At 41.6% G+C, this 115343-nt stretch carries 107 protein-coding genes (2 of these 107 cut by a window edge); 41 read left to right on the top strand and 66 right to left on the bottom strand.

The genetic code is table 11. From position 1 onward, the window contains the following. The 10 genes from B2W36_RS07420 to B2W36_RS07375 form a co-directional block, all read left to right on the top strand. Positions 1–3100: the 3' portion of a SusC/RagA family TonB-linked outer membrane protein gene (locus B2W36_RS07420; protein ID WP_293887180.1), read on the top strand. The gene continues 509 nt to the left of window position 1, outside the view; 3100 of the gene's 3609 nt are visible here — the last part of the coding sequence; the start codon falls outside the window, past its left edge; its stop codon occupies positions 3098–3100. 12 nt (positions 3101–3112) lie between these two features. Continuing rightward, positions 3113–4537, top strand: coding sequence for a RagB/SusD family nutrient uptake outer membrane protein (locus B2W36_RS07415; RefSeq protein ID WP_293879810.1), 1425 nt, complete (start codon positions 3113–3115; stop codon positions 4535–4537). Positions 4538–4556: 19 nt separating this feature from the next. Then, positions 4557–7070 (top strand): zinc-dependent metalloprotease, encoded by a 2514-nt coding sequence (locus tag B2W36_RS07410; protein ID WP_293887179.1) that lies wholly within the window; start codon positions 4557–4559, stop codon positions 7068–7070. A gap of 65 nt (positions 7071–7135) precedes the next feature. After that, a complete protein-coding gene (locus tag B2W36_RS07405) occupies positions 7136–7627 on the top strand; it encodes a DUF3347 domain-containing protein (protein WP_293887178.1) in 492 nt (163 codons plus the stop codon). Positions 7628–7868: 241 nt separating this feature from the next. Beyond that, positions 7869–10136 carry a PAS domain S-box protein gene (locus tag B2W36_RS07400; RefSeq protein ID WP_293887177.1) on the top strand — a complete coding sequence of 756 codons (2268 nt, stop codon included), beginning with the start codon at positions 7869–7871 and terminating at the stop codon, positions 10134–10136. Beyond that, a complete protein-coding gene (locus B2W36_RS07395) occupies positions 10111–10482 on the top strand; it encodes a response regulator (RefSeq protein WP_293887176.1) in 372 nt (123 codons plus the stop codon). The genes B2W36_RS07400 and B2W36_RS07395 overlap by 26 nt, the downstream gene beginning before the upstream one ends. Before the next feature lie 74 nt (positions 10483–10556). Beyond that, entirely contained in the window at positions 10557–11192 is a 636-nt protein-coding gene (locus B2W36_RS07390) for a hypothetical protein (RefSeq protein WP_293887175.1), read from the top strand. Between the two features lie 71 nt (positions 11193–11263). Further along, complete coding sequence (locus tag B2W36_RS07385) at positions 11264–11452, top strand: hypothetical protein (protein WP_293887174.1); 189 nt, start codon at positions 11264–11266, stop codon at positions 11450–11452. Positions 11453–11829: 377 nt separating this feature from the next. Further along, positions 11830–14808: a SusC/RagA family TonB-linked outer membrane protein gene (locus tag B2W36_RS07380; RefSeq protein WP_293879822.1), complete on the top strand. Its 2979-nt coding sequence runs from the start codon at positions 11830–11832 to the stop codon at positions 14806–14808. Between the two features lie 16 nt (positions 14809–14824). Then, positions 14825–16507: a RagB/SusD family nutrient uptake outer membrane protein gene (locus tag B2W36_RS07375; RefSeq protein WP_293879824.1), complete on the top strand. Its 1683-nt coding sequence runs from the start codon at positions 14825–14827 to the stop codon at positions 16505–16507. A 111-nt stretch (positions 16508–16618) separates the two neighbouring features. On the opposite strand, the gene B2W36_RS07370 is transcribed toward B2W36_RS07375, so the two are convergent. After that, the gene (locus tag B2W36_RS07370) at positions 16619–18217 is read right to left on the bottom strand and encodes a TlpA family protein disulfide reductase (protein ID WP_293887173.1); all 1599 of its coding nucleotides are present in this window, start codon (positions 18215–18217) and stop codon (positions 16619–16621) included. Between the two features lie 362 nt (positions 18218–18579). On the opposite strand from B2W36_RS07370, the gene B2W36_RS07365 reads away from it, so the two are divergent. From B2W36_RS07365 to B2W36_RS07350, 4 genes are read left to right on the top strand one after another with little or no spacing between them, the layout of a single operon-like run. After that, positions 18580–21663: a SusC/RagA family TonB-linked outer membrane protein gene (locus tag B2W36_RS07365; RefSeq protein WP_293887172.1), complete on the top strand. Its 3084-nt coding sequence runs from the start codon at positions 18580–18582 to the stop codon at positions 21661–21663. Positions 21664–21675: 12 nt separating this feature from the next. Further along, entirely contained in the window at positions 21676–23241 is a 1566-nt protein-coding gene (locus B2W36_RS07360) for a SusD/RagB family nutrient-binding outer membrane lipoprotein (RefSeq protein ID WP_293887171.1), read from the top strand. An 18-nt stretch (positions 23242–23259) separates the two neighbouring features. Then, positions 23260–24072, top strand: a complete 813-nt coding sequence (locus B2W36_RS07355) for a DUF4397 domain-containing protein (protein WP_293887170.1) — start codon at positions 23260–23262, stop codon at positions 24070–24072. 2 nt (positions 24073–24074) lie between these two features. Then, positions 24075–25082, top strand: coding sequence for a phosphodiester glycosidase family protein (locus B2W36_RS07350; RefSeq protein ID WP_293887169.1), 1008 nt, complete (start codon positions 24075–24077; stop codon positions 25080–25082). Positions 25083–25238: 156 nt separating this feature from the next. Here the strand turns inward: B2W36_RS07350 and B2W36_RS07345 are convergent, their stop codons facing one another. After that, positions 25239–25805 carry a hypothetical protein gene (locus B2W36_RS07345; RefSeq protein WP_293887168.1) on the bottom strand — a complete coding sequence of 189 codons (567 nt, stop codon included), beginning with the start codon at positions 25803–25805 and terminating at the stop codon, positions 25239–25241. Positions 25806–26240: 435 nt separating this feature from the next. Between B2W36_RS07345 and B2W36_RS07340 the strand changes: the two genes are divergently transcribed. Together B2W36_RS07340 and B2W36_RS07335 are read left to right on the top strand one after the other, a co-directional pair. Continuing rightward, a complete protein-coding gene (locus B2W36_RS07340; RefSeq protein ID WP_293887167.1) occupies positions 26241–27245 on the top strand; it encodes a hypothetical protein in 1005 nt (334 codons plus the stop codon). Between the two features lie 272 nt (positions 27246–27517). After that, positions 27518–28591, top strand: coding sequence for an AI-2E family transporter (locus B2W36_RS07335; RefSeq protein WP_293887166.1), 1074 nt, complete (start codon positions 27518–27520; stop codon positions 28589–28591). Between the two features lie 425 nt (positions 28592–29016). Here the strand turns inward: B2W36_RS07335 and B2W36_RS07330 are convergent, their stop codons facing one another. The 3 genes from B2W36_RS07330 to B2W36_RS07320 are packed head-to-tail and all read right to left on the bottom strand — an operon-like array spanning position 29017 to position 30355. Continuing rightward, a complete protein-coding gene (locus B2W36_RS07330) occupies positions 29017–29295 on the bottom strand; it encodes a hypothetical protein (RefSeq protein WP_293887165.1) in 279 nt (92 codons plus the stop codon). Positions 29296–29320: 25 nt separating this feature from the next. After that, on the bottom strand, positions 29321–29773 hold the full coding sequence (locus tag B2W36_RS07325) for a DUF5675 family protein (protein ID WP_293887164.1): 453 nt from the start codon (positions 29771–29773) through the stop codon (positions 29321–29323). 3 nt (positions 29774–29776) lie between these two features. Next, complete coding sequence (locus B2W36_RS07320; protein ID WP_293887163.1) at positions 29777–30355, bottom strand: hypothetical protein; 579 nt, start codon at positions 30353–30355, stop codon at positions 29777–29779. Between the two features lie 78 nt (positions 30356–30433). Here B2W36_RS07320 and B2W36_RS07315 point away from each other — a divergent pair, with 78 nt between their 5' ends. After that, a complete protein-coding gene (locus B2W36_RS07315) occupies positions 30434–30613 on the top strand; it encodes a hypothetical protein (protein ID WP_293887162.1) in 180 nt (59 codons plus the stop codon). 93 nt (positions 30614–30706) lie between these two features. On the opposite strand, the gene B2W36_RS07310 is transcribed toward B2W36_RS07315, so the two are convergent. The 5 genes from B2W36_RS07310 to B2W36_RS07290 form a co-directional block, all read right to left on the bottom strand. Then, positions 30707–30985 carry a hypothetical protein gene (locus B2W36_RS07310; RefSeq protein ID WP_293887161.1) on the bottom strand — a complete coding sequence of 93 codons (279 nt, stop codon included), beginning with the start codon at positions 30983–30985 and terminating at the stop codon, positions 30707–30709. Between the two features lie 74 nt (positions 30986–31059). Continuing rightward, on the bottom strand, positions 31060–31833 hold the full coding sequence (locus B2W36_RS07305; RefSeq protein ID WP_293887160.1) for a LytR/AlgR family response regulator transcription factor: 774 nt from the start codon (positions 31831–31833) through the stop codon (positions 31060–31062). A gap of 26 nt (positions 31834–31859) precedes the next feature. Beyond that, entirely contained in the window at positions 31860–32888 is a 1029-nt protein-coding gene (locus B2W36_RS07300; RefSeq protein ID WP_293887159.1) for a hypothetical protein, read from the bottom strand. Positions 32889–33067: 179 nt separating this feature from the next. Then, positions 33068–33991: a hypothetical protein gene (locus tag B2W36_RS07295; protein ID WP_293887158.1), complete on the bottom strand. Its 924-nt coding sequence runs from the start codon at positions 33989–33991 to the stop codon at positions 33068–33070. An 85-nt stretch (positions 33992–34076) separates the two neighbouring features. After that, a complete protein-coding gene (locus B2W36_RS07290) occupies positions 34077–34205 on the bottom strand; it encodes a hypothetical protein (protein WP_286766751.1) in 129 nt (42 codons plus the stop codon). Between the two features lie 325 nt (positions 34206–34530). On the opposite strand from B2W36_RS07290, the gene B2W36_RS07285 reads away from it, so the two are divergent. Continuing rightward, entirely contained in the window at positions 34531–35502 is a 972-nt protein-coding gene (locus B2W36_RS07285; protein WP_293887157.1) for a helix-turn-helix domain-containing protein, read from the top strand. Between the two features lie 10 nt (positions 35503–35512). On the opposite strand, the gene B2W36_RS07280 is transcribed toward B2W36_RS07285, so the two are convergent. Next, positions 35513–35773 carry a hypothetical protein gene (locus B2W36_RS07280; protein ID WP_293887156.1) on the bottom strand — a complete coding sequence of 87 codons (261 nt, stop codon included), beginning with the start codon at positions 35771–35773 and terminating at the stop codon, positions 35513–35515. Positions 35774–35781: 8 nt separating this feature from the next. On the opposite strand from B2W36_RS07280, the gene B2W36_RS07275 reads away from it, so the two are divergent. Beyond that, a complete protein-coding gene (locus B2W36_RS07275; protein ID WP_293887155.1) occupies positions 35782–36174 on the top strand; it encodes a hypothetical protein in 393 nt (130 codons plus the stop codon). Positions 36175–36236: 62 nt separating this feature from the next. Here the strand turns inward: B2W36_RS07275 and B2W36_RS07270 are convergent, their stop codons facing one another. The 4 genes from B2W36_RS07270 to B2W36_RS07255 are packed head-to-tail and all read right to left on the bottom strand — an operon-like array spanning position 36237 to position 41775. Continuing rightward, entirely contained in the window at positions 36237–37649 is a 1413-nt protein-coding gene (locus tag B2W36_RS07270) for a RagB/SusD family nutrient uptake outer membrane protein (protein WP_293887154.1), read from the bottom strand. A gap of 1 nt (position 37650) precedes the next feature. After that, the gene (locus tag B2W36_RS07265) at positions 37651–40776 is read right to left on the bottom strand and encodes a SusC/RagA family TonB-linked outer membrane protein (RefSeq protein ID WP_293887153.1); all 3126 of its coding nucleotides are present in this window, start codon (positions 40774–40776) and stop codon (positions 37651–37653) included. 8 nt (positions 40777–40784) lie between these two features. Then, on the bottom strand, positions 40785–41393 hold the full coding sequence (locus B2W36_RS07260; RefSeq protein WP_293887152.1) for a TlpA family protein disulfide reductase: 609 nt from the start codon (positions 41391–41393) through the stop codon (positions 40785–40787). Between the two features lie 4 nt (positions 41394–41397). Continuing rightward, on the bottom strand, positions 41398–41775 hold the full coding sequence (locus B2W36_RS07255) for a hypothetical protein (RefSeq protein ID WP_293887151.1): 378 nt from the start codon (positions 41773–41775) through the stop codon (positions 41398–41400). Positions 41776–42657: 882 nt separating this feature from the next. Between B2W36_RS07255 and B2W36_RS07250 the strand changes: the two genes are divergently transcribed. Next, positions 42658–43107, top strand: a complete 450-nt coding sequence (locus tag B2W36_RS07250) for a hypothetical protein (RefSeq protein WP_145328111.1) — start codon at positions 42658–42660, stop codon at positions 43105–43107. A 419-nt stretch (positions 43108–43526) separates the two neighbouring features. Here B2W36_RS07250 and B2W36_RS07245 read toward each other — a convergent pair whose 3' ends face one another. Then, on the bottom strand, positions 43527–44459 hold the full coding sequence (locus B2W36_RS07245; RefSeq protein ID WP_293887150.1) for a hypothetical protein: 933 nt from the start codon (positions 44457–44459) through the stop codon (positions 43527–43529). Between the two features lie 529 nt (positions 44460–44988). Here B2W36_RS07245 and B2W36_RS07240 point away from each other — a divergent pair. From B2W36_RS07240 to B2W36_RS07230, 3 genes are read left to right on the top strand one after another with little or no spacing between them, the layout of a single operon-like run. Beyond that, positions 44989–45450 (top strand): DUF6932 family protein, encoded by a 462-nt coding sequence (locus tag B2W36_RS07240; RefSeq protein ID WP_293887149.1) that lies wholly within the window; start codon positions 44989–44991, stop codon positions 45448–45450. Continuing rightward, a complete protein-coding gene (locus B2W36_RS07235; RefSeq protein ID WP_293887147.1) occupies positions 45447–45965 on the top strand; it encodes a helix-turn-helix transcriptional regulator in 519 nt (172 codons plus the stop codon). Before B2W36_RS07240 ends, B2W36_RS07235 begins: the two co-directional genes overlap by 4 nt. A 1-nt stretch (position 45966) precedes the next feature. Beyond that, positions 45967–47580, top strand: coding sequence for a KGGVGR-motif variant AAA ATPase (locus B2W36_RS07230; protein WP_293887145.1), 1614 nt, complete (start codon positions 45967–45969; stop codon positions 47578–47580). Between the two features lie 172 nt (positions 47581–47752). On the opposite strand, the gene B2W36_RS07225 is transcribed toward B2W36_RS07230, so the two are convergent. Beyond that, positions 47753–48091, bottom strand: coding sequence for a hypothetical protein (locus B2W36_RS07225; protein WP_293887143.1), 339 nt, complete (start codon positions 48089–48091; stop codon positions 47753–47755). Positions 48092–48171: 80 nt separating this feature from the next. Beyond that, a complete protein-coding gene (locus tag B2W36_RS07220) occupies positions 48172–48324 on the bottom strand; it encodes a hypothetical protein (RefSeq protein ID WP_293887141.1) in 153 nt (50 codons plus the stop codon). A gap of 283 nt (positions 48325–48607) precedes the next feature. Between B2W36_RS07220 and B2W36_RS07215 the strand changes: the two genes are divergently transcribed. The 5 genes from B2W36_RS07215 (at position 48608) to B2W36_RS07200 (ending at position 51401) form a co-directional block, all read left to right on the top strand. Further along, positions 48608–48766 (top strand): hypothetical protein, encoded by a 159-nt coding sequence (locus B2W36_RS07215; protein WP_293887139.1) that lies wholly within the window; start codon positions 48608–48610, stop codon positions 48764–48766. Then, complete coding sequence (locus B2W36_RS22625; protein ID WP_414712079.1) at positions 48763–48894, top strand: Abi family protein; 132 nt, start codon at positions 48763–48765, stop codon at positions 48892–48894. The genes B2W36_RS07215 and B2W36_RS22625 overlap by 4 nt, the downstream gene beginning before the upstream one ends. Before the next feature lie 210 nt (positions 48895–49104). Continuing rightward, the gene (locus B2W36_RS07210) at positions 49105–49578 is read left to right on the top strand and encodes a hypothetical protein (protein WP_293887137.1); all 474 of its coding nucleotides are present in this window, start codon (positions 49105–49107) and stop codon (positions 49576–49578) included. A gap of 102 nt (positions 49579–49680) precedes the next feature. Then, on the top strand, positions 49681–50016 hold the full coding sequence (locus B2W36_RS07205) for a helix-turn-helix domain-containing protein (RefSeq protein WP_293887135.1): 336 nt from the start codon (positions 49681–49683) through the stop codon (positions 50014–50016). Positions 50017–50297: 281 nt separating this feature from the next. Further along, on the top strand, positions 50298–51401 hold the full coding sequence (locus B2W36_RS07200) for a nucleotidyltransferase family protein (protein ID WP_293887133.1): 1104 nt from the start codon (positions 50298–50300) through the stop codon (positions 51399–51401). 42 nt (positions 51402–51443) lie between these two features. On the opposite strand, the gene gldN is transcribed toward B2W36_RS07200, so the two are convergent. From gldN to B2W36_RS07080, 24 genes are all read right to left on the bottom strand, one after another. Then, a complete protein-coding gene (gene gldN / locus B2W36_RS07195) occupies positions 51444–52418 on the bottom strand; it encodes a gliding motility protein GldN (protein WP_293887131.1) in 975 nt (324 codons plus the stop codon). A 29-nt stretch (positions 52419–52447) separates the two neighbouring features. After that, positions 52448–53746: an SUMF1/EgtB/PvdO family nonheme iron enzyme gene (locus B2W36_RS07190; protein ID WP_293887130.1), complete on the bottom strand. Its 1299-nt coding sequence runs from the start codon at positions 53744–53746 to the stop codon at positions 52448–52450. Between the two features lie 21 nt (positions 53747–53767). Beyond that, a complete protein-coding gene (locus tag B2W36_RS07185; protein ID WP_293887128.1) occupies positions 53768–54460 on the bottom strand; it encodes a hypothetical protein in 693 nt (230 codons plus the stop codon). A 208-nt stretch (positions 54461–54668) separates the two neighbouring features. Next, entirely contained in the window at positions 54669–57068 is a 2400-nt protein-coding gene (locus tag B2W36_RS07180; protein WP_293887126.1) for a GumC family protein, read from the bottom strand. Positions 57069–57076: 8 nt separating this feature from the next. After that, positions 57077–57862, bottom strand: a complete 786-nt coding sequence (locus tag B2W36_RS07175; protein WP_293887124.1) for a polysaccharide biosynthesis/export family protein — start codon at positions 57860–57862, stop codon at positions 57077–57079. A 168-nt stretch (positions 57863–58030) separates the two neighbouring features. Next, positions 58031–58468, bottom strand: a complete 438-nt coding sequence (locus tag B2W36_RS07170) for a WxcM-like domain-containing protein (protein ID WP_293887122.1) — start codon at positions 58466–58468, stop codon at positions 58031–58033. Between the two features lie 5 nt (positions 58469–58473). After that, positions 58474–59433 (bottom strand): MraY family glycosyltransferase, encoded by a 960-nt coding sequence (locus B2W36_RS07165; RefSeq protein ID WP_293887120.1) that lies wholly within the window; start codon positions 59431–59433, stop codon positions 58474–58476. 27 nt (positions 59434–59460) lie between these two features. Then, the gene (locus tag B2W36_RS07160) at positions 59461–61401 is read right to left on the bottom strand and encodes a polysaccharide biosynthesis protein (protein WP_293887118.1); all 1941 of its coding nucleotides are present in this window, start codon (positions 61399–61401) and stop codon (positions 59461–59463) included. An 87-nt stretch (positions 61402–61488) separates the two neighbouring features. Then, positions 61489–62400, bottom strand: a complete 912-nt coding sequence (locus B2W36_RS07155; protein WP_293887116.1) for an NAD-dependent epimerase/dehydratase family protein — start codon at positions 62398–62400, stop codon at positions 61489–61491. A 3-nt stretch (positions 62401–62403) separates the two neighbouring features. Further along, positions 62404–63582, bottom strand: a complete 1179-nt coding sequence (locus B2W36_RS07150; protein ID WP_293887114.1) for a glycosyltransferase family 4 protein — start codon at positions 63580–63582, stop codon at positions 62404–62406. Further along, positions 63572–64144: an acyltransferase gene (locus B2W36_RS07145; RefSeq protein WP_293887112.1), complete on the bottom strand. Its 573-nt coding sequence runs from the start codon at positions 64142–64144 to the stop codon at positions 63572–63574. Before B2W36_RS07145 ends, B2W36_RS07150 begins: the two co-directional genes overlap by 11 nt. Next, the gene (locus B2W36_RS07140) at positions 64137–65312 is read right to left on the bottom strand and encodes a glycosyltransferase (RefSeq protein WP_293887111.1); all 1176 of its coding nucleotides are present in this window, start codon (positions 65310–65312) and stop codon (positions 64137–64139) included. The genes B2W36_RS07145 and B2W36_RS07140 overlap by 8 nt, the downstream gene beginning before the upstream one ends. Before the next feature lies 1 nt (position 65313). Then, positions 65314–66339 (bottom strand): acyltransferase family protein, encoded by a 1026-nt coding sequence (locus B2W36_RS07135; RefSeq protein WP_293887110.1) that lies wholly within the window; start codon positions 66337–66339, stop codon positions 65314–65316. A gap of 28 nt (positions 66340–66367) precedes the next feature. Then, entirely contained in the window at positions 66368–67732 is a 1365-nt protein-coding gene (locus B2W36_RS07130) for a hypothetical protein (RefSeq protein ID WP_293887109.1), read from the bottom strand. Then, positions 67729–69021, bottom strand: a complete 1293-nt coding sequence (locus tag B2W36_RS07125) for a hypothetical protein (RefSeq protein ID WP_293887108.1) — start codon at positions 69019–69021, stop codon at positions 67729–67731. The genes B2W36_RS07130 and B2W36_RS07125 overlap by 4 nt, the downstream gene beginning before the upstream one ends. Further along, positions 69018–70127 (bottom strand): acyltransferase family protein, encoded by a 1110-nt coding sequence (locus B2W36_RS07120; protein ID WP_293887107.1) that lies wholly within the window; start codon positions 70125–70127, stop codon positions 69018–69020. The genes B2W36_RS07125 and B2W36_RS07120 overlap by 4 nt, the downstream gene beginning before the upstream one ends. Next, positions 70117–71247, bottom strand: a complete 1131-nt coding sequence (locus B2W36_RS07115; RefSeq protein WP_293887106.1) for a glycosyltransferase — start codon at positions 71245–71247, stop codon at positions 70117–70119. The genes B2W36_RS07120 and B2W36_RS07115 overlap by 11 nt, the downstream gene beginning before the upstream one ends. A 19-nt stretch (positions 71248–71266) precedes the next feature. Beyond that, on the bottom strand, positions 71267–72517 hold the full coding sequence (locus B2W36_RS07110) for a lipopolysaccharide biosynthesis protein (protein WP_293887104.1): 1251 nt from the start codon (positions 72515–72517) through the stop codon (positions 71267–71269). Between the two features lies 1 nt (position 72518). Next, positions 72519–73544 carry an NAD-dependent epimerase gene (locus tag B2W36_RS07105; protein ID WP_293887334.1) on the bottom strand — a complete coding sequence of 342 codons (1026 nt, stop codon included), beginning with the start codon at positions 73542–73544 and terminating at the stop codon, positions 72519–72521. Then, positions 73534–74292, bottom strand: a complete 759-nt coding sequence (locus B2W36_RS07100; RefSeq protein ID WP_293887102.1) for a nucleotidyltransferase family protein — start codon at positions 74290–74292, stop codon at positions 73534–73536. The genes B2W36_RS07105 and B2W36_RS07100 overlap by 11 nt, the downstream gene beginning before the upstream one ends. 27 nt (positions 74293–74319) lie before the next feature. Then, a complete protein-coding gene (locus B2W36_RS07095; RefSeq protein WP_293887100.1) occupies positions 74320–75498 on the bottom strand; it encodes a galactokinase family protein in 1179 nt (392 codons plus the stop codon). Between the two features lie 33 nt (positions 75499–75531). Then, positions 75532–76914, bottom strand: a complete 1383-nt coding sequence (locus B2W36_RS07090) for a nucleotide sugar dehydrogenase (protein ID WP_293887099.1) — start codon at positions 76912–76914, stop codon at positions 75532–75534. A gap of 33 nt (positions 76915–76947) precedes the next feature. After that, positions 76948–77490: an ArsR family transcriptional regulator gene (locus B2W36_RS07085; protein WP_293887098.1), complete on the bottom strand. Its 543-nt coding sequence runs from the start codon at positions 77488–77490 to the stop codon at positions 76948–76950. 197 nt (positions 77491–77687) lie between these two features. Beyond that, complete coding sequence (locus B2W36_RS07080; protein WP_293887096.1) at positions 77688–78182, bottom strand: hypothetical protein; 495 nt, start codon at positions 78180–78182, stop codon at positions 77688–77690. A gap of 177 nt (positions 78183–78359) precedes the next feature. Between B2W36_RS07080 and B2W36_RS07075 the strand changes: the two genes are divergently transcribed. Together B2W36_RS07075 and B2W36_RS07070 are read left to right on the top strand one after the other, a co-directional pair. Continuing rightward, complete coding sequence (locus tag B2W36_RS07075; RefSeq protein WP_293887094.1) at positions 78360–80273, top strand: sensor histidine kinase; 1914 nt, start codon at positions 78360–78362, stop codon at positions 80271–80273. Next, positions 80270–80881, top strand: a complete 612-nt coding sequence (locus tag B2W36_RS07070; protein ID WP_293887093.1) for a DNA-binding response regulator — start codon at positions 80270–80272, stop codon at positions 80879–80881. Before B2W36_RS07075 ends, B2W36_RS07070 begins: the two co-directional genes overlap by 4 nt. A 62-nt stretch (positions 80882–80943) precedes the next feature. Here the strand turns inward: B2W36_RS07070 and B2W36_RS07065 are convergent, their stop codons facing one another. Continuing rightward, positions 80944–81435, bottom strand: a complete 492-nt coding sequence (locus tag B2W36_RS07065; protein WP_293887092.1) for a hypothetical protein — start codon at positions 81433–81435, stop codon at positions 80944–80946. A 641-nt stretch (positions 81436–82076) separates the two neighbouring features. Here B2W36_RS07065 and B2W36_RS07060 point away from each other — a divergent pair. Both B2W36_RS07060 and B2W36_RS07055 read left to right on the top strand, forming a co-directional pair. Next, the gene (locus B2W36_RS07060) at positions 82077–82262 is read left to right on the top strand and encodes a type II toxin-antitoxin system RelE/ParE family toxin (protein WP_293887091.1); all 186 of its coding nucleotides are present in this window, start codon (positions 82077–82079) and stop codon (positions 82260–82262) included. Further along, positions 82252–82542: a helix-turn-helix domain-containing protein gene (locus tag B2W36_RS07055; protein WP_293887090.1), complete on the top strand. Its 291-nt coding sequence runs from the start codon at positions 82252–82254 to the stop codon at positions 82540–82542. The genes B2W36_RS07060 and B2W36_RS07055 overlap by 11 nt, the downstream gene beginning before the upstream one ends. A 178-nt stretch (positions 82543–82720) precedes the next feature. Here the strand turns inward: B2W36_RS07055 and B2W36_RS07050 are convergent, their stop codons facing one another. From B2W36_RS07050 to B2W36_RS07035, 4 genes are all read right to left on the bottom strand, one after another. Continuing rightward, on the bottom strand, positions 82721–83719 hold the full coding sequence (locus B2W36_RS07050) for a mannose-1-phosphate guanylyltransferase (RefSeq protein WP_293887089.1): 999 nt from the start codon (positions 83717–83719) through the stop codon (positions 82721–82723). 6 nt (positions 83720–83725) lie between these two features. Continuing rightward, entirely contained in the window at positions 83726–84148 is a 423-nt protein-coding gene (locus tag B2W36_RS07045; RefSeq protein WP_182983049.1) for an adenylyltransferase/cytidyltransferase family protein, read from the bottom strand. Positions 84149–84176: 28 nt separating this feature from the next. After that, positions 84177–84644 (bottom strand): adenylyltransferase/cytidyltransferase family protein, encoded by a 468-nt coding sequence (locus B2W36_RS07040; protein ID WP_293887085.1) that lies wholly within the window; start codon positions 84642–84644, stop codon positions 84177–84179. A gap of 116 nt (positions 84645–84760) precedes the next feature. Continuing rightward, positions 84761–85282: a 3'-5' exonuclease gene (locus tag B2W36_RS07035; protein ID WP_293887083.1), complete on the bottom strand. Its 522-nt coding sequence runs from the start codon at positions 85280–85282 to the stop codon at positions 84761–84763. 206 nt (positions 85283–85488) lie between these two features. On the opposite strand from B2W36_RS07035, the gene B2W36_RS07030 reads away from it, so the two are divergent. The 5 genes from B2W36_RS07030 to B2W36_RS07010 all read left to right on the top strand — a co-directional run bounded on the left by B2W36_RS07030 (position 85489) and on the right by B2W36_RS07010 (position 90500). Then, positions 85489–86967: a hypothetical protein gene (locus tag B2W36_RS07030; protein ID WP_293887081.1), complete on the top strand. Its 1479-nt coding sequence runs from the start codon at positions 85489–85491 to the stop codon at positions 86965–86967. 78 nt (positions 86968–87045) lie between these two features. Beyond that, positions 87046–87966 (top strand): DUF5106 domain-containing protein, encoded by a 921-nt coding sequence (locus B2W36_RS07025; RefSeq protein WP_293887079.1) that lies wholly within the window; start codon positions 87046–87048, stop codon positions 87964–87966. Next, positions 87966–88430: a S24/S26 family peptidase gene (locus tag B2W36_RS07020; RefSeq protein ID WP_293887077.1), complete on the top strand. Its 465-nt coding sequence runs from the start codon at positions 87966–87968 to the stop codon at positions 88428–88430. The genes B2W36_RS07025 and B2W36_RS07020 overlap by 1 nt, the downstream gene beginning before the upstream one ends. Positions 88431–88598: 168 nt before the next feature. Next, a complete protein-coding gene (locus tag B2W36_RS07015; RefSeq protein ID WP_293887076.1) occupies positions 88599–88868 on the top strand; it encodes a PqqD family protein in 270 nt (89 codons plus the stop codon). 3 nt (positions 88869–88871) lie between these two features. Then, complete coding sequence (locus tag B2W36_RS07010) at positions 88872–90500, top strand: ABC transporter ATP-binding protein (RefSeq protein ID WP_293887075.1); 1629 nt, start codon at positions 88872–88874, stop codon at positions 90498–90500. A gap of 10 nt (positions 90501–90510) precedes the next feature. Here B2W36_RS07010 and B2W36_RS07005 read toward each other — a convergent pair whose 3' ends face one another. From B2W36_RS07005 to B2W36_RS06915, 19 genes are all read right to left on the bottom strand, one after another. Beyond that, the gene (locus B2W36_RS07005; protein ID WP_293887074.1) at positions 90511–90906 is read right to left on the bottom strand and encodes a hypothetical protein; all 396 of its coding nucleotides are present in this window, start codon (positions 90904–90906) and stop codon (positions 90511–90513) included. Positions 90907–90982: 76 nt separating this feature from the next. Then, positions 90983–93382 carry a GumC family protein gene (locus tag B2W36_RS07000; RefSeq protein WP_293887073.1) on the bottom strand — a complete coding sequence of 800 codons (2400 nt, stop codon included), beginning with the start codon at positions 93380–93382 and terminating at the stop codon, positions 90983–90985. A gap of 6 nt (positions 93383–93388) precedes the next feature. After that, entirely contained in the window at positions 93389–94183 is a 795-nt protein-coding gene (locus tag B2W36_RS06995) for a polysaccharide biosynthesis/export family protein (RefSeq protein WP_293887071.1), read from the bottom strand. A gap of 56 nt (positions 94184–94239) precedes the next feature. Next, a complete protein-coding gene (locus B2W36_RS06990) occupies positions 94240–95331 on the bottom strand; it encodes a nucleotidyltransferase family protein (protein ID WP_293887069.1) in 1092 nt (363 codons plus the stop codon). Continuing rightward, positions 95318–96427, bottom strand: coding sequence for a glycosyltransferase (locus B2W36_RS06985; RefSeq protein ID WP_293887068.1), 1110 nt, complete (start codon positions 96425–96427; stop codon positions 95318–95320). The genes B2W36_RS06990 and B2W36_RS06985 overlap by 14 nt, the downstream gene beginning before the upstream one ends. 35 nt (positions 96428–96462) lie before the next feature. After that, on the bottom strand, positions 96463–97569 hold the full coding sequence (locus tag B2W36_RS06980) for a glycosyltransferase family 4 protein (RefSeq protein ID WP_293887067.1): 1107 nt from the start codon (positions 97567–97569) through the stop codon (positions 96463–96465). Beyond that, complete coding sequence (locus B2W36_RS06975) at positions 97566–98684, bottom strand: glycosyltransferase family 4 protein (RefSeq protein ID WP_293887066.1); 1119 nt, start codon at positions 98682–98684, stop codon at positions 97566–97568. The genes B2W36_RS06980 and B2W36_RS06975 overlap by 4 nt, the downstream gene beginning before the upstream one ends. After that, a complete protein-coding gene (locus tag B2W36_RS06970; RefSeq protein WP_293887064.1) occupies positions 98671–99963 on the bottom strand; it encodes a hypothetical protein in 1293 nt (430 codons plus the stop codon). The genes B2W36_RS06975 and B2W36_RS06970 overlap by 14 nt, the downstream gene beginning before the upstream one ends. Positions 99964–99967: 4 nt before the next feature. Then, entirely contained in the window at positions 99968–101059 is a 1092-nt protein-coding gene (locus B2W36_RS06965) for a glycosyltransferase family 2 protein (RefSeq protein ID WP_293887062.1), read from the bottom strand. Then, positions 100986–101780, bottom strand: a complete 795-nt coding sequence (locus tag B2W36_RS06960) for a GT-D fold domain-containing glycosyltransferase (RefSeq protein WP_293887061.1) — start codon at positions 101778–101780, stop codon at positions 100986–100988. Before B2W36_RS06960 ends, B2W36_RS06965 begins: the two co-directional genes overlap by 74 nt. Positions 101781–101860: 80 nt before the next feature. Further along, entirely contained in the window at positions 101861–102766 is a 906-nt protein-coding gene (locus B2W36_RS06955) for a beta-1,6-N-acetylglucosaminyltransferase (RefSeq protein WP_293887059.1), read from the bottom strand. A gap of 1 nt (position 102767) precedes the next feature. Further along, the gene (locus B2W36_RS06950; RefSeq protein WP_293887057.1) at positions 102768–103703 is read right to left on the bottom strand and encodes a capsular polysaccharide synthesis protein; all 936 of its coding nucleotides are present in this window, start codon (positions 103701–103703) and stop codon (positions 102768–102770) included. A gap of 19 nt (positions 103704–103722) precedes the next feature. Further along, positions 103723–105180, bottom strand: coding sequence for a lipopolysaccharide biosynthesis protein (locus B2W36_RS06945; protein WP_293887055.1), 1458 nt, complete (start codon positions 105178–105180; stop codon positions 103723–103725). 13 nt (positions 105181–105193) lie between these two features. After that, a complete protein-coding gene (locus tag B2W36_RS06940) occupies positions 105194–106081 on the bottom strand; it encodes a polysaccharide pyruvyl transferase family protein (protein WP_293887053.1) in 888 nt (295 codons plus the stop codon). Further along, positions 106068–107069 (bottom strand): NAD-dependent epimerase/dehydratase family protein, encoded by a 1002-nt coding sequence (locus B2W36_RS06935; RefSeq protein WP_293887051.1) that lies wholly within the window; start codon positions 107067–107069, stop codon positions 106068–106070. Before B2W36_RS06935 ends, B2W36_RS06940 begins: the two co-directional genes overlap by 14 nt. Before the next feature lie 16 nt (positions 107070–107085). After that, positions 107086–108234 (bottom strand): MraY family glycosyltransferase, encoded by a 1149-nt coding sequence (locus B2W36_RS06930; protein WP_293887049.1) that lies wholly within the window; start codon positions 108232–108234, stop codon positions 107086–107088. A 52-nt stretch (positions 108235–108286) separates the two neighbouring features. Next, on the bottom strand, positions 108287–108793 hold the full coding sequence (locus tag B2W36_RS06925) for a hypothetical protein (protein ID WP_293887047.1): 507 nt from the start codon (positions 108791–108793) through the stop codon (positions 108287–108289). A 31-nt stretch (positions 108794–108824) separates the two neighbouring features. Continuing rightward, the gene (locus B2W36_RS06920; RefSeq protein WP_293887045.1) at positions 108825–110030 is read right to left on the bottom strand and encodes an OmpA family protein; all 1206 of its coding nucleotides are present in this window, start codon (positions 110028–110030) and stop codon (positions 108825–108827) included. Between the two features lie 652 nt (positions 110031–110682). Next, a complete protein-coding gene (locus B2W36_RS06915) occupies positions 110683–111267 on the bottom strand; it encodes a helix-turn-helix domain-containing protein (RefSeq protein ID WP_293887043.1) in 585 nt (194 codons plus the stop codon). 594 nt (positions 111268–111861) lie between these two features. Here B2W36_RS06915 and B2W36_RS06910 point away from each other — a divergent pair. The 4 genes from B2W36_RS06910 to B2W36_RS06895 all read left to right on the top strand — a co-directional run. Further along, positions 111862–112050 (top strand): hypothetical protein, encoded by a 189-nt coding sequence (locus B2W36_RS06910; RefSeq protein WP_293887042.1) that lies wholly within the window; start codon positions 111862–111864, stop codon positions 112048–112050. Between the two features lie 92 nt (positions 112051–112142). After that, positions 112143–113837, top strand: coding sequence for a hypothetical protein (locus B2W36_RS06905; protein ID WP_293887041.1), 1695 nt, complete (start codon positions 112143–112145; stop codon positions 113835–113837). A 344-nt stretch (positions 113838–114181) separates the two neighbouring features. Then, complete coding sequence (locus B2W36_RS06900) at positions 114182–114394, top strand: hypothetical protein (RefSeq protein ID WP_293887040.1); 213 nt, start codon at positions 114182–114184, stop codon at positions 114392–114394. Between the two features lie 178 nt (positions 114395–114572). After that, positions 114573–115343, top strand: partial view of a hypothetical protein gene (locus B2W36_RS06895; RefSeq protein ID WP_293887039.1) — the 5' portion only. It continues 144 nt past the right edge of the window; only the first 771 of its 915 coding nucleotides appear in the window; the start codon lies at positions 114573–114575; its stop codon lies beyond the right edge, outside the window.

Genomic DNA, 115343 nt, shown 5'->3' with positions numbered 1-115343 from the left:
TGTGTCTTTTAATGAAAAGGTCATGCGCTTCAGTCCAGAGCAAATGGTACGGCCTGTGCGGGTCATGCTGAGCGCAAAAGAGTCTATGCTCAACGAAATTATGATCACAGGATATCAGCGCATCAGCAAGGAGCGTAGCCCTGGAGCATATACCATGGTCAACAATGATCAGTTAAACAAACAGATCAATGTCGACTTAGTTTCTGCGCTCGAAGGTCAGGTGGCCGGATTGACCTATATCAAAAACCCAACACGTTCTGACGCCGACAAACCTATCCTTCGTGGTATCGGTACCTACTCCAATAGTGTCACTACCAATCCGCTTATCGTCGTGGACGACTTACCCACCGAACTCACCCTGAGCGACATCAACCCCTATGACGTCGAGTCCGTTACCGTACTCAAAGACGCAACGGCAGCATCCATCTATGGCGCCCGCGCAGCCAATGGCGTTATAGTCGTCACCACAAAAAGAGGAAAAGGCCAAGGAGTTGCCGTCAACTTCAATGTCGATCAGTTCATCACGCAAAAACCGGATATCGCCAAGATGCATTACGCCAGCACATCCGATCTGATCGACTATGAAATCGATGTCTACAACAAAGAACGATCGCGCTATGCGAATACCGAATCTTTGTTCAATTACTATGGAAGGTTGGGTAGTGGAAGTTTAAAATATTATTCACCGTTGTACGATCTATTCCGTAAAGAATCTACCGGGGCCATTAGCCAGCAAGAACGCGATGCGACGATCAATACCTGGCGCAACAACGATTATATTAAAGAATTTACCGACAATATCTGGCAGAATGAATCACGCCAACGGTATAACGCCAGCATTTCACAAAATTCCACCAAAAGCAACACCTTTGTTTCGTTTAACTACGATAAAGGACAGGGCCAGGTGCTCCATGAGAAGAATGAGAAATTCAACCTGTATTTGAAATCCAGCTTCAACATCACCAAATGGTTAAATGCGACAGTGGGACTGAACGGCACCTACGGTGTCAACAAACAAACCGATGGTGTCTACAATGATCTGTTTTTACAGCCACGGTATACACGCATCAAAGATGAAAATGGCAACCTCGTGTATGCGCCTTACGTTGACCTTTCCAGTTCCGTCGGACCCGGATCGGCCATTAACGGCGAGACAGCAGAACAGATTGCTGCAAACCCAAATTTAAAAAGTACCGCCTTTAATGTGCTTGAAGCCCTAGGCGAAGGCATCGAGAGCAACAAGAATCTAAGTCTTCGCGCATTTACAGCGTTGCGGGCCACCATTTATAAAGGACTCTCGTTTCAAACACAGTTTTCCTATGAATTGGGGCAAACTTCCCGTGAAAGCTTCTACGACGAAGATAATTACATGATGCGTGTTGCCTCAAATGCAATGGTCAGCTACAATTCAGCGACGGGAGTATACACCAAAAACCTGCCAGCAGGAGGCCGTTACTATCAATTCGAATCCAAACGGTACAACTATACGTTCCGGAATCAATTTAATTATGACAATACCTTTGGCCAATATGGTCAGCATCAGCTAACCGCCCTGGCCGGCTTCGAGATGCGTCAGTCGCATACACCGCGCCCTATCCAACAATTGCTTGTGGGGTACAATCCCGTCACATTGACCTCTACCACCATCGACTGGGCCACATTGAGTAAAACCGGTATATCGAGTTATATCTATGGGGGCAATGTCCGCTTGGGCGACTTAAATGGAGGTGCACAAAAAGAAACCTTACACCGCTATACCTCGCTGTATGCCAATGCCGGTTATACCTATAACAACAGATACAACCTTACGGGAAGCATACGCGTCGATCAGGCCGATCTCTTTGGGGTAGATCCAAAGTTTAGATACCGCCCATTATGGTCTGTCGGAGCAGGATGGAATGTCAGCAACGAAGACTTTATGAAAAACAGCGACTGGCTAAACTCGCTCAAGCTGCGCGCAACGTACGGTATTACCGGCAACGTCGACCAGGAAAGTTCCAGCTATGGTACGGCCACCTGGAAATCGGATAAGCTGTTTCCCTACCTGCAGTATCTCGAACAAAAATCGTTGCCCAATCCCATGTTGCGCTGGGAGAAAACAGCAACGACAAACTTCGGTGTAGATTTTTCAATTTTAGACAACCGCCTGTCCGCGACTATCGATGCCTATAATCGCTACAGCTCCGATTTGTTGATCAGTGCTATACTCGACCCAACCGTCGGAGCCAATTCACGTGTTATCAACAATGGGGCCTTACGCAACAGAGGGATCGAGTTTAACATCAATGGCGTGTGGCTCAAAAAGAAAGATTTAACAGCAAGCACCCAACTGGTATTCTCCTTCAACAAAAACAAGGTCGAAAAAGTAAATGGATTAACATCGACCGCGCAGTCCTATGTTGGTTCACCCAGTAATTACTTTTTTGAAGGAAATAGCTACAATTCCATCATGGCCTATCGCTATGCCGGCATGGTGAATGGCTATCCTTATTTTCTGGATCAAAACGGCGAATCCAATATTGTTTTTGATGAAAATGGCACCCCTACAAAGATCAATGATATCAATTCACCCGATGCATTGGTCAACTTAGGGACACTGTTTCCAAAATACACAGGATCCATCAATCAGCGTCTGCGCTATAAAGCGTTTGATCTTTCGGCGATGTTTGTTTTCTCCGGTGGACATAAATTGCGCAAAGATGCCATTGACTTCGCAAGCGATAAACTGACCAACGCAGGTTTGGTAAACCGCTGGGTAGAAGGGGCCGATAACGACTATCCCCGGTTACTGGTCGACTATCCAGACAAATTACGTACCTATGCGGGAAACTTATCTACCCTCTGGCGCTATAGCGATCAGCAAATTGTGTCGGCAGATTACATCAAACTGCGAAACATAGCCGTAGGCTATCAATTGCCTAAGCAATTGGCCCATAAAGCCGGGATGCAAAACGTCAGATTGACGGCGCAGGTCAACAATTTATGGACATGGAGCGCTGCCGGCAATGATATCGATCCAGAATCCTATTCGCTCAATAGTGGCACACGCAATTTGCCGCTGGCCAAATCATTCCTGATGGGACTTGCATTAACTTTTTAACCCGAATCTACGATGACTATAAAAACCATAATGGCGGCATGTGCGACTCTGGTAGCCTTTACCGCCTGCAATAAATACCTCGACATTACACCAAAGGGATCCCAATTGGTAAGCACTACGCAAGATTATTACGATCTGGTGGCCTATCCCAATAGAGGCTACCCCGTCAATAATTTTCAGTACCTGGTCGATGACCAATACCTCAAAGAATCCAATGTGATCGGTTTGACGCCGAACATCAATACCATCAACTTTTTGTTTCAGGAAAAGGAAGACAGGGTCAGTCAAATCAACTCATCGAGCTTTTACAACCAGTGCTACAAATACATTGCACAGTGGAACATGATTATTTCTTTGGTCGACGAGAGTACAGGTGATAGCCAATTGAAAACTCTGGCCAAAGCCGAGGCCAAGATGTTTCGGGCATTTGATTATTTCCACCTCATCAATGTGTACGCCAAGGCCTATGATGCCAGCACAGCAGCGCAGGACGGCGGTGTCTGCATCATGGACAAATATGACCTGGAGGCCAAACCAGCCAAAGCAACCGTACAGCAGGTATACGATTTTATCCAAAAGGATATTGACGACGCTATACCCCATCTGCAGGAAAAACCCACCAATCCCTATCACCCATCGCTGGCCTTTGCCTATGCATTGAAAGCCAAGGTGCACCTTTTTAAAAGGGAGATTGCCGAAGCACAGGCGGCTGCCGAAAAAGCCATGCAGCTGAATGGGCAGCTCATTGACCTGGTGCAGTACGAAAAATTAGGCGGACCAAGCAAGACGCCTATCATCGCCGAAAATAATCCCGAAGTATTGAGCTACATGTATATCAATGGCTACACCGAAATGAACTTTGGGTACAGCTACATGCTGAGCCCCGAGCTGACGAGTATGTTCGATAAAGAAGACAAGCGCTTTAGCCTATTCTATACCAAGACCAATGCCAGCTTTCTGGATATCGGCGCCGGAGCAAGTTATTACAATGTCAGGTACACCGCATTTTTCTTCCCTACCGTAGGATTAAAAACACCGGAAATCTACCTGATGCTGGCCGAATGTTATGCCCGTCAAGATCAATATGCCAAAGCCATCAGCCTATTGAACACCTTACGCAAAACCCGTATCGAAGGCGAGAAGGCGATCCTGCCGGTTCCGACAACACGAAAAGAAGTGATGGAATTGGTCATTAACGAACGTCGTCGGGAATTGCCTATTGGATACCACCGTTTCTTTGACCTGAAACGCTTAAATCTCGAAAAAGAATATGCCAAAACACTCGTCCGTGTCTTCCCGATTGTCAATAAGACGGTCGAGCAAAAGACCTATACGCTGGCGCCAAACTCCAGAATGTACATTATTCCATTTCCATTGGATGCCATGAAGTTAAACCCAAACTTACGGTTAAATACAGACGAAGCCGTACCGTTTTAATAGATGCTATAACAAACACATGAAAAACAAAATTATCTTTAGTACCCTCGCCCTGCTTTTGTCTGGCGGTATAGTCCAAGCGCAGCAACCCGTGGAAAAGAAAGCCGATAAAACGGCTAGTAAGACCGATACGAAGACAGCGGCCAAAACAGATACCCTGAAAACAAAAAATGACCTCTATGAGGCCTACAGTAAAATTTTAAATAAAAAAAGAATTTCCCGTTCAGGCGTTTTTAACGTCATCGAATCCGAAAAGAAGTGGTACCTGGAAATACCCGACAGCATATTGAACCGTTATTTTCTGACCGTAACACGTCTGGTGTCGGCACCACAGGGATTTACGATGTATGGTGGCGAAAAGCTGAATGAGCAGACACTTTACTTCGAAAAAGGCCTGGGCGACCGTATCCAGCTGCGGGCAGCAATTTACAAACAGGACGCGCCCGAAAACGATGCCATTCGTACGGCATTGATCCAGTCGCAGGAAGATCCCATTATCGCTATCTTGGATATCAAAGGACTACAAGCAGGGGGCAACAGTTATTTGGTGGAGGTGACCGACCTATTCCGAAAAGACAACGCCGCACTTTCCTTTGACAGCAGAATAAAAAGCGAAAATAAGCTATCCTCCTTGGCAGACGACCGTTCTTTCATTACCGATATGAAGGTATTCCCCATCAATCTGGAAGTAAAGACCACCAAAACCTACAGCTCCACATCAGGTACACCCGCAGCAACTGCAACGGGTTCATTGACCTTTACCACCAACACCTCCATGGTTCTGCTGCCCAAAGTACCGATGAACAAACGGATTTACGATGACCGCGTAGGATATTTTGCCAACAAGTATATTCTATTCACCGACAAAGACCAGCGGTCCAAAGCCCTGAATTTTATACAGCGCTACCGTCTCGAGCCCAAAGCGAAAGATCTAAAACGCTACTTAAAAGGCGAACTGGTAGAGCCTCAACAGCAGATCGTCTATTATATCGATCCGGCGACCCCAAAAAAATGGCGCCCGTATCTGATTGCCGGCATCAACGACTGGAACCAGGCATTCGAACAAGCCGGATTCAAAAACGCCATTGTAGGCAAAGAATGGCCTGAGCAAGATACCACCATGAGCCTCGAGGATGCCCGATTTTCTGTGATCCGGTACTTTGCCTCCGAAAAAGCGAATGCCTATGGCCCACGCATATCCGACCCCAGAAGTGGCGAGATTATCGAAGCCCATGTAGGCTGGTATCACAATGTCATGAAACTTGTTCAGCAATGGTTTATGGTGCAAGTGGGCCCATTGAACAAGGCAGCACAAAAAATGCAGTTGGATGACGAAGTGATGGGGCAGCTGATCCGCTTTGTGTCGTCGCACGAAGTAGGGCATAGTTTGGGCCTTCGTCACAATATGGGCGCCAGTAGCCAAACGCCCGTAGAAAAATTGCGCGACAAGAAGTGGGTAGAAAAAAATGGCCATACCGTATCCATCATGGACTACGCACGGTTCAATTACGTGGCACAGCCCGAAGACGGTGTGGGGCTAGCCGGCATCTATCCCCGTATCGGCAGCTACGATAAATGGGCCATCCAATGGGGGTACCAATATCTACCCCAATTTTCTAGCGGCGAAGACGAGCAACTCTACCTCAGCAAACAGGTGACCGATAGCCTGACGGCCAATCCCAAGCTGTGGTTTGGCGGCGAAGGGAACGACGAAGACCCACGCGGCCAAAAAGAAGATCTTGGTGACGATGCCATGCTGGCTAGCCGATATGGAATCAAAAATCTAAAGCGTGTGGTTTCCAATTTGGTCGAATGGACCAATGAACCCGGCGACGATTACAGCAACCTAAAGGATATGCATAAAGCCGTGCGCGCGCAGTTCGACCGTTACCTGTACCATGTCTTAAAAAATATAGGCAGTCAGCAGATTACAAAAAAAGTACGTGGCCAAGCTGGCCCCGTCTATGCGGCCATCCCCAGAGAAAAGGTCAAATCGGCCATGCAGTATGTCAATGACAATGTATTTACTCCACCCCTATGGTTATATCCCCAAGACATTCAGGATCTGATCGGCAAAGATGCCAACAAGGAGATCAGCGATCAGCAAGAGCAAATGTTGAATATGTTGATGAGTCCCGGCATGCTCTATAATGTGTACATGAAGTCTATCGCCAGTACAAATCCCTACGGCCTCAACGAATATCTGAATGATATTGGCGGAGCGGTATGGACCCTGCCCCTGGAAGACAGCCGTGTGGCCGTATTTAAACGCGCACAACAACGCTATTTTCTTGAAAAAGTCAATCAACTTATCAATCCCAAAATCGCACAAGGATCCGATATCATTTCACAAGCACAGCGCAGCGATGTACAGCTGTATGTCCGAAATTATCTGAGCACTCTCGTACCGGCAATTAATCAACTTGTTGCAAAACAAAAAGATCCTTTAAATAAACAACATCTCGAACTGATGTTGCTCGAAATTAAACGCATTCAAAATCAAAGCTTACTCGAGCGCTCATCAGCCATTTAAAACAAAATAAACGCATGAAAAATAAACTAAAAGGAATTTACATCACCTGCTTGATCAGTCTTCTCATGATTTCCTGTCAATCCAGCCACGGGCAAGATGTTGCACAAGCACAACGCAACCGACTATTTAAAAGCTACATGGAGGTAAAAAAGGATATCCAGGATGAAAATTTTGCCAGCGGCAAAGCACATGCCGTTCAGTTGGAAAAAGAAGTTCAGAACTTTCGTCTGAAAGGATTGCAGCTCGACGACATGATGCGTCTAAAGAAGGTAAGCCAAACCATGAAGGCCGATGCAGCCGGCCTGAAAGCCGCACAAGATCTAACCGCCATGAAAGCGACTTTTTCTGCCGTTACGCAATCCCTATTTACCATCATGGAGACAATGAAATGTACCGACGAGGCCGTCTACCTACAATACTGTCCGATGGAAAAAGGGTATTGGTTAAGCTACGACAAGACGATAGAAAATCCGTACGCAGCCTCGATGCGCAATTGTGGCCAAGTGGTCAAGGGAATGGCAACAGCCGATTATCCCGAGCCCGTTGCCTGCCATTAATTATCGCTCAAAATCTATGCAAAATATCCATAAGAGGCTATCTAGATAGCCTCTTTCTTTTTGATGTCCGTACATTTCCAACCGCTACTTCCAACCCACATTTTCCCTTTTATCAAAACAGACGCTAAAGCGTTTTAAACTTGGCTGATAATTTCTTTCGGCATGTCATTTAATTGTGGCCGTTTTTTTGTTATATTTAGAAACACGACAATCTACTGTCAATATATACCCATAAATTTGTATGCGAAGTGTAGCGATCGAACAATCTGATTTTGACCGGGCAGTTTTTGACCTTGTACCTCTTCCCATGTGGATCTATGATCTGGATACATTGCATTTTCTTGCAGTAAATAAAGAAGCCATCCATCATTACGGGTATAGTGAGGAAGAGTTTATGCAGATGACGATCAAAGATATTCGCCCGCGAGAAGACATTCCAAAATTGGAGGAAGCAGTAGAAAGAACCAGAAATCGGCGTACGAAGTTTAAGAAAAGCATTTTTAGACATCAGAAACGCGATGGCCACATCATGTATGTTCAGATCAAGGGCAACACCATCCATTTCGACGGCAAGAGAGCGGAAATCGTTACCGCCACCGATTTAACGGAGCTCTATGAGAAGGAACGGCATTTAGCCACTGCTTATGAAGAGCTTTCCTTCAGCGAGCGAAGATATCGGTCATTGATCGAAAATGGCCGCGATCTGGTTGCCATCATTGACCGGGCAGGTAACTATATCTATGTAGCACCAACCTCTACCACCGTTTTGGGGATTGAACCCGAAGCATTCCTGGGCAAAAATGCGTTTGATTTTATCTATGAAGAAGATGTGCCGCGCGTCAAGGAGCAGCTTGGCAGCATACAGGCATCAATATCCGTATCCATTGACGCCTATCGATTTCCCGATGTAAACGGCGATCTGCGCTGGTTTAAAACGGAATTATCCAACCACCTCAACACACCGCTGATTGAAGGAATTATTGCCAACACACACGAAGTTACTGCCGAAATAAAAGAGAAAATCGTTAACGATCTTTTTACCGAACTGACGCTAACATTTGCGAAGTCTATATCGTTGGTAACCTCGCTGGATCAAGCCCTCCAGCGGCTTGTCCTGCTCCCCAAAATACGCGCGAGCGAAATATGGTTAGTAGCCCCAGATCACAGCGAGTTGCACCTCGTCTCGACATCGTTTCAGCAGCGTAAGTTCGGCCTATTTTACCAGCAGACACAGGGATTTACCTCCTGTACACAAGAAGAAGGCTTACCCGGGAGCGTTTGGAAAGAAAAAAGGGTGATTGTTTGGGACCATCTCGGGGAAAATAAGCATTTCCTACGCGCTGAAGCCGCCCAGAATGTGGGCCTTACCACAGGCATTGGCCTACCCATTATGTATGGCGATGAATTTCTGGGCTGTATCATATGCTTTTCTACATCGGCGCCAGAGATTCTTTCAGAGAAGATAAATTTACTGACGGATATAAGTGAAAAGCTTGGTCCACTAGTCAAACAAAAAGTAACAGAAGAAGAATATCGTACTATTTTCAATATATCTTCAGATCCACTTTGCATTGTTGGTTTTGACGGCTATATCAAAAAATGTAATAATGCTTTTGCCCACCTGATGGGGTATCAAAAAACACATTTATATGCTACACCAATTTTTGATTTCATTTATCTCGATGATCGATCACGTGCAGCTGAAGCGCTATCATTATTAATAAGGGGTCATTTGACCGAACGTTTTTCGGGTCGGTTTTTAACGGCTCAGGGCGAAATCAAATGGTTACAATGGTCCGCTACTGTCGCAGCGGAATCCAAAACAATTGTAGCCGTAGGGAAAGATATCACCAAACAAAAGCTTGCGGAGCAAGCGTTACAAAAAGCTTATGAACAGTTAAAAACGGCTCAAAAAATAGCTAAGCTTGGGTATTGGTTTAGACCCATAGATTCAGATATATCCGAATGGAGTGAGGAGGTATACACGATTTATGACTGTTCACCTGACACCTTTATTCCAACGACAGAAAATGTAAAACAGACCTTGCCGCCTAAACATGGGCATCTGATGGAGAGTAATGCCTTATTTCATCTTGAGCCCGGAACGACCAAAAGCTTTGAGCACGAAATCATTACCCTTTCGGGAAAGTTGAAATGGGTGCATCAAGAAGTGAGATTGGTTTCAGATGAGCAGGGGAATGCCGTTAAAATTGAGGGCACAATACAAGACATTACGGCTTCCCGTCAGGCTATGGATCAAATCAAGAAACAGAACGACACCCTTCATGAAATAGCCTGGATGCAGTCTCACATCATCCGCGCTCCACTGACACGTATCATGAGCTTAATTTACCTTTCAAGGGAATTAGACGGGGGTGGAAAATCTACGCCCGAAATTATGGATCTGATTATGGATTCCGCAAAAGAATTAGATGAAGTGATTGCGCAAATCACCGTTAAAACAAACCTTATTCATCACGAACATGGAACAGATACTACTCATAGATGACGACGCTGTCATCAATTTTATACATACCAAAATCATTGCTAGTGTCTATCCAGATGCGACTGTGGTTATTTTAGAAAATGGGAAGAAAGCGGTGGATTACATACAGCAAAACCAACAAAATTCCTATCTCGTCTTCTTGGATATCAATATGCCCGTTATGGATGGCTGGCAATTTCTGGAAGCGATGCAAGATTTTCCAAACAAGGGCAACCTGCGCATACATATGTTAACTTCTTCCGTAGATTTACGAGACCAGAGTCGCGCAGCAGACAATACCATGGTGCTCTCTTATCTACCAAAGCCTTTAACAAAGGATGTTTTACGATCGATACCCGTTGAACAGTAGCTGTTGGTCAAGAATGGATATATCCTAACAAGCACAAGTTTGAATACAAATTCGTATCTTTGAGGAAGATACAAATGAAAAATATTAAAAATGAACTACAAAATATCATTTTTGGAGATGGACCAATTGGCAGTTCAAGCAAACTCAAGCAAGTCCAACATTTCCTTAGAGAAAATGCGATCTCAAGCCAAGGAATTGAAAAACAAGAGTATTTCAAAGGTGAAGAAGAAAAATGCTTAATTGATTTTGCAACAAAACATTCTCTTTTCTATTTAAATGAAATAGATGAGGATATGTTTATTAGCGAAGGCGCAGAACAGCGCGTCTACAAATTTGATGACTTTAATGTCATAAAGCTCAATTCATCTATTTTTTATGAATATTGGCTAGATTATTTTAATAATTTACTTATCCATAACTTTTTCTTTAGTTCTACAAACTATGATTTTTTAGGATTCAAAATTATTGATGAGCAAGTATATGCTGTAGTAAAACAACAGTTTATCATTGCGAACGAAACTACTAATCTTCAATCAGTTCGCTCCTTCTTAGAATATAATTCTTTTCACAATACACGTAATAATGACTACATAAGCAAGGATCTAGGCTTAATATTTGAAGACCTTCATGACGAAAATGTATTGACAAAAAATGGAATTCTCTATTTTATAGATACTGTTTTCTATATCCATAAAAGTTTTTTCGAATAAAATTATGCTCGGTCTTTTTAAAACTCTAATTCACAGAAGATAGACGGCAGCAAAATATCAATATGCCCATTATGGATGGCTGGCAATTTCTGGAAGCGATGCAAGATTTTCCAAACAAGGGCAACCTGCGCATACATATGTTAACTTCTTCCGTAGATTTACGAGACCAGAGTCGCGCAGCAGACAATACCATGGTGCTCTCTTATCTACCAAAGCCTTTAACAAAGGATGTTTTACGATCGATACCCGTTGAACAGTAGCCGGCATCAGTAAAAAAAATATTTGCTATTAACGATTCAAGAACTATTGGTAATTTATAGTTCTTGAAAACCTAAAATATGAGTTAAGACCTGTTTTTTAAAATGCGATAGTGATAGGAATTGATTTAAATGTACTCACGTTAAAAGTGGTATATATCAAATCGTCTCAAAATATCCTCATATTGTCTCAACAGGCAATACCTCTCCTTTCTATGCTGTACATTTAGGGTTCAAATCACACCAATTATATGCAGTATCTTGAATTTAAACATAACTATGTTATCTGGAGTCCGAAAAGCATCTTGACCATGCTACAAAGCTTGCTACTCCCCCTTTCAGCGTAAACAACCAATACACTTATTAATAAACATTAGCACATGAATTTTAAAATGAACAGTTTTAAAGTGGCTACTAAATTATTGCTATTCAGCAGCAGTTTATCTGCTGGAGCCGCTTACGCATTGCCCCATGCCCCCTATGTTCAGGAAGCCCAAACTACAATCAAGGGCAGTGTCAAGGACGAGCAGGGCAACCCCATTGTTGGTGCCACTGTCACCATCAAGGGTGGCACCACCCGTACCTCTACGGATGCCAACGGTGTATTTACATTGAATAATGTGGAGAAAAATGTCGTCCTTATCATCCGAATGATTGGCTTTACCTCCAGGGAAATTGCCTATAATGGCTCTTCCAGTGTAAATGTGCAATTGCTGTCAGACACGCAGCAGCTTGAGGAGGCTGTCGTGGTGGGTTACGGTACACTCGACAAAAAAGAATTGACCAGTGCCGTATCGAGCATCAAGCAGAAAGACATGGTCGCGGGGGCTGTATCACCGCTCTTGGCGATTCAGGGAAAAGTACCCGGACTCAGTGTACTTTCCAACAACGGCACGGATCCCAATGCAGGTATTTCTTTGCAATTGCGTGGTGTCAATTCGGTCAATGCCTCACAGGGTCCCTTGGTGGTTATTGACGGTGTTCCCGGGGGCGACATCAACTCCGTTGCGAAAGAAGATATTGAAACCATCAACGTACTTCGGGATGCCTCCGCGGCAGCGATCTATGGCACCCGGGCTTCCGGTGGTGTCATCCTGATCACCACCAAAAGACCTCAGGTCGGCAAGGCGCAAGTGAATTTTACGTCCGAGTACTTTGTCGAAACCATTCGCAAACGTCCACAGGTATTATCGGCAGAGAAATTTGTCGAATATGGGCTCGGTGAAGACCTCGGACACCGTACAGACTGGTATGATGAAGTTACTAATAACAATCCATTTAGCCATCGGCAGGTCGCCAACATCAGCGGCGGATCCGAAAACGCCAATGTCTATACTACGTTTACCAAACGCGACGCCAAAGGGATGGCGATCACGTCCAAACGGGAAGAAATCGGCGGACGCATCAACAGTGCATTTAAATTTTTCGACGGCTTTGCGGAGTTGAGTACCAATGTAAGCTACAACCAAGTGAAAGCGTTTGGATCTAACGGAGACATCTTCAACAACAATGACATTTTTAATATGGCCCTGGTGATGAATCCTACCCAAACACCTTACGACGCCAATGATGTCAGCGGATACAATGTATTGGAGGGAGGATATGACACCTGGAATCCTGTTGCAGAAGCCCGCCTACGCAGCGATGAAAAGCAATTCAAATACCTGTTGGCCAATGCGACCTTAAAATTAAACCTCACAGAACACCTGACCACCAGTGCGACCATCGGCGTAAAAAACAACAGCGAGCATGGCAACTATTACCGATCGGCGCAACATCGTATTTCGCGGGAAAATAATGTGGATGGATTTGCCAAACAATATTATAGCCGATTCAATGACCGCATCTTTGAGTGGACCGCCAACTACACCAACCGATGGGCCGAACATTCTTTAAATGCAGTAGCAGGCTACAGCTATCAAGATTTCAATGGACAAGGGTTTTCTGCCGAAAACTCAAATTTTCCTGTGGATGGTATTGCCGAAAACGACATGGGTACAGGTACCTATTTACCAGACGGTCGGGCAGGTCTTGGATCCTGGAAAAACCCATGGGTCAAACTTGCCGCCTTCTTTGGCCGTGTCAACTATTCTTATCTAGACCGCTATATCCTCACTGCTACGGCACGATATGAAGGATCCAGCAAATTTGCCCCTAAAAACAGATGGGGATTCTTTCCCGGACTGTCCGCAGGCTGGCGCATATCACAGGAGCCCTTCCTCAAAGATGTTAATTTTATCAACGACCTGAAACTCCGCGCAGGCTATGGCGAAACGGGCAATGAAGGCTTTGATGCAAAAGTGGCAACACGGATGTATAGTGCCGACACCTGGTTTCTGCAAGATGGCAAATGGTTTAGAACCTATGGCGTGAGACACAACCAAAATCCCGATATCAAATGGGAGGTCAAAAAAGAATACAACCTTGGCCTGGACTTTTCTGTACTGAACAATCGCTTAAGTGGCCGTTTTGATATCTATAAGCGAAAAATTGATGACCTCATCTATGAGATCAGCGTATCCCAACCCCCTGCGATATACGACAAAACCACTATGAACGTAGGCAGTATGCAAAATACGGGGTACGAGTTTGAACTGAACTTCAAAGCCGTAGACAACGAAAATTTCAGTTACACAACAAGCCTCGTGGGTTCACATAATAAAAGTAGGCTCAACACCTTGTGGGGTAGTCAGACCTTTACCGACCGGAAGGACTTTCCGGCCCCCGGCTCACCAGGATCTGCGGTAAGGTTATATCCAGGCCAAGACATCGGGCAATTCTTTATTTGGAGATTTGCAGGGTTCACCGATGATGGCTATTGGAAACTTTACGATAAGGAAGGCAACGCATTTGATGTACGTGACCGTAAAAAAACTCCCGAAGATAAATCGTTTGTCGGCAATGCCATTCCCACACTACAGCTTTCCTGGAACAACCAGTTCAGCTATAAAAACTGGGATGCCAGTATCTACATGCGCAGCTGGATCGGACACGATGTGTTCAATATGATCAACATGTACTATAGCCTACCTAATGTAAAAGGTCAGAATGTTTTGGAAGAAGCCTACGACAAACATAAAAATATCAAGGGAGAAAAAGAGCTGAGTGATTACTGGTTAGAGAAAGGCACCTTTCTTAAGGTTGACGCACTCAACATCGGTTACCGCTTTAACCAGAATTGGATCAAGCCCTTAAAGTCCATGCGGATATATGCCACCGCACGCGACCTCTTTGTATTTACAAACTATACGGGGCTAGATCCGGAAGTCAATATCAATGGTCTCGAACCGGGCTTCGAAGAGCGCAATGTCTATCCCAAGACACGGACTTTTATGATGGGTTTACAAGTAAATTTTTAAAGCTAGCAGGACAAACATGAAAAAATATATTTCCATAGCCACCCTATCCGTAGCCTTGCTGCTATCCGGATGCACCAAATTGGATCAAGAATTCTATAGTTCGGTCACACCGGACACCTTTTTTAAAAGTGAAAAAGACATCAAAGCTGCCTTATTTAGACCATTTACCCATGCCAAATGGTATATGGGCGAAGACCGCTGGCGCTTGCAGGAATACACAGCGGACAATTTTGCCATCACCACGAAAGGACGTCATTGGTACAATGGAGGCGAAAATGAAAGGTTTCATTACCACCAATGGACAGCAGATGAAAACTGGATTTGGGAAAGCTGGCGCGGTACGCTGATGGGTGTTGCCCTGGCGCTTGATGCAAAGAGCGACCTGAGCAAACTGGACTACAGCAAATTTGCACTTACAGAAGAACGCCAAGCAGCAGACCTGGCGCAACTCGATGCCTTGATCGCCTATTTCTATCTGCGCGGGTTAGATTATTTTGGCGGTATGCCTATTTTCGAATCCCTAGACCAAGAATCCCTGCCGCGCAATAGCGATCAGGAGCTCTTTGCACATATCGAGAAGCTGCTCAAAGCAGCGATAGAGAATCTACCGGCAAAGAAGGCCGGCGACAGAGAAGAAGGGGCAATCCGAAAAGCTGCAGCTGCCGCCATGCTGGCACAGCTCTACTTCAATGCAGAGGCCTATATCGGGAAAGCCATGTACGCTGAAAGCCAAAAGTTAGCTCAGGATATTGTCAATAAAGTTTATGGCGACTACAGCTTGGATACCAAATGGAACGGCGTACATGGATTTAAAAACCACGAATCGCCCGAGATGATTTGGTCTATGCCATCTGAATTTAAAAAACTTGAATACAACTGGTTTTATGCAGATTTTTACCATTATAATACCAAGCAGTTCTTCGACCAAGATATGGGCGGCAACAATGGCGCCCACCTGACCCCATCCAAGAAACCCAATGGCTCCCTTTATGCAGCAGACTTTAAGCTAGGTTCACCTTTTGAAACTTTCGACCAAGGCGATCTCCGCAAAGCACCCTATGTCTATCATAGTGCAGATCAATACGAAGGTATGTTTATCGTAGGCCCGCATAAGACCCCAAGCGGCGAGACCATTGTTGGCGGTGAAGAATATAAAGATGAGCCGCTAGACTTTGTCGACCAGGTAGCTCACTTTTCAAAAGTTGGTCCTGGCAAAGAATATAGCTCCATTGACCAGCTGCCCTCAAAGATGTCCGAAGGTGAAGAAAACACTGGCGTCCGTCTTGTTAAGGTTCCTATTCCCAATTTGGCTAACAATGAGTTACGCTGGGGAGCGGATCTACCCGCTATTCGTCTTGCCGAAATTTATTATATGCTTGCCGAATGTGAATTCAGGTTAGGAAATAAGGAAAAAGCTGCAGCACTATTCAATACTGTCCGAAAACGAAATTTTGCGCAAGAGCAGGATCCGAATCCCGTAACAGTTACAAACATCGACAAGTACCGTATTTTGGATGAATGGAGTATTGAATTTTTAGGCGAAGGACGCCGGCGTACCGATTTGATCCGATGGAAAGCATTCACCACAGAAAAATGGTGGGATCATAATCCCAGCACTTCGGCCCATCTGAATCGCTTTCCCGTACCCAATAAGGCCATTGCAGGCAACAATAGTCTGACACAAAACCCTGGCTATTAAAGCGCGAAAAGAATCGATTTAAACGAATAGAGCCCAGTCTGATTTAGTAAACAGGCTGGGCTCTTCAATTTTACACTAAACCCTTGATTCAATCATTTTTGAGTTCTCAGCTTATTCAATTCCTTGCATTTGTTGATACGTAAACAGCTGCGGATAGTTTTTTGGGAGCTCAGTTGTCAGGTTATGCATTTGGAAATCATCATTTCTAATTCTGCCATCCGGATCCATGAGTACGTAGCGCGGAATTCCGTTAAATTTAAATAATTCGCGTAAGGCCCTATATTCATCTGCAGAAACCCGATAAGATTCAAACATGCTATTTTTAACAATATAGTCTTTATAAAACTCCATATCTGGCGTCCCTTCACTATCTGTTATAAAAACAAACACCACATTCGGATGATCTTTGAGTTTCAGACGTTTCCCTTGCGTTGATTCAATACCCGATCGGCAGGGGCCGCACCACTGTGCCCAAAAGTCCACGACAACGACTTTACCACGATACTTATCTGTCATTTTTTTAAAAACGGCGGCAGCATCGGTTTGGGGTAGTACATAGCCGTTTCTGGACTTCCATACACGGTCTGCCAGACTGAGCGCTTCACCTTTTAGATCCTCGTTCGTCAATATGGCCCGCAACTGATCAGTAGTTTTTGCTATCGCGGCTGCATCGGCAGCACCATTTAGTGCAGATTGTAATGTACGTAGTTTTGCTACTTCAGAGACCAACGTATTGGCTATAGTAGGGTTTGCTTTTCGATTTGCCGAATCCAATACAAAATAGAAGTCCTTTTGGCGTTTACCATTTAAGGCATCACGACTAAATAGTGTTGAATACTCGAATCGGTTGATAAAGGTAGAAAATTCATTTTGTGTCAAAATAGCCGGATCATTAAGGTCTAAGCGCGCTATAAAATCAAAATAATCATGAGGGAGTGGCTCTTGTAAGAAGGTATTTGTCGGATTGTTCCTTAAATAACTATTTCGATCCATTTCCATATCCATTAATTGAACGGCATAATAGAGCGCAATATCCGTTCGGATCAGTTTTTTTAACTTGACGGAGAAGTTGGATTTTGCCAAACGCTTGTTTACATCATTTTGCACCGAATCCCATTCCGCAACAACCTGCTTTTTGTTTGCTGAAATAGTATTCTCTTTCAACATTTTTTCCAGACCTTGATAAAAGGCGCGCGGATTCTTCCCCCAGTTGAAATCTTTGAACTGCTGATTATCGGCAGCAAGCGGACCTTCATAACCTATTAGTTCTACATTTTGGTCTGCAGTCATTTTAAATCGTAAAGCCAGTGTTTGCCCTGGTTCGATATAATAATCAAATAGGTTATCTTTAAACCGAATATAAGCGAGCTTTGGGTTGGTCGCTAAGTAACTCGCTTCAAAACGGCCGTCTGGATGAACCTTTACAGTGGTAGGATAATCTTCCCGCGTCAGCTCATTACTGCTATAAATAATACCACTTGTAAATTCTAAAGCAGGACTATAATCTTCGATAAATCCGATGATGCGCACAGTATCAAATTGAAAGAAATTCTTTTTATACGAAGCAAGACTTTTTTTCACTTTAGCTTTAGCCAACTGCTGCTTTATCCAGTCATTTGGATCGGCCTTCGGTGTTTTTTCAGTAGATAATTGTGCCGTAGCACATGATAAAAAGAAGAAAGAAAGAAAAGAAAGTAATGCAAATTTCATATCTAGGCCGCTGGTTTCCCTAAAGTTAACCATTTTTTTTAATATAAATAAAGCTCACTAAGATTATTATGGCGACAACGATCACATTGTACGCGAATAGTCAGATACCGTGTAAAAGAGTTTCATTTTAAAAAAGCGTATTTATGCGTTTTTATTCAGCAAGATACGTCTTTCAAATACCAAAATTCTTTAAAAATTTTAATTAATGCATTTTTATGCTATATTTGAATTAAAACATATATAAACCGATTAATAACCGCTATAAATTTCCAGATGAAATAGCAAAAATTTTATGTTGCACAAGCACCAGGTGTATTGGCAAAACCTAAGTTAAACAGAAGCTAATCAAACACATTTTTATTATGAAAAAAAGTATGCTCGTACTAGTGAGCTTGCTGAGTACGTATGGCGTCGCCCTGGCCCAAAAAATCGTTACCGGTAAGGTCACTACGACAGATGGATCCGCATTGGGAGGTGTTACAATTATCGAAAAAGGAAAAACCACCCAATCCATCACCAACAACAGTGGAATGTACAAAATTACCGTACAAGAAGATGCCACCCTAATTTTTAGACATGTTGGCTATAAACAAATTGAAAAAGCCATTTTAGGCCATTCTGTACTTAACATCAGCCTATCCGAAAATAGCTCATCATTAGATGAGGTCGTGGTCACCGCCTTTGGCGTCAAGCGCGACCGAAAAACGCTGGGATACTCCACCCCCATCGTCGCCGGATCCGATGTCTCCGAAACGCAACGAGAGTCCTTTTTCCAAGGCCTTCAAGGCCGTGTTCCGGGCCTATCCATCAATAGCACAAGTGGTATGCCGGGGGCATCAGCACAGATCGTGTTACGGGGATTTGCTTCCATTTCTGGCGACAACAACGCGCTTATCGTTGTAGACGGCGTGCCCATCAACAATTCTACCCTGAACGAAAATGACCTCGCCAGCAATGGTGCCAATAGAGATCTCGATTACTCCAATCGCGCGATGGACATTAACCCCGACGATATCGAGACCTATACCATTTTAAAAGGTCCAGAAGCTACCGCCCAGTTTGGTAGCCAAGGTGCCGGGGGAGCCATTTTGATCACCACCAAGAAAGGAAAAGCAGGTCGGTTTACAGTCAATTATTCGCTTTCGGGCCGTGTTGAAACGGTCAATAAGTATCCCGAGCGGCAGTATGTCTATTCGCAAGGTACCAATGGTACGTATGCGGGGACTTCGAGCTACGCCATGGGGCCGAAATACCCTGAAGGTACGACACTTTACAAAGATAACGTCAACAATTTTTTCCGCACCGGCTATAACCAAAAGCATAACCTTTCTTTCGAAGGGGGCTCTGAAAAAGTCACCTACCGCTGGTCCAATGAATATAGTAACAATACTGGTATTGTTCCGAATACTAGCTATAAACGTTTTTCAACCCGTTTAAATGGTACAGCCAAATTTAACGACAAACTAGAATTCAACACCTCTTTTAATTACATCAATACACAGAACGATAAAGCCCGAAAAGGAAATACAGGCTATTTGATCACCATGATGCGCTTTAATCCGCTTTATGACGTCCGTGACTGGATCGATGAAAAAGGTAACCGTGTACTACACAACTCAGATATTTACAATGAGCTAGACAATCCCTTTTGGGAGGTGTACCGCAATACTGCCAATGATGATGTGAACCGCATCCTGGCGACCTCCAATATTACCTATCGGCCGACCAACTGGCTGAGCCTGAACGGAATCATCGGCATGGACTTCGCCAACACATTGGGGCAAAGCGTCTACCATCCGCAGTCCTACTCGGGATCAGGCTCCTCGACCAATGTGCGAAACGGTTCGATGAATGTCTATCAGGTCAATGGACGTGTACTTTCCGGATCATTTATGGCTACCGCCAATACAAAGATCGGCCGGGACATCAGTTTTCGGGCCAACCTAGGGACCGAATTTAAAGATTACAATACCCTTACCAATTCACAATATGGCGAGGACTTTTACGACCCCGACTTTTACAGCATCAACAACACCTTCCCGAGCACCCGTCTGGCCAAATCAGTTGCCAACAACTTTCGGACGGTCGGCTTCCTGGCACAGGCCGGATTTGGGTACCTGGACAATCTACTGTACCTAAACTTAACAGGCCGACTGGATGCGGCCTCCCGCATGATGCCCAATAATCCCTATTTTGGCTACCCGTCCGCGTCGCTGGCCTTTAACTTTTCGGATCTATCCTTTTTCAAAAACAAAGTCAGCTGGCTCAGTGATGGAAAATACCGGATTTCTGTCGGCACGACAGGGAAAGCACCCTTTAAAAGTTACTATACCTTATCTAATTTGGAGCCCAAACTTTCCACCGGTGGCGGATTTGCATACAGTTTAAATGGCGGTAATCCGAATCTGAAAGCCGAAAAAACCAGAGATTTTGAAACAGGGCTCGAATTTGGCTTTTTCAAGCGTCGGCTTACCTTTGATTTCAGTTATTTTAATCGCCTGAGCACGGGTCAAATCATCCTACCCCGACTAAGCTATGGCTCTGGTTTTGTGTTACGGATGATGAATGGAGGTGAAGTCAAGACTTATGGTACCGAGCTGCAAGTCAACGTCAATCCCATCAAGAAAACCGATTTCAGCTGGGATATGACCTTCAACTTTACCCAATATAAAGGAAAAGTACTTTCATTGGCTGAAGAATTGCCCGAATTGTACGATTCAGATACTTGGGTATTGAGCGGCGTACGCTCTTCGGTCATGCCTGGATACAGCATTGGAACTTTATCAGGAACACAATTTAAGCGAAACGATCGCGGCGATATATTAATTAATGCACAAACAGGACTTCCCATCGCCGGTACCGACAAATATTATCCTATCGGTGACCGCATTCCAGACTTCACCCTCGGCATTGTCAACAAATTCAATTACAAAAACTTTTATCTTACCTTCTTATGGGATCTGCGCAAAGGCGGTGATGTGCTCAATGGACTGGATTATAGGCTTTATACCTATGGACAGTCCGTAAAGACGCTAAATCGGGAAGAGCCCCGCGTGATCGAGGGCGTACTGGAAGATGGACTTGAAAACACGGCCAATCCAACCATAAACCGTATTGCGGTAACCCCCTATTCCGCATCGACATATTATATGACCAATATTGAGCCGCAAATGTTTATCGAGAAAAACATCTATGCTTTCAGGCTCCGGGATGTAACCCTTCGCTATGCCTTACCCAAGCAGCTGACACAGCGTATATCGTCACAAGCTGCACTGAGCGTATTCTTTACCGCTACCGATCTTTTCCTTTTTACGAATTACACCGGACTGGATCCCGAGAGCAATAGTAATACAGCAGGCCTTGGCGGTATCGGCGGTTACGGTATCGACTACGGAAATATGGCTAAGCCCAGAGGTTTCAATTTTGGCTTTAACTTGAGATTTTAGGAGGAACATATCATGAAAACAACGATTTACATATACATTTTTTCAGTCCTATTCGGATTGAGCAGCTGCAAGAACTACCTGGACATCAACGAGAATCCGTCCAACCCGCAGCTCGTCAAAGCCGAATTGCTTTTAGCGCCGATCATCTACCAAATGGCCAACGGCTATGCCAATGACCAGCGTCAGATGAACAAGTTCAATCAGACCATTTTGGGCGCCAGCAGCGAAGAGGCTTCCCGCATCTGGGAGCGCCATGGATTTCCACTCACAAGTGATGTAGGCGGTGTGATGTGGCGTATGGTTTATATCGATCACGGGCTCAACCTACAGTTGATGATCAATGATGCCATTGTCAATCAAAAATATGAATATGCCGCAATCGGTTATGCCGTAAAGGCCTGGGGCTATCAGATGCTGACTGATTATCACGGCCCGATTATTCTGGATGAGGCTTTACGGACGCAGCAGTTATCGTTCAAATACAATGACCAGCCCGATGTGTACGCTAAAGTACGTCTATGGTGCGATTCGGCGCTCTACTATCTCGATCAAAAAAGTCCACTCGACTATAGTGCCAACCTGAATTCAAAAAAGGGTGACAATCTTTTTCGGGGCAATATGGATCGCTGGCGGAAATTTGTATACGGCCTGAAAGCACTGCAGTATATCCACTTAGTTAATAAACCGGATTTCAAGGAAAAGTATGCTGATTCAATTGCCTATTTCGTGGACCGTTCATTTGATTCACCTGCTGACGATGCGGGTGTCAAATTTGATGGAGACAAATCCGAGACAGCCAATGTGGTGAGTTCCAGGTTTGGCCTTTACACCACATCCTATTACAATCGTGCAGGCAAGCCGATCGTACGCTATCTTACCGGTGGATTGCGCGGTGAACCCATTGAGAACCCCAAGGCGTCGACTGATCCCCGCCTTTCGCGCATGCTGATGATCAATAATCCGGTTGATAGCATCTATATTGGTGGAGATCCAAATGTATCCAATACCACGGTGCCCAATATACTTGGCGATGTGACCAGCGGACAGGGCAAATTTATCTTTAGGGACGCTGCAGATTTCCCGTTGATGACCTATGCACAGCTGCAGTTGGTCAAAGCCGAAGCACTATTTATCAAAGGTGATCAGGCAAAGGCTTATGAGGCGTATATCAAAGGGATATATGCGCACATGAATTTCGTCAACAAGTACATCAATACCACCAACGAAAAAACCATCACTCAAGTTGAAGTAGATAATTACATCAAGGGTGGAGAAGTACCGCTTTCTGCTACGGACTTGACTTTAGCCGATATCATGGGCCAGAAGTATATTGTACAATGGGGCTGGGGAGGTCTTGAGCAATGGTGTGATTTAAGAAAATATCATTATAGCACGGAGATTTTTAAGCAGTTTATCCCCTTGGCAGGCAGCCAGCTTACCTACAATGACTATTGCTATCGTGTACGGCCCCGTTATAATTCGGAGTACGTATGGAATGCGTCGGAACTTGACAGATGGGGGGCGCTAGAGCCCGAATATGTGATTAAGCCGACTTGGTTTGTTACTTCGACCTATTAATGTATAAAAGGAAAAATTATGAAGAATTTCAAAAAAATACTATTTCTTGCTTTAGGTGCTGTTGGCCTGTATTCATGCGAGAAATCCATTCAGGACTTTGGGCAAGTAGATTTTCTCGGCGCTGACGATGTCATTGTGAAGATCAATATGGCTTCGATTTATCCAGACGACCGCTATATGTACGTCAAATTTGATGGGCAGCGTGTTACATCACGCATCCGGGGACGTGAACCTTTTCCCGGTGGTGGTTACAATACACGCGGAGACTCACGACCTGATTTTTTAAAGTGGAAATCTGGAAACGTAAAGGTACAGGTTGCCCTACCCCATAAAACCGATGATGGGCGCGATTCTATTATTTTAGCTGAATCATCTGTCAGCCTGGCTGCTGGCAAGCGCTATACCATCCATATTACCGATACGGCACAGAACACAAAAATGATCTTGAATGAAGAGGATCTTTCACGCCCCGACAGCACGCAGGCCAGATATCGCTTTACCAATCTGATGCCCAATGTTCCATCGATTGATCTCTACTACGGCGCCGCGGCCACTGGAAGCGCAAATGCTATTGCAATTCAAGATTCGCTTGTCGCCAAAGACGTTAAATACCTCGAAACAAGTCCCTATTTCCAGCTGAACCGTATTGCCACGCGCACCTGGAAGATTCGCAAAGCAGGGTCTCCGGTCACAAATGGTACCGTTATCGCCTCCTATAGCAATGCCGGTTCTATCCTGGACCGCCGATCGTATGTCGTTTATGCCTTGGGCTATGATGGATTTACCAGCACCATTATGAAGCCCTATGTTTCATTTTTCTTAGTTCGATAGATATGAAAAGAAAAACAATTTTAAGTTCTGTCCTGCTGTGCATCAGCTGCATCAGTATTTTTTATTCCTGCAAACAAAGAGACGATTATCCATCCTTTGACGACAAGGTAGAAGAAACTGCACCCGTGGATCCTATCCCTGATGACAAGCAACTCGAGGCCGTTACCAAAACGATTATGGAACGGACCGATCTGATCAAAACTTTCCTGGTCGACTCGTCGGTCACCATCAGCACTGGACTTGTCAGAACGCATGTACGCTATGTCAATAAGCTCGACCAGCGTGTAAGCCTTCAATTATTGAAAGTTGATCTTTCCTCCAAAGATATATTTCCGGCCATCATGAGCGCTTTTGACGATTACCTCTATGTAAGCCAACCGATCGGAGACATGGCCAAGTACAATGAACCACGTTCGGGGGGAGAAATTTTAGCGGCAATAAATGCGGCTTTATCGTCTACCGTATCTTATATCAAAAATGGCAGGCAGATCAATGTCTCGACCAGCAATATTAAAACCAAGGAAAAGACCAGACCCTTTTTTGCGATCCGCAAGGACGGATCGCCTTACATTGGCAATTGTGTTGACACGACCAAATTTACTTTCGAGCCGTATGATCTGAATCAATTTAGTGGGCTGGTATCTGGCACCAACTGGGTTCGCTACCGCGGCTATAGTGTTTTGACTACCTCGGAAGTTGTGCAAGCGGTGACTGCCATAGGTCTATCTTCGGATAAAAAAACGATGTATGCCCTTGTTTTTGATGGGGGTGACACAAACTTTTCGGTGGGGATTGGCCTAAATGACGTCGCTGCTTTGATGGGAGCTTTGAATACCCATGATGCCTTTGTATTGAATAGTGGTGCTACAAGTGTCATGGTACAAAAAACCTTAACCGCTGATCCATTCAATCCGATCATCTGGAATCCGGTATCCAAGCCGTTAACCGCAGGTGGATCGGCCAGTATCAGCGGCATTGGATTTGTGAAACGCTCATCCATCAAAAACTGATGGTTTAATGCGACAAGGCAGACTCCAATGGTTGGTCCTATGCGCACCTGAAGCATAAGTAAAAGCCCCTGCATACGCCAGGGGCTTTTTAATAGAACAAACGTCTATATCTGTAATAAGCAATGATTCCATTCTTATTACCGAAAAATTCATTTCTTATTGCACAGAAAAACAAGCTATTATTGTGTTGCTATTGTTTAATGCATTGGGGTTAGACACAAGAATTCCGTATTCACCTTGCTCCATACCGCTAATACTCAATTTGTAAGAACTGTCTTTAAATTTTTTTGCCTGATAGGCCACGGAATCCTCATTACCGGTTGATCCCCCTGAAAATGTACCGACCTCAGCAATTTGAAATTTACGTTCCTTTTTAGTGGTTTCGAACTTAACAACGCTCACAATTGAAAGTGGATCAGACTTATTATCAAAACTCTTAACAATAAAAGTCACAGGTTGATTCGATGGAATTATTACCGGAGAAGTTCCGCCTTTGACGACCATTTTTGATTTTACTTTACCTATACCAATAATGTACATGGAAGCACTCGCTTTACTTTTGATTTTCACACTTTGCTTTTCAAGTGGAAGAGGTACTCCATCGCTTTTTACATATACCGCCTCCCCTATATATTCAGGTTCTTCAATATGGTCAAAATTTTGTTGGCTAAACCCTTGAAGGGCAAATGTCAATAGGCTAATGATTAATAAAATTCTTTTCATTTCTTGATTAATAAATTGCGTAAATATAGAAAAAGAAAATATATCCGTCCAAATATTACCGCATCTTTAAAATGAAAAAGCCACTCCCGTTCGGAAATGGCTAAACAAAATTATTTATATGCTTTAAATGTAAAAACAAACATTTTGAGTATGGTTGAATATACATCATGCAAAAAGGGTTATTTAATGAAAATAGTTACATGTGGCCACAGTATTGTTAGCATGCTCTAGAAAATCGCTTGAGCTATACCAAATACAAATTCAAGCTTACCAATTGTAGATTAACAAGCCCAGGTAAACTTGACATTTTGTAATATTGTATTACTCAGATAAAGAGCTTGCGTGTCTTCACACTCCATATGATGAGTGTATCCGCTGCAAATCATTAAGCTCTTATGTTAAATAATGGATTGATTTAAAAGTATAAACATATTTATGAGTGGATTTAAACAGAGCGAGTTAATCAAATTAGTTGGGCTAGCCTCAACAGATACCTCTTTGGTACAGTTTTTTGAACGTCATGGTTTAGGAAAGTTGCCAAAAACAATCACTAGCAATCAGGGGACAAAAAGCATTATTTGTAAATCATTGAATATATCATTTTGGTTTGCTTACGATATTATTAATGATCATTATCAACCCCCAATTAGCCCTCGTAACGACAATTATAAATTTAAAGCTTACTTATCCAGCATCATTTTCACGCATAGAGAACATTCTGATAAACATCCTGATCCCAAACCTGAAGAATTTTGGGATGTACTTCCTCCACCGAGCGCATCTCGGGAAGAGACAGAAATGGTAATGGGTCCACCAGTGCATATTAATGATGACACCTGGAGCTATAAATTGTCCATAGCGGAAGAAAAAATCCTTGTTTTGAACTATACTAAAAGTTCAAAAAACCAGCTATCCTATAATAGCTGGATATCGATACGTCAAGAGTCAGAAATTGTAAGCCGAGTTTTCTATGATCGCAAGAATGATTTTGAGAACTTTCCTTTTTTAAGACGAGCACACACTTCAATTATCAAATGGTTATTTGACAGCAGGTTTCTACAACTTACTGAGGATGTATATCAGTTGCCCCTAAAAGGAGATACCGAAACAATTTTGGATTTTGTTGAACATCACCTTAAGAATCATCTCTGGAAAAATCAAATGGTAGATATGGATCAGCTCTCGAGTTTTTTATATCATATTACAACAAATAGAATAGTACAAGATCCTGAAGGTAATCGTGTATCACTTTACATTCGCACCATCATATTAGAGATTTTAAATCAGGCTGAAGTTTTTGAACAGATTTATGAGCAGAATTTTAGCGCCACAGATCAGTTTCTAAATGATATTTTATTTGATGAAACCCTGTATAGCTATATTTCTACCGTTTTAACGGAAAAATTTAAATTATTTCAAAGCTGGAAAGCATCACGATGATGCTTTCTAGCCCTCCTTCCATATTCCCTTTCTCCATGCCTACGTTATCTATTTTTCTCAAAAAGGATGCTCATATCAGCAAATTCCCTATCAGCGTACAATAGCGAGAGACAGGAATCCCCCGAATATATAGCGCAATAAAAGCTGAAAATTCTTAAGCAGCTCGCTGCCTTTTACGATCTATTGAAACAAATCCTAACAGTAGCATGTTATCTGTGGAGGTCACTCTTTTTTTCAATCATACGTATTTCGTAGAAAACAAATTCATTTTTATGCTCAAATTGCCTATGACTTCTATTTACAAAAAAACCGCAGCGGCGTGTATCGTTGTGTTACTTTTTTTGATGATGACCGTTCTATTCGTCAAAGCAACCACGTTGTTACTCTTGCTATTTGGTGGAATACTATTCTCTATACTTTTTCATGCCATCTCTGCCAAAATAAGGCAATGGACAGGCTGCCATACCAAGATATCCCTGTTGCTCGCTATCGTTTGGGTGGTTGTCTGCTGTAGTGGCATATTCTATTTTATTGGCAATACTGCGGTAACCCAGTATAAAGAACTCGCTGCCACATTACCCGAAATGATAGACAATTTACAGCGTTACCTAGCCAATACAAACTGGGGTTCATATCTGATCGACAACATTGACAGTGCCGAAGATCAGATGAACACCGTCATTCAGCATTTGCCCCAGGTGTTTAGTGGAACCTTTGGTTTTTTTGGAGACCTTTACGCTTTCCTATTTTTGGGCATATTTATTATGATCTCCCCCAGAGAATATATGATCGGCATCCTCAGCCTCTTTCCAGATCAAAACAAGCAAACCGTCGAAACGGTGTTAGATAAAGTAGGTGAGCAACTGAAGATATGGTTGAAAGTGCAGCTGTTGGATATGCTCTTTGTTTTTACACTCACCGCGATATCATTGCTTATTTTAGGTATTGACCTTTGGTTAATTTTGGCCTTGATTGCAGGACTGTTGACCTTCATTCCCAATTTAGGTCCAACACTAGCACTCGTACCAGCGGCATTGGTCGGTCTGCTGGATGGCCCCGCAACGGCCTTGTATATTATCGCTATTTTCGTTGGCGTTCAAATTATAGAATCTGCAGTATTCGCACCTTTTGTTCAAAAGAAAATGCTGTCTTTACCGCCTGCTATGGTGCTCTTTTTTCAGTTGTTAATGGGCACACTCACAGGCCCCTTAGGCTTACTATTTGCAACACCCATCTTGGTCGCTATCGTCAATTTTGTCAATGAGATCTATGTAATGAGGGTATTGAAGCAAGAGACAGCAGGCGAGCTGATCGAAGAAATGGAACATCTGAAACAGGAAAATTGATCTGGTTTAAGTATCAGGTAATCTTAGCGCATCAATTTAGTCTCCTTTTTGCCTCAATAAAAGCGTTTGATAGAATTTTGATAACAAAGTACGCTTGGCCATCAAATCTGACGAATGTCATTTTGAACTCTGATAAAATTTCCTCTGGTCACTCTTTAAGGAATGAGCTTCATGAATTAATACAATCATTTCCCACTACAGCGATTTACAAAATGAGGTAAGGGTACCTGATTTAAAGGCATAGGCACCTGCTTATGCAGATGCCTAAATTCTATTTCTTCCTGAACATACGATTTAACAACCGGCTCAACAAAAAGCTGGCTAGTGTCCCTACAAGCGCTGTCAATGCACTGTACAGTAGCCCGCCCACTGAAAATGATGCCCAGACCCCACAAACGGTTCCACCAATGGTAGAAAGTTTAATATCACTCCAGCGCATCGGCTCCCCCCTTCCTGCGGATCCGTTTGACCGCTTTTTTATCCTTATCCAGATCATCGTCCTGTCGGCTCCCGTCCAGCAAATCTGCCGAAGCAGCTGTCTTTTCATTCGCCGGTCTGTCCGTATCTTTTTCTAGAACGGACTCCACAATGCCAAGCCCTAGCGCGATATATTTAACAACATTCAACGCCTTATTTGGCAATTTAACAGGTGCCAGCAGAATTACCTGCAGCACCTTTGCGATTTTATTTACGATTTTTTTCATTGATCTTACGTGTTCTTGGTCAGCCTTATCGCGAAAACTTATTCTCGATTTTTAAAGTGACCTGCCCAATTTTTACCCGTTCAATAATTGTCCTATACAACTGTTTATACGCTTCGGCCGATTGATATACCCCCCAGTCGTCATAACTTCTATGAAAATAGGTTCCGACCAGCAGGCAGCCTTCCGTATCGTCATGCGTATTGCCGATATGGATGTAAACGAGACTGAAATTGGGGATAGCCCTAATTTCGATCATACCTTCGTGCATATCCGGAAAACGCTTTTTGTAAGCGGTATTCATCCCGCCGTTCCTGTTGATCCCGAGTTTGTAGGTTCCCGCGGGAATAGCTGTCCGACCTTTTATCTTTACATCGCGCACGGTGTCCTCAAGACCATAACACTGGAAGGTTCCGTCGATGTAGAGTTCGGACAGGGTACTATTATTCCCCTGCCGAAAACGTTTTAGTGTCAGCTCCATACCTTACGGATTGCCATATACTAATTCATACGTATATTCATGCCCGGGCGTATCCGTCAGTGTAACCCGGTACTTCGCATTTTCGAAATTCGGATTATCGGCCTGCGCCTGGTACATCCACGATATCCCTTGTCCGTCCATGTCCTGCGCCATCCCTACCTCCAGCTCCAAGTCATTTGCATCGAAAATTCCGACCTCTACTTTCACCACCTTCATCACATCCTTCACCATAAACAAGATCTGATCCGTTTCGTTACCTTGATAACTACTATCGTCCCAACGACGAATCACCGGTGCCGTAAAGTAATCTTTAAAGGCTACATTATAGGCCGTCTGATTAATATTTGCCTTGGCCTGATAGGCCGCCTTTAGGTCAGGATCCTGTATCGCCGTACGGGCGTACAACGATGCATCAATAAAGCGATTCTGTACAGCAAGCTGTTTAATTGTGGGTGCTTTCTTATTTTGAAAAGTCGGTCTGCGGGCAATGATTGTCTGATTGCCACGTTGCCGGAATACGAGCATTTTGCCTACTGTCCCCGATGCTCCCTCCATGACGATATTACCTTTTGATTTTGCCATTACGTTTGTTTCTAAATGTTAAATAATCTGTCTAATGTCAAAACGAAGGGCGCCCATCATTGCCTTGACGATACAAATATGCACTCGAAATCAAGCGATGTCAATAGCGTCAAACAGATGCGGGGAAATACGGTTAAATCTGACGGAAAATGTTTAAAAACGGTTAAACAGATGAATCCAACGGTATGTGGCGGCGAGATGCCCCTGACTTATGTTATCCTTGTGCTTAACAAGGGCTTAGAAAGGGTCATCGTTTAGTTGTTGTAGTATGTTTCTTGTGCGAGGCTAGGGTGAAGCACATAATTGCCCAGATCCGGTCCATATAAAATCCGGGCAATTAGATCTCCTTTGCTATTTCTGCTTTTTGGGGTTTGCCCTGATGTGAGCTGCAATCTCATTTTTAAAGTAATAATCTTTGCCGTCGAGATTGTAAATCGGGAGCTGGGCTTTGATTTGCCCCAATTTAGTATCCCGTATATGAAGCAATGCCTTAAGATCGGTATTATCCAATATTTGCACCGCGCTATCGGCCAGGTTTTGGCTTAAATGCTGCGCTTCCGTGGCGATTACATGCACAGCCTGTACAAGCGCGCGTAATTCGGATCGAACTTCTTCAAAAAATTTTTCCATAATCTTTGTTAATTTAAACTATCATTCGGTTTATTAATTCAGTTTAATTCATCCCTCCCTACTTATCCGTCTGCTCATTCAAACACGTGCAGCTTCTGCCGAAGTTCCTTGATATAGCTACGGGTCACGGCAAAAGAGCGCTGAGGCCCCTCACTCATCACAATTTTATTCTTCAAAAAGGAAACAATAAAGTTCATATTGACGAGGGTCGATTGATCCACCTGAACAAATTCGGTTGCCGGTAGAAAATCGACAATTTCTTTTATGGTCTTTTTTGCCTTTCTCGGCACTGGATTGCCAAACCCATCCAATCGCATATTTCTTTCGAAAAAAGCCAGTTCATTGTCCCCTTTCACTTTCTGCACAAAGTAAATATCACTGAACTGTACTCTTTGGCACATTTTATCAGACATTTCGATAAAAGCAAATTCAGGTTGTGGCCTAAACGTGAGATTGATCGGAACAGCCAAACGTCGAAAAGCATTTTCTAGCGCTCTACAGACCATCGCAAATGTAGCCGGTTTGGGCATAAAGTCCGCTGCATCCAAACGATAAGAGCGCAGCGAAAACGCTTCATGCTCCGTCACAAATACAACCTCGGGTCTTTTCTTCGCATCAATAGACTCATAAAGATCCATTCCATTGAGCACAGTATCCTCAGTCCTCCGATTCAGCACAATATCCATAAAGAGTACATCATACTTGCTGGAGTGGATTTTTTGCAACGCATCTTTTTTATTATCCGCCACATCAATAAGCAGATCCAAATCTGTTTTTTCTAAAAGAGCTTTTAGTTTCTCAGCATCAGGTCGAAAATCTTCAACAATAAGAATAGGGATTATTGGCATACGCTATTATTTTTTAAAATACTCAGTTAAATCGTTTTCCGGTAGTTGTGGAGCAGCGTTAGCTGGACACTGAAAATGGAATGTTGTTCGCGATATTCAATCCGATAGGCTCCGGGCAATACCGCATCAAATAGTTCCCTAAGCAACTTATTGCCCTCCCCTGTATGCCCTTCTGAGCGCTTTCTGCAGACATAATTGATCATCTGGAAATGCAACTGACCATTTACCCGGGTCCATTCCATAATAATTTGGCCCTGTGTTCCCGACGGACTGTAGTTCAGCGCATTTTCAAACCACGAGAGCATCGATGCAGCAATGATAGAGCGGCTCCAATCGGTCGCAACGAGCACTTCTTCCCCCTTAAATAGCATGACGCGGTCCGTAAAACAGGAGGCCATCACCTTGAGCTGCTTCCATTCTTCAGCAACAGCTACTTTGACTTTTCGGTTTGCTGTCACTGCGATGATATATCGGAATAGTTCCAGTGTATCGTTTTGGTGCAGCAATTTATTCTGCTGCACGATCTTGATCCATTCTTTCACAAAGTGTCTGGAGAGACGTCCCGCCAGCCTGCCGGCCTCCAATTCCATTGTGAGCAGTTGAAATCTTAGCCGAAAAGAACAATATTTATAAACGATATGTACAAGCAAGGCTGTTTCCAGTGCCAATAAATTGCCTACCGCTATACGATTATGAAATTTCATTAAATGATAATCGGTCAGTTTACCGATAAAAGAAATACCATGAGCCGGGAGCCATGAATAGGTATAATATACCCAAAAATCCATGCTCAGGTAGTACCAACTACCAGCCGACAAGACCACGAGCAGCTTGCCATATAAACCACTCATTTGGAATACTTTTATGGCAAGCCAATAGAGCGTAAATGAAAACAGGTAGGGTCCGGTCAAGGCCAATAGATGTCGCATGGTCAATCGATGCCATACATGAATATTCATTTTGAGCAGCAGCAGCAGCAAGAATCCCGTTCCGATAAAAAATAAGATGTATCTACGCGTGAAAAACTGGGTTATTTTGGTCCGTCTATCTTCCATGATATCCTCTTTAAAACGTTGGCGAAATTGTTTTTTCTATAATTGGTGTACTTTGAACACTTAAATTACAAAAAACAAAGCGTAAAGAATAAATTAATTAAAAATAATATTTCGCTAAAAGGAAACATCATCCTTATCAAGAAATTATACAGCAACTCATTTACTTGTTTTCATACTTTTTACCCTTTTAGCAAATTACCCGTTTTTAGTTCGAAAAATTGACGGTTTTTCACGTCGAAAAAAAAGGCACGTTCTTGTAAATATATAGGCATTACCCACGTGAGTGCATCTTGTGAAACGACCTTTCTCTCTTTAAGATCCGGATGATAAAAATGAATCAAGGGCCAGTTTTCCCATGCTGTCCATTCCTTCATGACAATGCGGTTTATCGCCCTGTTTAATTTTCCCTTAAACCTCTGCATAAGCCCATCAGGTTGCTCCGCTCTTTTACAGCGCAGCCCTTTTGATAAAGCCAGATTCCACAGGCCATTGTTCTCATTTTTTTCCATCAGCAGAAAAGAGAGGGGAATATGAAACCGGAAGGCAAGCTCGGCGATACTCGCGTGGAAATACAGTCCACTAGCTGCGACGGGGACCTTTAGCAAAGATCGGGGCCCTTTAGCAGCCAAGCGATTCACCCCTTCGTCCGCGTCAAGGTATACCAGCACCAAACGCTTTTCATTTAGGTCCGAAAGTATATTTTTGAGCACTGTACGTCTTGAAGCATCGATATAGCGCAGGCTGTCTGCTTCGAGATTGTTATACTGCAGCAGGTGTTCAGTCTCTTTTTGTTCCTTTTTAATAATACTGGGCGAAGCTAGTACAGTAATTTTATAGCCTGCCGCAAGCAGATAGCGCGGTATCAGACGGTATGGGCCATAATGGAAAGAGATGACAATACCGCTAAGATCAGTTGGAAGCATTTCAAGACACCTGGCATCCAGCATTTGGTCCAGTTGGACGGGTTGCAGCATCTTGGCAAAAGACTGTCGGTAAGCGCTCCATCTCAGGTAATTCAGTTCAAGATCTTCGACAGTAAACTCCGGAAAAAAATTCCATACGTTGGCAAACCAAAACGGTTTGGTCAATTGGTTATTGTTCATTTAAATTGTGGTTTAAAAAAAATTTGGTTATTGTTCTATCAGTGAATAGCATCGCCTTCCGGCAGAAAGCGATGCTGAATTAGCGTTAAGGTATTTCTACCCAGCATTTTTCATCGTCAACAACATCCCCCATTTCCGGAAATAGCTGCATCATCTGAGGCAAAGTTAACCCCAGTTCGACGATCTGATCACTTGTCTGTATGTTGTCGTTCATGTTTGAATTGAATTAAACATCGGCCTGCAACGATACGGGTCAGGCCACTCCCGCTGGCTGTACAGCACTAAAATTGTATGAGCTAACGATCAAATGTGGATGAAATGTTTCAAAAAAAGGAAAAGAATGATAGGTTACAAAAAAAGGAGGCGAATTGACAATGACGGACGAAGAAGCAGAAAAAGAGGTCAGATATCCTTGTTTTTTTGCATGATTTCCTCAGAAATAGGTCATATATCATTTTTTTAGGTATTTCTCAATCCTCGATTTTACTTTTATAAACATGGATTGAGCCCTTTATAAAACCCGATTGACCGTATATCCAATGATCAAAACTTTTCATTTTATATTGCCCCAGGTGGCCCAATTTACCAGGCAAGTAAGAGCATTTTTGCCCAAGCTTCCCGATTCCCAACTACAGCGCTATGAGGATGCGAACATCCAATTGATAGAAGAATACATTGATTATCATAGCGTCATATTTTATCGCGTGCAGGCTCAGGTGCAAAGAACATTTCATTTGTCCGTGCAAACCAGTAAATCCGATTATCATCTGCTGTATAATAGACATTCCGTTTCGACCATTAAAATAGAACATGTCGCAAATAATAGTCACCTGCAGCTGCCTTCTGGATATGATACTTATGCCTACATTCCCAAAGGGAAGATGCAAACGCTTCTGGTGCAGGGAGAATATTTGATCTACGGTGTTCTGGTCGATATAGGATATATCCGGTCAGCCATATTTAAAGAAGACCATTTTCTATTTAAATTCAGTACAGCACATCTCCGCGACAAGAAACGACTCTATCAAAGTGCAGCATGGCCAATCAAAGAAAAGACAAGCTATCAGCTATCCAGAATTGAAGAGCATTTTTTCAATTATCATAAAGACAATGAAGCTATGGCGGTAAAACTTGTCTATGACCTTTTTGATATCGCCATTTACAAAAATTTTGAACACTATGAAAAGATAGATCCCGGTCAGTTCCTGGCCGAAAGGGCCAAGAGAATGATTAGGGATCAGGTAACGCAGACTTTTAGCACTTGTTCGATACAGGTTATTGCCGACCAGCTACAGATTGACATTAGTAAATTGGATAAGTTGTACAAAACCGTCTATGGTGAGACTCCCAGACAGACCTGGAACACGCTTATAATTCAAAAAGCAAAAGATCTACTTCTTGCAGGGCATTCGGTCAAGGAAGTTTCAAACTATTGCGGCTATGGGTCCCAGCAGAATTTTTCAGCTTTTTTTCGGAAACAGACGGGCATCTCCCCGAGCGCTTATAAATAAACAAACATTCCTATCCATCCCACCATATTTGGCATTTCCCCCTGAAATTAGACCTCTCGTCCCAAAAATGAGCGCTACCATTCAGTAATAAAAATACAACCTCAAAGAAGAGACCGGGCGCCATCGCACAAAAAATCATACAACGAGCTCCCCAAAAGTCATACATCTTAAGCTGATCACTGCAGTAACTTTGGTATAAGATAACAGAAAACAACTCCACGGCCGATCCAGGAGGATAATAAGGATAAGCGACAAGGATAAACTTAAACACATAAAAAAATGAAAAAAATTGCAAAACGAATTATTGGCGCACTGGGTACAGGAGCCTTAATTGCAGGTATTATTATCGGTGCTAATGCTCATGATAAAAAAGAAGAAATCAAAGTTGAAACAAAAGCTGAAACCGAACAATGGCATTTCGACGGAGCTTTAGATCCTGCTGATAACAATGTGGATAGTCCATCACAATATTCAAAAGGAGAAAGCACATCCTGCAACAATACAGCTGAAACAGTATGTAACTTAAATGCTCCAGCGAGCAGTACCAATCCAAATCAGCCAGATTTAAGCGCAATGGTCGGAAGCACGGGACAAACCGTATCGCAACGAATCAATGATGCGATAAGCAGCGGAATACCGAATGAAACGGTCACCTCCTTTCGATCCGAATAATATGCTGTATCTTAAAAAAAGAAAACCGAAGTCTTTTAGCCTTCGGTTTTCTTCTGGTTTCGTTACCTCGGATTCTGTGTCATCCCCGAAGTCCGGATAACATCTTGTGGGATGATAAATGTAAACCTAGGATCCCCTACCGGCAGAGTAAACTTCTTCGATTCATTGCCGTCGGTCAGTATGCGGTTCAAATCTTTCTTAAATCGATCATCTTGATTCAGCCTTCGGATATCCGACCAGCGTACTCCCCTAAATAAAAGTTCTTTTCTCCTTTCCCGCAGTATATAACGCAGCACCTCTTCTTGAGAGGAATACAGGGCGGGAAAAGTATAAGCTCCTGCGTATCGCATAGACAACAGTGTTGTTAGCGTCGTTTTCGCTTCTGAAATTTTATTTAGACGAGCGAAGCATTCCGATTTTATCAGAAATTGTTCATCCACAGCCAAGCCATTAAAGAAACTCGAACTATAATAACCGGCATAATTTCCTTTAAATGCTACAAATCCATTTGTTTTCTTGTTGAAAAATACGTTCTTCCGCAAATCATTTCCTTCATAACTGTTGTAAAGTAGGGTATCGACGTTTGCCCGTGCTGGACTCAGCATGCTCATACTGGAACTGTGTGCCCAAAATATGACTTCCGGATTGAAGGCTTCAAAAGGGGTCGTACTTGCTGTATTTCGCATGCTGTAATCCATCAATGTACTGTTACGGGCCAATGCCTCATTTGCATTGCTAAGGGCCTGTTCATAATTTTGCATGGTCAAGTATACCCTCGCCAATAAAGCATATGCAGCAGTTTTATTTGGCCGCGTAGCAAAAGTTACTGTCTCGGGGAGGAGTACTTTGGCCTCATGTAGATCGTTAAGAACCTGATCATAAGTCTCACTGATTGAAGACCGCTGCGATTTATCTTCAAAACTTGGAGTCAGGCGCAGTGGCAAGCCCAGCTTTTGCATATTGTGCGTTTCATCACCCGGTTTATATACTGGAACATATACCTGCGCCAGCTGAAAATACGTGTAGGCTCTCAAGAACAGCGCAAAGCCTTTTAGGCTATTGTATTCCAAAGTATTATTGTTCTCATCCGCCTGTAGCCTATCCAATACGGTGTTAGCGTAGAAAATAATTAGATAGCAATTTCTCCATTGCAGGTTGACGTTGATCGACTGAAATTGGGGATTCGGTTCCCAAGTATAGGCCTGCTTATCAAATTCGGTTAATTTATTCAAAACCGATGCTTCCAGAAAAAAGTCATCCGTATTCAGTTCAATCAATCCCGGCCCAGTATATAAATTAATCGTTGAATTATTATCCAGCAAGGCCTGAAGATCTTTCAAAGTGTTGGGTACTGCCAAAGCACCATCGCTTTTTTCATCAAGGAATTTATTACAGGAATTTAAGAACATTCCTATGAGAACAACGAGAAGCAGCGCAGTCTTTACGCGCAGCGATGTATATATCAATTTCATCATCTTATAAATTAATGTTAATACCCAAGGAGTAAATACGTCCTGGCGGAATCGTGAAATAATCCGGATCCACCCCTTTTTTATTCGCCCGCCACAAGATGCCTACATTATTGATGGAGGCCGTGAGCTGCGCCGGGAATTTTGGGAAGGCGTAGCGCAGTCCGATGTCCTGAAGTCTGACGACATCCCCTTTGAGCACATTAGGTTCCGCGTACTTATAAAAATTGTCGCGATTTCCGTTTCCGGGATATACAAGAGAGGGCACAGTAGTATAATTTTCATCACCTGGATTTTGCCATCGCTTATAGTAGTCGCCATGTGCGGCTGCCCCGTCAAATAAACCGTTGTATCCGATGGTCCGATTTCTGAAGTAATGCCCAAATTTATAGTTTACGGAAAACGTCAGCTGGAGTGTTTTATAAGACAGCATTCCCCTTAAAAAACCATAGTACCGGGGCAATGCCGATCCATAATAATGCAGATTTTGAAGCGAGTCGTTCAGAAGTTTTTGGTAATCCTTGGAGATTTCCCCGTTGAGATAGCCTTGCGGATCCCCATTCTGTGGATCTAGGCCGGCAAAGCGGTACGCAAAAACGGGATAAAGCTCCTTTTGCAGGATCGGATTGAGCGCCCTAGGGCCAGATTCGGCGTAATTTTGTGAGGAAGACAGCGTACCATTAAATTTCGTCACCGTGCTTTTGGCATGTGATAAGCCCACCGTAATTTTCCATTGCAATGGACTTCCCAAAGATGAGGTCACGTCTATTTTCGCATCAAATCCTTTGCCACGGATCTCGCCAATATTTCGGTCGGCCGTCAAAAACCCTGTTGTCGGATCCAGTTCGTCTGGTGCTATCAGATCAATTGACCATTTGTCAAACCATTCAAACGAGCCAGAGAGTCTATTTCCGAGTACCGCAAAATCAATCCCATTATTCCATGTTCGCACTTCCTCCCACTTCAGATACGGGTTTGGAGGCGTATTGATCAAGCCGTAGGGATAGTTCGTAAATGGAGCAGTGCCTACATACAACATGATAGGGTCTTTATTTGCTCCATTTGCCAGGTTTCCGCTCGTTCCGAATGTACTTCGCAATTTGAGACTATTGAGCCAGTGGAGATTCTGCATAAAGCCCTCTTTGGACACTGTCCAGGATAGACCCGTAGACCATAGCGGATTCCACCTGTTGTTGGCGACAGCACCAAACACATTGCTTCCATCTTTGCGCATGGACGCTGTCCATGTATATTTTTGGCGCAGTGAATAGGCTGCATTGGCAAAAACAGAGACAAAACGTTGAATATATTTCGAATTGGAGCCATAATAAGGGATATAGCTATTTCCGTAAAGGTTATCATAGGTTGGGTAAGCATTGACATAATCCACCTTTTGAACAGTCAAGACATTCGGATCCACGCCATAATTGCGATACGAGTTTCCCTGGATTGTTCTGTTGCTCAATTCCGCGCCGAGCAGCATATTGAATTCGTGTTGCTCATACCATGTTTTCGCAAAGTTGATCTGCCCCCGTACCCGATGACCGATGAGGTTGCTATAAGATCGATCTTCAATTGCACCCGCGGGAAGATTACGTTTCACTCCCCCATTATTGACCTGAGTAAATCGATTGACCAGGTCACGTACAAAATAGCTATCTTCCCTATAAAAATTGTTCCCATGGATCTGTTGGTTTTCGAGGCCGTAGATGAGCTGCGCATTTAAACCCGCCAATAGTTGGTATTGAGCAGTCAGGTTTACAGCGAGATGATTCAACGAGGTTTTGGTTTTGCTTTCCTGCAGATCCGTATAAGGATTGAAACTCCAGTCGTATAAGTTGCCCTTACCAACGGTATCCACATAATTCTGATTAAGCTGATAAGGGATTGATAAGGGATTACCATTTTCGTCAAATATTCTTGTATAAGGGTAATACACAAAATTGGTAATTCCTGCAGATGAAACATTTTGTGTAGCTGTATAAGCAAAATTTGCCTGAAGACTGAGTTTTTTATTTAACCGAAGAGTGTTGTTTTGACGCAGGGTAATCCGGTCTGAATGTTTCAAAATTTCGTTTCCGATAGATTTGTCCCAGCCCACGGAAAGACTATGATCGGACATTGCAGTGCCTGTATTTAAGCGCAAATAATGTTGCTGCAGCGATCCCCAGCGGTAGAATTTTTCCCGATCTTTCCGGACATCATTGTTTCGCCATCCATCCATGATCAGGTCAGCCTTAGTTCTGTCCATTTCCCCGGTACGTACTTTTTGCAGCAGATCGACTACAGGTGAGAGTACTGTTTTTCGCAAAGTAAGGGGGTTGGAAAAAAGATTATCATAATGCCCCCGTTCAAATAGCATCCTCTCCACATCGATAAAGTCTGTCGATTTTACGATCGGATCATAATACAGGTCTTCTGGGGTTTGTAGCGTCCAATTGGTAGAAAAGTCAACTCTAAATTTATTGGATGCTTTTTTAGTTGTGATCACGATGACTCCATTCCCGGCCCTAGCACCCCATATTGAAGTTGCTGCGGCATCCTTCAGTAAAGTCACCGACTCCACATCATTAGGATTTAGCTGATTGATATCCCCTTCAAAAGGAAAATTATCCACGACAATAAGTGGGCTTATAATTCCCCCCAGAAAAGAATTCATACCCCGAATATTTAACTGCGGACTTTTATTTCTATTATCAAATTGTAAGCCTGTTGCCAGACCATCGAGCTGTCCGAGAATATTGGAGGACACCCTTCTTTTCAGAAGACTGCCATTTAATTGTTCAAATGATCCCGTTGCACGTTCACGGGGTAGCTGCTGGAATCCATCGCTATACACCACGGCCTCTTCCAATTGGATCGTTGCTTTTTTTAGCACAATGTTGACAGGCACTTCGTCTACGATAAGCAAAGTATCTGTCATATAGCCCACCTTACTGCTATAGACGACGAAAGGAAGCTTGGGAAGGATAATGTTAAAATTACCTTCACGATCTGTAGCACCTAGTTCTCCAATTTTATTGCTGCGTAAGACGACCTCAGGAATGCCCTTTCCATGTTGATCCTGCACCTGGCCTTTCCACCTGTGCTGGCCGTAAGTTAGGCTGCTGAGAAACATTATACAGCACATCATTAAGCCTTTCATTGCTTCCCTCCTTTCATTCTTTCTACCATGCCGCGGACTTGATCATCATTGAGGAAGTTAGCGGTTGAGGAAGCCTGCAACCGGCCGTATTCATCCAACCAAATATATATTGGAACCGATTGGTGCGGGAACAATTGTTTAAGATATACGTCATTTACAATAGATGCTGTTTGTGTAGGCTGCCCAGTGCCTTCGCCGGTCAATACTGTCGCTATCTTTTGGGTATCTGTATCGAAACTATTGACAAGTATAAAGTTCATACGATCTCTATAGATCTGCTTAAATTGGTCAACTTTTGGAAATTTCGCTATACAGGAGGGGCACCAAGTTGCCCAAAAGTCCAGGATCAGCGGTTTGCCACGATATTTTTCGAGAGTTTGACGGGTATATTTTCCGTTCTCAAAGATCATGAACTCGTGCGACCAAAACTCTTCTGGCACCCTAAATCCTAGCATGACAGGCTGGGCAATATTAAGCCCATCCGCCCCGCTGTCCTTGCGGGGAGTTTGGGCAGATAAACTAAACATAGAAACCAAACACAGCAGCATCACTCGTGCTCGTTTGCTTTTAAAAGCCTTGTGTAAATTATATAGTATTGTTTTCATCATCTTAAGGTTTTGGTTGGTTAATGGATTGAAAAAAATCGTTGATTTTTTTGGTCAGTCTGATTTCCTCCATATTCGCTTCCAGAGCTGACAGTCTAATTTGGCCCGTATCTAAATGGCGGCTATGCGTCAGGAAATAGGCTATTAGCGCGCGCAGAATATCCGACAAAAACAACGTTTGCTGTAGAGCCTCTAATTTGCTTTCAGTAGCTTCGCCGAGGGTTTTGCATTTGAGATCCAATGCATAGAGGTTTTCGCGTATTGCGACTAGCGAATAATGATCCCAAAAGTTTTCGATACATTTTAATGGATCGTAACTGTCTTCATGGATCTCATAGAATGGCCTGTCGAGATGCAGGAGATCTTCATAAATCGCTTTCATGTGTTTAGTTTTTAGCGGTGACCATAGCACATGGCATTCCCTATCCGACCGAAATCAGCTTTTTTGTGGGAACCTGAATGGGTTCAGGTCACAGCGGTTAAAAAATAAGAAATAGGTTATCGGGCGCGGTGCAGGACAGTTACACGTAATTTGATAGAGACGATACCGCGTCCGTTGGTAAAATAAAAAACCGACCTTTTTTATAGAATTTCTATAACAGTATTTTTCTCAAATCTTTGCTTTTGAAATCGGAAACCCTTACTTTTAAAGTGCGAAGATAAAAGAGATGAGGGCTGTTCAATTTTAGAGCGTGGATCTAAAAAAATAGGCCGGCAAAATCAACAATTGGTATGCTATAAATAGGCCATTACGGCTTTTATATCCATTCGATACCCAGGGGTTATCGGCCATTGTTGGTTTTAAGCTTTTGAGAGGCTATTCTGGTGGGCAGTATTTGTTCTTGATAAGCAGTGATACTGCAGGCTGACCCAGCTGATCCTTGATCTGCAGCCGTTTTGTTGTAGTTAATGACTCTTTTTGCCTCATAATTTAATAGTTGGATTATCAATAAGAGTCTCGAGGGGAAGTAAGACGCAAGCATCTATAAATATAAAAGAGGCAAGCCCCACTATCTTCCACTGAACACAGGTACGGCAAAGAACCCAGACGCAGTTTCCAATAGGGGAGCTTGCCCCTCCTTGTTGTAAAGATACAAAAAGCATGGGGGGTCGCAAACCCTACGTCTCACGTCTTTTGAAATTTGCCGTTTCGTGCCCGAGACTAAATCAGCGAACTGATTATAATACAAATATAACAATACTAAATATAATCGCAAATAAAATTGCGATATAAATTCAAAACATTAACTAACAGAAATATAAAATGAAGTTCGAAAAGTTTTTGAAAACTTTAAACAAAGAGTTTGAAGCGATTTTATCGGATAAAAATCCTTTAGAGTCTTTCCAACTAAATAGTGATTTATCAGTAGTAAAAGGCCGAAACTTTTATAATGCTGTAAAACTACTATCGAACGACTTTGACAAAGACTGTGAAAATGCATTATCCGAAATCGCCAACACAGCCCATAAAAAATATCTTGCAAAACAAAAAGGCAAAGTAAAAAACAATAAGAAGTTGAATACCTACCAAAAATTTATTACTCAATTTGTATCGTCACAAGCAGAAGTTTCAGAAAAAGCAGGCATTGAAAATACAAGATTCACGAAAGTACTAAATCAAACTGCAGATGATTTTTATGCTCATGAAGTTTTTTCGATTGCGAAATCTCAAAATATGAAACTGATAGATGCATTTGAACAGCTATACGAATAACTATATAAGAATCCTATACTATCTCTGAACAACGAAAGAAGCGACACGATTAATACTGCAAACTCTTCGACTACTTCTACCGCGACGGCGAGCGACCAATAATTGGGATAACATAAAGTAGCATCCAAAACAGCAAAAATAAAGATCAAAAATCTTTTATAATTTTTTCAATTTCAAAAAATTATTTCTATATTAGATCAGCCGGTTGAAATATACCAACATTTAGCGAAGCGCCTTAATTTATTATGGCGCTTTATTATTAACGATAAGATTTTTCATAATTTAGATTTATAAAGTTTCTCCTCTTTTATCAGCGACGAAAGGGGAGTTTTTTGAGCATATAGCATCTTTAAAATGAAAAGCCACTCCCTTTCGGAAATGGCTTAAAATAAATATCTATAAACTTTGAAAGTATTTGATTACAGTTTTTCGATTTCTTCGATAGAAAGACCGGTACCTTTAGCAATATCAGCAATAGGTAAACCCATTTTCTTAAACTCCAATGCAATGGCAATAGCTTCTTCCCGCTTTCCTTTTTCAATGCCAGTCTTAAGACCTTTTTCAATGCCTTTTTGAATTCCCTTTTTTTCAGCTTTATCTAATAAATATTCTTGAGTGCCCATAGTATCGCTCCTTCCTATTTTTGTTTCTATTTCTTTTTCAAATATACCCAAAACTTCCTCATTATCAAAACTTACGTAGTAAGTTAGGAAATCATATAACCCTTGTCGCGTATCCTTATCCATCTCCCGGTTTATCATTTCATCATAAAGATCGTGTTTAATCGCTTTCAGGCCTTCGTCGCTTATTTTCTTGTTCTTGATAGCCAAAAGAGCAGTAAGAACAATTACAGAAAATGGATTCTTATTTGATCGCAATACCGACTCTTGCTGATCCATGATCTTGTAACTGTTAAAATCATAGCGCAATGACGTGCCCATAAATTCTTGCCTATATACCTCCGGCCGATAGCTTACATTTTCATCGGCCAGAATAGCTATAGCCGTAATAGGAACTTTATAACGATCCCATATTCTATAAAAATAACGAAACATGCGCTCGGCCAAATCACCATTTCCTTTGCTGCTTTGTATCTCCACATGGCAGAGCACAAACTGTTCGCTCCCATCATTTAAATAGACTTTGACGAGCTTATCGACATAACGAACTCCCTTACCGTTACTTTCCGGAGGGAATAATTGCTCAAACTCTTTGTCAAGATAATCAAAGGGTCTATTCAAATCAAAAACAGCATCTGCATCCGGAAAAATAAATCGTAGAAAATGCGAAAATGTTTGCTCCAAAATAGATTTCCACAAGGGATCATCTATTCGCTTTCTTCTTGGACTCATAATTATTTATCAACTGGTTAACAGTACAAAGATAGGAATTATCAATACAAAATACTAATATAATTAGCATTAGTTTAACTGTTTTCTATAACATGAACCGCTAGGTGTAATCATTCATAATATAGTTAGTATTTAAAATTGGTTTCCCTTTATAATCGGTAAAAGAGGATTATTGTTGATCTTTAAAATGAAAAGCCACTCCCTTACGGAAATGGCTCAAAATAAATATCTATTAACTTTAAAAGTATTTGATTACAGTTTTTCGATTTCTTCGATCGAAAGCCCGGTTCCTTTAGCAATATCAACAATAGGTAAACCCATTTTCTTAAACTCAGTGAAATGGCAATAGCTTCTTCCCGCTTTCCTTTTTCAATGCCAGTTCCAACTATGTATATTCTAATCCAATTCTGCGTATTTCTCCCCCTATATTTTATAAAAAATGTTAAATCATCATAATATTTACTTACCGAAAACAAAACTACAACAAATTTGTTGTAGTTTTACTTACATATAATATCTAACTTAATTTATGAATGTTATTTTTGATGAAGAGACAGGTTTGATTGTGCCTGGGGAGCATAAGTTAACTATCGAAAAATTTGAGGAAATATTTGTATATAATGATCAGAGGAGTCAAATATTTGAGGGCTTTCAACGTTTATTAGAAGTATTTAAAAAAATAGCATGTAGTCATTTATACGCAGATGGGAGTTTTGTCACCCAAAAACCGCATCCAAGTGATATAGATGTTTGTTGGCATATGGATGAGAATAACAAGGACAAGCAGCTATTTGCACTATTAAACATTTGCCCACAACTTCTTTTTTTAAATGAAAAAGCAAATAGAGAATTTATTCAACAACAATTTTGTGCAGATGTATTTCCTGCAAATACAATTGAAGGTCAGAGTGGATTAATGTTTAAGGATTTCTTCCAAAAAGATAAAAATACTGGTATACAAAAAGGCATTATAATCATAGATATATTATGATAAAGAACGCACAACAAGAGAATTTAACAAAAGAAAGAATTGCCGAACTCAAGCAGCATCGGGACACTATCAGCCAAAACCAAGAGATGAGTGAAATTGAAAAATTATATTCTTTAAACTCTTTCGATGGGATGATTGCGACACTTCAGGAAGAACTTGATGAATATGAATCATTAAAAAAAGGGAATTTGCACATTATCGAGGCTAAATCTCTTGAGGAGCTACCAAGACTCATTATAAAGGCACGGATAGCACAGCACATGTCTCAGACAGACTTGGCAAAAAAAATCGGTATACAGGCTCAACAAATTCAACGCTATGAAGCGAACGATTATCAAAACATCTCTCTATATAGATTGATAGAACTTGCTAAAGCTGTTGGCGTTTGTATTAGTCTTGAGAATACAGTTATTATCGGATCTGGACCGAGATTTGAAATTCCAAGTAGTATTTCTGAGGATGAAATTCTGAAAGCAGAAAGAATTTCCAAGGAGAGATGTTCATTAATTATATAACATGAAAACAATAACATTTTATTCATACAAAGGAGGTGTAGGTCGATCACTAGCTTTAAGTAATATTGCTATCAAATTGTCACAGCTAAAAAAGAAGGTTTTTGTTGTCGACTTTGATCTCGAAGCTCCTGGACTGCAGTTTAAATTTGATGAAGATTATAACTTAGAACCCAATATAGCTAAACAAGGGCTTGTCGATTATATATATAGTTTTGCCAATGAAAACATATTGCCCGAAAAATTAGCGAATTACACTTGTAAGCTTACTGCTAAAAACATTAATGATAATGATATTGATTTTTTATCAGCAGGTAATTTCGAAAATGATGATTATTGGCGAAAACTTGCAACAACAAAATGGTCTCAATTATTCTATTCGCAGAATTCTTATGGTATTCGTTTTTTCTTAGATCTTAAAGCTAAAATCGAAAAGGAATTCAACCCAGATTATCTATTAATAGATTCTAGAACAGGTATCACGGATATTTCTGGCATCACCTTAAAAATATTTGCTGATGAGATTGTCGTATTAGCAGTTAATAATACGGAAAACCTTTTCGGTACCAAAAAAATAATAAGGAGTCTCTCATCTCCGAAAAATGAACTGCTAAATCGCAGTCCGAAAATTCACTTCGTACTTACGCGGCTTCCTTTTCCCAAAGAAGCAGAGGAAAAAGCTCTCGAGTATAGCATTCTAAAAAAATGGGAAAAGGAATTGAATGAAATGAATAACGCTAGTTTACCGGAACTATCTGTCATTCACACTGACAAACAAATCAATACCAAAGAAATCGTAAAGATTGGAACAAGTGGGAAGCCTAATACGATTACATACGATTACCTGAAACTTTTTGAAAAGCTAACCGAGGACAACCTATCTTTCGAAACAGATAAGTTCGAAACAATTAAGCAAGCGGAGAAGCTTTTTAATGACGCCTTAGTAGAAAAAGATTCATTACGTAAACTTGAACTACTAGACAAAGCTATAACCCTAGATCCATCAAGATATGAATATTTTGCACAGCGCGGTAGTTTATATTATTTATCTCAGGACATAAGTAAAGCAATCCAAGATTTTAAAAAAGCACTGGAGATAAAACCCAATGATCCCTTTACTCTTTTGTATTTAGGAAATTTGTATTATAATGCGAGAGATTATGAAACAGCCATCCAATACTTAAATAAAATAAATTTAGATATCGAATGGAAATATTTATTAAAAGGTTTAAGCTATAATAATTTAGGCAAACATGAATTAGCTGAACAAAATTTCTCAGAGGGTCTTGTTGCTTTTCCCGAAAGTATAGATTTATTAAATGCAAGAGCAGATATCTACCGTAGACGCAAGAACTACAGTGATGCACTTACAGACATATATAAAGCTATAGAACTTGATCCCGACAATGGTGTATTATTTGCTACATTGGCCGAAATATCTCTAGATAATGGTAAGAAAGAAGATTTTTACCTAAATCTTAATGTGGCCTTATCTAAGAATGTAAGAGCAAAGCAACTTAATGGGGCTAAATCAGTTTATGAAAAGGTCAAAACGGAGGAAAAATTTCTTGATTTGCTGGAAAAATATCAATTAAGTCTCGAAGATATTTTAGAATAAAGGGTCGCACATTAACGATAAGATTTTTCATAATTTAGATTTATAAAGTTCTCCTCTTTTATCAGCGACGAAAGGGGAGTTTTTTTGAGCACATAGCATCCTTAAAATGAAAAAGCCACTTCCTTTCGGAAATGGCTTAAAATAAATATCTATAAACTTTAAAAGTATTTGATTACAGCTTTTCGATCTCTTCGATAGAAAGACCGGTTCCTTTAGCAATATCAGCAATAGGTAAACCCATTTTCTTAAACTCCAGTGCAATGGCAATAGCTTCTTCCCGCTTTCCTTTTTCAATGCCAGTCTTAAGACCTTTTTCAATGCCTTTTTGAATTCCCTTTTTTTCAGCTTTATCTAATAAATATTCTTGAGTGCCCATAGTATCGCTCCTTCCTATTTTTGTTTCTATTTCTTTTTCAAACTTAGATAAATTGCCTACAAAAAGCAATTTATCGATCTCTCCTCTGCCATCGAGAACTAATCTATTGAGGAAATATACCCAAAACTTCCTCATTATCAAAACTTACGTAGTAAGTTAGGAACCGTAATGAGCTATGCTCATTACAGCATCATTTCCTATTAAAAAAAATTAAATCAATGATAATCATATAACCCTTGTCGCGTATCCTTATCCATCTCCCGGTTTATCATTTCATCATAAAGATCGTGCTTAATCGCTTTCAGGCCTTCATCGCTTTCCAAAAAATTATTCTTAAATTGGATTTGCCGGTTAAAAGTATCTAGCATTTAGCCAATCCTCCTGACTCAATCAGGAGGATTTATTTTTTTATCCTCCAAGGAGCTTCATGTTTCCAATTCTGGGGAAATTCAACATCTAGCGAAACGCCTTAATTTATCAGGATACAACGACGATACAAAAGAGACGCTAATCAAGCAAAATTATTCCAGAATTTATTTTAATTATTTTGTTAATAATACTAATATTATTACGTTTGTACTAACGGTACTCGTACTGCTTCCCATTAGAACAGCATGCGAGTCTTTTTATTTTATAGCCAATTATATTTTAATGCCTGAAAAAATTCCATTGAAAATACAAGATCAGTTAAGTCTGCTCCAACAGCGTAACATGGCGTTTCAAGACATCACCGTGGCACCTCATTTTCTAGCGAATATCAGTTATTATAAATTGAAGCGTATTGGTGGGAAAAGCAAATTGATTTTGTGAATCATAATTTCAAACAGGGTTCTGTATTCGAGGATGTTATTGATTTATATAATTTTGATCGACATTTTCGATTAATTATTTTCAATGCCATAGAAAAGATTGAGATTGCACTAAGAACTAAACGCTAATCATAATGCCCAAATTAAGTATTCTTTGGTCTCAAAAAGGAAGCTGGTATTAAAAAGAATACTGGTTAACAAAATAAATAATCAAGCATATAATAACTATCAGTTATTATAACTATCTTTAAAATTATTCTTAGATTATAAATTACCGTACTTGCTCATCCAGATTCGGATCCGGAGTGTCCTATCGACGATACCTGGTTCGTGGTTACTATGCACACGATTTATGTCAAACCAAAAAAGGTGGTGGCTAAACAAGGCTGTGAGCAAATTGAGGTATTTATTTCCAATTTAAAACGCGCAGTTCCTAAACATATGAAAAAGAAGCTTGAAAAGAAAAATAGTATTAATAAAAAGAAACAAGAGCAGTTTAAAAAAGAAAGTGAATTTGTCTTATTTGTCGCTACAACAACCAATTATTTCTTCCGGCCACGGACAATCTATCAGATGGCTGCGGACTTTTCGAATGAATATAGTTTCGAAATTACAGCTGAACGGATTAACTCCATTTTAAGAAAGATCGTTGTGAACGGCATTTTAAAGGCACACAAAGTTCCCTATCGTTACGGATTTGGTTATAAGCATATATTATTTAGCACTGTCGTATATTATCATCCCGATCTCGATTGGAATGAACATCCTGAACAAATAGCGGGCTATAATTGGATGCCTACCTATATTTTCTAGCGATTTGACTGCAGTTTTTAAGATCAGCGTCAGAGGTATTGCTGTTTGAGCTGTACAGCGTCAAAGCTATTTTTTATAAATTAACGATAAATTATTTTTTTCATGAAAAACATACGGAAGACAATTAGATTACTTCGGATACAGAAAGGCTGGGAACAAGTAAAATTTGCCAAAAAATTGAACTTATCTAATCCCGCTGTTTCAAAGATCGAAACAGGCTTTACCACGATTACGCTCTCCCGTTTACACCAGATTGCAAGCGTATTTAATTTGACAACTGCACAGTTATTAGCTCAACATAACACAGGTAACGCAAACGAAAGAGATGAGTGTGCTGAAATTTTAAACAAAATACGACAACGTGAGGAAGAAATCAAGCAAATTCAGACGAAGATTATACAACTCTATGAGGAACTATACAAAAAAGATACTGTTTAAATAAAAGTAGCACTAAGCTTTTTTCTTACTATCGTGGAAAGTTTCAATAATCTCCTATACTCTGATTTTTAATGTATATTTGAAAAATATTTAGGTATATTTTGTACATGCACAAAGGTTGGAGACTTCGTTTCCAACCTTTATTTTTATATTTTTATTGCTGCCTAAAATAAAACCTAATTCTTACTGAACGACATTAGCCGATTTTAACTGGGACTTGGTATACGACCTAGCGCGTAATTTCATTATATTAGCATTCTAAACTGATATTATAAATCTTCATGAGGAATCGGCTAAAGGATATTTTTTTTCAATTGTTACGTATAGGCCTTTGGGGAAAAGGTCAACTCGTGTTGACAAAACCCATGACAGCCGATGATTGGGACACCATCCGAGCGTATGCCGCCAACCATACTGTTGATGGGATTATTTATGATAATTTCCCTTTATTAGAAGAAAATCAGCTTCCACCGCTAGCGCTACGATTGAAGTGGGCAGCCCGCATAGACCAGATTGAACGCCGTAATGAGAAAATGAATCAAGTGATTGCGGAACAGTTTGTTCTTTTCAGTAAAATTGGCCTCAGACCTATTTTGTTAAAAGGACAGGGTATTGCCGCCAGCTATCGCGTCCCCAACCATCGCAGCTGTGGAGATATTGACTGGTACTTCGATAACAATGGATATGCCGAAGCTCGAAAATATCTAAAAGAGAATGCAGTAAAATTCCGTGACACTGCGGGTTTTAGTCTCGACTATGAATGGGGCAATATCTATACCGAGCATCATAAAAAGCTTTTTGACATCAGGAGTCCATTTAAACTCAGCTATCTGCGTGTGCTTAAAGATCAATATAAATCTCAAGAGCAAATGCTCAGAATAGGCAATGAATCTATCCGTTTGCTAGCACCAGAGTTACAGCTACTCCAGATAAATGGTCATATACTAAAACACATGATTTCTTTTGGTATAGGTTTACGTCAAATCTGCGATTCAGCTCGGTTATATCATACCACCCACACTACTATTGATAAGGAAGATTTACAGAAAATGTATACCAAAAGCGGCATTATCAATTGGATACATCTATTACACAAAATTTTAGTAGAGTATGTAGGTTTGCCGATTGATGAAATTCCTTTTCCCTACCCCGAAAATATAGATGCAGATTGGATGATGAATGAAATTTGGTATTCGGGCAATTTTGGATTTCATGATGAGCGGTTTGAGGAAGGAAAAATCATCAGCGCCATATCTTCACTACCGGATGGACCAAAGCGTCTGTGGAAAAATTTTAACCGATATTTTAGATTCGCACCGCAAGAGGTGTTTTTCTTCACACTTGTCCATTCCTACTCCAGGTTTATCGGCAAAGACAGCGATTAAAATAAAAAGACTTTCCTTTTGGAAAGTCTTTTTATAATTGTGCTATAATTTCTGTTCGGCAGGAGACTCAGTGCTATCGTTTTTTTGAATCTGAGTCTGCGTCTGATTTCCTTCCAGTTCTTCTGCTTTTACGCCTTTAGGATTACTCCATAATTTCTTCTTATACGCATCCAATTTCTCCTCGACTTTTTTACCGTCAAGTTGCTGCCCTCCATTTTCTGTTTCTTTCAAACTCTGAAGCATCCCGGGCGAAGATTCCCTGACGATGGTACTTGCAAATTTATTCTGAACAAAAAAATCATCCATACTCATATCATACAATCCTTTGTCCGGATCTGACACGTCGACCTGCACTAAAGCATAGCGCAACTGCGGGAAGTACAGCCAGAAAGCGGGAGTAGCGCCAACCGATTCAGCAAGTTCAGCCGATGTTGTAATGTTCATTAAAGGTGCCACACCGATAATGCGGGTCTCTAATCTACTACGCTGTTTGTCGAAAAAGATATCCTCTTTAACACGAAATTTAGTCACCCGTGCAGGATCAAATTCATTCAGTGCCATTTTAGAGTCAATTTGGTTTCCTTCACCATCAAAAATCGGTACAAGCACACTATCTGCAAACCGCGCCATACCCTCTTGCGCACTTAATCGTCCTTTAAAAGAATCATCGTCTGGACTATATAGCGATAGCTTACCTTTTTCAATCGCTTTCATAATCACCTCTATTAAAGAATTACCCGGCACAGCTAATATAGCGTTCTTTTCATCTTTTAAGTCGATATCACGCCAAACCCGTTTATAAAAACGAATATTCTTCTTATTTACCTCCGGATACGCAAACGGTACAGCATCTTCCATATTGTTTGCCTGATAAAATCCATCAGTTGTCGGTATAGTATCTTGGATGATTTCCTGCGAAATATTTGCCTGGAGTGTATCAGGAATTACATTTTCTTGCGCTGTAACAGTTCCAATGCCTAAGCCCATCAAAACTGTTGTCAATATTTTTATATTCATCACGTTTAATTTATAGAGTGATCAAAGAATTAATACTTTCTCGTTTTACTTTGTACGGTAGGCATTTCGAATGCCGACATCACACAACGAAATCCGATATAAGAATGTGGCTCATAATCAACTGAATAGTTCCTGGTTTCACTATTTAGCTGCTCACCATTATCTTTCCATGAACCGCCCCTTACCACCTTACGTTTGAGTGCATCACCATCTTTCGGATCTGCATCATACAATAACGCTGGGTTCAGATCATTTACAAATACCACCGCAGAAGGGCTGTACGCATCCAATGTCCATTCCGACACATTACCGGCCATATTATAAACGCCAAAAGCATTTGGCATATACGATTTAACAGGCAATGTGAAAGTTGCGCCATCACGGGAATACGTTCCCTCGCCCTGTTTAAAGTTTACTGCCAATTTCTTTTTACCCTCTGTTCCATCAATCGTCATCCGGGAACCTGCAATGGTATCCTGAGGATCCAATTTTCCCGAAGCAGCATATTGCCACTGTGCCTCCGTAGGCAGACTAAGGCTCAGCTGATAACCATTTAAATATGAATTTTTTAATACCGTTGCAGCCATTTCATTGGCGCGCCAGTCTGTAAATGCACGTGCCTGTCTCCAGGTTACACCCACAACGGGATAGTAATCAAACGAAGGATGTGTAAAATAATTCGCATCTAAAGAAGCTAACTGTGCGTTCGGAAAGTCTTTTGTCCAGATATCTTCCACAGGCATTACAGCAACGGTATCCGTTACGTAATTCTTTTTCATATTTCCTTTGGATTGCAAATAGGAAAAACGGTATCTGATTACATCAGGGTTGAGTGCCCGTCTATTTCCTCGCATCTCCAACATAGGAGCCAAGCGTTCTTGGATACTGGGGTCATTGCTTTTCCAAAGCGGTGAAACTTTTTTTACTTTGGACCAATTGATACGCTTTTGGCCAACTTCCTCTCCAGCGACATCCAGAAAATAACTATCATCCTGTAGATAATCTGTTACGGCGACCGAATCAGCCACCCAGTTGACAAATTCACGGTACTGTTTATTTGTTACTTCTGTTTCGTCTATAAAGAAAGCACTTACACTAACGTTCTTACCCACATTTCCACTATCCAATGAACCCTTAAAAAGTATAGTACCAGAAGGAATATATACCATACCCGGGGGCGGGGGTAGCTTACCACCTTTAAAAGCATTTACTTTTGGCGCCTTATACATAGCAGAATTTGACTTACACGCAGCGAACCCGATTACTATAGCAAAAGCAAATAGCCCAAACAGCTGACGCTTATAGTTTGCTCTAAATATATTTTTCATACGTTTGTTTTTTCGATTAGCTTAATTACGATTGAATAGCGCATATTTGACTCCCACTGAAACAAAACCATATTGATCCTTATTGCCATTTATAACTCCATCCAAGTTATCATTTGTGGTTAAGGTATGTTGATAGTTTATATTAATTGCCCATTGAGGTCCGTAAAGCGTGCTTCCCACGGGAACATCAACTCCTATGTTCAGCGGAATGATAAAATGAATCCCCGATCGATCCTCTGCAATTTCTCCACCTTTTCCGATAATGCCGTCAATATAACTTGGGTCTAACTGTCGTCTAATTCGGTTTTTAAAAGCGCCAGCGCCAGCGCCAACGTATATATTAGAAAGAATACGCGAAAGTGTATTTGCCTGTAATGTATAATAACTGTAATTGTCCGGATGATTCAAAAATTGTCCTAACCTAATTTTTCCATTCACATTGGCCGCATAATAATTATTTTCAAATTCACTATTATAACCATTTCCGCTCAATTTGCCCTTTTCGCCGTGTAAACCCACAGAAATAAAGGGAGTAACTAAATAATCTGCTTCACCGTAAAATGCGAATTTAGCACCATCGTTAGATAAATCTGTCAATGCAAATGTACCTCCGGCACCTGCCCCAATACTTATTGGTCGTGAAAATTGTGCTGAGACATTGCCTGATGCCATACCAAGCAATCCGATAAACGTACATATCAGTTTGTTTTTCATCTATAAGATATTTTTAAGTGTATATTTAATTTAAATGGTACATGTAATCTTTTTTATGGTCATTGGTAGTACTCCATATTGAACAGTTATTAAGATGCAACATATCCAAAACGCTCGCACCCCGCTATTATTATAAAACAAAACCCCAAGTCGAGGAATCGACTTGGGGTTGAACAACAATAAGGCCAAAATCTATTGAATTATAGATCTATTTTATATTTAAACGGTCTTTTAAATTTTGCCAAACCTTTGCAAGACCCGACTTCTTCGTGCCTTTGTCACCATAACCATAACCGTAACCATAGCCATAGCCATAGCCACGCGCAAAATCCACATCATTTACAACGGAAGCTAGATTTTTCAATTTACCGTCCACATATAGCTCGCGCGGTACTTGAAGCAATCGTTTATCAAGGTAATTGACACGCGATACATATAAGGTTAAGTCAGCGTTATGTGCGATCAACAAGGTATCCGTAACGAGACTTACTGGCGCTGTATCGACCAATACATAGTCGTAATGCAATCGTGCATATTTAATTACATCGTCAAAGTGACCGTTCATTAAAAGCTCAGCAGGATTAGGGGCTATATAACCTGAGTACACCACATCAAAATCATAGTTTCCTGGTTTTTTGATAATGATATTATCCAAATCCATGTCTGGATTGATCAAGAACTGCGTAATACCGACATTCGTATGCTGCAAATGCGAGAGCCCCAGATAATCCAGTACTTTTGGGCTACGAATATCCGCCCCTATCAAGAGTACTTTTTTACCCGACATAGATAAAATCTGTGCGAGATTGGTTGTCACGAAAGACTTACCCTCACCAGAGATTGTAGATGTCACAAATATAACTTTTGAGCTATCCTTTTGTTCCGAACCAAACATAAAGTTCATATTAGTTCGAAGGATACGAAATGCCTCCGCCAACGATGAGCGATCATTAAGATGTACGATAGTGTCCTCCGAAGTAGGGATCTCTCCTAATACTGGTATTTTCACTAAATCTTCTATATCCTTACGTGAATGTATTTTATTATCTAATAAAAACTTGAGATAAAGAATACCGAAAGGGATTAAAAAACCCATAAATAGTGCTCCCACCAGTATTATCATTTTGCGAGGAGCTATTGGCATGCTATTAGTATAAGCAACATCGATTATTTTTAGATTGTCTGGTGTAGCCGCAGCTTTTACTTCACTCTCCTCTCTCTTTTGTAATAGTAGCAAATACAAGGATTCAACAATTTGTTGCTGGCGTGATATTTTCTTAAATCCTTGTTCTTGACTAGGAATCGAACTAATACGATTTTTTATCTCATTCGATTTATTTTCAATACTGCTTAAGGCTAACTGTGTAACTTTTTGATAATTCTGAAGAGCTTGTTTAATACTTTTGTCACTTTCGGAAATACTTTCATTCAATGCAATAACCGCGGGGTTTTGATTAGATGCTGATTTTAACAAGTCATCTCTCTCTAATACCAATTTATTATAAGCAGCAATTGAATTACCGATTGAAGCATCTTGTAAACCAATATTGGAAGGTAATAATTTCCCAACTTCTTGGTTCCTCAAGAAATCGTTCATATGATCTACCAATTTTAATTGAGTTCTAAATTCTAGAACTTTCTTATCATTTTCAGAAGCATTATTTAGAAAAACCCCAGCCTCTGTAGTCATGTCAACCATAGAGTTAGAGGACTTAAATTCAGCCGCTTGCTCATCTGCCCCAGAAAGATCTTTTGAAATTAACAAAAGTCTTTTGTTAATAAAGTCAGAAGTAGCTCGTGTTGTTCGCATTTTGTCCTCGGTAAGATCCGAATTATATGTATCAATAAGAGTATTCAAAACAAGCTCCGCTTTTTTACTCAATGTAGACACCATAGCAAAATTTACAATATAAGATTGAGTTTCAGCTCCTGGCGTTACGCTTATTGCTCCTCTATTAGCATCTACAGCCCAGTTTTTAGGAATAACATTAATTTCATATTCTGCTTCTTTATCAATTATTGAAGATCCATTCTTTTTAAATGATACTACATTCGTACCCAACTTTAAGTCTTTATCAAATGTTGTTGTACTCTTACTACCAGATAAAAGATCAGTTACAACAAGCTGATTGCCATCCTTTGAACTAACCTTAATATTTAACAATGTCGTATCCTGATTTCCTCTCGGAATTAATATAAAAGGCATATCCTTCTCTAAAAATTCTAAAGATCGAATTTTGCCTCTCATGAAATATGAAATATTTAAATTATGTTGGTCAACTACCTTCCTCATTAACCTACGAGATGTGAGAACCTCAATCTGATCAGAAACAAATGAAGACCTCCCACCGCCTAACCCCATTGTATTAGTCAATTCGGCAATTCCTGCAAGCTCTCCAGCAGAACCACTACGTTCATCCTTCAAAAGAATTTTAGCAGTTGTACTATAAGTTCGTTGTGCATACCGTAAATAAACAAGAGCTAGACTTCCTGCTAGGACGACGCAAATTACAAACCACTTCCAATAGTATGCATATTGCTCAAAAATTTGTCTTAGATTTATCTCCCCTTCTTTATTTTCTTTACTTTGAATAGATTGCTGTTCCATGGATCTTTTTAACGGGTCAATACTGAAATTACGGTAATTAATAAACTTGCAATAGAGATAATGATATTTGAATTAGCTCCTAGCTTAGAATTGTTGATTTGTGCTTGATTTGGTTCAACATAAATAACATCATTCTGTGCTAAATAATAGTATGGTGAATTCAATGTAGTTTGCTTCGTTAAATCTAAACGATGCATTGTTTTTTGTCCATCTACCTCCCTTATCAATAACACATTTTGACGTACACCTCTAATCGTCAAGTCTCCGGCCATACTTAAAGCTTCTAAAACAGTAACTCGCTCTGATGGGAGAGTAAAAGATCCCGGTTTAGAAACTTCACCTAAAACAGAAACTCTAAAATTGTTAAAATTCATATTGACTCCTGGATCTTTAATATACTGACTGAGCTCTATCCTTAACTTTTCCATGGCTTCTATTCGAGTAAGACCCACAACCTTTATTTTTCCTAACATAGGTAAAGTAATGTCTCCATTACTATCAACTGTATAAGTTGGACGTAAAGCTAAATCAACCTGCTGTGTTAAATTGCTGCTTGTCATTGTACTAAGAGGATTAAAGGGCGCTGTGACTTTAGGGTCAGCCGCGGTAACGACAATTGTTAAGATATCATTCACCTGAATCTTTGGAACATATTGTTCATACAAAGTATTAATTTGTGTAGAATCATTCTGTAAGTACACCATATTCTTACGGGAAGCGCAAGAATTAAATAACATTAACACGGACGTATATAATAGTCCAAGTGCTAAGCCATACTTTGAAATTAATCGCATGTTTTATTTAAATTATAAAATTGATTTTAATATTTCAATGACAAAAATATATTTTTTTATTTAAAAACCTCTTAAATATGCTAACTTAATAGGAATTTAACGGATATAGCCACTGCCTAGCAACTTTTATGCCTAAAAATTAGTCTAAAAAATAGTACTCATACTTTATTAAATTATATCACGCATATTTTTGAAATAATCATACTCCCACGTATAGTTATCCAAGGGAGCATGACTCACTGGATAATCTGCATAGACCAATAGTTCACTACCCCCTTCTAATGCACGGAAGGCAGTACCATACCCCATCGGAACGTACAAGACTTTCATATCAGTTTCATGTAAGATTAGATTTTCAACAGGCAATTCAGGTGATGGGTTTTCCCAATTATCTATCTTTACCAAATCCACATTGAAACTACCAGATAGCACATAAAACCAGCGTTGCTCAACTCGGTGCGCACGCCAGCCCCTGATTAATGCTGTATTAGCATTCTTAATAATATAGAATCGCTTAACCAAACTCATATCAAATTCGTTAACGAAACGAATTTGTCCACGCTCGTCTTTAGCAATACCTCCCTGAATAAATCCTAATTCTCCCATAGCAATTATAGTTTAACGTATCTATTTATGACATAAGTTTTTAATAATAAATACAAAACACTAAGTATAATTATTAGAACAGATGAAAAAATCAATTGAGTCCCTAAAGCTTCTCCAGAATACTGAATGACCAAATAGCCTATTCCAAACTGTATTACACCATAAAGGAAAGAAATAAATAATTTATTAATGCCTGCTTCATTACCCAAGAACTGGTATAAATGCGAACGGTGTGCCTCAAATATATTTTCTTTACGTATTAGTCGCCTAACGATGGTCCAGACAGCATCGACTCCATATACAGTCAAAAACAAAATGTAGATCAAATTTCCTGTCTTTAGAATAAGTAGTCCCAATGCAAAGAGTAGGATGTAAGCTATTGCTACAGATCCTACATCACCTGCAAAACACTTGGCTTTGGTCCTGAAATTAAAAAATGCAAATACTAGCACACCCAACATTGAAAAAATCAATAAATCTTTTGCGATAAAATTTATTTGCTGGTTGACAATCATTAAAAGGCCTCCGACAGCCAGACTATAGCAAGCAGTAATTCCATTGATTCCATCCATAAAGTTATAGGCGTTAATCACGCCAACCACTACGATAAATCCAATTAATAGATAATACCAAGGCATGTCAAATAAATCGAGCTGATAAGCCATTAACAATACAGAAGAGAAGTGTATTAATAGCCTTATCTTATTGGAAAGTGTGAAGATATCATCCAAAAATGACACTAAAGTCATCAAGGTCAGTCCAACAAAAAACCAAGGATATTGGAAATCTGAATAGATAAAATAAATAAGTGCTCCGAAGTAAAAAACAACACCCCCACCCCGTAAGGTAATTGATGAATGCGAAGAGCGTTCATTCGGCTTATCAATGATATTAAAACGATCAGCGACTTTAAAATACACCAATTCTAAGGTAATTAGTGCTATGAGGACAAGTAAATAAGTCATTCCTGAATAATGAGTATTAGTTTATTTCTATATAAAAGGTTCTTTTGAATCATCCAAAGATTCAAAAATTGAATTTTGTGATTTAAACTCTGGAACGATAGCCTTAATCGAAGAAACAATTTGCATCTTGTCACTTTCAGGATTTGCTCGTTGCACCAGTTGGCAAAGCTCATCAATTTTCTTACGCTTTTCTTCGACATCCAAGGTGTTCACTTTTGCAATCATAATTTTTTCGTGATGCGTTTTCTCCGTATTTTCATCGTTAGCCAACAACTCTTCAAAGATTTTTTCACCCGGACGTAAACCAACAATCTGAATGTCAATATCATTGGGATAATGAAGCCCTTTTAGACGTATCATCTGTTTGGCCAAATCTATAATTTTAACAGAATCGCCCATATCAAATACATATATCTCGCCGCCATTCCCCATAATTCCAGCTTCTTGAACCAATTGACAGGCCTCTGGAATGGTCATAAAAAAACGCGTAATATCTGGATGCGTAATTGTAATTGGCCCGCCTTTGTTAATCTGCTTCTCAAATAATGGAATAACAGAACCATTTGATCCTAAAACATTGCCAAATCGTGTAACGATAAAAGCAGTTTTTGATAATTGATTAACTGCACTCACAGCAATCTCAGCCACACGTTTTGTAGCTCCCATAACATTGGTAGGATTAACGGCCTTATCTGTAGACACCATGACAAATTTTTCCACTTGATATTTATCGGCCAGCAAGGCAAGATTATAGGAACCAAATACGTTCGTCCATACAGCTTCATATGGATTTGCTTCCATCAATGGAACATGCTTATAAGCAGCGGCATGGAAAATCAGCTGTGGATGGTATTTCTGAAAGACCACCTCCATAAAATCTTTATCACGAACATCTCCAACAATAAAAGTGAAATCATTAAAACAAGGAGAATCTCGCAATTCCTGCTGAATATCATATAACGCAGATTCAGCTTGGTCTAACACAATAAGCTTACATGAAACCATTCCGATTTGACGTACCAACTCAGAACCAATAGAACCAGCACCCCCTGTCACTAATACGACTTTATCAGATAAGGCTGCTTTTATACTAGGATTGTTCAATTCAATAGGTTTCCTTCCGAGTAAATCCGATATTTTCAATGTACGAATCTGCCGAGTAGCAACGCTTCCTTCCAAAAGAGCTGCGGAATTTGGTATTATCTTAATTTTAATGGGCAACAATTCAGCTTTCGCTGTAATATTCTTTAATCGTTCTGGCGAAGAGTTATCAATGGCAATCACAAGCTCTTGAGCACCACCAACCCTTTCCAACAAATTCATATTCAATTCTTCAAGCGAACGAATACGTATACCCTGAATATATCGCCCAATACGGTTCGGATTGTCATCTAGAATAGCAACCACTTTGTATCGATTACGGGAGCCTAATTGTAAAAGATTATAAGTGTTGTGCCCCATATTTCCTGCCCCAAACAGTATAACAGGAATAGCATTTTGTCTATTGTTCCAAAAAAACGAGTGATAAACTGCTTTGTAAAACAATCTTATGGATGCCATCGCTATACCAGTCATTAAAGCATGAAACAACAATTGTGTCTGCGAAAAATAATACTTTTTTTCCAGTTCATCAGATACCATAAACTCCCAGAGGTAGGAGATTAATAATACCAGCCCTAAAGCTGCTCCAATACAATTCCCTATTAATTTCAGATCCCGTAAACCAGTGCGCCTAACAATACTTTGATAAGGTTTAAAAGCCAAAAAAACAATCAGATAGATAAAAGATACGATTAGCGATTCAAATAATAGTAATGAAAGAGAAATAGGTCCCCGATGTTTCATTAATAAAATGTAGCTAACAACAAAGCTTGACCATACCAAAGATATATCAATTGACAACACAAGCCAGCGTGGCCCATCCTTACGCAATATATTTTTTAAGCCATAGGCTCTTTCACTTTCCATAACTAAAGTTAACAAGTTTAAATTTACAAAATACAGTGTATACTTCCCCTAAATAGCATGTTATATTGTAAAAAAATTAGGCGCAATTTACAACCGTTTAAAGGAGAGAATCGTTTTTTTGAGACCTTCCTCCGCACTTGTCGGCAGATACTGAATTCCCAATGCATTTTTGATTTTATCATTAGAGACCACGTAGGATTCTGTTAATTTTTTCAAGCGTTCCGAATTTAGTGGCAAAGGGATTACATCCCCAATTTTTCCTACAGCCTTAATAAACGAAGCAGGTATATGTAAAAATCTTGGTTTCTTATCTAATGTTTGGGCAATTAAGTTAACCAAGCCATTAGTAGAAATCGGCTCATCATCAGAAAAATTGTAAATGTCTGACTGCATCTCTTGAGTATTCATCATTTCCTTCACTAAAAACGATAGATTATCAATGCTCAAAAATGATCGTTGATTATGAAATGAAGCTAAGGGCCAAGGAAATCCTTTTTTAACTACGTTATACAATAGATTTAGATTTCCTTTGTTTCCAGGTCCATGAATCATACAAGGACGGATGATGAATAAACGCTTTCCAGTGGGTAAAGTTTGACTTAATAGATATTGCTCAGCTTCCAATTTAGACTTACCATATGGAGTAATGGGATAACCAATCACATCCTCTTTTAATATACCATCAACTTTATCCGCTACTGCTTTAACGGAGGAAAAATAAAAAAAATCTTTGATTTCTGACTTAATAAATTTATCATATAAATCTATTGTTAAATCTCTATTTATTTTGAAATATTCTTCTTCACCAGATGTATTAGAGGTGTCGTGAGCCTTTCCTGCAAGATGGATAATCGCATCTGATTTTAACTCCATATTATTTTTCCAGTTCTGATTACGTAATGAGAGTTTGCTAATGCTATCGCCTCTATCAGAAAGATATTTTGTAAGGTTCTGTCCAACAAAGCCAGAACTTCCTGTAATTGTTACTAAATTAAGCATCTATTATTTTCTATTAGGTAATAAGGTATTATACAATTGTACCTGCGCCTGCCATATTACTTCATTTCTGAAAAATTCATTTGCATACTGTGCCCCAGCAACACCATGATCTCTGCATTTTTCTGGTTGTTTGTAATAAAAATCAAAAGCTTCTTGAAGAGCAGAAGGACTCTTAGGATCAATGAGTAAGCCCGTTTTACCATCTATTACTGCGTCTTGGCATCCTGCACCTCGAGTAACAATAATTGGTATACCACTAGCTGAAGCTTCCATGGCAACATTCCCAAAGCCTTCCCTAAAATTGTGCGATGGTAAAGTAAACACATTCATTATCTGGTAGCAAAACTCAACATCCTTCCTCTTACCTGCCATAATAACTAAATTGTCATTTTCGATCTCTTTTAAGATTTCTCCATCGACTGCATCACTTGTCAATTCTACGGGCCCCACAATAAGCAGTTTAATATTCGAATATTTGCTTTTTAAATTTTTAAAAGCCAAATATATTTCTTCTATTCCTTTAGATTTAACGACGCGTCCTACAAATCCGAAAACAAAGTCATTTGGTTTAATACCAAGCTCTTCTCTTAACAATTCAACTTGTGGCGCTGTCGCCTTGGTCGGTGAGAAACGATCGACATTAATACCGTTACTACTTGCTTTTGCTAGCACCACAGTTTTGTTAGGTTCCAATATACCCTTCTGAAAACCATAGTTTGCCATGGAAGGTGTAATACTTATTATCTTCGTTGCAAAATAGTGGGTAAGTTTTTCCATAAACTCCACTATTTTCTTTTGAATTCCTTCAGGTTCAGCTGTTGATCTCAGTCCCCTAAGTGTAAATATTCTATTTTTAACTCCTGCAAATGCACCGGCCATTACACCGATAAGACCTGCCTTTGGGGTACCAACGTTAATTATATCAGGTTTGATCTTTTTAAACTGTTTATACGTGATAAATAAGCATTTAACGTCATCAATTAACGAAATATCTCGCTTATAAGGTATTTTAACAATAGTACAGCCTTCTGATTCCCCATATGCATCTAAGCCGTCACCATCCGGACAAAATAGATAGACTTCAAAACCATTTTCTTTTAAATACTTTGCCTGACCTCGAAGAAAGCCTAAGCAAAATGCATCTGTAATTGATAAAACTATTTTCAGCTTACTATTGTTCATTTTTTAACAGATCTGTTTTAGTAAAAATATTAGCTTCTCCCTCTTCCACTCTTTTGATAAATCTCGCTGGAACTCCTCCGACAATAGAGCCCTCTTCGACATCTTTTACAACCGAGGCGTTTGCAGCAACTAAACTTCCCTTTCCTATGGATACACCACATTTAATCGAAGAATGGGATGCAATCCAACTTCCTCGGCCAATTACAACACTCCCTGCAATACTACCGGCAAACCTGAAAGAGCAGTCTTTATATACATGCTGCATAGTACTTATTACAACGTATGGCGCACATAGCACTTCATCTTCGATCTTCAATCCCCCAAGCGCATTAAACCAACAACCTTTAGCTAAATACACATCATTTCCAATTTCTAAATTGAAAGGGTTAAGAAGTGTCACATCTTTTCCTATTTGAATATTACGGCCACATTTTTTCATAAAAAAGGACGCTAACCATCCCCTTAATCGAAAAGCGAATTTATTATCTGGCAACCAGGCAGTCAATAACATTATAAACCACATTGGCAAATTATATCGAAGTTGTAACTTTAACTCAAGCATTGCTTATTTGTTTTAGATATTCAAATCTGATTTGTTGTAAATTATCCTCTAAATATTCCTCGGCTTTAGAAAGATTCGAAAGAATAATACGATCCCATTTAAGAGAATCCGTATATATACGACGTATATCTTCTGCTAATTTTTTCCAATCTCCGGGTCGATGTAAAAATTCTTTATCTAAAAGCTCAGGAATACCCGCAGCTGTAGACCCTAATGAAATTCTCCCTCTGCTCAATGCTTCAATAACCACTCTCGGCAGCCCCTCTTGTTTAGATGGATGAATATATAAATGAACTCCATCTAAAAATGGCAGAATTCCTTCACTACCTGCTTTAAGCGTACCCACAATCTCAATCGAATTCCCCACCCCTAGTTCATTAGCATATTCTCTCACCCAGCCTGCATCTCCAGTCCCTACAAAATAAAGCTTAATATTTAGAATATTATATTGATTTTTTAGCGATGATAATGCTTTAATTGCTTCTACATGACCTTTATATTTAACGTGGAAAGAGCCGATTAATGCTATTTTAAATTCCTGTCCTACAGAATAAGATCTATAAAAATCAATAGCTTTCTCTTTGTCGATTACTTCACTAATATTCACGTTTGAAATTGCGCGACTGTTACAACGAGTTGGATATCTTTTCTGTAAAAAATGCTTTGTTACATAAATACAAGCTGGGGCATTTTTGGTAGCAGTTTTAAGCTTAAAATATTCGATAGGAGCTATGATTTTCCCTGAAATATTACCATAATTTGTATATGCGTCCCACGGACATGCAACAATTTCTAAAGTATATTTAATTTTATTTTCCTCACAGACCTCTTGAGCGATATAACCTAAAGTACTTGGCAGCCTTATAATTGCGAAGTCAACTTTCCTTAGTGTTTTTTCAATTTCCTTTTTAATAAGATTCTTTTTAAAAAAACGATCCTTGCCAGACTTTAGCTCATCTCTGAGCTCAAAAGAAACGTTTTCGTATGTGGAATCGATCAATTTATTTGGTAAATCATCTTTACGTCTTCCTACTACTATCAATGAGTCGAAAACAGCTAAGTACCGCTTCCATAACTTATAGTCAAAAACGCCCCCGGAGCCGTCATAAACTTTCTTATCTTCTTTATTATAGACAAAATAATGATCATGAATAAACGCTGCTTTCATTTTATATATTTAATAATCTACGTGTAAAATTTCCTAAAGGTTTATCTAGAAACCTATAACCTAACAAGCTACAATATGATACAACCAATATAGATAATAACATCTTTAAAAATTCAATAGATGTGTTACTACCATCCGGAAGCACAATAGGATAAAATAATCTTGTTAATCCAAATATTATAAATGGATGGAACAAATAAGTAAAGTAACTTGCATCACCTAATCGCACGAAGAGCTTTATCAAAAAACTCTTTGGATTTAAATACTTATCTAATACCAAAAAACCAAAAACGACGACAAAGGCAGGAATTCCTTTATAGAGATATCGCTCCCAAAGCAAGCCCCCTCCGTAAATTTCGGTGTAAATCATCAGGCTGAATGCTAAAACTGCAAATATTATAATAGTAATATCAATTAGATAACTTTTTATTGACTTATAACTTTTCCATATATAAAACAAAATGATCCCCAAAAGGAATTCTGGCATTGCGCTATTTGCGTAAAATCGATATATATAGCTCTCAGTTTTTAAAGCATTAAAAATAAGATAACAGCATATAAAAACAAGTCCACATTGCAATGGAAGCATAATTTTCTCTGAATTAAAAGAAATAGTTAATGCCATGGTAAAGTAAAAAAACATTTCACAATTCAAAGTCCATCCTAATGAAAGTAATGGACCACTATTTTCAATTCTGTAAGGAATAAAAAGAAGTGACTTAATAAATGCCTCCCAATTACTGACGGTATTTCTAAAAAGTTCAGGCAAGTATGTAATTAAAATAAAAACCAACATTGTTGCAATTGAATAAAGCGGTAATATCCTAGCTACTCGCTTTTTTAGAAAATTTTCAGGATTTGAACTCGCTATAAGTGAAATTATAAAACCACTAATCACAAAAAAAATATCCACACCAAAAACACCAAATCTTATCTGAAGGAAGTTGTAATGAGCATATACCACAAATATTGCAGCTATAAACCTCAAAATTTGAAGGCCATTTAATACGGATATATCTCTTTCCACTTTAATGGGCTGCATTAATATATGACTACTATCTTACTAAACTTTTCGTTGTATTATTTATCATATTGAATTTAGATTTTCCTAAGGAACTATTGGGTTCTCTTATGGCTTGCCTTACAAAATCAATATTGTTATTTCTTATCGTAATTGCTTCGCCATTCCCTTTTTGCCAATTAGCTCCAATGGCGATATTTACTTTATCAATGGTATTAGATTCAATTTCAACATTGTTACTAAAATCATGAATAGCAATCCCAAATCCATAATTTTTCCCTTTTTGATAACTTCCATCTTGGTAAATATTCGAAATTTTATTGCCTTTGATAATCACGCCATTTACTATCGAAGTCATTATTGCAGACGAAAAATAATATTTACTATTATTGGATTTAGGATTTGATATATTACGGATAGTATTATTTAACACTTGGTTAGATTGTGAATAATAATTATTCATCATCCCCTGAACAGAAATCGGGCTACATCGAACATTAACTTCATTTTTATATCTTTCTGGAAGTCCGGAATCTTCAATTGTATTCTTCTCAATAATATTATAAGAAGCCCCCTTGTCAATATCCAACATATTTACAGCTCTGCCTTTAACGTAATTATTGAATATCTTATTTTTAACTGTACCTCCTCCAGCTAATTCTACAGTATTCCAGGAGAACTCCCCTAAAAAACGATTCCCTTCTATAATATTATTATATGATTTATTTTTAAAATTCTGTTGCAGACGTTTCATGGACCAGTTAGTCAACACTCTAATACCGAATCTTGTCGTGGATAATGTGTTATCAAATAGATTATTTTTGATAACATTATTATAAGAACTCCCTATAATATTTTTATAACTTTTAGGTAGCGAAGAAACATCTCCAGGAGAATCTTGAGCAGCTATTAAAATATAGGGTGAATTAGGAGGTGAAGATAGAGTTGACCCTCCATTTTTAAAATTCACATTTTGTATAGTAATATTATTTGACGCTAACAATAAAAGCCCACAATATATTCTATTGTCTTTTCTATTATTTCCTTGAAAATCTATCGTCAGACCTTTAAAAACTATATTTTTTTTTCCGACAAAACTAATTAGGGGTGTGTCAGACGTAGTTCCTTTAGCCCAATTTAAGATGGGCTTTAAAACACTACCATTTCCGATTATTTCAACATTACTTGGTATTTCAAGCGTCTCACCAATATAATATATCCCATCATTTTTTAGATAAATGACAGTTCTCAGGCCATTTGATCCCTTCACTTTAGCAAATTCACTAAAATTGCTTTTAGAAGACATAAAAATTGTATCTCCTGTCGAATTCATTGCGAAACTCTCGTTACCTAAGGTTGCAATTAACAAATAAAAAAGACAAACTATAAATATTCTCATGTTAATCTAAATTTATATTTACTAAACTTCTCTTTGCATAGTAAAAAGATAAAAACCAATATTATGGGCATAAAAGCAGCCATTTGCGTAAAAAGGAAAAACACACCACAAACAACTGAAATAATTGTCAGAAATTTATTTTTAGCATTATCTCCTACTTTGCATACCCATAACAAGAAAAATGGCGCAATAATCAAACCAAGAAATCCAAGATTAGATATAAATTCCTCCAAAATACAAGTAGTAAATGACCAACCTATAGGTTCAGGAGGAGCATTAATTACTGACGTAACAAAATAAACCGCGTAGGGATAGGGCTTTTCAGGCCATATTGATCTTGGTATAAAAAAAGTAAGTCCAAATAAAAATGATTGCCCCCTATGTTGCAAAATCATCTCATCTTTAACGTATTCTTTGTACAAGGTATATTTGATAGTATGATCCCTCCCCACATTTAAGCGTAAACTTGAATAAGCGTCCCTTGAATATTTATTATTGGATGCAAAATCTTTACCGTACAATAATACGATCGATGTCAGAATAAAGATACCTGGAATGAGATATAACCACAATTTTTTAGGCTGTATTTTACCCATCAGTAGGCCCGCAACCAAGAAAACAAAGAAAAATTTAAAAAATATGCCTCGTTTTCCATCGACCCAAAACGCTATAAACATTAATATAAAAAAAATTATATACTTAAATATTATTGAAAAGTCCTTCTTACCCTTTAAAAAATAGAATAGAAATGCCCCAGAAACAGCAGCTAATAATGTAAATCGAAATACCAAAACATGACTTTCCTTAAATGGTCTATCAACGTTTAGTTGAATAGCTTGATAGTTTAAATACTCTAAAGGACGTACACTTAAAGCGACAGCTAGAATAGGCAACACTAATAATAGCCATAAGAATCTTCTGTATCGATAAATTGTGTTATAGAAACCTGTCGTATCAAAAGAAAATTTTCTATTTTTTATTTTTTTGATATAAATGTAAAAAATAATAACGGTATATATTATATAAAGATTATAGTATACTGCAACACGTGTATCTTGTAGCGCATAATAGAAACCTCTGTAATTACGAAAATTTGGCGGACCGAAAAGTACATCTAATACTATTGGAAATCCCAAAAACAAAAACATAGCTCCAATAACCGGAAAAGCGACGCTGAAATATCCACTTTTTAATTTAGAATATGCAGTTTTTAGGACTACAAAGAAACAAATAAAAAGTATTGTTACTGTGATGATATAGTAAATCTTATCTGTTGAATAGAAAGTCATTTCTTAATTTTTTTATTTAACCAATTACTACATGGTATTTCAATGAATTTATATGTAAACCAAGATGATAAAATTGTAAAAAAAATAAAAATTAAAAACCCAATCATTACATTTGTCGAAGATTCTTGCCAAAGCCCTTTCTTAAAAGAAAAGATCAGAAACCTGAGGAATATCATATGATTTAAATATATAGAATATGAAATAAGACCTAAAAAATATAGAGGTTTCCATGAAAAGAAACTTGATATCGAATTCTTCTGGGTTAATACCAATATTAGAAGACCAAATAATATATCTATTATTATATCTGATTTTTCAAGTCCATAAAAAATAAAAATAAATAAGACCAATATATACCAATATTTATTTAATACATTTGTAACGCTTGGTTTCGATTTATAGATTAAATAAATTGCAATCCCAATTATATAACTTCCTAAACATCTCAGTAATGCTCCGGTACCATTTGACATTCTCAATTCAAATATGGAAAAGTCGACATTATCATCATAAAGTTTCTGAGTATTCAACACAGGCGCTAAAATGAAAACTATTATACCAATAATGAATAGTAAAATTATCCGATCTTTAAACAAATTCTTCTTTATCAACATAAATGGAAAGAGTAAATACAAAAACCACTCTGTACATAAAGACCAAGAGACATTGTTTAGACTAAAGTTTTTGGGAAGCCATAGTTCTAAAAAGAAAAAATTTGCAATTAATACTTCAATGTGTTTGATTTTATCAAGGTTGAACAAAAAGAAGTATACGATAGTACTAAAGAAATATAGAGGATACACTCTATTAAATCTTTTCAACATAAACATCCTATAAATCCCTTTATCAATTCCAGATTCTAATTTATTATCATATGCGATTGCTAATACAAATCCGCTTAAAATAAAAAATAGCTCAACCATAAGGTAACCGTGATTAGCATAATTATATATGTATGACCCAAATAAAACGTTGTTCGAATTATCTGCAATTTGATCAATATAATATTTAGAAATAAAATGATGAATTGCAACAATTAAAGCCGCAATACCTCTTACACCCGTTAGAGATTTAATCTCACTTTTACTTGAGACATTATTTGCCATAATAGCACGTCTGATTATAAATTCTTAATAAATTTTTAGCCATTTCTTGAATTGAAAAATTTTCAGAAAAATTTCTTGCTACTCTAATTCTTTCGGAATTATCTGACGCTATTAATTTTAGCAAATTTTTCGTACCTTCTTCAACATCATTTGGATTAAAGAAATAACTATGATAAACTGAGCTTGTCGCTTCATAGTGCGGAGCAATTTTTGAAGCAAGAATGGGCAAGTTGGCATATTGTGCTTCAATAAGTACATTTCCAAAACCCTCATATAAAGAAGGGAAAACAAATATATCTGAAACATTTAAATAAGGAGCAATATTGGATTCTACGCCAGCAAATAAAACATAATTTTCGAGACCATATGATGAAACCTTATGCTTAATTTTATCAATGAGCCCCCCTCCCCCTAATAATAATAATTTATATTTATTTGCTTTTGGATCTAGATTCTTAAAAATGTCCAATAAAAAAGTATGATTTTTTTGCTCTTTAAAACTTCCTATATGTACAATTACCTTTTCTGCTTCACTTATAAAATCTTTTAATAACTGTTTTTTAGCGCTGTTCAGCTCAGGGAAACTTTCAAATTTTGAGAAATCAACTCCATTATATAAAACCTCAACTTGTCCGGACTCAGATTTAGCAGCTAGATCCTCAAAAAAATATTTTAAATTTGCTTTAGAATGTCCAATTATCTTTGTCGCATATTTAATTGTTAGCTTTTTGTGATAATAGAGATAACAGGCTCTTAAAGTTTTTAAAAGCGGATTGGTTTTCCAGCCGTTCTTAAACATAGCCCTTTCATTATGTATCGATACCAGAAACGGAATTTTCATTTTTTTACACACCTTTGCGAAAAGTCCTGATGTGTGACCAAACCTACTATGTACGATATCAAATTGATTATCTTCTAATATTTTTTCCAAAAATTTGGCATCTTTAAATGGCTTTTTGAAATCTCCAAAGTCAATTAATTTAACGCCTAAATTTCTATACTGCTCATCTAATTCTCCTCCAATAGAACATAAAATAGACATCTCTACTCCCGCTTCATTTAAATAGGGAATGCATGATAAAAGAGTTTTTTCAATTCCACCCATTTCTAGTCTACTCATAATTGTTAACACCTTCATATTACAAATTATTAGTTGTTTTTTTAAAAAAACTATTGATAAAGATTATAAATAATAGATAAAATACAAATAGACTAATAAGCTCTGTATATAACACTATATAGGCTATATCTAATAAAGAATCTATTTTTAAATAATAAAATAATAAAACTATAATAGCCAACATAACAATAGATACTGGCAATCGAATCCACTGTTTCCTAAGAGCTGTAAACGCGGAAGTAATAAATGTATATGCAAATGTTATAGTAGTTCCAATTAAAACGATTATTAATACATCATTATATTGGGAATAACCCTTAGTATACAGAATTTCTAAAGCTCTAGAACCAAAAAAGTATGCACTAGCAGTTAGAGTGAGTCCCAATCCTAGACCAATCGCAACCATTTTTAACACCAATGACAAGAACTTTTTCTTTTGTTTAGATTTGACATATTCTGCCAATCTCGGCATAGCTGCTTGCGCGATAGAAGATATGAATTGCCCGCCTAAAGACTTAAAATATAACAAACTTCCGAAAATAGCTACTGCTTCGATACCTAAAAAACGTTCAACACTCAATCTCGGATAATTTAAATAATATTTATCAACATAAATCGCGCAAAAAACTGGAAAACATAAAACAAGAAAGTGCCAAATTGTTTTTCTATTAATAGCTTTTAACTGTAATTCATCTATAGAAATAAACTCTCTCTTTACAACTTGTTTTCGCTCATAAAAAAAATAAAGCAAAATCCAGCTGAACAAATATGCTAACAATGATACAACAATATCCTTGAAGATTAAAGAGATAATTGTCACTACAACAACAGCTACAATGCCTCGTATAATTCGAGAATATGCAACATAATTGAGTTTATGTTGCTTTTGATAGATTCCATAAATTAAATCCAATTGAGATTCAAAACTTTTTATTAACGTTACAATTACAATTACTATAAAATACTCTGGCTTAAGAAACCAGGCGGCGAGTATCAAAATAAATATACCCAAAATACTACTAAATGTACGAAATGAAATATAGTCCCTAAAGCCTAAAACACTCTCATCATCTGTAATATAAAAATTTCTTAATTGCATTTCTAATGCCATCATTAATGGAGTTGTAAAAGCACCTGCATATACAAATTGGCCAACATCATCCATCGAATAAAGCTTAATAAAGATAAGTAATATTATATATTGACTAGCTGCATAAGCTAAATTACCGACTAAAGCAAAACCGAAATTTTTCTTTAAACTAACTGCCATATTAGTTTTTATATTTTAAAAACCATTCAACAAACTTATTAATTCCAGTACTTATAGCCATCTTAGTTTGATAGCCTATAGCACTTAATTGTTCTGTATCCGCCCAAGTGCGTGGCACATCACCTGGTTGCATGGGTAACATATTTTTTTCTGCTACTTTACCCATATTACTTTCCAAAGTCTCAATAAACTCCATTAGAGATACCGGAGAACCATTTCCGATATTAAAAACTTGATAATATCCTTGCTCCTGATCAACTGTAGGAGGATTATTCAGAGTAATAATGATCCCTTGTACAATATCGTCAATATAGGTAAAATCGCGGCTCATATGACCATTATTAAACACGTTGATTGGACGCCCCTCGATAATCGACGAAGCAAAAAGTATGGGTGCCATATCTGGCCTCCCCCATGGTCCATATACAGTAAAAAAACGAAGCCCTGATGTCGGAATTTGGTAGAGATGGCTATACGTGTGAGCCATTAACTCATTTGCTTTTTTAGTAGCAGCATATAAACTTACTGGATAATCAACACGGTCGTCTTCAGAAAAAGGGACTTTCGCGTTTTCTCCATAGACAGACGAACTGGATGCGTAAACCAAATGACCGACTTTATTGTGTCGACAACATTCGAGAATATTAACAAATCCTACAATATTACTATCAACGTAAGCCATCGGATTTTCCAAACTATAACGAACACCCGCTTGTGCTGCTAGATTGATAACGGCATCAAACGATTCGTCTTTAAAAAGTGCCGGTAATTGCTCCCGATCTTCCAAGTTCATTCGAACAAATGTCAGATTAGTAAAAATACTCGAAGTCACTTTGCGGTTAAATCGCTCAGCTTCAGAACGATCCACCCCCAATTCATGTAAGCGCGCATACTTTAAATTAACATCATAATAATCATTGATGTTATCTAAACCTACGATAACATTTCCTTGCTCCGCTAAAAGTTTACACAGATGAAAGCCGATAAATCCCGCGGCACCGGTTACCAATATTTTCTTATAATTCATCACTTGTTTTTGCTAATTCTTCAAATTCTTTTTGCGCAAATTCATAAGCAGCCAGATCGCCGATATCGTACCTTTTGCCATTTATAGGCCAAGCATACACCGTACTTCTTAGGCAGAGCCAGGCCGACAGATTACCAGGCGCATCGTAATCACAGCCTTGCTCAATAGCTGTCTGGATTAAAGGTAGGTCTGCTGCTGTATAGTAATAAAAAGGTGGAACTGCCCAATGGGATGGCGGAACGTCCGGCTTCTCATAAATGGCTTCGACAAGGTTATGCTCATCCATTTTCAATACCCCTGTTTTTTGTAAAGACTCCAGTGAAAGCTCTTCATGACAGGTGATACAACTTGTATTCTTCGACTGTGCAAACTGTACAAAATCCGCAAAGGAAAAGGTAACAACATTATCCCCAGCCAAAACCAACAAATCCTCTTCGATCTTTAACTGCTGAATAGCAAACAAAATATCTGTGACCGCCCCCAAGCGGTTCGCATTGTCCGTGGTACCATCGTTTAACACCGTCACTTTCTTTTGATAGTTGCTTACAGATTTCCAATCCTCAAAATGGTGATAAAATGTCGCATTGCTTACGACAATATGTTCAGTAACAATATTAAGCTTATCCAACTGTGCAACCAAACGATCCAAAATTGTCTGTCCACCGATAGCCAACAATGGCTTAGGAAAATTTTTGGTCAATGGATATAAGCGTGTGGCATAACCAGCCGCTAAGATCAGCGTTTTCATATTACGTCTTATTTAATTCCTTCATCATTAACTAACCCGACGTAAACCGTCTGCCGTTTTGCATACACGCACTTTATACTTACCTTCCATCTCCGGATATGCAGCCAAATACTTTTTACCTATGAATTCAATAGCCTCATCACGATACGTTGGGTCAGCAAGCGCAATGCAACAGCCTTTAAAACCAGCACCACTAAATCGTCCTCCATATACGCCCGGAGCTTGCTTTATCGCATCATACAGGGCGATCATCTCTGGACATCCCGCTTCCCAATTGTGAATGGAACTATCACCGGACTCAAACATAATCGCACCTAATCCTTTCAAATCGCCTATGGAAAAAGCCTCTACAGCACGATCCACGCGTTCGAATTCCGACATATAATGTAAAGTACGTTTAGATAAGGAAGAAGGAAGCTGATCTTTCCATTTCTCATAAATGGAACGTTCGACATTGCGCAAACGCATTTCGGCATAGTCACCATACGGTAATCCTTCATAAGCCATCAGCGAATAAGCCGCTACTTTACATTCATCTGTCCGTGTATTATAACCCGTATTCACTAATGTACGGGTCAAGCCACTGAAAAAAACCAAAATATCAAACTCAGGCATATCCGTTGGCTGAGGAATCAATCGATAGGAATCATCTTTGGTATCCAAATACAGGAGATGATCTTTTTTGCAAAGGACTTCGCAACTCTGGTCTAATTTTCCAAGACTTAAACCGATATACTCTTTTTCAGCTTGAAATGCCAATTCAATCAGGCCGTGCTCATCTAAAGATATCTGATTAACATCGGCCAAAGCCATTATATAACATAGTAGCACTGCGGATGAAGATGACAATCCACCCACTGGCAGAGAACCCGAAGCCAAGCCCTGTATTCCTACATGCAGCTCATAGTCCTTTTTCAGTACATAAATTGCAGCCTGAATATAACGTCCCCAATGCTCGTATTTGGCAGGCATCGAATCTATCGGAAAAATAACTTGCCCGTCAAAATCACTGCTAAACAAATTGATCACCCCTGTTTCGGTTGGTGTATAATAAAAATCAACACCATGATCCAACGCAAATCCAGTCACGTGCCCATGCTGATGGTCAATATGCGCACCGACTGGACATACCCGATAGGGGCTATATACATGGCGAATATCAGCAATGTTAGTTTCTGGGAACAATGACTGGATTTCCTTGAGCATGACTTATGATGTTAAATTATTCTGTTTGGTAGATTATTCACCGATAGCATAATAATCGAATCCTAGCCCATTTAGCTGAGTACGATCCAATATTTTGCGCCCATCAAATACAAAAGCTGGCTTTTTCATCTCTTCTTTAATCTTTGCCCAATCGTAATTTTTAAATTCATCCCATTCGGTCAATACCGCAACAGCGTGTGCATCTTGAAGTGCTTCATAAGGATCATTGATCACCGTGACCAAACGGCGGTTTTCTTCTGGCGATCGCGTACCTAAGTAATCCAAATCTTTATACACCTGCTCAGCAGGTACCTTTGGATCATAAACCACCACATGAGCCTCTTCCTCCAGCAAATGATCGGCCACATAAATAGCCGCAGACTCCCGGGTATCGTTCGTATCTTTTTTAAACGCCCAACCTAAAAAAGCAATCTTTTTGCCGTTCACCGTATTATACATGGTTTGGATAATATTCTGTGCAAAACGCGCTTTCTGATGATCGTTTAAAATAATCACCTGCTCCCAATAGTCTGCTACTGCAGTAAGATTGTAAGAGCGAGCAATATATACCAAGTTCAAAATATCTTTTTGGAAGCAAGAACCACCAAAACCAACTGAAGCTTTTAAAAACTTAGGTCCGATACGGCTATCGTGGCCGATAGCACGAGATACTTCATCCACATTGGCTCCAGTGACCTCACACAATTCTGAAATGGCATTGATTGAGGAAACACGTTGCGCCAAAAACGCATTGGCAACAAGTTTCGCTAATTCAGACGACCATAAATTGGTGGTTAAGATACGCTCGCGAGGTACCCAAGCTTCGTATACTTGCACCAAAGCCTCTATTGCCTCTGCATCTTCTCCACCGATCAACACACGATCTGGATTGTGCAAATCAGTCACCGCAGTACCTTCGGCCAAAAATTCTGGATTGGATAAAATATGGAAATTGACTCCGTTACCGGTATTGTCCAAAATACTTTTCAATGCTGCGGCAGTACGCACCGGCAAAGTAGACTTTTCAACAACAATTTTATCATTTTTAGCAACAGAAGCAATCTGACGCGCACATAATTCAATATACTTCAAATCGGCTGCCTGTCCTTTGCCCTTACCGTAAGTTTTGGTCGGTGTATTGACAGAAATAAAAATCATATCGGCCTCGTCAATCGCTTTCTCTACGTCGGTAGAAAAGAAAAGATTACGTCCGCGTGCTTCTGCCACCACAGCATCAAGGCCTGGCTCATAAACTGGGAGTTTTTCTAAATCAGAATCATTCCAGGCATCGATACGCGTCTGATTGAGATCAACTACAGTAACAGTAACATTTGGATTTTTCTGTGCAATGACCGACATGGTAGGCCCCCCTACATAACCTGCGCCAATACAGGTTATTTTTTTAATTTCTTTCATTTTATTCAATTCCAGTTAGTTTTTTATAATTATTTATTTTATTTCTTCTTGATTTTGGGGCAAAGTGTCCATTTTTCTGTAAAGAATAATCATTCCTTGGACACTTTCAACAACTTCTGTGTATACGGTCACCTTCTTACCAAGTATTGTGCCAGCTTTTATGGCGGATTGATTTAAATAATCAAAATTTAAACCATTTCCTCGCACCAGCACTTCTATATGACCTGAATCAATACCCTGTGCATAATCGCCCAATAAGGCAACTTCTTCAACATCACCTGCCCGCTGCAATACTTTATCCACAAATGAATCGATGCCCAGAAAATTACGAATCAATCCTTGAAGGGAAAAAAAAAGTGAATGTTTACTGTTGGCTCGATAATAAATCTTATGCTCCTTATCCTCCCGGATCAGATAGCCAGCTTCGGTCAGTTGATTCAATTCCTTGCGAATTGAATTGGTCGATTCTTTGAATTCGTCCGCCAAACCTCGTAGGTAACCCCGATTGCCTGCCGAAACAAAAAATTTGATTAATAACTTCAAACGTGTCTTGGATGTAATTAAGGTATCCAACATTGGAATAGCATTTAAGTTGAGTAACAAAAGTACTCATTTCAGTTTAACGCTCCAAATTAAATAATCATTAACTACTTGATAACTTAACAATAAATGCAAAACTCCACGTGGAACGTTACTTAAAATAAAGAAACCCCGGCAAGCAGGGTCTCTTCAGGTTAAATAGGTATGTAATATGGAATAAAAACACGTAAAAACTAACCTTTAAATTCGTTTTGACTGGCCGAAGGACTGAGCGCATACACCCCTTCCATGGGCAGTGTTGTACTAAAGGCTTTCTTCTCGCCATTCTGATAGGTTACCTGCGCATGCACCTTTACCTTGTAGTCCTTCAGATCAACACGTGCAGCTTTACCAGAACCGATACGAAAACGAACAGATACTTCTGATGAAGAATTTTGGTCGGATTTGAAGGGCAACACCAGCAGCTGTTGAAGCTTCACCTCGACCTTCTGATTGGTCGAACGCACATCCTTTACCACAATATTAAGCACATCATCGTGATACCGCTCTGCGCGAAAAATCAATGCGCCATGGGTCGAACTGAGCCGCCCGCTATACTGCCCCGGATGTTCCTGAAAACGGTAATACACACGCAAGGAGATGTCTGCAGGCTTTTTGCCCGAAGCAAAAAGCTTATATAGGGCATACACAATCGCAATAAACAGAATTATATATAAATAAGTTATCATCAGGTAATTAAAAGTTGTCTAGGTCAAAATATACTGCGTTCGTCTGTAATACTAAATGCGTAGAGCAAAAGTAAATACATAATTGCAAACAGAACAGAGACCCTAGGGTCTTATTTACAATTAGGAAAATAAAAGCTTATTAGATTTATTTAAAATAATGCATTTTTGTTTTGCCTTATGAAGCCAAATATTATTTTCATCCTAATACTGCTGCTGAGCACTGTCGCAATTCATTTTGGGATGAATGCTATTATTTGGCATAATAGTACTGTTCAAGGCACCTACATTTCAAAGGAATCTCCCATTGTAATAACGCAGGAAAGAGCACACCAATCCGCCCCGGCTTATTACTACACCAATAGGCACCTTTTTGTACCACTCGCCCAGTTCAAACCGGCAAAAAATCAGGAAAAAAATATATTTTGGTTAAAAAAGGTGATTTTTCTTAATAACCACGCATTGACAGGCGATTATGTACTGTCATTTGACAACCTCACCTTCGTGGACCTCACCATACTGGACGTAAAAGGAAATATCATAGACAACAGAAGCGCCGGCCTATTTCGAAAGCATACATTATTATCGCCTAAAGGCGGACGTGACCATTTTAACATCCACCTAAACAGCAATACGATGTATACACTTTTACTGCGTGTACAACATATTAAAGGCTATACGCCATTTTATGATTTCCGCTTACAATCACAGAAAGACTACCTCAAGAAGGTGCAGGGCATCAATCTTATCCATGCGTTTATGGAAGGGGCTATTATTGTATTGCTGCTGTACATCGCTTTTGCATGGATGGTGTCGCGCTATAGGCCTTATATCTGGATCTTTTGCTTTTTGTTATTTATCGGATTTTATAGCTATGGGCTGCAAAATCAATTTATAGATCTATTTTTCCCAAACAATCCCCAGCTTGGATGGAGCCTGGTATCGGTATTCAGAAATCTGGCGGGAATCAGCTTCTCCCTCTTAACGATTGCGTTCTTAAATCTCAAAAAAATAAGCCAACAGTATTATAGACTAATGCTTGGCCTCATTCTGCTCGCATTTGTAATGTCGGCAGCTAATTTGATCAACAACTATTGCTTCGCAAACTTTAGACAGAGCAATTGGGTCAACCTCTCTTTGGGAATGCTCTATGTCCTCTTTTTTTCGAGTTTATTTATATCCCTCTGGAAACAGATAGACAGGATGCAGCGCTTCTTGATTTATTCGGGTATTTTTCTCCTTATCGGTATCGGCATATTGATCTATTGTGGTTTGATCTTAAAGGAACAATCCATCCAATATGTCTCAATAATGACGCAGTTTTTTGTGTTATGCATCACCATGATCCTCTTGATCGGCATTCGGCTCAAAATAAGGAAATCAGAACTGGAGCATCATCAAACCACTGAGACCATCGTTCTTGAGCGAACAGCCGAGCTTAAAAAGGCCAATGATGCGCTCTACGAGCAGCAGATTCAATTGCTTCAGAAAAACCATTATATCGAAACACTCATTGACGAGGTCAACCACCGGGTTAAAAACAACCTCCAGCTGCTGTATAGTTTGGGGAGCCTGTACCGATCCGATCAGGGCAACCAGAGTATGCAGCCCATACAATCCATGCAGGATAGAATACATGCCATGATGCTTGTTAACCAGTTGCTGGTGTACAATCAAAATAGTCAGCTGAAATTGAACATTTTAGTGATTGAAACTGTTAACTACCTGAAACAAATGCATGATCCGGAAGGCAGAGTGGCTATCCATGTCGATGTTGGACAAGATTGGCTGGTTACAACCCAAACCTCTATACCCTTAGCGCTCATCATTACAGAGCTTATGACAAATAGTTATAAATATGCTTTTCCTCTGGGTGCTGTCGATGCGCCTGCGATTCATTTGAGTATAATCAAACATGAATTTGGAACGACCATGCGGTTTGAGGACAATGGTGTGGGCGCCAAAGCCGTTGTTTCTGAAGCGTCTTTCGGAATTGGTTTAGTAAGGGATCTAACACGCCAGATAAGAGGGACAGTGACCATCAACCCGCAAAATGGATTTAAATATTTATTTGAATTTAACAATATCATATGAGCCTAAAAGTATTAATTGTAGAAGACGAAATGATCATTGCCCGATTTATTGAATATCAGTTTAATTCCCTCTATACAGGCCTGGAATTGCATATTGCGCTTACTGTTGACGAAGTGGAACAATACATGGAGGAAAACTCGCCCGATCTGGTCCTCTGCGATATTCAGCTTAACGACCGACTGGATGGCATTGAGTTAATGGAGAAATATACAGCAACCAAGCATTTCAGTCTAATCTTTATCACCTCTTATCAGTCCAAAAGCAGTATAGATCGCGCAGCAGCCCTAAATCCTGAAAATTACATCATTAAACCGCTGGGCGAAAACCGCCTCTATGCAGGCACGCACCTAGTGATCCAGCGGCTACAGCAACAAAAGAATAAAAGTCAGGCCGTGGAAAAGCTGAAGACATTGACGCCGGCCGAGTTAAATATCCTGAAGCTGATTGCACTCCGCCATACCACCAAATATATCGCCGAATCATTATTCCTCAGTCCATATACCATCAAAAATACAAGACACCGCATCTGCCGAAAACTGGATCTCAATGAAGAAAATAATGCCCTGTTATCTTGGGCGATCGAACATCAGCACCTGCTTAAATTTTGAGACAAAAAAATAAGGGTTTGCAATGAAGCAAACCCTTTCCCATAAAATAAGAATGACGCAAATTATGTCGTCCGATCCTGGAGGGCTTTAGATTGATAAGGCGCACCGATCTTCAATACGGTACGAAACGTTTTTGGTTTGCTGTTACCAAAATTCAACACCCCGGAGATGCGGATCCCTTTTCCTTCCAATGCGGTGAGCTCACCCTTCTTTTTAAGCAATTTAAATCGTACGGACACGTCGGAGGTCCCTTCCTTCTTCTTTTCAAAAGGCACCACGACAATTTGTTCCAGATTGACAACTAAAGCAGGATGACTGGGTTTGACCGCTTTGATCACCAAATTTCTGAGTGCGTCGTCTTTCGATTCGGTACGAAAAACAAAAACGCCACTTTTTGTCCGGTAGTCGCCGCTATATTGACCGGGTCTATCCTGAAACAGGTAGTGGACCTCCATTGAAACAGCATCGTGAAATTGCTTCTGCCTTTGTTTTGCTTTTAAGATTAGATAAAGGAAACTTAAAATAAGTACCGTAAGTGCTATAAAAGTTACCATAATAAAATTGTTAATTAATAGGAATAGGTGAACCCAAAAATAAGGTAATCGCCTATAGCACACGAAAATGGAAAGGGGACAAAAAAGGGACAATTACAAATTAGGCTTTAACAGGGCAAAAAAAGGCCTGTCCCTCGGACAGGCCTTATAGTGAATTCAGATATTATACTATAATTACCAAGTTGTTTTTTTAGCAAAAAAAAAACATTAGTAAGATAACACCGACAGCAATCGCCCAGATGATATACGCATGGGATGAACTTTTTGCAGAAGCCGTAACCAGTTCCGTTTGCAGTCCGTAGCGCGCGAGGCTATCAAAAGCAGCTTGGCGCAGAACAGTTTATAGGAACTTTACCAACATCTTTCTCCTAAAAATGCTAATGAAAAGGAAGTTATACAAAGTGTTTGGGAGAAATTCGTAAGAAGAAACGCTTAAAAACTTGACAAAAAGTAACTTTTAAATTACCTTTGTATAATGAGAGTTAGAGAGGTAATCGCTTTTAAAAATTATTTTGAAGACTTCCTTTTGGATCAGCCACAAAAGGTACAGGACAAAATTTTTAAAATAATTGAAGCAATAGAAACTCTCGAACGGGTTCCGAGTAATTATTTAAAACATTTAACAGGAACTGACGGATTATATGAAGCTAGGATTCAGCTTGGATCCAATATGGCGTGTGTTTTGCTTTTTTGATGGTGATAAGCTCGTTGTCCTAATGAATGGTTTTCAAAAGAAAACTCAGAAAACTCCAAAGAATCAGATTGAAAAAGCATTAAGTATCATGGCTGAGTATTACGAACAAAAAGGTAGAGAAAATGGAAACTAAGAACTGGAAAAATATTAAAGATGATGTTTACGGGAAAGTAGGCACCGAGAGAAGAGATGAACTGGATAGAGATTTTGAATCTTTTAAAATTGGTCTGCTGCTTAAAAAAGCACGTGAAGAAAGAAATATTACGCAGTCCGAGCTCGCTCAACTAATTGACAAAAAACGTGAGTATATTTCGAAAATTGAAAATAACGGCGGTAACATTACACTAAAAACATTATTTGACTTCGTTGAAAAGGGATTGGGAGGCAAAGTCAACATATCATTCGAGCTCTAATCTCTCAATATTATTGCAGAAAGATTCCATTGATGGGATGTTGAAGTACTGGAGAACAAAGTGAGCACAGGGCGCTCACTTTGTTATAGAATAATGGTGCTACCTCTAAAGCACCACTTGGTAAATCCGAATTAACTTATCAAACTTACTACAATTTAATTGAACATGATGGCGCCCATTAATCAATCAACTTCGACTGATGACGCTCCAATGTATTGTAAATCTTTTTAACATCTTGCGATTTTTCCTTCTGCAACACCAAAATCGCATCTTTGGTATGAACAAGTATACTATCGCGCAAACCTACAAATGCAGTATAGATATCCGTACCGATAACCATGTTGCCATTCTCATCCACAGGATGCCCAGTCTGTTTCAAGTAATCATACATCGACTCAAAAGAGCCCAAATCTGACCATTGGAAGCTGGTAGCAACCACGCGAATTTTTTTAGAGCGCTCCATCACGGCATAGTCAATGGAAATGGATGGAATATCTTTCGAAAGCTGAAGATCGAGTTCGCCATTTTGACGATGTTTCCAAGCATTATAGGCTGTGGCATACACTTTAGGTTCAAAATTTTGAAGTTCAGCCAAGAAGGTATCTGCCCGAAAACAGAACATACCCGAATTCCAAAGAAAATTTCCACGCTCTATGAAATCCTCCGCTGTATCCTGGTTTGGCTTCTCGCGGAAAGACAATACTTTGTCTTCCTTATATTCAATATAGCCATACCCAGTTTCAGGACGGGTTGGCTGAATACCAAAAGTAACGATATAGCCCTTATTCGCTTTTTCAACACCCTCTTTGATGGCCGCAGCATACGCTTCACCGCCTACAATTACATGATCAGACGGTGTAACCACCAAAATATCATCTGGCTGCGCCGCAAAAGCAGCAAACGCAATTGCAGCAGCGGTATTACGCGGAGTCGCTTCAACAATATCGATGTAATCAATCTTGTTGTTTTCCATCACTTCTCTACTCAAAGTATGGTTATCGCGATTTCCAACCACTATCACCTGCCCACACAACGATTGATTCCGCTTTACAGTCATTTCAAACAACGATCCATCCTTAAATAGAGAAAGGTATTGCTTCGGGTAACTTTTCCGTGAAAGTGGCCATAGACGGCTCCCTACACCACCTGTTAAAACAACGTGTATAATATTACTCATATTAGATTAGTGTTTCTCAGCTTCCTTATCTGCAACAACCCGGCGTAATCCCTCACTGGAGAAACGGTGTGTACGCTTATTGTAATAGATTTCGATATTTTCTTCCACACAGTACTTACGGCCAGAGAAATCTTTGTCGCGATATTCTTCCCCGATAATACGCATATCGATCGGCAAAGCTTTAATAAGATCAATCAAATCTTGCTCAGTCTCATAAGGAATGATTTCGTCCACATATCGACATCCCTCCAATTGGATATAACGCTCCACAATGGTTTGGGTTGGTTTGGCCTTCTCAGGGAATACCTCTGATGGGTCGGTATTAAGACCAATAATCAAATAATCGCAGTGTCTTTTTGCTTCTTCAAGCATCATGATATGTCCGGCATGCAATAAATCAAAGACGCCAAAAGTAATTCCTATTTTCATGTTTTTTTAATAGCTTATGAGAACTTAATTAAATAGATTTCAATACAGTTTCATTGTCCGAATTCGCTTGAGCTACGATACGACGTAAGCCAGAACTAGAAAAGCGATGATCTCGACTATTGAAATAAAGTTCAATTCCTTTTTCCTCACAATATGCTCTTCCCGTAAAGTTCTTCTCGCGGTATTCATCGCCAACGATGCGAACATCAATGTTAAACGAGCGAAGGATATCTTCCAGATCCTGCTCTGTCGCATAGGGCACAATTTGGTCTACATACTTGCAACCTTTGAGCTGAATATAACGCTCCACAACAGTTTGTGCTGGCTTGTTCTTCTCGGGGCGGTCCAAGGTTGGATCAGTCTGCAGTCCACATATCAAATAGTCGCACTGCCTTTTGGCATCTTCGAGCATTTTGATATGCCCTGCATGTAGTAGGTCGAATGCACTGAAGGTAATGCCTATTCGCATTCCCTTGGCTGGGATTGTTATCATCATCAAAAATATGGATATAAAATTTATTAATAAAACGGCTGTATAGCTACTCAAAGATATAAAAATATCCCACTTAGCGTACTTTTTACACCGAATTTAAAATAGATTTAACGTAAAAATCATGCCAAAGAAATAATATCGGCATGCCGCATATACAATTGCGCACAGGCTCGCGCATCGGAAAGTGCCTCATGGTGGTTAAGTTCAATACCAAGTACCTCACAGCAAGCATTTAACCGCGCAGGCTTAAATCCTTTTCCTTGATAAATTTTAAAAGTGCACTCCCATTTTTCCTGCAAACCCAATTGATCATAAGGCAAATTGTAAAAATGCATCGTTTTGCGGAGCACACCACGGTCAAACAACTCGTTATGGGCCACCATAATCCGATTATTAATAAGTGGATAAATCTGGGGAAACAGTTCTTTAAACGTAGGCGCTTGCGCCGTATCTCGGGGACGAATACCATGTACACGCGTGGTCTGCCACATATATTGGTTATTAGGAGGTTGTATTAAGGAATAAAATTCATCCACAATAACTCCCTGCTCAACAACCACCAACCCAACGGCACAAGCCGAATTCTGATTCGCTGTAGCTGTTTCGAAATCTATTGCGGTAAAACTTAATCCTGATTGCATAATCGCTCCTTCTAAAGTTAGGGTAAAATTACTACTTTTTTCGTTCTACCAAAACTCCCCGCTCCAATTCGGTCCATGTACGCCGTGCAATAATGTTCCTACAGGCTCACGCTTCGCTAATGGATCAAACTTTGCCAATGGACTAACTTTATTATTTTTTTTATTTAACGAAATAGTTAATCCAAAAAGAAGGCCTATATTTGCATATGCGCCAAATTATTTACACAAAAGCTATCCTATTTACGTTAGGATGTGGCCTATTGTCTTCTTGCCTAAAAAAAGATCTTTACTCGGGCAGTAAAAACGGTGATGGAAAAGAGGTATCACCGCCAGATAACGACGGAAATACAAACCGGTATGCCTATCCTTTTGGTGAGGAAAAGACCGGACAAGAAGCAGAGATCATCATCGAACTTCAACCTGAACAAGGGTTAACCGAAACGCCCATTGTTAACATTCCGCCACTAAAATATAACAAGAGCTTATTATTTATGCTCACACAGGACGACTGTAAACAATCGGCATTCAGCATGACCTGGGCAGCCATCAATGGCAAACCGATTGATCGCTCGGACATACAAAGGAAATATTATTTTGACATTGAGCACCTGGAAGCTGATGATATACCACCCAACAGTTACCTGCTCGGCAAAACACTGGGCAGTACCGATGGCTTCGGCAATGAGGTCAGGTTCCATTTTACCTCCACACTGGCGCCCGAATGGGAGTTTATGAACGACCCAACTGTCGTAAAGAAAGGCTTTACGGAAAACTTCTTCCGCTTCTATATGAAATCTGGTCTTCGATGGAACAATGTGATCGAAATGCTTAACGATGGCAATGCGATTGCATTCCACGACCTCAATACCGCCGCTGTCAACAATGTCGACTCGCTGATCAAGCATTTTGACCTGGCACAACAAATCACAAAAAAGCGATTGAATGGGCGAAACATCAAGTTTTTGGCCGAACCCAATGGAAATAAATCGTACCTGCAGGCTGCGCTTGGTTTTCCGGCGATACAGACCATGACAGCGCAGACCGGTGCCGATAAGCTCATCCCGTATCAGGTCAACTTGTCCTTGCAGCAAAAGACCTTGGCCCGTGTATTTGTCAATCGCGCCGCCGAGGTAGAAAAACTGGTCAACGATGCTGCAGCAAAAGATGTCGCTCACCGCGAAGCAGTCCTTATTGGTGTGCACGAAACGGATCATGACTGGGCCCAGCTCCTGCTATGGCTGAACAATACGTATGGAAAAGACGGCAGGGACATCGTGTGGTTTCCTTCGCAAGAAGAGTATTATGAATACAATTACAACCGACAAAACAGCCTAATCAGCAGCCGCATCGAAGGGAATAAGTTGATTGTGAAAGTCAAATTTCCCAATCAATCGGACTTCTACTACCCGGCACTCACATTGAATATCAGCGGATTGAATACGAACAGCATAAAATCAATCTCGTCGAATGAAACCGTAACAGGCCTTACCTATGGCAATTTTGACAAGGGCATCAGCGTTAATATAGATTGCAGAGCGTTTACCTATGCACATGCCGCTCAATATGTCAATCGGTATCTCGCCAAAAAATCTGCCGCAAACCTGTTAGATGCAAAGTATCATGTCCATTTGCTAAAAGATTCGGAAGGAAAGAAAAGCCTGCTTCGCGCGCTCGGAGCTGAGTAAAGAGAGGGGCCAACTGTGGCGCTCTGAAAATTTATGATTATATTGTATTAAACGGATATAGCATTGGGATTAAAATACATGGAAAGCATTAATTTTAAACGTTTATCGACCGCACTCTTCCTAGCGATTGGCGCACTCGCCCTATTATTTTGGTCCTGTACAGGTACCACCAAGGAAAAGACGGAAGCAGGCGCCCAAAATGTAACATCAATCAGTGTGGCGGATAGTGCCTTATTTCATTTTTGGGATCAATTTGACATGCAGGATACGGCGCTCGTCAAGAACCCGGAAAAAGGGGAACAGCAATTGGCGGATTTTCTGGGACTTTTGACAAAAACACCTGACTCGGCCACGCGGGATAAGGCCGTGGCAATGATGCTTGACAAAGCCAAAGTCAACCGTACGAGTTTTGACTATTTCATCAAACAATACGAACACTACCTGTATGATGGCAATTCGCCCATGCGCAACGATAGGGCCTATGAATCGGTATTGCGCTACCTGATCAGCACAGATAGGCTCACTGATCTGGAAAAAGAGGCTTACCGCCCAATCTATACACTCGTACGCCAAAATAACGTTGGACATACAGCAACCGACTTCAGCTTTGAACTGCCCAACGGCCAAAAGCAAAAGCTGTCGGAGACGGATGCAAAATTTATGCTGCTAATGTTTTACGATCCGGACTGTTCGCATTGTAAAGAAACAATACACCAACTTCGGGACAACCCGCAGCTCGTGCAGCTGTTTACACAGCTGCAGATACAGGTGTTGGCCATCGATCCGTGGGGCGACCGCAGCAAATGGAAACAATACCAATCGGAGTTGTCGTATCAATGGATCAATGGATTGGATACTGATCGCCAGATTTTGTCAGCCAACTTATACGACCTCAAAGCATCGCCAACGATCTATCTTTTGGATGAGCACAAAAAAGTGTTGTTAAAAGATACGTATTTGGAAAACGTGATACAGTATTTTGTCAACGCCAATAAGTAATGGAAGACCAGACCGGAAAAAGTAAATCAAAAATTGTCTCCAATGCGGATTATTTTGCTGAAGTGCAGCGGATGCTGCAGGAAGGCAAAGAAGTCCGCATACGCATTAAGGGGCAAAGTATGCGTCCATTTATACATGACGGAGATACGGTCATGCTACGGGCCTACCGGGGGCAACCGATACCACTGGGCAGTAATATACTCGCCAAAGACAAGGGAAAATTTGTCTTTCACCGTTTGGTAGCAAAGAAAAAGGGCCAATATGTATTGGCCGGCGATGGAAATCTTGTCCTCCACGAGTACATAGCGAAAAAAGACATCATTGCGGTTGCGTACATGCATTATCCAAAGGATAAAGAGGTAGCAACACCAATCCACAGCACATGGCCAAGACTGCGTGGCTTAGGCTGGTACCGAATCCGCCTACTGCGCCGAATTATTGCCAAACTGAAAAGGATGATATAAAAAGCATTAACTTTAGCTTAAAAAAAACAAAAAAAGCTTCGAAATTCGTCTATATTTGAATGAATATGCTTACTTTAAACAGTAGAATTAAATAGCGCCACTCAGTTATAAAGTATACACAAGCTTTAAATTGCCCGGATGCGCTATGCGAATAAAAAATAAATAGTTATGAAATTAAGATCAGATTTAATTTTAAGAACCATAGGTTCTGATCATTTGATAGTTGACCCCAGCCAGGACATGGTAGACCTGTCAACCGTATATACACTCAACAGTTCGGCGGCCTGGCTTTGGGAAGAACTCAAAGGAAAAGATTTTGATACGGACACCATCGTAGACTTACTCCTTGAAAATTATGAGGTCAGTAAAGAACAGGCACAGTCAGATGCTGCAATTCTTCTTCAGGATTTCCAAAAACAGGGATTGCTCGAAGAATAGCAAATGATCAGCAGCAGCCTGAAACAGCACCTGCACTGGGCATGGTCCATCAGCAAAGGGTATCGAAGCCGCTTGTCTCTTTATTTTATATTGGAGCTGATCTGCATCGTCCTCTCCTTGCTCTTTGTGTACTTATCCAAAAAAGCGGTCGATACGGCAACAGCGCCGGGTCAGCTTCCGCTAAAATGGCTGCTGATCGGCATCATAGCCACCATTGCCCTTAACGTTGGCATCAAAGGTTACTCCGGACGACTGATGGAACGGATTAAGCTGATGCTGACGCTCGAACTGCAGCGCAACATGCTCGACGCACAAATGCTCTCCGTATGGAAGCTGATCAAAAACTGGCATACGGGCGATATACAGATCCGTATTCAGACGGACTGCGAGGAAGTGGCCAATACCATCGCCAATACGCTACTGTCTTTTGTATTGACTGCAATCCAACTACTGGCCTCGGTCGGATTTCTATGGTATATGGATCCGATGCTGGCCCTGATGATCCTGGCCATATCACCGCTCTTTGTCTTTTCGAAGCTTTATTTCCGCAAAATGCGCAAACTCAGCCAGGAAGTCAAAGCGGAGGAAAGTAACTTCGCTAACGTGCTGCAGGAAAATCTCCGCTTTCGGCTGCTCATCCGGGCGATGAGCGCTTTTCCGAAAAGAAGGGCAAAATTGACCGAGAGCCAGTCGCAACTTTTCGCGCTAAAAATGCGCCAGATCAACTTCTCCACGTACACACAGGGTGCCATGAAAGTGGCCATGAACGCAGGGTATCTCATCGCCTTTATCTGGGGCATCTATCGCCTGCAATCGGGCCTGATTTCATTTGGTACAATGACCGCATTCCTCCAATTGGTTGCGCGCATACAGTCGCCTATACTTGCATTGATCGCCTATATTCCGGGCTTTGTCAGGTTCCGCGTCTCCGCGGATCGACTACTGGAACTGCAGGCGGGTGAAATGGAACCGCAAGTGCCACAGCAACGCCTGCAGCATACGCAGGAGCTCCGCATAAACGATCTCTCGTTCCGCTATGAAGATAAATGGGTGTTGCAAAATTTAAATCTTTCCCTGAAAGCAGGGGAACCTACCGCCATTATCGGGCCTAGTGGAAAGGGGAAAACAACCTTGATCCGGTTGCTGCTTGCACTACTGAAAGCGGAAAAGGGACAGATTACACTTCGGGATGGGGATGGCGAAAGGCCGCTGTCTGCCAGCCACCGCATCAATTTTGCGTATATCCCGCAGGGCAATTCGCTCTTTAGCGGCACAATTCGTGAAAATATAATGCTACACGCCAACGAAAATAGTCCCCTGGATATGCAGGAAGCGTTGCGCATTGCAGGGGCTGAATTTGTCTTTGATCTCCCCGATGGTATAAATACCCACATCGGCGAGTCTGGTATCGGCCTATCGGAAGGACAGGCGCAGCGCATTGCCATAGCGCGTGGCCTGATGCATGACGGCGATATTTGGCTCTTCGATGAGGTCACTTCGGCCTTAGACCGCACAACCGCTGATGCACTGATACAGCGCCTATTGGAGTATGGCAAAAATAAATTATGCCTTTTTGTAACACACGACCTTCATTTGGCAGAGCGGTGCCAGCAGCGCATTTACCTGGATTAAAACAGCGCAGTCATTTGGCTTTCTTCTGTTTGCGCGGAAGAATATCGATCTGATAGGTCTCTTCTGCATAATGGATCAATACTTCAAGATCGTTAATTTTATTGGTCAGGATCTTCTGAAAATGTAGCAGCTCCAAGTTTCGCTGCTTGGCACCGGCCAGTTCGGATTCGAGTTTTGTGATTTTTTCTTCGGTCGAAATACTGCTGATATCGGATGCACAGCAATCCGTATCGAGCATCAGGTCCAGCTCTTGCTCCGCGGGATGCTCTTTCATCGCACGTTTCAGCCAGCTCACAATGGTACGCTTATCTTTAACCTGGCTTCGCTGCATGGCTTCCTGAACGGAAATCCGCCCCGTGAGCACTTCACGGGCAACTTGTAACATAAATGCTCTTCTATCTTTCATTAGCATGGTTTCTCTTACTGTCTAATGTGCTAAAAAGCCGCAACCGACCGGTAGGGTACGGTCGCGGTGCGCATATTTATCGGTGCTTTTTGCTGCCGGTAAAGCTATTTCGAATGGAACGAAGCAGTTTACCCCAGCCATTTTTTCGCTCATCCCGGCCATACCCATAGCCGTAACCGTAGCCATAACCGTAACCGGACTGCCCCAACTTGAGGCCATTCAGAATAATCGCCAGATTGGAAAGTCGCTTCTCGGCATAGATTTTTTGGATCTCCGGCAACTGCCGCTTATCCATTTTACCTGCCCGGATAACAAATAAAGTCAGGTCAGAAACACGGTCTACCACTGTGGCATCGGCGACAATGCCGGTGGGTACGCCATCGATGATAATGTAATCATAGCGGCTACGCAAATCGGCAATCAACTGGTCCAGCCGCTTGCTCAGCAAGAGCTCTACTGGATTGGGTGCCTCCATGCCAATGGAGATATAATCTACGTTTTCACCATGCAAATTGTAATGGATAATGGCGTCCAGTTCGAGGTTGATGTCGGAAAGATAGTGGCTCAGGCCCTTGCCGTGTATAATGCCCATGCGGTCACTCAATGTTCCCTTACGCAGATCCATATCCACAACAATCACTTTTTTATTTAAAAAAGATAAGGTGCTGGATAGATTCAGTGACGTAAAGGTTTTCCCCACGCCCGGAATAAAGGAGGTCAGGGTAATGGTCTGCGGATGCTTACCCTCCCGCGACATAAAGCTCATATTGGTCCGCAGGATGCGGAAAGCCTCCGTGAGGGGGTCTCTGCCCATACCGCTCACCAAAATGTTGTGCTGGGATAAACGCCGATTGTTCACCAATGGAATTTCGCCCAACAGCGGTACATCAATGGCCTCCTCAATGTCTTGCCGACGACGGACACCGGTATCGAGAATGGACAGCGTCATAATCACAATCGCGGGCAATATCAGGCCTATGCCCATCCCTAAGCCCAACTTGCGCATCTTGCTCGGGGCAACGGGATCGTACGTCACAATGGCTGGATCGATAACGCGGATGTTGTCTTCGGTCATGGCCTGGTTAATGGCATTCTCCTCGCGCTTGTTCAGCAAATACAGATAAAGTTCTTCTTTTACTTTTTGCTGCCGCTCTACAGAGAGCATCACCCGTTGCTTTTGCGGTACCTGCATCGCTTTGCCGCGTGCAGCTTGCTCTTCTTTCTTCATATTGCCGGCCTTGATCCTTAATCCGCCGATGGCGTTGTCCACTGCCCGCCCGATATTGCCGCGCATGGACTGCAAGGCCCGGTCCAGATCCTGAACCACCGGATTGGCATCACTGCTGCCTTCAATAAGGCGGTTGCGACGAAGCAAGGTCGTGTTGTAATCGTTGATTTGGGTTTCTACATTGGCATCTACCAGTCCGGTATTGTTTGGAATCAGCTCATTTTTCTTACTGCCGTCGGCCAGATAGCCGCGCATCATCTGCGCAAGGTTGATATCGGTCTCTACTTTGCTGCGCTCGGCCTGATACAATCGGCTGTCTTCAAAATAGGCTGTGCCCACCGTGGACGCATCCATACCCTGATTTTGTGTCCGCAGATTTTCAATATTTGATTCCACGGAACCCAGTTCCTGCTCAATGATGGCCAGCCGCTCCCGAATAAAATTAGCGGTGTTTACGCCAATCTGGTTTTTGTCCTGCAAGGCGACTTCATTGTACACATTGATCATCTCCCCAATAAGGGCGGTGGCACGCAGCGGATTGGTATCCTCTGCAACAACCTGCAGCAGGGAGGCATCTTCTTCCATCTGGGTAATGGTAATGGTCGAGATAAAATAATTAACCATACGCTCCAGCGCAAACTTCTCTACCTTGATCTCTTGCTCCGGAAGTGCTTTGCCGGGGGTTAGGGCCGACTGCACCGTAACCTGCCCAAGGGGGGTATTAACCGGTTTGCCTAAGGTGGCTTTCACCTCCAACGTGGCTTCACCGTGGCTCCAATTGCTCAACAATACTTCCGTACCGCCAACTGGTGTGACCGTAAAAGAAAAGGAATCCTCAGGCTTTTTATGGGGCACGCTCACCTTGATCGGGCTAGCCGTATAAAGCTCGTTGCGTCGCAATCCTGCGGCAACCGAATAGCTCATCTCGGCCCCGATACGGGTAACCGTCTGCCGCATCAATTCTTTCGACTTGAGCTGCAGGATCTCACTGGCCACGCTAATGGAATTATAGGCTTCATTGGTGCGCGAGATGCGTGCCGTACGCGGCGTATTCATCGGTGTTTTGATGATGATGGTTTCGGCACTGCGGTAGATAAACGGCGATTTGGCGTACTGATAATAGTAATACGACCCAAAAACAAGAATGGACAGTGCAAACCATTTCCAATGGTAGAGCAGATGTGCCAAAACATCCAGCACATTGATCGATTTGTCTTTCTGTAACTGATTATAGTGTGTTGTTTTCATCGTTGACTATTTAAGCAGGTTTATGGCGGTCAAGATCACGGTAACGATACCAGTAGCAATGGTGGTGAAGCGCCAGCTCCGATCTTCGCGGGGCGTATTCTCCGCAGCGATAGGCTCTACATACACAATATCATTTTGCTGCAGGTAGTACGCCGGGGAATCAAAAATATCCTGCGACCCCACATTGGTCAGCATCTTTTTTCGGACGCCATTTTCTTCACGAATGACCGTTACACGGTCTGAAGCAGCATTGCGGGTGAGTCCGCCAGCTTTAGAAATGGCTTCAAGCAAATTGATACGCGAGTCGGGCACATCGATAATGCCTACACGGTTGACTTCGCCCATCACGTTGACCTTAAGATTGAGCAGTTCGACTTTCACAATGGCATCTTTGATATAGCCACCGTCGGACAAGCGCTGCGACAGCAGATCGCGGACCTGCTCCAGCGTCAACCCTTCGAGGTGCAGGTTGCCCAGGATCGGAAAGGTAATATTGCCCTGCTGATCAATGAGGTAACTTGGACCGCCGCTACCAGCCGAGCCGCCACTCAAGCTATTTTCTTTCTCTACAACCGTGTAGCTACCGCCCATCACATTGAAAGGTGCGGCGAGCTCAGGATTTTTCGCACTCACGGTAATGCTAAGCCGATCGCTCTGCTGTAATTTTAACATCGGTACTTCCAGCGCCCGGTAGGCTATATTGGGTACCATGTCATTGACATAGACCACTTTCTTGGGTGACATGCACGAACTCAGTAGGCTAACACCAAGTAAAATCATTGCTAAAATTTGTCTTTTCATATCGTAATAATCGTTTGTTTTTATATGCATATGCCGTACGCGGCTTCTAAATTGGATTATGCGCCGCGTCGGTTTAAAAAATGAATAATCGGGAACCAGAAAGCTTCTTTCGGAACGTAGGGAAAATAGCGGACAATACGTCGCAGTATGGCTTCGGTACGTCCTTTACGCGCCAAAAAAGTGCCGTCAATACGTTGTACATAAGCTTCATCATAAAAACCAAAGTTGCCGCTCTGCCACACTTCCTGAAGGATATCCATCCCGGAGCCGCCAGCAGGGCTGGTAAACGGAAGTTTGTCTTTTGCCAAGCCAAGCTCATTGACCAAAAACTGATGTACCGGAGCAATCCAGCGCAACAGGCCGATCCTGCGGTAAAGCTGCTCTAACCGCACGCCGTCCAGCAGGTGCCGGTAACGGTGATAAAGTGATGCCAGGTCGCAGAATTGACGAAGCCCAATGCCAAAAGCCAGGGAATGTTTGAGAATATGCGCCGTCACCTGTACAACTTGAACCTGTGGCGCCAACACGGCGACATCCTGCCCGGATATAGACAGGGTGTTATCGGGGAAATCCTTCCTGTACTGGTTCAATAGTCGCTTGCAGAAAGGATTGTGGAGATCGAAAAGCCGGTCGTGCAGATCCATTTCACTCGCTGTCCAACGATACACTTGCCCACCAACATGGACGCGAGGGATGCGGTTTTTGATGAGGTGGAGGCCCGCCAAAGTACACTCGTGCGTGGTTTCAAAATACCAGTCGATATCGCCACAGACGCGATGTTCGGGAAAGCGGTAGCTCTCCGCGACGCCCTGCCCCTTCAATAGCAGTGGCCTGAGTTTACGCTTTTTGAAAAAGGCATACTGCTCGGCAATCTGGCTATTGGTACGGCGATGGCTCCGTTCGATCCGGTCAATCTGCACCGACCATTTGATCTGCAGCTGACGGGGTGGCAAATGGTCCTTGTCTAGGCACAAAAGTCCGTCGTAAACAATCCCTTGGACGGTCTGCTCGTTCGCCCTGCGATAGAGCCCACTCCACTCCGCATCGGATAAGGGAAAGAATTGCTTTTCGTTATGTTGCTGTTTCTTGCCCCAAAGTCCGCTGCGCAAAAGGAACAAAAAGGCCGCTTGAATTTTAGTGTTTTTCATAAATCCTCCTGCATGCTGCGATCATTTTCTCGCGTGTAAAATTTGCTAGATACCTCTTCCGGCCCCCCTCGGCATAGGTTTGATAACACCAAGAATCGGTGCCGATCTGCTGAATGGCAGCAGCCAGCGCTGTTGCATTTTCGGGGGCAACGACGAGTCCCGATACCTGATCTTGGTTGACCCAGCTGACACCGGAGCCCGGTATCGCGGTCGACACAATGGGTTTGCCGCAAGACATGGCCTCGATCTGCACAATGGCAAAAGCCTCGGTTTTCCAGATGGAACTCAGGCAAAAGATATCGGCAGCGCCAAAATAGGTCGGAATGTCATCATCGGACACAAAGCCAACCATACTGACACGGTCCTGCAGGTTGAGGTCTGCGATAAGCTGATGAAGCGGCTCCTCCAGCGGCCCCTTACCACCAATGATCAGGTGAAAACGCGCATCCAGCTGCTGCATCGCCTGGATGAGGTAGGCATAGCCCTTGTACTCCACCAGCCGACCCAGGGAAAAGATAATGGTCTTGCCCGGATAGCGGCTTTTGAGTGCTGCTACGGCCGCTCCGTCGTAGCCTAACGGATTGACACCAATGGGAATAAAGTCGATTTTGGCCTTTACCTGTTGTAAAAAGGGCGACTGCTCGACATAAACGGGGGTGGTACCTACAATCTGTTCGGCTCGGTTTATCAGCCAGTTCTGTAAGGGCTTATACAGTTTGAGGAGGTTCTTTTGTTTTAAAATATCCGAATGCCAATGCAATACGACCCGCCCGCGGTAGCCCGACAGGTAAAGTGCCAGACTGGCCATCGGATCGGGATGGTGAATGTGAATGATATCATATTGTCCAGCAATTTTCCGCAGCTTGCCGATCATTGCCGGAGCCAACATGGTGCCTGCAATTTTAACTGAGGTATGCACAACAAATAAGCGCGCATAGGGATTTACCTGTATTTCGGCAGCAGGGTGATCTTCGGTCGATGCGCAAAGCATATCACAGCATACTCCGCTTTCGGATAAACCGAGCATCAGGTCGTACATCACTTTCTCTACACCGCCGCGTATGGGATAAAATTTTCCAAGTTGTAATATTCTCATCAATTTTTTTGCGTTTAACAGTTTATGAATAGCTATTATTTTAAAAGCGTATGAAAGAGATCCGTCCAGTTTAGCGCAAAAGGTTGGGCCAATGGTTCCTTAGCCACAGCCTTCAAAAAAGACCGATCGCCGCGCATCAGTGCACCCATTTGTATTGCTAAAGCCTTTGGATCGTCGGGATCAAAGAATGACACGCATTTACTCCCTGCCGCCGTGTCGTGCGCATAGGGTAAATCGGCTAAAAGCATCGGCTTACCATAAGCGGAAAACTCGGTAATGGGCAGTCCCCAGGACTCGGCTTTTGATGGAAAAATCAGACAGTCGCTGCCGGCATAGTAATCTTCGAGCTGCGTACGGCTCACAAAGCCCATAAAATGCAGGGATTGCAGATGTCCCCACCTGCGGTGCAGCCACTGGGCGTATGTATTTTCATCGCCCTTCACCGTAAGATGTACTTTAAAGGGGACCGTGTCCTGTTGCTCGAGCAGTGCTGCTGCCCGGCAGATCACTTCAAAATTTTTGTGACTATTGGGCGACCCGGCAAATACAAAGGTGAAACCGCCCGGCGCTTCCTCTTTTTGGGAAACCGCAACCTGCTTGTTCGCCATCTCGGGTGGGGCAACAATAATGTTAGCCGCAGGCACTGCAAACAACCGATGAAAGGCTTTGCGCAACCAATGCTGCTGCACCACCAGATAATTATTGCGCCGAATATTGGGCTTGTAGATATATGTACTGAAGAGCGCAAGCAACGCGATCTTGGGTGCAAAAAATAGATCGTGCGCCTTCCAGCGATAAAAAGGAAATGCATTATGGCAGTATACGGCCCGGCGCTCGGCAATCACCGACGGACTGGTATCGTGCAGCGAAAACCAGAGGTAAACGGGACCGATCTCTTTTGATATCGAGCGCATGGACACATATTCATAATAGAGGCGGTTGACCCAGCGTTTTTTGGGCCACTGCGTTTCGATATATTCGATATGCGGGAAATCGGCCAGTGAACGCTTGTATACAAGTGCAATAACACGGTAGTCGCCCGACTGAGCCAGCACAGAAAGGCAAGCCAAACATTGCTTGAGGATGGCCAATGGGCCCGCCTCCACCAGATTGACGGCAGAAATAACGATCGTTTTGCTCATCGCCTATCTCCTTTCACTAAGCGCTCAAACAATAAGAGCCATTGGCGCATAATACGTTCCGCATCGAAATTTTCGGCCATTTCCCATGCTGCCTCGCCCATCTGCTGCCGGAGCGCACCTTTTTCCATCAGCCGGCAGGCCTTATCGGCAAAATCTGCACGATCGCCTTCGGCAATCAAATACCCATTCTTGCCGGGCTTAATAATATCGCGGGGGCCACATTTGCAGGCGTAGGCGACCATGGGCAGACCGCAGGCCTGGGCCTCAAGCAGTGTCATAGGTAGCCCCTCGTAGCGCGAACTCATCAAGACTAATGAGCTGTGCATATACGCTTCCATAATGTGTTTGACTGGCGCGTGGAGTGCAATCTGCCCGTCCAATCCCAAAGCATGGATCTGGGCCAACATATCGGCCTTCAAGGGCCCCTGCCCATAGATGTCGAGCTTCCAGTCGGGACAGCGCGCATGAATATCCTTCCAGATCGCGATCAGCTGGTCAAATCCTTTCTGATAATCGAACCGACCCACAGCAATAGCGCGTTTCTCGGTAAGCGCTGCCCGCCGGGGTACTGAAAAGGTATTGGCGTTGGGGATAACGACACTATTTTTCAATCCCTTCCAATAGGTCAGGTCTTCATGGGTGAGCACCACAAAACGATCGTATTTTTTGGCCAAGGCCAGATCATGGCCACTGCGCCAGGTATTGACTAATTTCCAGAGTCCTTTGCGATCGTATTGCAGCCGTTTAAACCTTGAAAAGTGAATTTCAAGGACTTTCTTGCTCCCATCGGTGATGTCGTGCAGAAAACTGACATCGTGATCAAACATGGAAATGACAATATCGGCCTTTAAGGGCATAAGAAGTGCTTCAAGCCGCTCGCGATGGATACGCTGCCGACGCTTATAGGAAAGTATTTTACGAAAAATGCCCAGTCCCGCATCGTCGGTATAATTGATCGCAAGGTCTACCTGACAGATCAAAGGATCGAGTTCAAAATGAGGTGCACGTGCTTTTTGGTCTGTGGTTACAACAGTCAGTTCATGCCCCATCCGTGCCAGGTAGTTGGCCTTATTGGCCAATACGCGTTCCATGCCGCCAGCATTATATGTTCCCAAGATGCAATAGACTATTTTCATTTTCGACAGTAGATTTGGAAGTAAACAAAGCGCCCTGCACGCCTTCTACGCAATAAAACAGGGCATAAATCAGAAATATATCGGTAGAGACTTTAAACCAGATGACAAACGAGAAGACCAATAAAGACAGAAACAACAGCTTATATTGGCGGTACCTCGACAGGAATGACAATCCATGAAAAATAAAAAAACCGGCAAAGACACTAAATCCAATTAGGCCACAATAGAGTATAAAACGGCAATAGCCAATGTCGGTGTTGAATATCCAGCCGTCAAAAAGGCCTGTACCGATGAGCCAGGTGCGGGTATCTGTGGGCCAAACCCACATATTCATGCTCAGTTTGTCGGTCGAATCGGTTCGAAACTCCCCCGTCTCGTAATAATTGAAGAAGCCTTCGAAAGCAAAGCGCATATATCCCCGGAAAAGCTCATTGTGCGCATAGAAGTACATGGAGATCAGAACCGCCACCAGCAGCAGAATAGTAAGAACCGTAAAGAAACGGACAAACTCTATCCGGATAATACGGTGGAATAGCCCCGTTGAAAAAAACATCGCCAGCAGCCCCATCACCCCGCCAATGGACGTGGTCCGCGCCATAATATTGCCCAGAATAAAGATGGCAAAGAAAACAATCAATAAAAGGGCCGTCAGCAATAGGGTCTTTTTCTGAAACAGGTCTCGTGTAAACAGCGCGGAAAGCATGATCAAAACGATCGAGAACCGCACGCCGGCATTATCGAGGGAAGCACCGATGCCATACAGGCGGTCTACCTCCTGCGCGAAAGCCTGTCCCTGCTCGATATAGCGATCGACCAGCGACTGCACCCCCGGCGAGCTATCGATCCACAAGGCCAATATACACTGCGCCAGACAAACAGCCGCGAGATAATACGTGAGGATATGAAAATTGATATAGCCATGCACCTGACGGATGGCCATAATGACGGTATAACCCGCAAGAAGCCATATCGCAAAACTGAGGTAGTAGGTAGCATAGGCAAAGTCTTCGGTGCGGTTGACATCGGTAGCAATGTAACAAACCAGCGAAAAAACGAGAGCTAAACCTGTCGCCGAAAACAGCGGCCGGCTAATTTCGACCCGTTGGGCGCGAAACAGTTGCACGAACAGCAAGGGTGCACCAATACCGGCCAAAATAATTTTAGTATTGACACTGGGCGGTAGAAATGTAAAGCCGAACGAGAAGAAATAGCAGCTGACCAACAGGCCAACAAAAAAAATCAGTAATCCTTTTATCATAGCGCTATTTATAGATGATACCATAGAAAACCCGTAGCAACAGCAGATGATACATCCGTACTGCCCAATATTGCCGTTTGGAGGCAAACCATTGTAAGAGGCGCGTATGCAGCGACGCCGAGCGGTTTTGCAGGATATAGCGGTCGGAACTGCTAAACCAGTTGGTCCAGCGGATATAATCTGATTTTTGCCCCGTCACCAGCAAAGGCAATTTGATCGTCAATTTGAGAAAGTCGATTCCAGGCCCGATAGCCGATGCATACTGACTTGCCCCAAGGTAGCGCTCAATCTCGCCGATATTTGTTTCCACTTCGCGCATATGCTGCGTGGAGAACGTTTTGCTGATCGAGCCGGCATTATCCTGCCGGTAATGATACAATACGCGGTCCAGCAAACTGATGTGCGCGGCATGGACAAATAATTTTAGCGTAACCAAGAGATCTTCGCCCATATTGGCTCCTGGTATAAAGCGGATGGAATACGACTCATAAAGCGACCGACGCACCATAAATAACCACAGATTCCAGCGCATACGCCCCGCTAGCATGGCCTGTATGGCTTCCAAAGGAGTTTCACACGTGGGCTGCAGCATGGTACGCTCGCTGTTTTGAAAAACAAGGCACCACTGAAAGTATACGATGTCCGCTCCAGTACGCAATGCTTCTTGCACACAGCTTTCTACCGCATCGGTCTCCAGGCTGTCATCGGCATCGACATATAGAATAAACTCGCCCGAAGCATGATTCAACCCCGTATTACGGGCTGCAGACACGCCTTTGTTTTGCGGATGGGAAATAATTTTGACTGTAAACCCTTCTCGACCGTCCACGGCATGGGCAAACACATTCAGCATCGCCAAGCTAAGATCGCTGCTGGCATCATTGACACAGATAAATTCGATATGCCCATAGGTCTGCCGACGTAAAGACAGTAACGTGCGTTCGAGGGTGTCTTGTGCGTTATAGACGGGTGTGATAATGCTGACTAAGGGTAAAATTTTCATCATATGCGTGTCGGATACATTAGGGTGTAAAAATTCGGCTAACAATCTCTTGCTCATACCGTTGATCTGCCCGGTCATGCTGCTTGTTTCCATCCTTGACTTCATTGACATATTTGCCGGGGATAGCTACTTTTTTGGGGGCACGCTGCAGGAACCATTCGTATTCGATATCCACATGCCCAATATCCAGGGCGCGTAACCCCAGGTGCGAAAGATCATAAGCAAGCACCGTAGCCGTGGGGCCAAGTGCCAGCAGCACCAGGTCATAGGCTCTGCCTACGCGCTCCGTTTCCAGTAGCAAGGCATCGTAACAGCTAAAGGCTTGCTGCGACAGGGTAATAATACGGCCGATAGCCGATGCCCCTGAAAACAGGTCGTTGCCCACGCCCAGGCGGCTCATTTCACCTTCGACAATTAAAATGCGCTTGTCCTGCCAGAGTTGCTTAAGCTTCGAAAAGAAGCTACCGCAATGCGATTTATCCTGCCAATCCACATAAGGCCGTGTCACACAGGCATCGTAATAGGGCCTCGAGTAATTGAAGTAAGGGATATATTTTCGGTAATGAAACACCACAAACTGCCGCCAGAAAAAACTTCCCTGCGCATTGAGATGTTGTACCGAACGCAGGCCATAAGGGATGCAGATCATGCATACCGCACTGTTGCTGCTCAGAATAGCACGGAGACGCTGCGAGAGCTCGTCGTCCATATCCTGAAAACCCAGGTGCTCGGTCTGATTGATCATATGAAATTCGCCATCGCCAAATCGGGCCATCGAAAGGTTGGACTGGAGCAGCTTATCCAAAGTCTCCATAGGGGTGTGAATCTTTGGAAAAGGCAATAGCAACCTGAACAGGCGATACCGAATGGTCAAATAGCAACGTCTTATTATATTCATTGTATTACAGTTGAATTTGAAGTCTGTTTACCACATACCCGTTCGACCATCCGATCCACGAGCTCCATGTTCTTTGCGCTAAACTTGCGGGCAAACAGCAGATCGGAAGCAATCAGGCGATCAAAGTCGGCGCTGGTCCATTCGGTCAGTTCGCCCTTATGCCAGCCGATCATCCGTTGGCAATCGTGATATTCGCTGTTGGTATGATGCCGCTTCAACCGAAAACGGGAATTCCAGCAAAGGGTCTGGATAAAGATTTCGTCGCTACAGAAGGTATGTTGATACATCTTGAGCACTGCACTTTTGTGGGTCAGGAGATAACGGACAAATGCATCGGTCACGCTGACCCATTGGGTACCTTTTTTGAAGATCACATCTTGGTTGCGGTATAGGCCAAACAGTCCCTGAAAGCGCAAACTGAAGGCACGCGCAGCCCGGTACCAGTAGGCAGAAAGACCCTTGCCGGCTCTAAATCGGTTTGGATAAAAATGAATCCGCCGTACTTTTCGGTCGATCTCCTTGTCGCAGTTACCCTTTTGGAAACCGATGAACTCCTGCCCCTGATGTGCCGCAAAAAAAGCATGAATCTCATCCTGACTTTTGAGCGGAAGATCTACGCCCGACAATACATGGTAGTAAGCATACTGCTGCTGTGCAGCAGCGGTTTCAAAAAGCCGATATTCTGCCGCCACCACAGAAACATCGCCCCAATGCACATCAACGCGTGCGTGCAATACACAAAGTTGTGCATGTTGCGTGCTGAGCTCGGGCAATTGCGCTACTTTTTGATCAAAATGGATGTAGATGTCGTTGCGCTTATCGTCTAAGCAATGCACCAATTTTTGGAGGACATCAAACTCGTTATGCGCCAAAATAAGGTAAGCGTGTTTTAACCTGTCCATATTAACTATCCTCCTTTCTAGCGGGGGCTGCCGTTTTAGTCTGGCGCAGAATCTGCTGGAGTTGAGCGATGGTATCTTCGGGGAAATACGTTAGCTTGTGCAGGCTGGTCCGCAAAAAAATATCCGGATAGGCCATTGGGTAATTGCCGCCCGACAGCTTGGTCTGCAAGAGATGGGGGTAAACATCACTCACATGGAGGCCCTGCCCTGCCGATTTTCCAGCGGGCAGCAGCTGCTCGTGCAGAATCTGAAAGAAAAAATAGTCGAGTGCCCCGTCTGCAGCTTTCCAGTAATTGAAAAGCAGCTGACACAGCTGACCGAGCAGTGCATGCCCTTTCTTGGCGAAAATAATACTGTTGAGCATCTTTACTTGATGATCTTCGTGCCAGCCCCAATAGTAGGCATAACTGTTTTTCCAATAATCGGTGTAGGGTTCCTGCGCGTCCCGCTGGTACACAAAATAGTCCTGTTCACAAAACTCGGCGGGCAACTCATCTGTCAATAGAATCGTGGCGTCGAGCCACACACCGCCATAAACCTGCAGCAGCGCCAGACGGATAATATCCGAAAAAAATGTCCGGCTGATGATATCTGCCTTCCGTTTTGACCCTATAAAATCAGGTATATCGAGGTATTGTGGCAACGTATTATCGTCTACCCGAATGACGGTGTAGTCGCCCCGGTAGGTATCCACCGACTGAAAGCAGAGCTTGACGACATCCGGCAGGCGGTCGGGCTGTGTACCTTGTCCCCAATATTGCCAGATCACTTTATTGGCAGGGAGGTCCATCTTGGCCCGAAGTGGAAAATGTTCGAGCTGCCCGGCCGCTTCCCGCGCGATCATCTGATTCCAGAACGCAGCCACCTTGCGGTGTTTTCGCAAGATCTTCTGTTCACGGAGCATGCTCCAGGCTGTTTTTACGATCGACTTCTTCATGATATAGGTGCGCTAGTAGTTAAATCTTAATTCGTTTTTTCCATACACTGCGGAGTATGCCGCAAAAAAAACGGTATTCCTCCAATTGAATGAGCCAGCATACCGTAGCAAATGCCACGATATAACTGGAGAAAAGCAGGAAGGCTTCCATCCCGTCCGTGAGCTCATAGGGCAGCAGTGCGGTGCCCCACCAGACTGTGCAGCCAAGGGCGCACGATACGAATATACTGGGCAACAGATCAGACAGCTGCTGGCGCATCGAGTAATCGAGAAACCTGGCCGTGTAGTGGGTATTGATAAAAAGGGAGGCAACAGAAACGGCCACCTGCCCCCATATTAAACCAAAAACGCCATACCGCAACCCCACCACCACAGCGATGACGATGCAGATCTTTTTAATGATTTCGAGCTTGAGATAAAGGTCTGACCGCCCCTTGACCTGCAATACGTTGAGATTGTAGTTGTGAATGGGCTGAAAAAGGGCTCCCAAGGCCATCAGCTGAAAATAAGGGACCGCAGGTAGCCATTTTGCACCGAGCAAGAGCTTGATAATGGGTTCGGCTGCAATGACCATCAGCGAGATCGTAGGGGCAACGATAAAGATAACCAGCTTGAGCACACGCCGGTAGGCATGGCGCAACTGCTGATCGTCGTTGCTGAACTTGGCAAACAAGGGATACGTGACCTTGTTCAATGCGGTCGAAATATTGTTGATCGGTAGATTTTTCAGCGACTCGGCCCGGTTATAGTAGCCCAAGGTTGTTTCCGAAAATCTTTTGCCGATGACAATGGAATACACATTATTGAAAATAACGTTGAGCAGCGCAGAGAGGGTTAGCCGGATACCAAAAGCAAAATGCGTGTTAAATTTTTCGCGGTCAAATGTAAAGGTAGGCCGCCAGTCGCTGTAAAACCAATACTGCAGGGTATACAGCAGATTTTGCAGCAAGGCTGAATAGACCAATGACCACACCCCCATTCCTGCCAGCGCAAAGCCAATACCTGCCACCCCGCCCACAATAACCGACGGTAAACGCACCTTGAAGGTGGTTTTAAAATCCAGTTTCTTATCAAATAGCACGGCCTGTACATGCACAAAGCTGTCGATGATGAGCACAATACTATAGACCCGAATGATGGGACCCAAGATGGGTAACTGATAAAACTGGCCGATCCAGGGAGCTGCAATAAATACAAGCAGGTACAGTAAGGCTGTCGTCGCCATATTGAACCAAAAAACGGTGGATAGATCGCGTTCGTCTACCGATTGCGTCCGTACGAGGCTACTGCTCATTCCGCCGTTGATCAAAACGGAGCATATATTGATCACCACATTAAACAGTGCTATCGTCCCAAAATCTGCCGGCATCAGCAAGCGGGCCAACACCAGGTTGACCACAAAGGACACCAGCTGTACGCCAAATTGATCCATAAATACCCAGATTGCTCCCGTTGCGACTTGTTTCTTTAGCTCCATGTGAAATCGGTCATTAAGCAAGTTGCTTGGTCAGCGCCTGGTACTTTGGTTTTAAAGGAAGGGGGAAAGCCGCTAAAAGCCGGCGCTGCAGCTCGCTAAGATCTACCTGACAGTGTGCTTTTTCCCAATGGGAGGCAAACAAGCTCCTCCAACCCGTTTCGCTGGTCAAAATGTCATCCAGCTGCTCAAATCCGTTGTAGGAAGGGATATCAACGGAACTAAAATAATCGTCAAACTTAAATCCGTCGGTATCGATATAGCCCATTTTGATCCACAATGCCGGTATCCCATAGGCGTGGGCAACAATCAGCCCATGCAAGGAAGAGGAGAGGATATACGCGCAGTCTGTAATCTCGTCGACAATACGTTCCACATCGACCGTACGAAAATCGATTAGATTGATATCGGTTCCAAACTTTTCGCGAAAAGCATCGACCTCTTTCCAATGTGGAATTACGCCGAGCTGCTTGGTCTTCTTTTCCTTGCCGCGAATCCAGAGCGGAAGCAACACCGCCGGGTCACCGAAGGTATCGCAGCGCGGATACCCCATGGCCTCCAGCTTCTGACTGGTATATTTGCCGCGGACGGCATACACGCGTCCACCTCCAAATGGATCGTCGGCATTCATAAATCCTGCACCCCAAACCGACGATTTACGATTGCCCCAGCGGATAACGGAGCCCACCGCAATCAAGGAGGCCTGCGATGGCCAAAGAATGTTGTGAAAGGCCGAAAAGCGAAAACGGATGAGCTGCATACTCAAATTTTTCAATCGGGCCATCGCCGAAGGATCCCAGCTTTTATACTGCACGGGAAGGCCTGTCAGCTCTTCGACTAAACGAGGGCTAAGCGCATCGCCAAAATTCTTTCCGTCCCAGTAGATCAGGTTAACTGTTTTCATAGCTCGCAAACTGATTGTTAACTTTTATATAGGCTGAAAAATCGCTTTCTAGCGTACGGCGAAGACCTTCCTGCAACGCAAAAGGGGGCTGGAACCCGGTGGCCAGGGCCTTGGACGAATCATACTGCGTAACGGCGCAAAATTTGCGAACCCGAACCGAGCTGATCGCCAATTTGCGGCGCAGGATAAAAGCAAGGGCATCAAAAGCGTAGCCGCCCATAAGACCCAGCGAATAAGGTATGCGCAGCGTAGGAATATGCTTACCAAGTACTTTACCGGTATAATACACCAGATCATTGGTTGTGAGATCGGGCTTATCGCCATAATTATACAGATTGTACCCGGTGGATTGGTCCGAAATCAGGTAGGCAATAAATGCCACAATATTGCCGATGTAGGACATCGACTTCTGATTGTCTCCTTTTCCGATCATCATAAATTTACCGGAGGCGATCTGCTGCAACAGGTTATAGACATTGCCGCGATTGCCCTCGCCAAAAATGACCGTGGGCCGGATGACCTGGATGTTCCAGTCGGCATGCGCTGCGTACCACTTCTCCAACACCTGCTCGGCTTGTAGCTTGCTCTTCCCATAATGGTTGAAGGGCGCTACTGCCGCCGCCTCACTTGGATTTTCTTTACCCAGTCCATATACAGCAACAGAACTCGTAAAAACAATACGTGTGATTGCATTGGCCTGCATGGCGTAAAGGGTATTTTCCATGCCATTGACGTTGACGTCGTAATATTTTGATACCGGGGTAACGTCATCCCGGTGTTCTGCGGCCAGGAGTACCACTTGATGTACCCCCTGAAGTAGCCCGCACAGCGCATCCCGATCTTGCACATTGCCGACACGGGTCAACTGCGGATATTTTTCACTGATTACCTTATCGATAATCACGATTTCGTGGTCGGTGGTATGGAGCAAGAGGTCGGTCAGTCTTGTTCCCACAAAACCGGATCCTCCGATTAAAGCTATTTTCATCGCTAGTGTTTACTTGTTATAGATTGATAAATAATTGCAGTCTGGCAATGAGCTGTCTCTTTTCCAATACATTGAACAGGTAATGAAAGCCCGCCCAGAAGAGCAGATCGACCAGCACAACCAGGTTGTTGCTGACGTAGCGTACAGCCACAATATTAAATAGGCAAAACAGCAGGGTCATCAGCAGGATAAAGAGCAGGGCACTATGGCGGCTCAATCCCGCCCGCAGCAACTTGTGGTGCAGGTGATTGCGATCGGGTTTAAAGATCGGCTTACCGATACGCCAGCGTACAAACATGACCCGGGCCACATCCAGCACCGGCACAATGAGGGTGGAAAAAGCGACCACAATAGCGCCATCGGAAAAGGGTTTGATAAAGTGGTTGTTCATGGAAAAACTAACCACCAGAAAAGCAATGGAAAAACCCAGCGTCATACTGCCCGTATCGCCCATAAAAATGCGGCGCCGCCGACGTATCGTCCCAAAGACATTTAAATAGAAAAATGGAAGCAACACGGCAACTGTGATAAAGGCAAAAATGGCATGCAACCAGGCGCCATAATAAGCGAATAAAGCTCCTAAAACAGCCAAACCGATCGTTACCACACCCGAACAGAGACCGTCGATGCCGTCAATCAGATTAATGGCATTGATAATCAGCACAACGACAAATACCGTAAGCGGCATACCCAGCCAGGCCGGAATACCAATAACGAACCCCAATCCATACAGGTCATTGATCCACACACCACTCAATGGCAGCAGGCAGCCTACCATAATCTGGGCGACAAATTTCCATTTGTAACTCACCCCGATCAGGTCGTCGCCAATACCGATCATAAAGAGGATAACCAGACCGCAGACCAACAAGGCCATACTCGGCAGGATAATCCACGAAGCGACCTGCAGATCGATATTACCAATATTCAGTTTGTATAAACTGACGAAAGTAATGACAAGGATGCAGCATTGAATGGGAGCAAAAGCCACCCCACCCAGTCTCGGGACAATATGCTGGTGAAGCTTCCGGGAATCAACTGGATCAAACAAACGCTTCCGGTAGGAAATCAGTAAGATATAGGGGAGCATTCCCCAGCTCAATAACATCGCACATAGAAAAGGTAATAGCACAGTGCCATACTTCATTAACTCCAAACTGTTCATGGTGATCTAATCTATTTGTTATAAAAATTTCTGCTCAATGCCATGGGTACATTTACTTTTCAAGGAATGGAATAAGCGCATCCAACCCCATTGCTGTTTTCATCTCCTCGTTGGCATCGTTCAATAATACGAGGCTCGGAAACGACGTAAGAAAAAAATAGGGTTCTACCCCGCCCTCCCCTTTCAGGTCGAACCCGTTGATCCACTGCGACGGAATATGCTTTCGGTAGGTATTCCAATGGCTTAAATCTCCATTAACGCAGATGGCCACCACATTGACCTTGCCCGATGCAACCCATTTTGCCAAAGGCACAGATTGCTTCATCGCGGCAATTAGTCCGAAGCTTTGCTCCGATTCGGGGTCGTAAAACACCAATAATTTGTACGTCCCCTTCACCTCTTGTAGCAAATGCCGGGTACCGTCAATGTCTATAAATTCATACGCGGATGCGGATGCCATCAATTTCCCCTGTTGCACATCAGGATAACGGCCATTGCCCTGACAGGCGAACAAGGAAATTGACAGCAAACAAGCGAGATATAAATAGATGGACTTCATTTGAATAGTGAATGGCTACTGGTATAACGGATTATTTGGCAATGGTAATGACTGCACGGCTAAGGCGAGGATCATCGTAATACATATTGTCGACACCGCCTTCATAAGCCAGCTCAAGCTGCTGCGGCGATACGTGAAACTCTTTCACCAATACATCATAGATAGCCTGGGCACGCTCGCGGCTCAAACGGTCATTGATGGCTTTGGTACCGGTTCCTTTATCGGCATAGCCCGTCACTTTATAGGTAATGTCTTTATTGCCGGCCTGGATCACTTTGGCAAAGAAGCCCAAGTTGACACGCGCTTCATTGCTTACGACGCTTTGATTGATCGGAAAGGTTACCAAAATAGGAGCTGCCAATATTTTTTCTTCTACACGGATATCGGTAATGGTTTTACCCTGCGATGCAGCCAATTGCGCTTTGAGTGCTTCATTATCCTCGGCAAGCTGCTGTACCTTTTGGCGCAGACTATTCAGCAACGCATCACTGTACGTGATGACCACCGAACTTGGCTTCTCCCAGCCCCGCTGCTTAAATTTGTAAGTCAGCCCCAGTGCAGCACTTAAATTACCGTCCTGGCTACGGTGCCCCGTTTCACCATCAAAGCGATCGTTTACCATGGCTCCGCGCACATCAAACGTTAGGTCCAACGCATCGCTGAGGCGAAAACTGTTGTAAATACCGATGTTAGCACTGACTTCTTTCTGCTTGGGTGCATCGTTGGTGACCATCCAACCTAAGCCCACATAAGGACTGATGTTATAAAAACGATCTTTTTTATAACCAGAAAAAATGTTGGACAAGTTGAACAGTACATCGCCATGGATGTGGAAATAATTAAATTCCTGATTGTACAGCCAGTAACCATCCCAGGGCTTACCAGCATACTGCACACCCGTAGAGTGACTTCCATTTTGGGTCAGTCCCTTCACTTTAAAACCCGTTAGACCAGCGCGCACACCGACTCCGGGGCTAAACCACTTCCCAAGGTTAAATTCGAAGCTCGGGGTAAGGCGTTCGGAAAATTTCATCTGCTTATCGTGGTCGCCAAAATAAATCTGGGCACCAGCACCAGCATTGATAAACCAGTTGTCCCAAAAGCGGTTGGTCTCGACTTGATAGCGATCTGTTGATACCGTCATTACAGTATCTGGTTTTACATCGATTTGCTGTGCCAGGGAAACCTTGGCTCCCGCAACAGCTGCAAGCATTAAGAGTGTCTTTTTCAAAATCATCTCGGTCTAAATAGTTGTTTAATATTAGTTGATAATATTGCCTGATTATCTCCAACAAAATTGGATAAAACAAACTTTGGATATACTATTGGGCTGTATAACCTCGACTTTCCATTTTCCGAAAAAATAAAGCGTATAGGCTTTAATTTAAAGGAAAGCATGATCTAACGGTAGATTAAAGAGATTCGGAATGGTAATTTGCGAATAAAAAAAAACACATTTTCCTTTAATGGAAATCAAATTTCTACAAATGATAAGTAGAGGTGACTTCAAAAAAAATGTAACTTACTAAATATGTAGTGCTTACACTACAAAAGTTAAAAACATAGCGTATGCACGACTTCTCGGTAAGTGCGTTATTTTATAATAGAGAAATTTAAAACGAACAATAAAGCAGGAATTAAAAAGAATTCATTAAAATGCAAGGATGTAGTCAGTAATGCTGTATCATATCATGAAATTCACAGCAATCTGCTGGGTACACAGTACCAAAAGGAGATAGAAGCCTGAGAATATGACCTAAAAAGGATGTGAGCGAGGGTTATTGTTGATTGTAAAGTGTACGGTAGCCTAGATTATCGAATAGAAATCTAATAGACACTTTCTTATCCAGAGATAAAAATAGAAATTGTTTAAAGGAAGAAGATAACAATCAAAGGGTCATCCGTAAGCGTTGAAAATATTCAGAAGGGGGGATACCTTTTACCGCTTTGAATACAGAGGAGAATTTGCTGATACTTGAAAAACCGGCCTTTTCAGCTAAGACAGAAAATTTCACGTTAAGCAGATCTGGGTTCAGTTCTACACTATTTATTAAATATTCTATTCGCGCCTGTTGGATATAATTATTGAAATCCAAACCAACATGGCGATTTAAAATATAAGATGCATAACGTTGATTAGTACCGAGCAGATCTGCTAAATCTTGTAGAGAAACGCCCTTTTTTAAGAAAAATCGGGCCGCTTGAGCCCTTTCAAACTGCTCTACCAAACGGTCCTCCGTTATTTTACTCATCAGCACATCTGCACACTTCAGCTCATCTTTTGAACAGATGGTCTCTTCTCCATCGTTATTTTCAATCCTTATATCATCATCTAATGGCAAGGCAATCACCTTTGCGCTTTTCCGCGATTGCCTGTACCGTAATACAAAAAATAGCAATAACAATAAGTTCACAACCGAGAGAATACAGTTGATCAGCGTAAATAGGTCATTATAATCCATTTTCAAGTTCATGCGTTGACGTCAATTTGGCTCCTGATTAGTAGCATTGAAGGACCTTAACTAGCTGCATAAGGGCAATCAAAATAATATAGACGACACTAATTTGCACTAAAAAAGAAATACCAGCATAGATTTTTTTATTTACAGGCAATCTTGTAGTAGATACGCTACTACGCTGTAGCTGAATAGCTACAAAGAAAGTTACAACACTAACATTCGACGAGGGTCAATACGAATAATTTTTATTTACACGCCTTTTTCTTGTCTATCATGTAAATGGATTAATTTATAAAGCGAACAAAAGGATTTTATCTGCCCAAATCGGCTAGTTAGTCGCTATGATAAACGATATATTCCTTAACCATATTACCCAAGAAGAAAATATAATTGAAAGATTAAAGAACTGTTGAATTCATTTTTAAAGGTAGATGGCATCTATCCCTCATATTGTAGCTGTCTCGCTACAACTTGTAGCCGATCAATTATCAAAAAAATTAAAAGCATTGATTAACAATTGATTCAAAAGATATATTAATAATTTCGAAAACAATAACGGCCATTTTAATACAGAGCGATAAGCTAACGATCATTTTAAATTTTTAATAAATGAAAAGAAAACTAACACGTAAACGTTACAGTGCTCCTATCCTGTCTATCTTGGCTATTGACATGGAGCAGGGATTTGCGGCAACTTCAACAGGTACCATCAATCCTGGAAGCTCATCCACACCAAATAACCCTAAAGTCGAGGACTGGACTGATAAGGGCAATAATAGCAAAGATTTTGATATATAATAGGCTTTGATATAAAACTTATGCTATAGCTACAGCCATAGCGCATATGCTATCACTAGTCTCGTTAAACAATCACAAGAAATAATATACTTATGTCATTAAGGAACATAATCAAAAAATTTAAGCCAGTGCTCATGCTTGGCATAGTAGCGGCATTCGCCTCATGCTCTTCAAAAGAAGATCAAATTCCATCAGATAAAGGCGCATTATTGAATGTGGGCATCCTAGGAATCGAAGATGTTGTCACGAAAGGTGTTGCTAGGGCAGTAACCGATGCAGACAACAACGGAACCACACACGCAAAACCAATCGTCTCGCTGGGTGATGTGGACGCATTGATCGATACACAGGAAGGTAGCATAGCTGCCGCAGATCAGACAAGCAGTGTGGTTCAGAAAGCGGAAAATGGGGCAGCGAAGGCTTCCACTACAGGGTTAAAGGCAGCATCCTCGACTATGGACACAGGTGTAAAATTTCGTCTAGTTATATACGATAATACCAATACGGTGGTCTATAACCAAGAGGTCACTTCTGGCGTAAATCCACAGATTCAACTGGTGGCTTACAAACCATATACGTGGTATGCCGTCTCCTTGAATGAGAAAACGACCAGTATGCCAAATGTGACGAGCGCCGGAGTTATTGCGCGTTCGAGTCTCGCAAATAAAGATGTGCTGTATGCTTCGGGTAGCTTCAACGCCGTTGACGGAGCCAATTACCTCAACATTGTATTCAAACGGATGACTTCACGTATCCAAGCAAAATTGAACGTAAGGGGACTTTTCGGTACGATCGAAAACAGCACGAGCATGTCATTAGTGAAAGGAAGCAGTAATGCGACGGTTTTGCAGATGGGAGACTTCAATATTTTGACGGGCCAATTTACGAACGTGGTTGACGTCAATAGTGCAGTGACGGCCTCTGCGATGGTGGAAGACAGCAGTAATCCAGCAGGTACGGTTAAAATTGCTAATTTTTTCACGTTAAATACCAGTGCAATTGCAGCCAATAGTTTAAAAATTAAATTCAACACCTTAAAAGTTACACTGGATGATGCACGGGTACGGACCTTCAATGCAAATACCTATACCTTTCCAGATGCGTATACCCCAACCATTGGATCCACTTACGGAGTCAATATCAGGCTCATCGAATCGCCAGTCAAAGTAAAAGGAATACTCTGGGCAAGATCAAATTTGGTTTATAATCCGTCTCATACGGACAGCTATCGGCTGAAATCGAACCCAGGCGGATCAACCGTTGCCACCAAAGACACGGAATTTTGGAACTGGAAATCAGCCACTCCGACAGGTCCTGCTGGCAGTATAGACCCATGTGCTTCTGTTTATCCAGCTGGAACCTGGCGCATGTCCACGAAGCAAGAGTGGGAAGCTATTGGTCAACCGAATGACAAACAGCAACAATTAGGACTGCTTTGGGGTGCACAATATGCCTATGTATGGAATCGTGACAGTGATAACCCCGCTAATACCGCCTATGACGACAACAATCTGACCCTATCCTTCGGAGGATACCGTACCAAAGCGTCATCGTTCGGCGGAAGTTCGGTATCTGGAAGTCCTGCTGGAATTTTAATAGGGGCACTAGCTGCAGGCGAATGCGATTATTGGACGGCAAATAGTTCTGACGCCAATAACGCGTTTGCAGCAAAATCCAATTTTGCAATTATAGCCTTTTTCTTTTCTTGGGGAAGCATTACCTACCCAGCTTTGGATAAAATGGAAGGAAGAAATATTCGTTGTGTAAGACAAGTTGTCAATAATTAACCGGATAAAGTTTAGAAAAGCCGAATACTGGATAGCGATGCATAGAAAGCAGAGACTATCCAGTATTCTTCTATCTGCAGCTGACCACTATTCCTGTGTAATTAACCTTATTCCTCTGTAATTGACTGCTATTTAGATGCGATTGACCGCTATTCGTACGCAATTGTCCGACAATGATGTGCAATTGACCGCTATTGAAACGACAGTATGATGCTTATAAAATGAATGCCAAACAAACAAGTTAATGTAGACGCCTGCTTATATTATTTCATTAAAAGAAATTATAGACTACATTTTTCAGAATAATTAAACGAGAACCACTTAATAACCTACACCCCAGAAAAATGAAGAGTAAACGCAAAATAGAAAATTTTGGCACCCCAAAGCTCCTTTTTAAAGACAGGCTTCAGATGGCGGTAGCCGGTATACTAGAAGGTCGACTATTTATTGAAGAAGCTGTGGAACAATTCGACGTACTCCCGTCCAGTATCATTCAGGAATTAAGAAGGATACAAAAACTCAAAAAAGCATCCTCACCACCAAAAAAAGAAAAGTAAATAATTTTATTCGCCTAAAAAATTGTCCTTATTTTGGGCTTATACGCCGGGATAAGATGTTCTTTTTATGGAAAATTTTAATATTCTTTCGTAATTTGCCCTTTACAGAATATGTTGTGCTTCGCGACCAATCTATTCTATTACAACTCTTAGAGACGAATTTTATTTATATTGCACTATGCAGATACCAGCTTCAACGACATTATCCCAAACGCGCTACCGCATTGCCGAATTAGTGTTGGAATTTGAACATCCCGTAGATTATCCGCTGGTACACCTACTCCCCTCTTTTAAGGACTTCCAATGGCTAGCCTCCACCGAGAAAACTGACATTAGCGTCGCGATCAGCTTTGCGCAAGCGCCGATACCGGAGGATATGGGACTGCTCCGCACCGATGAGTCTATCGCATGGGGGAACCGATTTCGCTTCTATGAGAGAGAAGATGGTTTTGTTACCACAATCGTAAACGAAAAGGGCGACGGCCTATGGTATCTCCATAGTGAACGCAATTTTGAAAAGTCCACACTGTATATACCGAGTAGTGCTGCAGCAGAACAAGGTGCGGTGATCACCTGGATGGCCATGATGATCTTTGGACAAGCAAGCCTCTTACATGACACCATCATGATCCACGCATCTGTGGTGAACCATCAGGGTAGAGGCGTGGCCTTTTTAGGCAAGAGTGGAACTGGTAAAAGTACGCATAGCCGTCTATGGCTACAATACATTCCAGACAGTGTTTTGCTCAATGATGATAATCCTGCGATCCAAATAAAATCTGAAGGAATTGTGATCTATGGGACTCCATGGAGTGGCAAAACCTCGTGTTATAAGAACGAATGTTTGCCGCTACAGGGTCTGGTACGGTTACAACAGGCACCTGAAAATGAGTTTGAATGGCAAACGGGGCTGAAGGGCTTTATTGCCGTGTTGCCAAGCTGTACATCC

This window comes from Sphingobacterium sp. UBA3549 (assembly GCF_002376635.1).
Taxonomy (GTDB): Bacteria; Bacteroidota; Bacteroidia; order Sphingobacteriales; family Sphingobacteriaceae; genus Sphingobacterium.
Note: the sequence above shows the minus strand (reverse complement) of the source record. Positions and strands in the feature narration are given on the sequence as shown.

Coding starts and splice junctions, on each gene's coding strand:
- B2W36_RS07390 (WP_293887175.1), top strand. CDS start 10,557: ATGAAAAATATTAAAAATGAACTACAAAATATCATTTTTGGAGATGGA.
- B2W36_RS06905 (WP_293887041.1), top strand. CDS start 112,143: ATGTCATTAAGGAACATAATCAAAAAATTTAAGCCAGTGCTCATGCTT.
- B2W36_RS06945 (WP_293887055.1), bottom strand. CDS start 105,180: ATGGAGCTAAAGAAACAAGTCGCAACGGGAGCAATCTGGGTATTTATG.
- B2W36_RS07080 (WP_293887096.1), bottom strand. CDS start 78,182: ATGATAACTTATTTATATATAATTCTGTTTATTGCGATTGTGTATGCC.
- B2W36_RS07350 (WP_293887169.1), top strand. CDS start 24,075: ATGAAAAGAAAAACAATTTTAAGTTCTGTCCTGCTGTGCATCAGCTGC.
- B2W36_RS07225 (WP_293887143.1), bottom strand. CDS start 48,091: ATGAGGAAGTTTTGGGTATATTTCCTCAATAGATTAGTTCTCGATGGC.
- B2W36_RS06960 (WP_293887061.1), bottom strand. CDS start 101,780: ATGGAGACTTTGGATAAGCTGCTCCAGTCCAACCTTTCGATGGCCCGA.
- B2W36_RS06900 (WP_293887040.1), top strand. CDS start 114,182: ATGAAGAGTAAACGCAAAATAGAAAATTTTGGCACCCCAAAGCTCCTT.
- B2W36_RS07170 (WP_293887122.1), bottom strand. CDS start 58,468: ATGGGAGAATTAGGATTTATTCAGGGAGGTATTGCTAAAGACGAGCGT.
- B2W36_RS07395 (WP_293887176.1), top strand. CDS start 10,111: ATGGAACAGATACTACTCATAGATGACGACGCTGTCATCAATTTTATA.
- B2W36_RS06985 (WP_293887068.1), bottom strand. CDS start 96,427: ATGAGAATATTACAACTTGGAAAATTTTATCCCATACGCGGCGGTGTA.
- B2W36_RS07340 (WP_293887167.1), top strand. CDS start 26,241: ATGAGTGGATTTAAACAGAGCGAGTTAATCAAATTAGTTGGGCTAGCC.
- B2W36_RS06940 (WP_293887053.1), bottom strand. CDS start 106,081: ATGAAAACAGTTAACCTGATCTACTGGGACGGAAAGAATTTTGGCGAT.
- B2W36_RS07200 (WP_293887133.1), top strand. CDS start 50,298: ATGAGGAATCGGCTAAAGGATATTTTTTTTCAATTGTTACGTATAGGC.
- B2W36_RS06950 (WP_293887057.1), bottom strand. CDS start 103,703: ATGAAGAAGTCGATCGTAAAAACAGCCTGGAGCATGCTCCGTGAACAG.
- B2W36_RS07295 (WP_293887158.1), bottom strand. CDS start 33,991: ATGAACAATAACCAATTGACCAAACCGTTTTGGTTTGCCAACGTATGG.
- B2W36_RS07090 (WP_293887099.1), bottom strand. CDS start 76,914: ATGAAAGAAATTAAAAAAATAACCTGTATTGGCGCAGGTTATGTAGGG.
- B2W36_RS07150 (WP_293887114.1), bottom strand. CDS start 63,582: ATGAACAATAGTAAGCTGAAAATAGTTTTATCAATTACAGATGCATTT.
- B2W36_RS07255 (WP_293887151.1), bottom strand. CDS start 41,775: ATGAAAGCGATTTATGAAGATCTCCTGCATCTCGACAGGCCATTCTAT.
- B2W36_RS07105 (WP_293887334.1), bottom strand. CDS start 73,544: ATGAATTATAAGAAAATATTGGTAACCGGTGCCGCGGGATTTATCGGC.
- B2W36_RS06955 (WP_293887059.1), bottom strand. CDS start 102,766: ATGGACAGGTTAAAACACGCTTACCTTATTTTGGCGCATAACGAGTTT.
- B2W36_RS07385 (WP_293887174.1), top strand. CDS start 11,264: ATGGATGGCTGGCAATTTCTGGAAGCGATGCAAGATTTTCCAAACAAG.
- B2W36_RS07120 (WP_293887107.1), bottom strand. CDS start 70,127: ATGGCAAATAATGTCTCAAGTAAAAGTGAGATTAAATCTCTAACGGGT.
- B2W36_RS07005 (WP_293887074.1), bottom strand. CDS start 90,906: ATGAAAGATAGAAGAGCATTTATGTTACAAGTTGCCCGTGAAGTGCTC.
- B2W36_RS07035 (WP_293887083.1), bottom strand. CDS start 85,282: ATGCAATCAGGATTAAGTTTTACCGCAATAGATTTCGAAACAGCTACA.
- B2W36_RS06925 (WP_293887047.1), bottom strand. CDS start 108,793: ATGAAGTCCATCTATTTATATCTCGCTTGTTTGCTGTCAATTTCCTTG.
- B2W36_RS07155 (WP_293887116.1), bottom strand. CDS start 62,400: ATGCTTAATTTAGTAACAATTACAGGAAGTTCTGGCTTTGTTGGACAG.
- B2W36_RS07260 (WP_293887152.1), bottom strand. CDS start 41,393: ATGAAAACAATACTATATAATTTACACAAGGCTTTTAAAAGCAAACGA.
- B2W36_RS07015 (WP_293887076.1), top strand. CDS start 88,599: ATGAAATTAAGATCAGATTTAATTTTAAGAACCATAGGTTCTGATCAT.
- B2W36_RS07265 (WP_293887153.1), bottom strand. CDS start 40,776: ATGATGTGCTGTATAATGTTTCTCAGCAGCCTAACTTACGGCCAGCAC.
- B2W36_RS07140 (WP_293887111.1), bottom strand. CDS start 65,312: ATGAAAGCAGCGTTTATTCATGATCATTATTTTGTCTATAATAAAGAA.
- B2W36_RS07070 (WP_293887093.1), top strand. CDS start 80,270: ATGAGCCTAAAAGTATTAATTGTAGAAGACGAAATGATCATTGCCCGA.
- B2W36_RS07185 (WP_293887128.1), bottom strand. CDS start 54,460: ATGAAAAACAAACTGATATGTACGTTTATCGGATTGCTTGGTATGGCA.
- B2W36_RS06910 (WP_293887042.1), top strand. CDS start 111,862: ATGAAAAGAAAACTAACACGTAAACGTTACAGTGCTCCTATCCTGTCT.
- B2W36_RS07165 (WP_293887120.1), bottom strand. CDS start 59,433: ATGACTTATTTACTTGTCCTCATAGCACTAATTACCTTAGAATTGGTG.
- B2W36_RS06935 (WP_293887051.1), bottom strand. CDS start 107,069: ATGAAAATAGCTTTAATCGGAGGATCCGGTTTTGTGGGAACAAGACTG.
- B2W36_RS07010 (WP_293887075.1), top strand. CDS start 88,872: ATGATCAGCAGCAGCCTGAAACAGCACCTGCACTGGGCATGGTCCATC.
- B2W36_RS07055 (WP_293887090.1), top strand. CDS start 82,252: ATGGAAACTAAGAACTGGAAAAATATTAAAGATGATGTTTACGGGAAA.
- B2W36_RS07085 (WP_293887098.1), bottom strand. CDS start 77,490: ATGTTGGATACCTTAATTACATCCAAGACACGTTTGAAGTTATTAATC.
- B2W36_RS07415 (WP_293879810.1), top strand. CDS start 3,113: ATGACTATAAAAACCATAATGGCGGCATGTGCGACTCTGGTAGCCTTT.
- B2W36_RS07230 (WP_293887145.1), top strand. CDS start 45,967: ATGAAAACAATAACATTTTATTCATACAAAGGAGGTGTAGGTCGATCA.
- B2W36_RS06930 (WP_293887049.1), bottom strand. CDS start 108,234: ATGAACAGTTTGGAGTTAATGAAGTATGGCACTGTGCTATTACCTTTT.
- B2W36_RS07290 (WP_286766751.1), bottom strand. CDS start 34,205: ATGAACGACAACATACAGACAAGTGATCAGATCGTCGAACTGGGGTTA.
- B2W36_RS07145 (WP_293887112.1), bottom strand. CDS start 64,144: ATGCTTGAGTTAAAGTTACAACTTCGATATAATTTGCCAATGTGGTTT.
- B2W36_RS06920 (WP_293887045.1), bottom strand. CDS start 110,030: ATGATTTTGAAAAAGACACTCTTAATGCTTGCAGCTGTTGCGGGAGCC.
- B2W36_RS07020 (WP_293887077.1), top strand. CDS start 87,966: ATGGAAGACCAGACCGGAAAAAGTAAATCAAAAATTGTCTCCAATGCG.
- B2W36_RS07360 (WP_293887171.1), top strand. CDS start 21,676: ATGAAAACAACGATTTACATATACATTTTTTCAGTCCTATTCGGATTG.
- B2W36_RS07310 (WP_293887161.1), bottom strand. CDS start 30,985: ATGGAAAAATTTTTTGAAGAAGTTCGATCCGAATTACGCGCGCTTGTA.
- B2W36_RS07365 (WP_293887172.1), top strand. CDS start 18,580: ATGAAAAAAAGTATGCTCGTACTAGTGAGCTTGCTGAGTACGTATGGC.
- B2W36_RS07000 (WP_293887073.1), bottom strand. CDS start 93,382: ATGAAAACAACACACTATAATCAGTTACAGAAAGACAAATCGATCAAT.
- B2W36_RS07180 (WP_293887126.1), bottom strand. CDS start 57,068: ATGGAACAGCAATCTATTCAAAGTAAAGAAAATAAAGAAGGGGAGATA.
- B2W36_RS06970 (WP_293887064.1), bottom strand. CDS start 99,963: ATGATAAAAGGATTACTGATTTTTTTTGTTGGCCTGTTGGTCAGCTGC.
- B2W36_RS07300 (WP_293887159.1), bottom strand. CDS start 32,888: ATGGAAGATAGACGGACCAAAATAACCCAGTTTTTCACGCGTAGATAC.
- B2W36_RS07175 (WP_293887124.1), bottom strand. CDS start 57,862: ATGCGATTAATTTCAAAGTATGGCTTAGCACTTGGACTATTATATACG.
- B2W36_RS07100 (WP_293887102.1), bottom strand. CDS start 74,292: ATGAAAACGCTGATCTTAGCGGCTGGTTATGCCACACGCTTATATCCA.
- B2W36_RS07235 (WP_293887147.1), top strand. CDS start 45,447: ATGATAAAGAACGCACAACAAGAGAATTTAACAAAAGAAAGAATTGCC.
- B2W36_RS07060 (WP_293887091.1), top strand. CDS start 82,077: ATGAAGCTAGGATTCAGCTTGGATCCAATATGGCGTGTGTTTTGCTTT.
- B2W36_RS07325 (WP_293887164.1), bottom strand. CDS start 29,773: ATGGAGCTGACACTAAAACGTTTTCGGCAGGGGAATAATAGTACCCTG.
- B2W36_RS07160 (WP_293887118.1), bottom strand. CDS start 61,401: ATGGAAAGTGAAAGAGCCTATGGCTTAAAAAATATATTGCGTAAGGAT.
- B2W36_RS06915 (WP_293887043.1), bottom strand. CDS start 111,267: ATGAACTTGAAAATGGATTATAATGACCTATTTACGCTGATCAACTGT.
- B2W36_RS07405 (WP_293887178.1), top strand. CDS start 7,136: ATGATTTCCTGTCAATCCAGCCACGGGCAAGATGTTGCACAAGCACAA.
- B2W36_RS07250 (WP_145328111.1), top strand. CDS start 42,658: ATGAAGTTCGAAAAGTTTTTGAAAACTTTAAACAAAGAGTTTGAAGCG.
- B2W36_RS06995 (WP_293887071.1), bottom strand. CDS start 94,183: ATGAAAAGACAAATTTTAGCAATGATTTTACTTGGTGTTAGCCTACTG.
- B2W36_RS06990 (WP_293887069.1), bottom strand. CDS start 95,331: ATGAAAAACACTAAAATTCAAGCGGCCTTTTTGTTCCTTTTGCGCAGC.
- B2W36_RS07210 (WP_293887137.1), top strand. CDS start 49,105: ATGCACACGATTTATGTCAAACCAAAAAAGGTGGTGGCTAAACAAGGC.
- B2W36_RS07380 (WP_293879822.1), top strand. CDS start 11,830: ATGAATTTTAAAATGAACAGTTTTAAAGTGGCTACTAAATTATTGCTA.
- B2W36_RS07315 (WP_293887162.1), top strand. CDS start 30,434: ATGCACTCGAAATCAAGCGATGTCAATAGCGTCAAACAGATGCGGGGA.
- B2W36_RS07335 (WP_293887166.1), top strand. CDS start 27,518: ATGCTCAAATTGCCTATGACTTCTATTTACAAAAAAACCGCAGCGGCG.
- B2W36_RS07190 (WP_293887130.1), bottom strand. CDS start 53,746: ATGAAAAATATATTTAGAGCAAACTATAAGCGTCAGCTGTTTGGGCTA.
- B2W36_RS06980 (WP_293887067.1), bottom strand. CDS start 97,569: ATGAGCAAAACGATCGTTATTTCTGCCGTCAATCTGGTGGAGGCGGGC.
- B2W36_RS06965 (WP_293887062.1), bottom strand. CDS start 101,059: ATGGAAACAAGCAGCATGACCGGGCAGATCAACGGTATGAGCAAGAGA.
- B2W36_RS07095 (WP_293887100.1), bottom strand. CDS start 75,498: ATGCTCAAGGAAATCCAGTCATTGTTCCCAGAAACTAACATTGCTGAT.
- B2W36_RS07030 (WP_293887081.1), top strand. CDS start 85,489: ATGCGCCAAATTATTTACACAAAAGCTATCCTATTTACGTTAGGATGT.
- B2W36_RS07075 (WP_293887094.1), top strand. CDS start 78,360: ATGAAGCCAAATATTATTTTCATCCTAATACTGCTGCTGAGCACTGTC.
- B2W36_RS07270 (WP_293887154.1), bottom strand. CDS start 37,649: ATGATGAAATTGATATATACATCGCTGCGCGTAAAGACTGCGCTGCTT.
- B2W36_RS07285 (WP_293887157.1), top strand. CDS start 34,531: ATGATCAAAACTTTTCATTTTATATTGCCCCAGGTGGCCCAATTTACC.
- B2W36_RS07330 (WP_293887165.1), bottom strand. CDS start 29,295: ATGAAAAAAATCGTAAATAAAATCGCAAAGGTGCTGCAGGTAATTCTG.
- gldN (WP_293887131.1), bottom strand. CDS start 52,418: ATGAATATAAAAATATTGACAACAGTTTTGATGGGCTTAGGCATTGGA.
- B2W36_RS07215 (WP_293887139.1), top strand. CDS start 48,608: ATGCCTGAAAAAATTCCATTGAAAATACAAGATCAGTTAAGTCTGCTC.
- B2W36_RS07045 (WP_182983049.1), bottom strand. CDS start 84,148: ATGAAAATAGGAATTACTTTTGGCGTCTTTGATTTATTGCATGCCGGA.
- B2W36_RS07115 (WP_293887106.1), bottom strand. CDS start 71,247: ATGAGTAGACTAGAAATGGGTGGAATTGAAAAAACTCTTTTATCATGC.
- B2W36_RS07355 (WP_293887170.1), top strand. CDS start 23,260: ATGAAGAATTTCAAAAAAATACTATTTCTTGCTTTAGGTGCTGTTGGC.
- B2W36_RS07025 (WP_293887079.1), top strand. CDS start 87,046: ATGGAAAGCATTAATTTTAAACGTTTATCGACCGCACTCTTCCTAGCG.
- B2W36_RS07400 (WP_293887177.1), top strand. CDS start 7,869: ATGCGAAGTGTAGCGATCGAACAATCTGATTTTGACCGGGCAGTTTTT.
- B2W36_RS07275 (WP_293887155.1), top strand. CDS start 35,782: ATGAAAAAAATTGCAAAACGAATTATTGGCGCACTGGGTACAGGAGCC.
- B2W36_RS07345 (WP_293887168.1), bottom strand. CDS start 25,805: ATGAAAAGAATTTTATTAATCATTAGCCTATTGACATTTGCCCTTCAA.
- B2W36_RS07370 (WP_293887173.1), bottom strand. CDS start 18,217: ATGAAATTTGCATTACTTTCTTTTCTTTCTTTCTTCTTTTTATCATGT.
- B2W36_RS07305 (WP_293887160.1), bottom strand. CDS start 31,833: ATGCCAATAATCCCTATTCTTATTGTTGAAGATTTTCGACCTGATGCT.
- B2W36_RS07320 (WP_293887163.1), bottom strand. CDS start 30,355: ATGGCAAAATCAAAAGGTAATATCGTCATGGAGGGAGCATCGGGGACA.
- B2W36_RS07065 (WP_293887092.1), bottom strand. CDS start 81,435: ATGGTAACTTTTATAGCACTTACGGTACTTATTTTAAGTTTCCTTTAT.
- B2W36_RS07245 (WP_293887150.1), bottom strand. CDS start 44,459: ATGAGTCCAAGAAGAAAGCGAATAGATGATCCCTTGTGGAAATCTATT.
- B2W36_RS07130 (WP_293887109.1), bottom strand. CDS start 67,732: ATGAGAATATTTATAGTTTGTCTTTTTTATTTGTTAATTGCAACCTTA.
- B2W36_RS07050 (WP_293887089.1), bottom strand. CDS start 83,719: ATGAGTAATATTATACACGTTGTTTTAACAGGTGGTGTAGGGAGCCGT.
- B2W36_RS07375 (WP_293879824.1), top strand. CDS start 14,825: ATGAAAAAATATATTTCCATAGCCACCCTATCCGTAGCCTTGCTGCTA.
- B2W36_RS07205 (WP_293887135.1), top strand. CDS start 49,681: ATGAAAAACATACGGAAGACAATTAGATTACTTCGGATACAGAAAGGC.
- B2W36_RS07220 (WP_293887141.1), bottom strand. CDS start 48,324: ATGCTAGATACTTTTAACCGGCAAATCCAATTTAAGAATAATTTTTTG.
- B2W36_RS07040 (WP_293887085.1), bottom strand. CDS start 84,644: ATGATGATAACAATCCCAGCCAAGGGAATGCGAATAGGCATTACCTTC.
- B2W36_RS07410 (WP_293887179.1), top strand. CDS start 4,557: ATGAAAAACAAAATTATCTTTAGTACCCTCGCCCTGCTTTTGTCTGGC.
- B2W36_RS07240 (WP_293887149.1), top strand. CDS start 44,989: ATGAATGTTATTTTTGATGAAGAGACAGGTTTGATTGTGCCTGGGGAG.
- B2W36_RS07110 (WP_293887104.1), bottom strand. CDS start 72,517: ATGGCAGTTAGTTTAAAGAAAAATTTCGGTTTTGCTTTAGTCGGTAAT.
- B2W36_RS07125 (WP_293887108.1), bottom strand. CDS start 69,021: ATGACTTTCTATTCAACAGATAAGATTTACTATATCATCACAGTAACA.